Annotated in this window: 111 protein-coding genes, 2 pseudogenes and 1 riboswitch (1 of these 114 only partly in view); of the genes and pseudogenes, 47 read left to right on the forward strand and 66 right to left on the reverse strand. The window is 72.3% G+C overall.

Annotation, left to right across the window (positions count from 1 at the left end; all coding sequences use genetic code 11):
• Window positions 1-337: 337 nt before the first annotated feature.
• From ABD352_RS41395 to ABD352_RS41405, 3 genes are all read right to left on the reverse strand, one after another.
• On the reverse strand, window positions 338-1,282 hold the full coding sequence (locus ABD352_RS41395) for an acyltransferase domain-containing protein (protein ID WP_344618065.1): 945 nt from the start codon (window positions 1,280-1,282) through the stop codon (window positions 338-340).
• Window positions 1,283-1,318: 36 nt separating this feature from the next.
• Complete coding sequence (locus ABD352_RS41400) at window positions 1,319-4,036, reverse strand: winged helix-turn-helix domain-containing protein (RefSeq protein ID WP_344618066.1); 2,718 nt, start codon at window positions 4,034-4,036, stop codon at window positions 1,319-1,321.
• 272 nt (window positions 4,037-4,308) lie between these two features.
• Complete coding sequence (locus ABD352_RS41405; protein WP_344618067.1) at window positions 4,309-4,518, reverse strand: FmdB family zinc ribbon protein; 210 nt, start codon at window positions 4,516-4,518, stop codon at window positions 4,309-4,311.
• Window positions 4,519-4,573: 55 nt separating this feature from the next.
• Between ABD352_RS41405 and ABD352_RS41410 the strand changes: the two genes are divergently transcribed.
• A complete protein-coding gene (locus ABD352_RS41410) occupies window positions 4,574-5,674 on the forward strand; it encodes a lytic transglycosylase domain-containing protein (protein WP_344618068.1) in 1,101 nt (366 codons plus the stop codon).
• 65 nt (window positions 5,675-5,739) lie between these two features.
• The gene (locus ABD352_RS41415; protein ID WP_344618069.1) at window positions 5,740-6,741 is read left to right on the forward strand and encodes a GNAT family N-acetyltransferase; all 1,002 of its coding nucleotides are present in this window, start codon (window positions 5,740-5,742) and stop codon (window positions 6,739-6,741) included.
• A 9-nt stretch (window positions 6,742-6,750) separates the two neighbouring features.
• Here ABD352_RS41415 and ABD352_RS41420 read toward each other — a convergent pair whose 3' ends face one another.
• The 3 genes from ABD352_RS41420 to ABD352_RS41430 form a co-directional block, all read right to left on the reverse strand.
• Window positions 6,751-7,686 carry a DUF3152 domain-containing protein gene (locus tag ABD352_RS41420; protein WP_344618070.1) on the reverse strand — a complete coding sequence of 312 codons (936 nt, stop codon included), beginning with the start codon at window positions 7,684-7,686 and terminating at the stop codon, window positions 6,751-6,753.
• A 120-nt stretch (window positions 7,687-7,806) separates the two neighbouring features.
• Window positions 7,807-9,894, reverse strand: a complete 2,088-nt coding sequence (locus ABD352_RS41425; RefSeq protein ID WP_344618071.1) for a ThuA domain-containing protein — start codon at window positions 9,892-9,894, stop codon at window positions 7,807-7,809.
• A complete protein-coding gene (locus ABD352_RS41430) occupies window positions 9,891-12,710 on the reverse strand; it encodes a PQQ-dependent sugar dehydrogenase (RefSeq protein ID WP_344618072.1) in 2,820 nt (939 codons plus the stop codon). Before ABD352_RS41430 ends, ABD352_RS41425 begins: the two co-directional genes overlap by 4 nt.
• A gap of 307 nt (window positions 12,711-13,017) precedes the next feature.
• Here ABD352_RS41430 and ABD352_RS41435 point away from each other — a divergent pair, with 307 nt between their 5' ends.
• Entirely contained in the window at window positions 13,018-13,671 is a 654-nt protein-coding gene (locus ABD352_RS41435) for a TetR/AcrR family transcriptional regulator (protein WP_344618073.1), read from the forward strand.
• Here ABD352_RS41435 and ABD352_RS41440 read toward each other — a convergent pair.
• The 13 genes from ABD352_RS41440 to ABD352_RS41500 all read right to left on the reverse strand — a co-directional run bounded on the left by ABD352_RS41440 (window position 13,668) and on the right by ABD352_RS41500 (window position 28,808).
• The gene (locus ABD352_RS41440; protein WP_344618074.1) at window positions 13,668-14,594 is read right to left on the reverse strand and encodes an endo alpha-1,4 polygalactosaminidase; all 927 of its coding nucleotides are present in this window, start codon (window positions 14,592-14,594) and stop codon (window positions 13,668-13,670) included. The genes ABD352_RS41435 and ABD352_RS41440 overlap by 4 nt on opposite strands.
• Window positions 14,591-15,217, reverse strand: a complete 627-nt coding sequence (locus tag ABD352_RS41445; RefSeq protein WP_344618075.1) for a spherulation-specific family 4 protein — start codon at window positions 15,215-15,217, stop codon at window positions 14,591-14,593. The genes ABD352_RS41440 and ABD352_RS41445 overlap by 4 nt, the downstream gene beginning before the upstream one ends.
• Window positions 15,214-16,644 carry a hypothetical protein gene (locus tag ABD352_RS41450; RefSeq protein WP_344618076.1) on the reverse strand — a complete coding sequence of 477 codons (1,431 nt, stop codon included), beginning with the start codon at window positions 16,642-16,644 and terminating at the stop codon, window positions 15,214-15,216. Before ABD352_RS41450 ends, ABD352_RS41445 begins: the two co-directional genes overlap by 4 nt.
• Window positions 16,641-16,835, reverse strand: coding sequence for a hypothetical protein (locus ABD352_RS41455; protein WP_344618077.1), 195 nt, complete (start codon window positions 16,833-16,835; stop codon window positions 16,641-16,643). The genes ABD352_RS41450 and ABD352_RS41455 overlap by 4 nt, the downstream gene beginning before the upstream one ends.
• Before the next feature lie 50 nt (window positions 16,836-16,885).
• Window positions 16,886-18,313, reverse strand: a complete 1,428-nt coding sequence (pelF, locus tag ABD352_RS41460; protein WP_344618078.1) for a GT4 family glycosyltransferase PelF — start codon at window positions 18,311-18,313, stop codon at window positions 16,886-16,888.
• Window positions 18,314-18,329: 16 nt separating this feature from the next.
• Window positions 18,330-20,357: a hypothetical protein gene (locus ABD352_RS41465; RefSeq protein WP_344618079.1), complete on the reverse strand. Its 2,028-nt coding sequence runs from the start codon at window positions 20,355-20,357 to the stop codon at window positions 18,330-18,332.
• 32 nt (window positions 20,358-20,389) lie between these two features.
• Window positions 20,390-21,352, reverse strand: a complete 963-nt coding sequence (galE, locus tag ABD352_RS41470) for a UDP-glucose 4-epimerase GalE (RefSeq protein ID WP_344618080.1) — start codon at window positions 21,350-21,352, stop codon at window positions 20,390-20,392.
• A 324-nt stretch (window positions 21,353-21,676) separates the two neighbouring features.
• Window positions 21,677-23,236 carry a GGDEF domain-containing protein gene (locus ABD352_RS41475; RefSeq protein WP_344618081.1) on the reverse strand — a complete coding sequence of 520 codons (1,560 nt, stop codon included), beginning with the start codon at window positions 23,234-23,236 and terminating at the stop codon, window positions 21,677-21,679.
• 67 nt (window positions 23,237-23,303) lie between these two features.
• Window positions 23,304-24,284: a porphobilinogen synthase gene (gene hemB / locus ABD352_RS41480; protein ID WP_344618082.1), complete on the reverse strand. Its 981-nt coding sequence runs from the start codon at window positions 24,282-24,284 to the stop codon at window positions 23,304-23,306.
• 16 nt (window positions 24,285-24,300) lie between these two features.
• A complete protein-coding gene (locus ABD352_RS41485; protein WP_344618083.1) occupies window positions 24,301-25,881 on the reverse strand; it encodes a bifunctional uroporphyrinogen-III C-methyltransferase/uroporphyrinogen-III synthase in 1,581 nt (526 codons plus the stop codon).
• Window positions 25,865-26,794: a hydroxymethylbilane synthase gene (gene hemC / locus ABD352_RS41490; protein WP_344618084.1), complete on the reverse strand. Its 930-nt coding sequence runs from the start codon at window positions 26,792-26,794 to the stop codon at window positions 25,865-25,867. Before hemC ends, ABD352_RS41485 begins: the two co-directional genes overlap by 17 nt.
• Window positions 26,791-28,077: a glutamyl-tRNA reductase gene (locus tag ABD352_RS41495; protein WP_344618259.1), complete on the reverse strand. Its 1,287-nt coding sequence runs from the start codon at window positions 28,075-28,077 to the stop codon at window positions 26,791-26,793. The genes hemC and ABD352_RS41495 overlap by 4 nt, the downstream gene beginning before the upstream one ends.
• Window positions 28,078-28,085: 8 nt before the next feature.
• Window positions 28,086-28,808, reverse strand: coding sequence for a redox-sensing transcriptional repressor Rex (locus ABD352_RS41500; protein WP_344618085.1), 723 nt, complete (start codon window positions 28,806-28,808; stop codon window positions 28,086-28,088).
• A 404-nt stretch (window positions 28,809-29,212) separates the two neighbouring features.
• On the opposite strand from ABD352_RS41500, the gene ABD352_RS41505 reads away from it, so the two are divergent.
• Together ABD352_RS41505 and ABD352_RS41510 are read left to right on the forward strand one after the other, a co-directional pair.
• Complete coding sequence (locus tag ABD352_RS41505) at window positions 29,213-30,517, forward strand: sensor histidine kinase (RefSeq protein WP_344618086.1); 1,305 nt, start codon at window positions 29,213-29,215, stop codon at window positions 30,515-30,517.
• Window positions 30,518-30,539: 22 nt separating this feature from the next.
• Window positions 30,540-31,184 carry a response regulator gene (locus tag ABD352_RS41510; protein WP_344618087.1) on the forward strand — a complete coding sequence of 215 codons (645 nt, stop codon included), beginning with the start codon at window positions 30,540-30,542 and terminating at the stop codon, window positions 31,182-31,184.
• Here ABD352_RS41510 and ABD352_RS41515 read toward each other — a convergent pair.
• The 3 genes from ABD352_RS41515 to ABD352_RS41525 are packed head-to-tail and all read right to left on the reverse strand — an operon-like array spanning window position 31,155 to window position 33,549.
• Window positions 31,155-31,802 (reverse strand): HAD family hydrolase, encoded by a 648-nt coding sequence (locus tag ABD352_RS41515; protein WP_344618088.1) that lies wholly within the window; start codon window positions 31,800-31,802, stop codon window positions 31,155-31,157. The genes ABD352_RS41510 and ABD352_RS41515 overlap by 30 nt on opposite strands.
• Window positions 31,799-32,032 carry a glutaredoxin family protein gene (locus tag ABD352_RS41520; protein WP_344618089.1) on the reverse strand — a complete coding sequence of 78 codons (234 nt, stop codon included), beginning with the start codon at window positions 32,030-32,032 and terminating at the stop codon, window positions 31,799-31,801. The genes ABD352_RS41515 and ABD352_RS41520 overlap by 4 nt, the downstream gene beginning before the upstream one ends.
• Complete coding sequence (locus tag ABD352_RS41525; protein WP_344618090.1) at window positions 32,029-33,549, reverse strand: AMP-binding protein; 1,521 nt, start codon at window positions 33,547-33,549, stop codon at window positions 32,029-32,031. Before ABD352_RS41525 ends, ABD352_RS41520 begins: the two co-directional genes overlap by 4 nt.
• Before the next feature lie 444 nt (window positions 33,550-33,993).
• Here ABD352_RS41525 and ABD352_RS41530 point away from each other — a divergent pair, with 444 nt between their 5' ends.
• From ABD352_RS41530 to ABD352_RS41540, 3 genes and pseudogenes are all read left to right on the forward strand, one after another.
• Window positions 33,994-34,929, forward strand: a complete 936-nt coding sequence (locus ABD352_RS41530) for a sigma-70 family RNA polymerase sigma factor (RefSeq protein ID WP_425553871.1) — start codon at window positions 33,994-33,996, stop codon at window positions 34,927-34,929.
• Between the two features lie 169 nt (window positions 34,930-35,098).
• Window positions 35,099-35,968, forward strand: a pseudogene (locus ABD352_RS41535) (DUF5667 domain-containing protein); the annotation flags it as partial.
• A 402-nt stretch (window positions 35,969-36,370) separates the two neighbouring features.
• The gene (locus tag ABD352_RS41540; RefSeq protein ID WP_425553890.1) at window positions 36,371-37,240 is read left to right on the forward strand and encodes an HAD family hydrolase; all 870 of its coding nucleotides are present in this window, start codon (window positions 36,371-36,373) and stop codon (window positions 37,238-37,240) included.
• Window positions 37,241-37,264: 24 nt separating this feature from the next.
• On the opposite strand, the gene ABD352_RS41545 is transcribed toward ABD352_RS41540, so the two are convergent.
• From ABD352_RS41545 to ABD352_RS41580, 8 genes are all read right to left on the reverse strand, one after another.
• Window positions 37,265-38,125: a lysophospholipid acyltransferase family protein gene (locus tag ABD352_RS41545; RefSeq protein WP_344618091.1), complete on the reverse strand. Its 861-nt coding sequence runs from the start codon at window positions 38,123-38,125 to the stop codon at window positions 37,265-37,267.
• A complete protein-coding gene (locus ABD352_RS41550; protein WP_344618092.1) occupies window positions 38,118-39,191 on the reverse strand; it encodes an NAD-dependent epimerase/dehydratase family protein in 1,074 nt (357 codons plus the stop codon). Before ABD352_RS41550 ends, ABD352_RS41545 begins: the two co-directional genes overlap by 8 nt.
• An 87-nt stretch (window positions 39,192-39,278) precedes the next feature.
• A complete protein-coding gene (locus ABD352_RS41555; protein ID WP_007465623.1) occupies window positions 39,279-39,380 on the reverse strand; it encodes a 30S ribosomal protein bS22 in 102 nt (33 codons plus the stop codon).
• A 108-nt stretch (window positions 39,381-39,488) separates the two neighbouring features.
• Complete coding sequence (locus ABD352_RS41560) at window positions 39,489-39,704, reverse strand: helix-turn-helix domain-containing protein (RefSeq protein ID WP_033363444.1); 216 nt, start codon at window positions 39,702-39,704, stop codon at window positions 39,489-39,491.
• 115 nt (window positions 39,705-39,819) lie between these two features.
• Entirely contained in the window at window positions 39,820-41,004 is a 1,185-nt protein-coding gene (locus tag ABD352_RS41565) for an ABC transporter permease (protein ID WP_344618093.1), read from the reverse strand.
• On the reverse strand, window positions 41,001-41,714 hold the full coding sequence (locus tag ABD352_RS41570) for an ABC transporter ATP-binding protein (RefSeq protein ID WP_425553872.1): 714 nt from the start codon (window positions 41,712-41,714) through the stop codon (window positions 41,001-41,003). The genes ABD352_RS41565 and ABD352_RS41570 overlap by 4 nt, the downstream gene beginning before the upstream one ends.
• Window positions 41,711-43,057 carry an efflux RND transporter periplasmic adaptor subunit gene (locus ABD352_RS41575; RefSeq protein ID WP_344618094.1) on the reverse strand — a complete coding sequence of 449 codons (1,347 nt, stop codon included), beginning with the start codon at window positions 43,055-43,057 and terminating at the stop codon, window positions 41,711-41,713. The genes ABD352_RS41570 and ABD352_RS41575 overlap by 4 nt, the downstream gene beginning before the upstream one ends.
• A gap of 108 nt (window positions 43,058-43,165) precedes the next feature.
• Window positions 43,166-43,384 (reverse strand): helix-turn-helix transcriptional regulator, encoded by a 219-nt coding sequence (locus tag ABD352_RS41580; protein WP_344618095.1) that lies wholly within the window; start codon window positions 43,382-43,384, stop codon window positions 43,166-43,168.
• 18 nt (window positions 43,385-43,402) lie between these two features.
• Here ABD352_RS41580 and ABD352_RS41585 point away from each other — a divergent pair, with 18 nt between their 5' ends.
• The gene (locus ABD352_RS41585) at window positions 43,403-43,693 is read left to right on the forward strand and encodes a hypothetical protein (protein ID WP_344618096.1); all 291 of its coding nucleotides are present in this window, start codon (window positions 43,403-43,405) and stop codon (window positions 43,691-43,693) included.
• 36 nt (window positions 43,694-43,729) lie between these two features.
• Here ABD352_RS41585 and ABD352_RS41590 read toward each other — a convergent pair whose 3' ends face one another.
• Both ABD352_RS41590 and ABD352_RS41595 read right to left on the reverse strand, forming a co-directional pair.
• A complete protein-coding gene (locus ABD352_RS41590) occupies window positions 43,730-45,214 on the reverse strand; it encodes a basic secretory protein-like protein (protein WP_344618262.1) in 1,485 nt (494 codons plus the stop codon).
• Window positions 45,215-45,322: 108 nt separating this feature from the next.
• Window positions 45,323-46,243, reverse strand: coding sequence for a proline dehydrogenase family protein (locus tag ABD352_RS41595; RefSeq protein ID WP_344618097.1), 921 nt, complete (start codon window positions 46,241-46,243; stop codon window positions 45,323-45,325).
• A 78-nt stretch (window positions 46,244-46,321) separates the two neighbouring features.
• On the opposite strand from ABD352_RS41595, the gene ABD352_RS41600 reads away from it, so the two are divergent.
• Window positions 46,322-46,903 carry a CGNR zinc finger domain-containing protein gene (locus ABD352_RS41600; protein WP_344618098.1) on the forward strand — a complete coding sequence of 194 codons (582 nt, stop codon included), beginning with the start codon at window positions 46,322-46,324 and terminating at the stop codon, window positions 46,901-46,903.
• A 183-nt stretch (window positions 46,904-47,086) separates the two neighbouring features.
• Window positions 47,087-47,287 (forward strand): cold-shock protein, encoded by a 201-nt coding sequence (locus ABD352_RS41605; RefSeq protein WP_344618099.1) that lies wholly within the window; start codon window positions 47,087-47,089, stop codon window positions 47,285-47,287.
• A gap of 538 nt (window positions 47,288-47,825) precedes the next feature.
• Here the strand turns inward: ABD352_RS41605 and ABD352_RS41610 are convergent.
• Window positions 47,826-48,629, reverse strand: coding sequence for a sugar phosphate isomerase/epimerase family protein (locus ABD352_RS41610; protein ID WP_344618100.1), 804 nt, complete (start codon window positions 48,627-48,629; stop codon window positions 47,826-47,828).
• A 40-nt stretch (window positions 48,630-48,669) separates the two neighbouring features.
• Window positions 48,670-49,599 carry a Ppx/GppA phosphatase family protein gene (locus tag ABD352_RS41615; RefSeq protein WP_344618101.1) on the reverse strand — a complete coding sequence of 310 codons (930 nt, stop codon included), beginning with the start codon at window positions 49,597-49,599 and terminating at the stop codon, window positions 48,670-48,672.
• A gap of 37 nt (window positions 49,600-49,636) precedes the next feature.
• Here ABD352_RS41615 and ABD352_RS41620 point away from each other — a divergent pair, with 37 nt between their 5' ends.
• Window positions 49,637-50,467 carry a DUF3109 family protein gene (locus ABD352_RS41620; RefSeq protein ID WP_344618102.1) on the forward strand — a complete coding sequence of 277 codons (831 nt, stop codon included), beginning with the start codon at window positions 49,637-49,639 and terminating at the stop codon, window positions 50,465-50,467.
• On the opposite strand, the gene ABD352_RS41625 is transcribed toward ABD352_RS41620, so the two are convergent.
• Window positions 50,438-50,659, reverse strand: a complete 222-nt coding sequence (locus tag ABD352_RS41625) for a hypothetical protein (RefSeq protein WP_344618103.1) — start codon at window positions 50,657-50,659, stop codon at window positions 50,438-50,440. The two genes, ABD352_RS41620 and ABD352_RS41625, sit on opposite strands and share 30 nt — an antisense overlap.
• A gap of 80 nt (window positions 50,660-50,739) precedes the next feature.
• On the opposite strand from ABD352_RS41625, the gene ABD352_RS41630 reads away from it, so the two are divergent.
• The gene (locus ABD352_RS41630; RefSeq protein ID WP_344618104.1) at window positions 50,740-51,372 is read left to right on the forward strand and encodes a PilZ domain-containing protein; all 633 of its coding nucleotides are present in this window, start codon (window positions 50,740-50,742) and stop codon (window positions 51,370-51,372) included.
• Window positions 51,373-51,393: 21 nt separating this feature from the next.
• On the opposite strand, the gene ABD352_RS41635 is transcribed toward ABD352_RS41630, so the two are convergent.
• A complete protein-coding gene (locus ABD352_RS41635; RefSeq protein WP_344618105.1) occupies window positions 51,394-52,077 on the reverse strand; it encodes a winged helix-turn-helix domain-containing protein in 684 nt (227 codons plus the stop codon).
• Window positions 52,078-52,154: 77 nt separating this feature from the next.
• Window positions 52,155-53,276 carry a sensor histidine kinase gene (locus ABD352_RS41640; protein ID WP_344618263.1) on the reverse strand — a complete coding sequence of 374 codons (1,122 nt, stop codon included), beginning with the start codon at window positions 53,274-53,276 and terminating at the stop codon, window positions 52,155-52,157.
• Window positions 53,277-53,407: 131 nt separating this feature from the next.
• Between ABD352_RS41640 and phoU the strand changes: the two genes are divergently transcribed.
• Complete coding sequence (phoU, locus tag ABD352_RS41645) at window positions 53,408-54,067, forward strand: phosphate signaling complex protein PhoU (RefSeq protein WP_344618106.1); 660 nt, start codon at window positions 53,408-53,410, stop codon at window positions 54,065-54,067.
• 50 nt (window positions 54,068-54,117) lie between these two features.
• Here phoU and ABD352_RS41650 read toward each other — a convergent pair whose 3' ends face one another.
• Window positions 54,118-54,873, reverse strand: a complete 756-nt coding sequence (locus ABD352_RS41650; protein WP_344618107.1) for a phosphoglyceromutase — start codon at window positions 54,871-54,873, stop codon at window positions 54,118-54,120.
• A gap of 65 nt (window positions 54,874-54,938) precedes the next feature.
• On the opposite strand from ABD352_RS41650, the gene ABD352_RS41655 reads away from it, so the two are divergent.
• Genes ABD352_RS41655 through ABD352_RS41665 form a run of 3 tightly spaced genes read left to right on the forward strand, consistent with a single transcriptional unit; the run spans window position 54,939 to window position 57,809 of the window.
• Window positions 54,939-56,174 (forward strand): MDR family MFS transporter, encoded by a 1,236-nt coding sequence (locus tag ABD352_RS41655; protein WP_344618108.1) that lies wholly within the window; start codon window positions 54,939-54,941, stop codon window positions 56,172-56,174.
• Between the two features lie 28 nt (window positions 56,175-56,202).
• Window positions 56,203-57,456, forward strand: a complete 1,254-nt coding sequence (locus ABD352_RS41660; RefSeq protein ID WP_425553875.1) for an MFS transporter — start codon at window positions 56,203-56,205, stop codon at window positions 57,454-57,456.
• A 32-nt stretch (window positions 57,457-57,488) separates the two neighbouring features.
• Window positions 57,489-57,809: an STAS domain-containing protein gene (locus ABD352_RS41665; RefSeq protein ID WP_344618109.1), complete on the forward strand. Its 321-nt coding sequence runs from the start codon at window positions 57,489-57,491 to the stop codon at window positions 57,807-57,809.
• A 116-nt stretch (window positions 57,810-57,925) separates the two neighbouring features.
• On the opposite strand, the gene ABD352_RS41670 is transcribed toward ABD352_RS41665, so the two are convergent.
• The 4 genes from ABD352_RS41670 to mshA all read right to left on the reverse strand — a co-directional run bounded on the left by ABD352_RS41670 (window position 57,926) and on the right by mshA (window position 62,512).
• Window positions 57,926-58,921, reverse strand: a complete 996-nt coding sequence (locus ABD352_RS41670) for an alpha/beta hydrolase family protein (RefSeq protein WP_344618110.1) — start codon at window positions 58,919-58,921, stop codon at window positions 57,926-57,928.
• A 302-nt stretch (window positions 58,922-59,223) separates the two neighbouring features.
• Window positions 59,224-60,702: a glycosyltransferase family 39 protein gene (locus ABD352_RS41675; RefSeq protein WP_344618111.1), complete on the reverse strand. Its 1,479-nt coding sequence runs from the start codon at window positions 60,700-60,702 to the stop codon at window positions 59,224-59,226.
• 14 nt (window positions 60,703-60,716) lie between these two features.
• Window positions 60,717-61,214 (reverse strand): type III secretion system chaperone family protein, encoded by a 498-nt coding sequence (locus ABD352_RS41680; protein ID WP_344618112.1) that lies wholly within the window; start codon window positions 61,212-61,214, stop codon window positions 60,717-60,719.
• Window positions 61,211-62,512 (reverse strand): D-inositol-3-phosphate glycosyltransferase, encoded by a 1,302-nt coding sequence (gene mshA, locus ABD352_RS41685; RefSeq protein WP_344618113.1) that lies wholly within the window; start codon window positions 62,510-62,512, stop codon window positions 61,211-61,213. Before mshA ends, ABD352_RS41680 begins: the two co-directional genes overlap by 4 nt.
• Before the next feature lie 125 nt (window positions 62,513-62,637).
• Between mshA and ABD352_RS41690 the strand changes: the two genes are divergently transcribed.
• Both ABD352_RS41690 and ABD352_RS41695 read left to right on the forward strand, forming a co-directional pair.
• Complete coding sequence (locus ABD352_RS41690; protein WP_344618114.1) at window positions 62,638-63,393, forward strand: SDR family oxidoreductase; 756 nt, start codon at window positions 62,638-62,640, stop codon at window positions 63,391-63,393.
• Window positions 63,394-63,401: 8 nt separating this feature from the next.
• Window positions 63,402-64,151, forward strand: a complete 750-nt coding sequence (locus ABD352_RS41695; protein WP_344618115.1) for a class I SAM-dependent methyltransferase — start codon at window positions 63,402-63,404, stop codon at window positions 64,149-64,151.
• A gap of 507 nt (window positions 64,152-64,658) precedes the next feature.
• Here ABD352_RS41695 and ABD352_RS41700 read toward each other — a convergent pair.
• On the reverse strand, window positions 64,659-65,693 hold the full coding sequence (locus tag ABD352_RS41700) for a UDP-N-acetylmuramate dehydrogenase (RefSeq protein WP_344618116.1): 1,035 nt from the start codon (window positions 65,691-65,693) through the stop codon (window positions 64,659-64,661).
• Window positions 65,694-65,729: 36 nt separating this feature from the next.
• On the opposite strand from ABD352_RS41700, the gene ABD352_RS41705 reads away from it, so the two are divergent.
• The gene (locus ABD352_RS41705) at window positions 65,730-66,488 is read left to right on the forward strand and encodes a maleylpyruvate isomerase family mycothiol-dependent enzyme (protein WP_344618117.1); all 759 of its coding nucleotides are present in this window, start codon (window positions 65,730-65,732) and stop codon (window positions 66,486-66,488) included.
• 18 nt (window positions 66,489-66,506) lie between these two features.
• On the opposite strand, the gene ABD352_RS41710 is transcribed toward ABD352_RS41705, so the two are convergent.
• The 3 genes from ABD352_RS41710 to ABD352_RS41720 are packed head-to-tail and all read right to left on the reverse strand — an operon-like array spanning window position 66,507 to window position 69,173.
• A complete protein-coding gene (locus ABD352_RS41710; RefSeq protein ID WP_344618265.1) occupies window positions 66,507-67,304 on the reverse strand; it encodes an EI24 domain-containing protein in 798 nt (265 codons plus the stop codon).
• 49 nt (window positions 67,305-67,353) lie between these two features.
• The gene (locus tag ABD352_RS41715) at window positions 67,354-67,992 is read right to left on the reverse strand and encodes a response regulator (RefSeq protein ID WP_344618118.1); all 639 of its coding nucleotides are present in this window, start codon (window positions 67,990-67,992) and stop codon (window positions 67,354-67,356) included.
• Window positions 67,989-69,173, reverse strand: coding sequence for a sensor histidine kinase (locus tag ABD352_RS41720; RefSeq protein ID WP_344618119.1), 1,185 nt, complete (start codon window positions 69,171-69,173; stop codon window positions 67,989-67,991). The genes ABD352_RS41715 and ABD352_RS41720 overlap by 4 nt, the downstream gene beginning before the upstream one ends.
• A 126-nt stretch (window positions 69,174-69,299) precedes the next feature.
• Here ABD352_RS41720 and ABD352_RS41725 point away from each other — a divergent pair, with 126 nt between their 5' ends.
• On the forward strand, window positions 69,300-69,674 hold the full coding sequence (locus ABD352_RS41725) for a hypothetical protein (protein WP_344618120.1): 375 nt from the start codon (window positions 69,300-69,302) through the stop codon (window positions 69,672-69,674).
• 327 nt (window positions 69,675-70,001) lie between these two features.
• Here ABD352_RS41725 and ABD352_RS41730 read toward each other — a convergent pair whose 3' ends face one another.
• Complete coding sequence (locus ABD352_RS41730; RefSeq protein ID WP_344618266.1) at window positions 70,002-71,957, reverse strand: ATP-dependent DNA helicase; 1,956 nt, start codon at window positions 71,955-71,957, stop codon at window positions 70,002-70,004.
• Between the two features lie 176 nt (window positions 71,958-72,133).
• Here ABD352_RS41730 and ABD352_RS41735 point away from each other — a divergent pair, with 176 nt between their 5' ends.
• Window positions 72,134-72,634: a DUF402 domain-containing protein gene (locus tag ABD352_RS41735; RefSeq protein WP_344618121.1), complete on the forward strand. Its 501-nt coding sequence runs from the start codon at window positions 72,134-72,136 to the stop codon at window positions 72,632-72,634.
• On the opposite strand, the gene sigJ is transcribed toward ABD352_RS41735, so the two are convergent.
• Window positions 72,617-73,474, reverse strand: a complete 858-nt coding sequence (gene sigJ / locus ABD352_RS41740; protein WP_344618122.1) for an RNA polymerase sigma factor SigJ — start codon at window positions 73,472-73,474, stop codon at window positions 72,617-72,619. The genes ABD352_RS41735 and sigJ overlap by 18 nt on opposite strands.
• Before the next feature lie 77 nt (window positions 73,475-73,551).
• On the opposite strand from sigJ, the gene ABD352_RS41745 reads away from it, so the two are divergent.
• From ABD352_RS41745 to ABD352_RS41755, 3 genes are all read left to right on the forward strand, one after another.
• Window positions 73,552-74,532 (forward strand): PI-PLC domain-containing protein, encoded by a 981-nt coding sequence (locus ABD352_RS41745; protein ID WP_344618123.1) that lies wholly within the window; start codon window positions 73,552-73,554, stop codon window positions 74,530-74,532.
• 120 nt (window positions 74,533-74,652) lie between these two features.
• Window positions 74,653-75,279 carry a DUF47 domain-containing protein gene (locus ABD352_RS41750; RefSeq protein ID WP_344618124.1) on the forward strand — a complete coding sequence of 209 codons (627 nt, stop codon included), beginning with the start codon at window positions 74,653-74,655 and terminating at the stop codon, window positions 75,277-75,279.
• Window positions 75,280-75,281: 2 nt separating this feature from the next.
• A complete protein-coding gene (locus ABD352_RS41755; RefSeq protein ID WP_344618267.1) occupies window positions 75,282-76,298 on the forward strand; it encodes an inorganic phosphate transporter in 1,017 nt (338 codons plus the stop codon).
• Window positions 76,299-76,302: 4 nt separating this feature from the next.
• Here the strand turns inward: ABD352_RS41755 and ABD352_RS41760 are convergent, their stop codons facing one another.
• Genes ABD352_RS41760 through ABD352_RS41770 form a run of 3 tightly spaced genes read right to left on the reverse strand, consistent with a single transcriptional unit; the run spans window position 76,303 to window position 79,593 of the window.
• Complete coding sequence (locus ABD352_RS41760) at window positions 76,303-78,195, reverse strand: M91 family zinc metallopeptidase (RefSeq protein WP_344618125.1); 1,893 nt, start codon at window positions 78,193-78,195, stop codon at window positions 76,303-76,305.
• A 43-nt stretch (window positions 78,196-78,238) separates the two neighbouring features.
• Window positions 78,239-78,565, reverse strand: a complete 327-nt coding sequence (locus ABD352_RS41765) for a hypothetical protein (protein WP_344618126.1) — start codon at window positions 78,563-78,565, stop codon at window positions 78,239-78,241.
• A 50-nt stretch (window positions 78,566-78,615) separates the two neighbouring features.
• On the reverse strand, window positions 78,616-79,593 hold the full coding sequence (locus ABD352_RS41770) for a Gfo/Idh/MocA family protein (RefSeq protein ID WP_344618127.1): 978 nt from the start codon (window positions 79,591-79,593) through the stop codon (window positions 78,616-78,618).
• Window positions 79,594-79,625: 32 nt separating this feature from the next.
• Between ABD352_RS41770 and ABD352_RS41775 the strand changes: the two genes are divergently transcribed.
• Both ABD352_RS41775 and ABD352_RS41780 read left to right on the forward strand, forming a co-directional pair.
• Entirely contained in the window at window positions 79,626-80,066 is a 441-nt protein-coding gene (locus tag ABD352_RS41775) for a hypothetical protein (RefSeq protein ID WP_344618128.1), read from the forward strand.
• A gap of 9 nt (window positions 80,067-80,075) precedes the next feature.
• Window positions 80,076-80,852 carry an NUDIX hydrolase gene (locus tag ABD352_RS41780; RefSeq protein ID WP_344618129.1) on the forward strand — a complete coding sequence of 259 codons (777 nt, stop codon included), beginning with the start codon at window positions 80,076-80,078 and terminating at the stop codon, window positions 80,850-80,852.
• Here ABD352_RS41780 and pstB read toward each other — a convergent pair.
• The 6 genes from pstB to ABD352_RS41810 all read right to left on the reverse strand — a co-directional run bounded on the left by pstB (window position 80,849) and on the right by ABD352_RS41810 (window position 86,798).
• A complete protein-coding gene (gene pstB, locus ABD352_RS41785) occupies window positions 80,849-81,625 on the reverse strand; it encodes a phosphate ABC transporter ATP-binding protein PstB (RefSeq protein WP_344618130.1) in 777 nt (258 codons plus the stop codon). The genes ABD352_RS41780 and pstB overlap by 4 nt on opposite strands.
• A 14-nt stretch (window positions 81,626-81,639) precedes the next feature.
• Window positions 81,640-82,728 (reverse strand): phosphate ABC transporter permease PstA, encoded by a 1,089-nt coding sequence (gene pstA / locus ABD352_RS41790; RefSeq protein WP_344618131.1) that lies wholly within the window; start codon window positions 82,726-82,728, stop codon window positions 81,640-81,642.
• On the reverse strand, window positions 82,728-83,720 hold the full coding sequence (gene pstC / locus ABD352_RS41795) for a phosphate ABC transporter permease subunit PstC (protein ID WP_425553877.1): 993 nt from the start codon (window positions 83,718-83,720) through the stop codon (window positions 82,728-82,730). Before pstC ends, pstA begins: the two co-directional genes overlap by 1 nt.
• An 11-nt stretch (window positions 83,721-83,731) precedes the next feature.
• Window positions 83,732-84,850, reverse strand: a complete 1,119-nt coding sequence (gene pstS / locus ABD352_RS41800; protein WP_344618132.1) for a phosphate ABC transporter substrate-binding protein PstS — start codon at window positions 84,848-84,850, stop codon at window positions 83,732-83,734.
• Window positions 84,851-85,088: 238 nt separating this feature from the next.
• Entirely contained in the window at window positions 85,089-86,051 is a 963-nt protein-coding gene (gene mshD / locus ABD352_RS41805) for a mycothiol synthase (RefSeq protein WP_344618133.1), read from the reverse strand.
• 45 nt (window positions 86,052-86,096) lie between these two features.
• Window positions 86,097-86,798 carry a winged helix-turn-helix transcriptional regulator gene (locus ABD352_RS41810; protein ID WP_344618134.1) on the reverse strand — a complete coding sequence of 234 codons (702 nt, stop codon included), beginning with the start codon at window positions 86,796-86,798 and terminating at the stop codon, window positions 86,097-86,099.
• Window positions 86,799-87,081: 283 nt separating this feature from the next.
• Between ABD352_RS41810 and ABD352_RS41815 the strand changes: the two genes are divergently transcribed.
• From ABD352_RS41815 to ABD352_RS41840, 6 genes are all read left to right on the forward strand, one after another.
• The gene (locus ABD352_RS41815; RefSeq protein WP_344618135.1) at window positions 87,082-88,098 is read left to right on the forward strand and encodes a hypothetical protein; all 1,017 of its coding nucleotides are present in this window, start codon (window positions 87,082-87,084) and stop codon (window positions 88,096-88,098) included.
• A gap of 158 nt (window positions 88,099-88,256) precedes the next feature.
• Window positions 88,257-89,027 (forward strand): LmeA family phospholipid-binding protein, encoded by a 771-nt coding sequence (locus tag ABD352_RS41820; RefSeq protein ID WP_344618136.1) that lies wholly within the window; start codon window positions 88,257-88,259, stop codon window positions 89,025-89,027.
• A gap of 55 nt (window positions 89,028-89,082) precedes the next feature.
• Entirely contained in the window at window positions 89,083-89,151 is a 69-nt protein-coding gene (locus ABD352_RS41825; protein ID WP_313900978.1) for a putative leader peptide, read from the forward strand.
• 206 nt (window positions 89,152-89,357) lie between these two features.
• On the forward strand, window positions 89,358-90,209 hold the full coding sequence (locus ABD352_RS41830) for a sulfurtransferase (RefSeq protein ID WP_344618137.1): 852 nt from the start codon (window positions 89,358-89,360) through the stop codon (window positions 90,207-90,209).
• 17 nt (window positions 90,210-90,226) lie between these two features.
• The gene (locus ABD352_RS41835; protein ID WP_344618138.1) at window positions 90,227-90,538 is read left to right on the forward strand and encodes a DUF1416 domain-containing protein; all 312 of its coding nucleotides are present in this window, start codon (window positions 90,227-90,229) and stop codon (window positions 90,536-90,538) included.
• Window positions 90,539-90,674: 136 nt separating this feature from the next.
• Entirely contained in the window at window positions 90,675-91,460 is a 786-nt protein-coding gene (locus ABD352_RS41840; protein WP_344618139.1) for a hypothetical protein, read from the forward strand.
• Between the two features lie 312 nt (window positions 91,461-91,772).
• Here the strand turns inward: ABD352_RS41840 and ABD352_RS41845 are convergent, their stop codons facing one another.
• Window positions 91,773-92,147, reverse strand: a complete 375-nt coding sequence (locus ABD352_RS41845; RefSeq protein WP_344618140.1) for a DsrE family protein — start codon at window positions 92,145-92,147, stop codon at window positions 91,773-91,775.
• Window positions 92,148-92,159: 12 nt separating this feature from the next.
• On the opposite strand from ABD352_RS41845, the gene mtfM reads away from it, so the two are divergent.
• From mtfM to ABD352_RS41900, 11 genes and pseudogenes are all read left to right on the forward strand, one after another.
• Window positions 92,160-92,264 carry a small membrane protein MtfM gene (mtfM, locus tag ABD352_RS41850; protein WP_275423458.1) on the forward strand — a complete coding sequence of 35 codons (105 nt, stop codon included), beginning with the start codon at window positions 92,160-92,162 and terminating at the stop codon, window positions 92,262-92,264.
• Complete coding sequence (locus tag ABD352_RS41855) at window positions 92,261-92,848, forward strand: heme-binding beta-barrel domain-containing protein (protein WP_344618141.1); 588 nt, start codon at window positions 92,261-92,263, stop codon at window positions 92,846-92,848. Before mtfM ends, ABD352_RS41855 begins: the two co-directional genes overlap by 4 nt.
• Window positions 92,849-92,873: 25 nt before the next feature.
• Window positions 92,874-93,284 carry a Fur family transcriptional regulator gene (locus ABD352_RS41860; RefSeq protein ID WP_344618269.1) on the forward strand — a complete coding sequence of 137 codons (411 nt, stop codon included), beginning with the start codon at window positions 92,874-92,876 and terminating at the stop codon, window positions 93,282-93,284.
• Window positions 93,281-94,342, forward strand: coding sequence for a CAF17-like 4Fe-4S cluster assembly/insertion protein YgfZ (gene ygfZ / locus ABD352_RS41865; protein WP_344618142.1), 1,062 nt, complete (start codon window positions 93,281-93,283; stop codon window positions 94,340-94,342). The genes ABD352_RS41860 and ygfZ overlap by 4 nt, the downstream gene beginning before the upstream one ends.
• A 42-nt stretch (window positions 94,343-94,384) precedes the next feature.
• A complete protein-coding gene (locus ABD352_RS41870) occupies window positions 94,385-95,218 on the forward strand; it encodes a beta-keto acid cleavage family enzyme (RefSeq protein ID WP_344618143.1) in 834 nt (277 codons plus the stop codon).
• Window positions 95,211-96,158, forward strand: coding sequence for an asparaginase (locus ABD352_RS41875; RefSeq protein WP_344618144.1), 948 nt, complete (start codon window positions 95,211-95,213; stop codon window positions 96,156-96,158). The genes ABD352_RS41870 and ABD352_RS41875 overlap by 8 nt, the downstream gene beginning before the upstream one ends.
• Before the next feature lie 70 nt (window positions 96,159-96,228).
• Window positions 96,229-96,630, forward strand: a pseudogene (locus ABD352_RS41880) (helix-turn-helix domain-containing protein); the annotation flags it as partial.
• A gap of 14 nt (window positions 96,631-96,644) precedes the next feature.
• Window positions 96,645-97,112, forward strand: a complete 468-nt coding sequence (locus tag ABD352_RS41885; RefSeq protein WP_344618145.1) for a hypothetical protein — start codon at window positions 96,645-96,647, stop codon at window positions 97,110-97,112.
• Window positions 97,113-97,179: 67 nt separating this feature from the next.
• On the forward strand, window positions 97,180-97,506 hold the full coding sequence (locus ABD352_RS41890; protein WP_344618146.1) for a DUF2516 family protein: 327 nt from the start codon (window positions 97,180-97,182) through the stop codon (window positions 97,504-97,506).
• Between the two features lie 10 nt (window positions 97,507-97,516).
• The gene (locus ABD352_RS41895; protein ID WP_344618147.1) at window positions 97,517-98,407 is read left to right on the forward strand and encodes an alpha/beta fold hydrolase; all 891 of its coding nucleotides are present in this window, start codon (window positions 97,517-97,519) and stop codon (window positions 98,405-98,407) included.
• A 121-nt stretch (window positions 98,408-98,528) separates the two neighbouring features.
• On the forward strand, window positions 98,529-99,266 hold the full coding sequence (locus tag ABD352_RS41900; protein ID WP_344618148.1) for an alanyl-tRNA editing protein: 738 nt from the start codon (window positions 98,529-98,531) through the stop codon (window positions 99,264-99,266).
• A 9-nt stretch (window positions 99,267-99,275) separates the two neighbouring features.
• Here ABD352_RS41900 and ABD352_RS41905 read toward each other — a convergent pair whose 3' ends face one another.
• On the reverse strand, window positions 99,276-100,523 hold the full coding sequence (locus ABD352_RS41905) for an AI-2E family transporter (RefSeq protein WP_344618149.1): 1,248 nt from the start codon (window positions 100,521-100,523) through the stop codon (window positions 99,276-99,278).
• Window positions 100,524-100,705: 182 nt separating this feature from the next.
• On the opposite strand from ABD352_RS41905, the gene ABD352_RS41910 reads away from it, so the two are divergent.
• Window positions 100,706-101,014, forward strand: a complete 309-nt coding sequence (locus ABD352_RS41910; RefSeq protein WP_344618270.1) for a GroES family chaperonin — start codon at window positions 100,706-100,708, stop codon at window positions 101,012-101,014.
• Between the two features lie 4 nt (window positions 101,015-101,018).
• On the opposite strand, the gene ABD352_RS41915 is transcribed toward ABD352_RS41910, so the two are convergent.
• Entirely contained in the window at window positions 101,019-102,509 is a 1,491-nt protein-coding gene (locus tag ABD352_RS41915) for a PrsW family intramembrane metalloprotease (protein ID WP_425553878.1), read from the reverse strand.
• Between the two features lie 413 nt (window positions 102,510-102,922).
• A riboswitch (SAM riboswitch) is annotated at window positions 102,923-103,040 on the forward strand.
• Here ABD352_RS41915 and ABD352_RS41920 point away from each other — a divergent pair.
• Window positions 103,020-104,249: an aminotransferase class V-fold PLP-dependent enzyme gene (locus tag ABD352_RS41920; RefSeq protein WP_425553879.1), complete on the forward strand. Its 1,230-nt coding sequence runs from the start codon at window positions 103,020-103,022 to the stop codon at window positions 104,247-104,249. Its footprint overlaps the riboswitch before it by 21 nt.
• A 16-nt stretch (window positions 104,250-104,265) precedes the next feature.
• Here ABD352_RS41920 and ligD (ABD352_RS41925) read toward each other — a convergent pair whose 3' ends face one another.
• Both ligD (ABD352_RS41925) and ligD (ABD352_RS41930) read right to left on the reverse strand, forming a co-directional pair.
• A complete protein-coding gene (gene ligD / locus ABD352_RS41925; RefSeq protein ID WP_344618150.1) occupies window positions 104,266-105,153 on the reverse strand; it encodes a non-homologous end-joining DNA ligase in 888 nt (295 codons plus the stop codon).
• Entirely contained in the window at window positions 105,146-106,084 is a 939-nt protein-coding gene (gene ligD / locus ABD352_RS41930; protein ID WP_344618151.1) for a non-homologous end-joining DNA ligase, read from the reverse strand. Before ligD (ABD352_RS41930) ends, ligD (ABD352_RS41925) begins: the two co-directional genes overlap by 8 nt.
• 94 nt (window positions 106,085-106,178) lie before the next feature.
• Between ligD (ABD352_RS41930) and ku the strand changes: the two genes are divergently transcribed.
• The gene (ku, locus tag ABD352_RS41935) at window positions 106,179-107,162 is read left to right on the forward strand and encodes a non-homologous end joining protein Ku (protein ID WP_344618152.1); all 984 of its coding nucleotides are present in this window, start codon (window positions 106,179-106,181) and stop codon (window positions 107,160-107,162) included.
• 6 nt (window positions 107,163-107,168) lie between these two features.
• Here ku and ABD352_RS41940 read toward each other — a convergent pair whose 3' ends face one another.
• The 4 genes from ABD352_RS41940 to ABD352_RS41955 all read right to left on the reverse strand — a co-directional run.
• Window positions 107,169-110,159, reverse strand: coding sequence for an NACHT domain-containing protein (locus ABD352_RS41940; RefSeq protein ID WP_344618153.1), 2,991 nt, complete (start codon window positions 110,157-110,159; stop codon window positions 107,169-107,171).
• A gap of 51 nt (window positions 110,160-110,210) precedes the next feature.
• Complete coding sequence (locus tag ABD352_RS41945) at window positions 110,211-110,684, reverse strand: hypothetical protein (protein ID WP_344618154.1); 474 nt, start codon at window positions 110,682-110,684, stop codon at window positions 110,211-110,213.
• Window positions 110,681-112,315: a fatty acid--CoA ligase gene (locus ABD352_RS41950; protein WP_344618155.1), complete on the reverse strand. Its 1,635-nt coding sequence runs from the start codon at window positions 112,313-112,315 to the stop codon at window positions 110,681-110,683. Before ABD352_RS41950 ends, ABD352_RS41945 begins: the two co-directional genes overlap by 4 nt.
• A gap of 302 nt (window positions 112,316-112,617) precedes the next feature.
• Window positions 112,618-113,076, reverse strand: partial view of an MDR family MFS transporter gene (locus tag ABD352_RS41955; RefSeq protein ID WP_344618156.1) — the end only. 1,041 nt of this gene lie beyond the right edge of the window; the window shows 459 of its 1,500 coding nt (coding positions 1,042-1,500); its start codon lies beyond the right edge, outside the window; its stop codon occupies window positions 112,618-112,620.

Consider the following 113,076-nt stretch of genomic DNA (forward strand, 5'->3'; position numbering starts at 1 on the left):
GCCGCCCACGGCCCCGGCCCTGGCCGCCCGCCCTGGCCCGCCGACCGCCCCGGCCCCGGCCCCGGCGGGCGGACAGCGCAGACACGTCAGGCGGGGCAGACCTCGACGCGACGCGCCCTGACGCTCGGCGCCGCGCGACCGGCCACTCTCAGACTGGCGCCACGCGACCGGCTGCGCTCAGGCCGGTGCCGCGCGGGACAAGCGGATCACCACGAACGTCCCGGAACCCAACGGCCAGATCGCCGACCGGAAGCGCCCAGGATCGCGCGGAGGTCGGCCTCCGAAGCTCGACCCGGACGCATACCGCCGCCGCCGCAACCAACCGCCGCGCGCGTGGCTAGATCGGGAAGCGGCCGCGGTGCCAGTACCAGCGGCGGCCGGCCGTCAGGTGATCGATGACCGCACGCTGGAGCACGGTGCCGCGCGGCAGCTGGTCGAGCGGCGTGGTCAGGCTGCGGAACACGAACCGCAGCACCTCGACGTCGGCGTCCAGCCCCTCCGGCTCCTCGTAGGGCTCCAGCTCGAACCTCCGCTGGAACCGGACGATGTTGGAGTCTTCGGGCAGGTACTCCTGCAGCTGCGGGTCGAGCAGCCACGAGCCGCAGGCGAAGGCCGTGTAGTGCTCGTCGGGAAAGTGGCGGGGGAAGAACGCGCGGGCCTCGTCGAGCGACGCCTCGATCGCCTCCGGGGTCAGCGGGCCCGACTCGGGGATGTGCAGGTCGATGGCGGCGTCGCCGCGCTGGTGCTGCAGCCGGCCCAGCTCGTAGATGCCGCCGCGCGCGTGCAGCGTCAGCCAGCTCTGCATGACCGGCCAGCCCTCGCGGTGCATCCGCCGGTCGACGGCGAGGTTGCGGCCCAGGTCGGCGAGGGTCGCCCACGACACGGCGTCGGTGATGCCGTGGTCGCGGTGGTAGCGCGTGACCACGTCGACCAGGGCCAGGTACGCGTACACGTAGAGGTGCCGCCAGGCGGGACCCCGTTCGCGTGGCAGCTCCGGTCCGGGCGACAGCCAGCCGTGGCCCCCGAGGTCGGCGCGGACCAGGGCGATCGAGCGGTCGAGCAGCCAGCGCAGCTCCGGGGTCCACAGTGGAGAGCCCGGGTCGGGCCAGCCCGCCATGATCTCGGCGACGTCGTCCGGCCGCACCCCGAGCCGGTCGAGGATCGCGGGCGCGTCGGCCTTGGCGGGCAGCGGGGCCGACGGCAGGTCGCCGGCGAGCTCGTGCACGCGGTCGACGTCTTCGACGGGTACGCCGAGCCGGGTGGCGGTGTCCTCCAGATCCACGCGGACGACTCTAACGCGCGGCCCGGGGACGGCGGGCTACTCGACCGTGGAGAAGCGGATCGAGCCGGCCATCAGGTCCGGGTGCTCGATGGTCAGGGCCAGGGCCACCGACTCCTCGAGGCCGAGGGCGCCCCCGGCGGCGTACGCGGCGTCGAAGGACACGTCGCCCATTCTCGCGTGGAGGGCGGACTGGTGGTCGGTCCAGTACGGGCCGAAGGGGCCCATGGCGCAGCGCAGGCGGATGCGGGCGGCCTGGGCGGCGCCGAACAGGCGGGCGGCCGTTTCCAGGTCGTCGGCCAGGGCGCAGCGGACGGCCACCGCGTTCAGGGTCTCGCAGACCCGCAGGTGGAAGCCGTGGGTCATGCGGGAGCGCAGCGCGACGATCAGGTGGTCGTGCGCCGCGACCAGGTCGCCCCTGGCCAGGGCGACCATGCCCAGGAGCATGTCGACCGTGCGGCGGCCGCGCTCCACCGGGCGGCTGTTCTCCAGCGGGCGGGCGCTGGCCAGCAGGTCAGCGGCCTCGTCCAGGGCGCCCCGGCGCCACAGGAGCTGGGCCAGCGCGTAGACGGCGAACAGCGCCTCGCCGGAGACGTCCTGTTGGTCGGCCCAGGCGATCACCTCGCGGCAGAGGCGCTCGGCCTCCTCGGTGCGGCCCATCTCCAGGAGCGGGGCGCCGCGGGCGGACAGGATGCGGACGATCAGGCCCGGGTCGCCGGCCCTCCGCGCGGCCGACTCGGCGCGCTGCGAGAACCGGAGTTCCTCCACCGTCTCGCCGTCGGCGCCCGCATGGAGGGAGTGCATGTGGTAGGCGGCCGCCAGCTCGGCGTCCGGCACGGGCTCGCCGGTGGCGCTGATGCGCTCGTAGAGCCTGAAGAGCCACATGCGGCCCTCGCGAACCAGGCCGCGCTCGCGCCACCACTGGTCCAGGGCGCCGGCCAGGGCGAGGCCCTGGCGGGCGCTGCCGCGGGTGACGGTCCAGTTCAGGGCGGCGCGCAGCTCGTCGGCCAGGGGGTCCAGCGCGTACAGCGACAGGGTGACCGGGCGGCCGTCGGCATCGAGGTACGCGTCGTGGGCGGTCTGCAGGCACCAGGCGACGTGGCGCTCGCGGGCCGACTCCTCCTCGCCGGCCTCGACCAGCAGGCGGGCGGCGTAGGCGCGGATCGGGTCGAGCATGCGGTAGGTGGCGTTGGTGGCGCCGGCCTCGGCCTGCAGCAGGGACTTGTCGACCAGGGTGGCGAGCGGGTCGAGCGGGTCGCCGTCGTGCAGCCACTCGATCGCCGGCAGGTCGACCGGGCTGGCGAAGACCGACAGCCAGCGCAGGAGGCGGGCCGAGCGCGGGTCCAGGGTGCGGTACGACCAGCCCACCGCCGCCTGCATGGTCCGGTGCCGCGAAGAGGCCGGCACATCGGACATGTCGGCAAAGGCGGCAATGCGGGCCAGGCCGGCGTCCAGGGTGCCCAGCACGTCGCCGATGCGGTCGGCGAGCTGGGCCGCGGAGAGCAGGCGCAGGCGGGCGGCGGCCAGCTCCAGCGCGAGCGGCAGGCCCTCCAGCGCCGAGGCGACCCGGGTGAGGTGTGCGATGTCGCCCGGCTCGACCGGCCGGCCGCCCCGGGCCGCCGAGGCCCGGTCGACCAGCAGGGCCACCGCGTCGCTGAAGCCGCCACCGACGGCCGCCTCGACGGACAGCGGCGGGATGCGCCAGACCACCTCGCCGGCCAGGCCGAGCGGCTCCCGGCTGGTCGCGAGCAACACGACGTCGGGGCCGGCCGCCAGCAGCTGGGCGACGAGCCGCCGCGCCGCCGGCAGCTGCGCGTCGGAGGTGTCCAGCAGGACGAGGAGGCGGCGGTCGCGCACGTGGTCGGCGATCGTCTGCACGACCGCGCGGCCCGGCTCGGGGCGCAGGCCCAGGGCGGCGGCCACGCTGACGTCGACGAGGTCCCCGGTGGCCACGGCGCTCAGGTCGGCGAACCACACGCCGTCGCGGAAGCGCTCGACGATCTCGCCGGCCGCCTCGACCGCGACCCGGGTCTTGCCGGCCCCACCGGCGCCGACGACGGTGACCAGGCGGTGCCGGCCGATGAGGTCGCGCACGGCGGCCCGCTCGGCCGCCCGCCCGATGAACCGGGTGGTCTGCACGGGGAGGTTGTGCGCGGGCGCGTCGATGGTGCGCGGCCGCGGGAACTGCCGGTCGAGGCCGGGCGCGACCAGCTGGAAGATCCGCTCGAAGCCGTCGAAGCCGCGCAGCCGGTGCAGGCCGAGGTCGAGCAGGCAGGTGTCGGGGCCGAGCAGGGAGCCGCCGCGGGAGGACGAGGGGCCGAGGCCGACCTGGGCCGCGGTGGCGGCGGAGCAGAGCACCTGGCCGCCGTGCGCGGCGGCGGCGACCCGCGCGGCGCGGTGCACCTCGGGCGAGGTGTACTCCCCGCCGTACGGCTCGGCGAAGCCGGTGTGCAGGCCCATCCGCACCCTGGGGCGGGCCTCGGGGCCGGGCCACTCGTGCGCGGCGAGCGCGCGCTGGGCCTCGGCACAGGCGGTGAGGGCGGCGGCCGCGTCGGCGAAGGCCACGAACAGCGAGTCACCCTCGGTGAACAGCTCCACACCGTCCGCTTTGGACAGTGCACGGCGAATCACCTCCCGGTGCTCGTGGAGCACCGGCCGGTATCCCGCACCGAGCATCTGGGCCAAGCGGGTCGAGCCCTCGATGTCAGTGAAGAGGAATGTCACCAGCCCGCTGGGCAGGTGCGTCCGCCCCGACACGTGAAACCTCCGCCTCCTTTTTCAGGCGTGCCCCATATTTCCCCAACCCAGGGGCGCGCGCATCGTAGAAACGGCCCCCAACGATAACCCTCAAGGTCGATCCCGGGCTCGTCGCCCGGGACGGTCCATGCTGGTCAGCAAGGATGCGGGGGGAAAGTTCGAGTGGGTTTCGCGTGACGTAACGACAACACTCCGGTAGCGGTTGTGGCACGACAGGCCACAACATCAAAGCCGTTTTGCCAATTCAATGCGAAACCGACCGGTAACAATGTCTAGCAGCCGCAGGCCCCTCCGCAGCAGCCGCCCGCGCCGCCGGATGGGGCTCCCCCGCCCGACGTGCCGCCGACGGCGATCGTGGACAGCAGCTTGACGGTGTCGTCGTGGCCGGCCGGACAGGCGGTCTTCACGTTGGCTTCACGCATTGGGCGTTGTACTTCGAAGGTGTCGCCGCAGGCCCGGCAGCGGTACTCATAGCGTGGCATCTGCTCAGGTTATGTCACGGTGACACGCACCCGGGAGTTGCGGAATACTCGACCCGTGGCAAGCAACGACGAGGCGGCCAAGGTCGACCGATCGACCACAGTGGACGCTCCGCCGGCAGCGGCGGCGCCCGGTCCGGCGACGCTGCGGCCGCCGGTGCCGGAGCCCGCGGGTGAGCGGTGGATCCCGGTGGACATGTACCCGCCGGACCCGGCCCAGCGCAACGCGCCGAAGCCGCCGCACCAGCCGAAACACGCGGCGCTGGACGTGCTGGAGTCGCCCGGCGGCGGGCTGGAGCGGCGGGAGCGGCTGAGCCGGGCGATGGCCCGGCCGGGGGCGCGCTTCATGCTGCCCACCGTGGTCATCATCGGCCTGCTGGCCGCGGCCGGCTCGGTCGGCTTATGGGTGATCCCGGCGGCCTCCTCGGCCCAGGCCGACCCCGCCCGCTCGGCGGCGCCGCCCGAGGGCACCGCCGGCCTGCCGCCCGCGACCGGCGCCCCGGCCACCGGCGAGCCGCCGGAGCCGTCGGCCCCGGCGCCGTCCGGCTCGAGCAGCTACAGCCCGCCGGCCGGCACCCGCCAGCGGCCCGCCGACGTCTACGGCGGCTGGGCCGGCGCCCGCTCGGTCAAGCTGGGCATCCCGGTGGTGGCCCTGCAGGCCTACGGCTACGCCGAGGCGGTCACCGCCCGCACCACCCCGAAGTGCCACCTCACCTGGACCACGCTGGCCGGCATCGGCAAGGTCGAGTCCGACCACGGCCAGGCCAACGGCTCGGTCCTGCAGGACGACGGCCGCTCGGTCCCGCCCATCATCGGCCCGCCGCTGGACGGGCAGAACAACCGCCAGGCGGTCCCCGACACCGACCAGGGCGCCCTGGACAACGACCGGACCTGGGACCGGGCCGTCGGGCCGATGCAGTTCCTGCCGTCGACCTGGAAGCAGTACGGCCTGGACGCCGATGCCGACGGGGTCACCGACATCAACGACATCGACGACGCCGCCCTGACCGCGGCCGCCTACCTGTGCGCCGACGGACGCGACCTGTCCACCCTGGAGGGGTGGAACGCGGCGATCCACGCCTACAACGTCCCGGAGCAGTACCGCGCTGCCGTCTTCAACGCCACCAACGACTACGGCCGGCGCGATCACCAAAACTGACGATCAATGCCACGCTCTGCGCTCTGGTACTTCCGCTCAGCCACAACAAAGGGCAGGCTTAGGGCGTGCAGGTGCGCGAGTGGGACCCAGGGGCCGCGCCCGCGGCCGAGATCGAGGCGGTGCTGCGGGCGCTCAACGAGATCGTGACGTTCGACGTGCCCGAGGACCCGCCGTGGCGCGAGACGAAGCTCCGGGAGTACCTCGCCGTCACCATGCCGGGTGAGCGGCGCACCTCCTGGCTGGCAACCTCCGAATCGGGTGAGGTGCTCGGGCACGCGAGCCTGCTGGCCCTGGAGGATATCGGCGTCCTCGAGCTCTCCGTGGTCCCCGCCGCACGGCGCAGCCGGGTCGACACCACGCTGCTGGGCGCCGTCGCCCGGCGGGCCGCCGAGGAGGGCTTCGAGTCGGTCGGCGTCGAGGTCATCGGCGGCACCCCGAGCGTGGAGTTCTTCGAGGCCAACGGCTTCGAGTGCGCCTTCATCGAGATGCGCAACCTGCTCGACCTGTCCGGCGTGGACTGGCTGCGGCTGGGTGAGATGGCCGCCGGCATCGGCGCGGGCTACCGCATCGAGTACTACCCCGGCGGCCCGCCGCCGGAGCTGTTCGCGGGCTACGCCGCGGCCAAGGAGGCGGCCCGCGCCGCCGTGGTCGAGGACCTCGAGCTGCGGCCCAGCTCCTACGACGCCGACCGGCTGGCGGCCAGCCTGCGCACGCTGCACGCCCGTGGCCTGAAGCCGTACATCGTGCTGGCCGTGCACGAGCAGAGCGAGACCATCGCCGGGCTCACCGAGGTGGTCGTGCCGGCGCAGCGGCCCACCCGCGCCGACCAGTACGACACCATCGAGGTGCCCAGCCACCGCGGCTATGGCCTCAGCCGCGCGATCAAGGCGCGGATGCTGTTCGAGCTGCGCGCGGCCGAGCCCGGCCTGCTCGACGTGCAGACCTGGAACGCGCTGGAGAACGAGCCCCTGCTGCAGGTCAACGCCGAGCTGGGGTTCAAGCCCGACCGCGAGTGGCGCGAGTACGAGGCCGACGTCGTCGACCTCCTGCGCCGCCTCAAGAGCTAGCCCGCCGCCTCAGGAGCTGGCCCAGGGCCCCTGCACGAAGGTGCCGTCCGAGGTGAACGGGTACGCGTTGGGCGTGCAGCCGTTCAGCGCGATGGTCTGCGTCTGCATGACCGGCGCGACCTGGCCGCTGCCCGGGCACTTCATGTGGTCGAAGCCCAGGAAGTGGCCCATCTCGTGCAGCACGGTCATGCCGTGGAAGTCGATGCCGGCCGGGAAGCCGTCGATGCCCTTGAGCCAGCGGCGCAGGTTCAGCAGGATCGTCTTGCCGTACCGGCACGAGTAGATCCCCTGCGTGGTGACCCCGACCGACTTGCACAGCTTGTCGACGGTCCCCGGGGTGGCCAGCCGCAGCACGACGTTGTAGTTGCCGTCGCTGACCCGCTGGAACTTCCAGCTCGCCTCGTTGATGTGGGTCTGCCCGGAGTTGTAGGTGACCGGGTGGGCGGCGGACATCGTCCAGCCCTTCGGCGCGGCGATCGCCCGGTCCACCTCGGCGGCCAGCGAGGTCGTCGTCCAGACCGGGTTGTTGCCCCACTGGATGCCGTTCTCCATCTCGACCTGGTACTTGACCAGCGTCGTCGCGTCGGCCGAACCGACCACGCCGGTCCCGCCGTCGGCCTTGGTGAACGTGCCGGCGCCCAGGTTGGGCACGCCGTCGTTGGTGTTGACCTTGCCTCCGCCGGTGTCGCCGCCGGGCTTCACGGTCTTCACCGACGGCTTGGCGCTCGGCTTCTTCGATGCGGACGGTGACGGTGAGTGCGGCGCGGGCGCCAGCCCGCTGTCGTCGCCCTCGAGCTCGCCGACGGGGAACGGATCGCCGCTCGCCGGCGCGTCCATGCCCAGATCCGCCGGCGGCGATGCGTCCTTGCCACAGCCCGCCACCCCGGCCAGGCCGGTCAGCAAGGCGCCGATGAGCAGTGCTCTCCCCACTCGAGTCCCCAGCACCCGGCCGAGCCTAGGGGAAAGCGGCAACCGGTGCTGCCCCCCGTCGACTTGTTCACTGCGTGTAAACCCAGCGAAGGGGGCCGCGCGTCTATGCACGGCCCCCTTCGTGAAAAACCGTCGTTACGCCGGCAGCGTCCACTTCTGGGCGGCGCTGCCGTTACAGGTGTACAGCTGCACGACCGTGCTGTCGGCGGAGTTGCCGCCGGCCACGTCCAGGCACTTGCCCGACTGCGGGTTGCGCAGCGAGCCGTCGGCCTGGCCGGCCCAGCTCTGGGCGCCGCTGCCGTTGCACGTCCACAGCTGGATCTTGGTGCCGTCCGCGGTGCCGCCGCCGCTGACGTCCAGGCACTTGCCCAGCGCCCGCAGCGTCTGCCCCGAGACCGTCCAGCTCTGCGCGCCGGAGCCGTTACAGGTGTACAGCTGGATCTGGGTCCCGTCGGCGGTGCCCGCGCTGCGCACGTCGAGGCACTTGCCCGCCAGCCCCTTGACCGGGCCGACACCGCCCGTTGTGGACCCCTTCACGAACGTGAAGTCATCCACGTCGAAGAGCCCGGTGCCGGTCCCGGTGAAGGTCAGGTAGACGTTCGACGCCCCGGCCGGCACCCCGGTCAGCGCGGTGCTGACGTCGGCGTAGGTGTCCCAGCTCCCGGTGTTCGGGACGTTGACCGTGCCCAGGATCGGGCCGGTCGTGGAGCCGGTGCGGACCTGGATCTGCCCACCGGGGCCGCCGGAGACGACCCGCGCGCGGAACTGGGTCGCCCCGCCGATGCTCAGCCCGTTGTACGCCGCCCAGTCCCCCGGCTCGATGTAGCCGAGCGTCTGACCGTTGTGGGCGCCGGCCTTGGTGTAGGGCTGGACGCCACTGGCGGCGCTGTACGACTCCGCCTGCTGGACCAGGTCACCCGAAGCCTCCCGGATCCGGATGTTGCGGAACGAGACCTGGTCGCCGGCGCCGTGGTTCTGGATGCCGACGTAGCCGTCGAGGTTGCGCGCCGGGTCGGCGTTGGTGAAGTCGTTGATCAGCGAGCCGTTGAGGTACACCCGCAGCCGCTGGCCCTCGACGAGGATCTCGTAGGTGTTCCACGCGCCGGGCGGGTTGAGCGCGGCGTCGCGTGCGGCGATGTTCGCGGACTGGAAGCCGTAGATCGCGCCCGTGGTGCGGTCGGGCGTGTCGGTGGCGTCGATCTGGACCTCGTACCCCTGGTTGATCGCGATGTTCGGATCGTTGCCCGGGTTGGGGAAGCCCACGTAGACCCCGGAGTTGCTGTCCCCGGTGATGCGGAAGTCGGCCTTGAGCGAGAACCCGGCGTCGAACTGCTTGGCGCTGTACCAGAACAGCCCGAGGCCGCCGGTCGAGCTCAGCGTGGCGTCGGCGTTGGTGAAGCTGCCCGGGCCGGCCTGCGACCAGCCGGTCGTGGCGCCGCTGTAGAGCGCGGTGTACCCGGTCTCGGGCCGGCAGTCGGCCTGGGCCCGCTTGGCCGCGTACCGGATCCCGCCGAGCAGCTCGCCTCGGAAGTTGGCGTCGGCGTACGACTCCTGGGTGTGCCCGAAACCGGTGTAGAAGGAGCGTCCGGCGTCGATGGTCTTGCACCAGGTGATCGGGTGGTCGGCGCCCATCGTGCCGCCGGAGTACGACGACTCGTCGAGCGTGGCGAGCACCTTCGCCGTGCCGCGCGGGTTGGTCTGGTAGTTGTACAGCTCGTCGGTGCGCGTCCAGGTCTGCGGCAGGTGCGACGTCGCCGGGTTGGCCCGGTCCTCCGTCTTGGAGTTGACCTGCTGGATCGCCGGGTGACTGGCGAACCAGGCGCCGACCAGCTGGCCGTAGAAGGGCCAGCTGTACTCGGTGTCGGCGGCCGCGTGGACGCCGACGTAGCCGCCGCCGCCCCGGACGTAGGCCTCGAAGGCCGTCTGCTGGGCGTCGTTGAGCACGTCGCCGGTGGTGCTCATGAACACCACGGCCTCGTACTGCGCCAGGTTGGCCGCCGTGAAGACGCTCGCGTCCTCGGTGGCGGTCACGGTGAAGTTGTTCGCCGCGCCCAGGTCCTTGATCGCCTGGATGCCGGCCGGGATCGAGTCGTGGCGGAACCCGGCGGTCTTGGAGAAGACCAGCACGTCGTAGGGCGCGTCGGCGGCGGCCGCCGGGATGCCGGGCAGGACCGCCGCCGCCGTCACGAGCGCGGCGGCGGCCGCAAGGGTTCGCAGTCTCATGGCAGGGTCCACTTCTGCGCGTTGGTGCCGTTACAGGTGTACAGCTGGACCGGCGTGCTGTCGGCCGAGTTCGCCGCGCTCACGTCCAGGCACTTGCCGGACTGCGGGTTCTTGAGCGACCCGTCGGCCTGGGACACCCAGTTCTGCGCGCCGCTGCCGTTACAGGTCCACAGTTGCACCTTGGTGCCGTCCGCGGTGGCGCCGCCGGAGATGTCCAGGCACTTGCCGAGGACCTTGAGCTGCTGCCCCGCCACCACGAAGACCTGCGCGCTGGTGCCGTTGCAGGTGTACAGCTGCATCTGCGTCCCGTCGGCGGTGCCCCCGCTGCGCACGTCCAGGCACTTGCCCGCCAGCCCCTTGACCGGGCCGACGCCGTTGCCGCCCACCCCTGTCACGAAGGTGAAGCTGTCGACGTCGAAGAGCGCCGCGGTGGTACTGCCGGAGAAGGTCAGGTACAGCGAGGTCGGCCCGGCCGGCGCGTTGCTGATCGCCCCGCTGACCGTCGTGAACGTCTCCCACGACCCGGTCACCGGGACCGTCGCCGAGCCGATGACCGTGCCCGTCGGCGATCCGGTGCGCAGCTGCAGCGTGCCGCCGGTGCCGCCGGAGGAGACCCGGGCGTTGAACGAGGTGGCGTTGTTGAGCTTGTAGGGCTCGAAGCCGATCCAGTCACCGTTGTTGATGTCGCCGACGGTCTGGCCGCCCTCGGCCTGGGTCTTGGTGAACTTGTTGACCCCGGAGGAGGTCTTGTAGAACTCGGCCTGGCGGTAGCGCGGCGCCATGATGCTCTGCGCGTGCGTGGTCAGGCCGCCCTTGTCGGTGTACTGCGCGTCGAAGATCGGGAAGATGTTCGACGCCGAGTCGTGCTCGCCGTCGACCGGGATCGTGATCGTGCCCGCGCAGCCGTTCTGTGACGTGATCTGGTGCGCGTGCTGGTCGTGGCCGAGCACGTAGGTCATCGTCACCTTGGAGCAGTCGATCGCCCCGTCCTCGGGGTCGGTGACCGTGACGCTCCACGACACCGTGTCGCCGAAGGAGACCAGCTGGCCCGACGAGGGGCCCTGGATGGTCACCGTCGGGGCGGTGTTGCCGACGCTGATGAGCACGCTGGAGGTGCCGATCGCGCCCTGCGGGTCCTTCGCGGTCAGGGTCACCGAGTAGTTGCCGTTGGCCGTGAACGTGTGCGACGGGTTGGCGGCCGTCGAGGTCCCGCCGTCGCCGAAGGTCCACGTGTAGGTCAGCGCGCCGCCCTCGGGGTCGGACGAGCCGGCCGAGGAGAAGTTCACCGCGAGCGGGGCCGTCCCGGAGGTCACGCTGGCCGTGGCCACGGCGGTCGGGGCGCGGTTGCCGCCGGCGCCGACGTAGTCGTAGCGGTACAGCGCCGAGTTGGCGTCGCCGTTGAAGTACCCGGTGCCGTAGTCCAGGACGTACAGCGACCCGTCCGGGCCGAACTGCATGTCCATGACCTGCTTGCCGTTCCACGGGAAGTTGTCGATCGCGCCGGGCGAGCCGTCGGCGTTGATCTTGATCGGCTTGATCCAGCCGCGGCCGAACTCACCCGCGAAGAACTGGCCGTCCAGCGACTGCGGAAACTTGGTCGTCGACGGGTTGGCCGCGTCGTAGTGGTACACCGGGCCGGCCATCGGCGACTCGGAGCCGCCGCCGAACTCCGGCGGGCTGCCGGCGTCGCCGCCGTAGCGGATCCAGGCCGCCTTGGCGGGGGGCAGCGTGGTCAGGCCGGTGTTGCGGAACGAGTTGTTCGTCGGGCCGCCGGCGCAGTTGAACTTCGCGCCGGTCGAGTTGGTGGCGAAGTTCCACTCGTTGTAGGTCTCGGTCGTCGTGTTGGTGCCGGTGCAGTACGGCCACCCGAAGTTGCCAGGTGCGGTGATCCGGTCGAACTCGACCTGCCCGGACGGGCCGCGGTTGGGGTCGGTGGTGCCGGCGTCGGGGCCGTAGTCGCCCACGTAGACGACGCCGGTGGCCTTGTCGACCTTCATGCGGTACGGGTTGCGGAAGCCCATGGCGTAGATCTCGGGCCGGGTGTTGGCGGTCCCCGGCGCGAAGAGGTTGCCGGACGGGATCGAGTACGTCCCGTTGGCGTTGACCTTGATGCGCAGGATCTTGCCGCGCAGGTCGTTGGTATTGCCGGCCGAGCGCTGGGCGTCGTAGGCCGGGTTGCGCTCGGTCCGCTCGTCGATCGGCGAGTAGCCGGCCGAGTCGAACGGGTTGGAGTCGTCGCCGGTCGACAGGTAGAGGTTGCCGGCCGCGTCGAAGTCGATGTCGCCGCCGACGTGGCAGCAGATGCCCCGGTTGGCCGGCACGTCCAGGATGTTGACCTGGCTCGACATGTTGACGGTGAAGTCCGCGTTCAGCGTGAACCGGGAGAGGCGGTTGACCCCGGTCCAGGTCGCCCAGTCGGTGGCGGTACCAGTGGCGGGCGCGTCGCCGGACGGGGTGCTCAGCGGCGGTGCGTAGTACAGGTAGACGTACCGGTTGCTGGCGAAGTTCGGGTCCGCGGCGACGCCCTGCAGGCCCTCCTCGTCATGCGTGTAGACGGGGATGTTGGCGATGACCGACGTGTTGCCGGCCGCGTCGGTGCGCCGGAGCGTGCCGTTGCGGGCGGTGTGCAGCACGGAGCGGTCGGGCAACACCGAGATGGCGAGCGGCTCGCCCACCTCGGGCTCACCCTTGGCCAGGGTGACCTGCTGGAAGTCGGCGCCGTTGATGGCCGCCGCGGCGGGCGAGGCCGGCCCGAGGGCGAGCGTCGTCGCCGTGGTGGTGAGGCTGGAGCAGACGAGCACGAGCGCTGCTCCCATTGATCGCCATCGATGACGTGAGGGCTGCTGGTTCACTGTGTCCCTTCCTGACGTGGACGTGCCAGGCCGGGCGCGCGCCGCCGCGCCGGATGCCGTAGCCGGGGTGCGGTCGTCACCAATACGCTTGGCGAATCCGGCGCCGAGCCGGGACGCATTGATGAGACGCCATGCTGTCGTGGGGGACACACTAGGGTCTTCAGCTACGACTGTCCATACCTTCTGTCATCGATGCGCTTACTTTTGTTGTACCAGGCAAAAGCCGTCGACCGGTCGGTGTCGCAACCATGAATGTGCATATGCTGTAGCCATGGGGGCTCAGGGTGCGTTGAGGAGGGATGCCGAGCGCAACCGCCGGCAGCTCGTGGAGACGGCGAAGGTCGTGTTCGCCGAGCGGGGCCTGGAGGCGCCGCTCGACGAGATCGCGCGGCGGGCCAAGGTCGGCAACGCGACCCTCTACCGCCGGTTCCCCAGCCGGGGCGACCTGGTCGCCGCGGTGTTCGCCGACGCGCTGCGGGAGGTGGTGGCCGCGACCGAGCGCGCGCTCGCCATGGAGGACCCGTGGGCCGCGTTCGCCGAGCACCTGACGTTCCTGTGCGAGGCCCAGGCCGGCAACCGCGCCTTCGCCGACCTGCTGACCGCGACCGTGTCGGGGGTACCGGAGCTGGAGCGGCTGCGCGAGCACGCCTTCAGCGGGCTGACCGCGCTGATCGACCGGGCCCGGGCGGCGGGCGTGCTACGGCCGGACTTCCAGCACGAGGACGTGGTGCCGGTGCTCATGGCGAACGCGGGGCTGGTCGAGCGGACGGGGACGAACGCGCCCACGGCGTGGCGGCGGCAGCTGGGGTACACGCTGGCGGGGCTGCGGGCCCCGGCGGCGGACACGCTCGCCGAGCCGGCGCCGGACCGGGTGGGCATCCAGCGGGCCATGCACGCGCTGGCCGAGCGTAGCGGGCTGAGTTAGCAAGTCTCGCGCCAGGCGTCCAGCCCGGTCTTCTTCTTCATCGAGGAGAAGTGCAGGGCCCTGGCCTTCGGGCAGAACGAGTCCGTCGAACCCTCGTACTCCACGTGGAACACCGGCTTGCCCGCGGCCGTGAAGACCTTCAGCGCGTCGCACTCGTCGTAGTGCGCGCACTGTTCGTTGACGGCGAAGTCGAACGCCGGGGCGAGCGCGGCGGCCTGGTCCACGTCGTTCTTCAGGCCCACGCCGAGGCCGGCCCGGTGCGCCAGGTCGGCCACCCGGCGGTTGAAGGTCAGCTGGTCGTCGGCGGTGAGCGGGAAGCCGCTGCCGTTGCTGTACCCGTCCACGTTGTCCGGCTCGACCGCGTCGAAGCCCTTGTCCTTGCAGGTCTTGAAGCGGGCGGCCAGCAGCGGCTCCAGCACGTCCCAGCGCCGGATGTCCAGCCACTTCTCCCCCGGCCAGCCCTCCAGGCCCTTGCCCTGCACGGACTCCGGGTAGTGCTTGGCATCGGGCCGGAAGTCCTCGTGCGCGCCGGCGTTGACGTAGCACACCACGTGCCGGCCGGCCGCCTTGAGCGCGGCCACGTCGGCGGCCGGCGTGTTCTCGCCGTCCACGTCGTACACGTCGGCGGGCACCGACTTGTCCAGCGTGCCCGTGAGCTGCCACTGCCAGGTGAGCCCGACGGCGGGCTTCCACCAGCCGCCGGCCGGGGGTGGGGCGGCCGGGCCGGACGCGGAGGGGCTGGGCGACGCGGAGCCCAGGCCGGCCGAGCCGCCAGGGTCGCCATCCTGGGTGCCGGTCCGCGGGCCGTGCGAGCCCCGGCCGCCGACGTCGCGGCCCTTGTCCTCGCCGGTGCAGGCGGCCGCGTAGAGCACCAGCAGCGCGGCCAGGCCGAGCAGCAGGCCGCGCAGCCGGCGAGGGGTCACCTGGCGGCCGCCCGGGCGCGCAGTGAGCTCGGCACCCCCTCGTACGGCAACGGCGCCGCAAGGTCCGTCACCAGCCCGTGCTGCGCGCGGGTCAGCAGCAGCGCGCTCGCCTCGCCCAGCCGCGCGGCCGGCACCCCGTAGACGAGGTGCGCGGCGTTCGCCCAGTCGCGGCCGGCGGGCGCGAGCGCGGTGTAGGACTCCCACGGCCCCTCGAAGGTGCAGACCACGTCGGCCAGCGCCGCATAGCCGGGCAGGCAGCGGGTCCCCGGGTTGAGCACGACGGCGCCGCGCACGGCCCGCACCACCTGGGTCACGTAGGCGAGCCCGGCGGCGTCGGAGGGCGCCTGGTCGAAGAAGATGCCGCCCACGGGGTACTGCGCCCAGCCCACGATGTCGCACCAGACCTCGCCGTTGGCCCGGCCGCCGTAGCCGAGGTCGACGTAGCCGAGCATCTTCACGCCGGCCGCGTGCAGCCGGTCGGTCGCCGCGGCGTAGACCTCGTCGCGGCCCGCCCCCGGTCCATTGTGGACGTTCACGATCGTCCAGCAGGCGCCGCCTCGGGGCAGCGCGTCCCACGCCTCGGGGTCGACCAGCGGGTGGACGTACAACGGCAGCAGCATCATTCTCGGTAACTCTCCGGATCACGCAGGACGAGCGCGGCGACGGCGAGGCCGGGCAGGCCGGCCCCGAGCAGGGTCGCCACGGCGAGGGTTTCGGCGAAGGCGGGCGCCACGTGGACCAGGGCGGGCGCCCAGTGCCCGACGCCCGCGACGAGCAGCGTCGGCCACCACACAACGATCGCGGCGGTGCCGGCCCGGCCGTGCGCGGCCAGCACCAGGCACAGCGCGTAGACGCCGGTCAGCAGCACCGCGGCGGCGAAGGACTGCCCGCCGCGCAGCAGCCCGAACCACACCGCGCCGGCGATGGCCGCGCCGGCGAACACGGGGACGCCGAGCACCGCCACGGTGGCGGCGCTGATGCGGGCCAGCCGCCGGTCGAAGGCGAACCGGTCGGCGAGGTCGGCCCGCGCGGCGGCGATGCGGTGCCGGTGCCACACCAGGGTCAGTTCGATGAGTGGTACCCCGAACAGCAGCGGCAGGGCCTCGACCGGCACCCGGTGCGGGGCGATCCCGTCGAGCGCGACCGTACGCAGTAGCGCCGCCTGCCCAGTCCCGACCAGCCCGTAGAGCGCCGCGTAGCGCACGTCGGGCCGCCACCAGCCGCGGCGCGCCTTCTTGACCCCGGTCCGCAGCACCGGCCGGAAGGCGACGCCGACGAGCACCGCCACGCAGCCGATCAGCACGATCACCGGCAGCCCGTACCGCAGCCCCGCCGTCGCCAGCCAGCACGGCGCGACGGCGAGGATGACGACCCTCTCCCGGTTGGTCACGAGCGTGACCCCGGCGACGGCGAAGAGGGCGAGCTGGACGGCGGCGACGGCGTAGTCCCGCCCGCCGGTGCCGGACAGCACCATGGCCCACAGCGCGGTCAGGCCCAGGAAGCCGGCGCCGAGCACCCGGGCGGCGGCGACCGGCCCGCGCTCGGACAGCGCCCGGTACCCGAGGTACGACAGCGCCTGGCCGCCGCCCCAGCCGACCAGCAGGGTGCCGGTGGTGGCCAGGCCGGACACGCCGTCGACCTCGGCCGCCGCGCCCACGCCGATGGCCAGCGGGGTGAGGTAGATGAGCGAGCGCAGCAGCGTGTCGGCGACGACCCGGGTCGGGCCGGGCCCCTCGGCCGGCACCGCGCGCAGCGACTGGGTGTCGGCGACGTCGACGGTGCGGGCGACCACCCGGCCGGCCAGGGCGAAGACGGACGGCGCGCCGTACTCGTGGTCGGCCACCCGGTCGTTGATGCCGTTGGCCTCGAGGATGGCCGCGATCTCGTCGATGTCGACCGCGTCGAGGCAGTCGTCGCGCATCTTGTCGGCCAGCGCCGCCACGGGATCGGTGGCGACCCGCCCGACGTACCGCAGCGACTCCGGCCGATCCAGCTCACTCGGCCGGGCGCGCCGCTGGGCGGGCACGATGACCAGCGAGTCCCCGCTCACGGCTCGTACCCGAAGTAGCCGGCGGGCCGCTTCTGCCCGGACGCGGGGATGCAGCAGCCGCACAGCGGCGCCAGCTCCCAGATCCGGTCCCGCCCGCCGCACGAGCGGGGCGAGTCCCAGACCCAGCCGTCCCCTTCGTCGAAGGCGGAGAGCTCCCCCGCGACCAGGTTCGGGCCGGTCACGACGGGCACAGCGGCCTCGCGTCTGCGAGATGCCGGTCTCGTCGACTCACCGCACGCGTTCATGCCGGCACCAGCGCTTCCGTGTGGGTCAAGGCCTGGTAGCGGTCGCGGTACGCCGAGACGCAGCGGTCCAGCGTGTAGTGCGCCAGGGCCCGCTCCCGCCCCCGCGCCCCGATCTCGCGCCGGAACCCCTCGGCCGACAGGAACGCGACGCAGGCGGCGGCGAAGGCCTCCGGGTCGCGGGGCGGCACGACCAGTCCCGCGTCGCCGACCGCCTCGGCCACCCCGCCGACGTCGGTGCTGACCGTCGGCCGGCCGCACATCATCGCCTCCAGGACCGTGTACGGCATGCCCTCCGAGATGCTCGACAGCGCGACGACCTGCCCGACCGCGAACGCCTCGCGGCTGGAGGCGCACGGGCCGGCCCAGGTGACCGCGCCGGCCATGCCGAGCGAGGCGGCCACGTCCCGGCACTCGGCGGCGTAGGACTCGTTGCCGGCGGGGACCGGGCCGGCCAGGTGCAGCCGGGCCGCCGGGACCGAGCGGCGCACCACGGCCAGGGCCCGGATCAGCGTCTCCAGGTCCTTGAGCGGGTCGATCCGGCCCACCCAGGAGATGACCGGGTCGGCCGGCTCCTCGTCCAGCAGCGGGAACCTCGCCGGGTCGACCCCGTTGCCGATGACGGCGAGCTTGGCCGGGTCGGCGCCGTGGCGCACGGCCCAGCGCGCGTTGAAGCCGCTGACCGGGGCGACCAGGTCGGCCTCCCAGTAGGACAGCCGGGCCAGGGCGCGATGGAAGCGCAGCAGGGCCGTCTTGACGCCCGGGGACTGGGCTCCCGCGGCGAGGTAGCGCTCCCGGAGGTACACCCCGTGCTCCGTCATCAGGAAGGGCACCCCGAGCCGCCACTTCGCGACCAGGGCGACCATCGAGGAGAGGCCGTTGGCGTTGGCGTGCACCAGCTGGGCGTCCTCCGGGATCGGGGCGGCCAGCGGGCGGAGGGCGTGCTCCAGCAGTACCGCGGCCTCGTCCGCCTCCCGCAGCGTGAGCGTCGGCAGCCGGATGCCGTCCGCGCGGGCCCGGGCCCAGGCGTCCAGCAGGATGTCGGCCAGGCCGGCGCCGGCCAGCGGATGGCGCCCCACCCACCGGCCGAAGCGGGTCCGGCCCACGGCGACGTCGGCCAGTGCCCGCAGGCCCTCGCCGAACAGCACCAGGTCGGCCGCGGTGTCGCCGAGCATGCCCCGGCAGAGCAGGCCGGCGGCCCGCTCGGGGCGGCCCCGGGCCGGGCGGGGCGGACCCCACACCGGCACCGGGCGCAGCGAGCGGACGTTGGCCGGCAGCGGGATCGCGGGGCGGTCCGGCTCGGTGCCGACGATGGCGACCAGGTCCCACTCGACCTCGGACAGCCCGCGCACCAGCTGGTCGCACCAGGTGCTGACCCCGCCGGTGGCGTATGGGTACGTGCCTTCGTTGACGAGGACGACGCGCACGGCTCGCGGCCCCCGCTCAGCCGACGCGCAGCAGCTGCTGGCCGCCCTTGCCGACCGGCCGCCACGCGGAGCGCTCACCGCCGTAGGCCTCGCCGAACGCGCCGCCGGAGACCCCGTAGCCGAGCACCGAGGCGCTCACCAGCTTGGTGCCGCTGGGCATGGTGAGCGGCACGTCGGTGGCCTGGCCCTTGTTGGTCACCGTGACCCGGCCGTCGAGCACGTAGGCCTCGACCGAGCGGCTCGCCACCGCCGCGGCCCAGGCCGCCTGACGGCGGTTCTGCCGGGCGACGTCGGCGAACCTCGGGTTGATCACCGGCGTGGCGGCCGTGTAGGTGGCGTGGTAGCGGGCCAGCACCGCGTCGAGCACCGGGTACAGGATGCGGTCCTCGGCGAGGTTGGACTGATGCGCGTAGTGCGGCGCGGGGTTGGCCGAGACGACGTGGTCGAAGGCGATGCGCGACTCCGCCGGCACGATGTAGTTCGCGAAGCCCTCCGCGCCGATCGGGCGGATGCAGGTCGAGGCCGGGTTGCTCGTGCAGAGGCCGCTGCCGCCGTCGGCCTTGCTGGTGTAGAGCCAGTTGTACTCGTCGACCTCCTCGGCGACGGTGGCCACGTTGTAGTAGATGTTCAGCGGGAAGCGCGGCACGGTGGTGGCGTTGCCGACGGCCCGGGTGCTCTGCTCGCGCGAGGCGTCCGAGGCCACGTACTTCACCCCGTTGGCGTTGAGCGCCGCCACCAGGTTGGGGTTGTCGGCCGGCATCTGCGGCAGGGTCTTGAGGCCGGAGTGCTCGCCGGTGACGAGCTCGCTCGCGTCCAGCGCGATGCCCTTGCCCTTGGCCCAGTCGACGTTCTGCTTGATCTGCGCGGAGATGTCGGCCTGCGACACCCACCGGGTCTTGCCCGAGCCGTCGGTGGCGCAGCGCCACGGGCTGACGGTGAAGTCCTGCACGCAGCCGAGGTACGGGTGCTCGTAGGTGTGGTTGATCCAGCGGAACTGGCCCTTGCTGCCCACGAACGCCTTGGTGAGCGCGTCGCCCGCGCCGGCCTCGACGCTCCCGCCGCCGTTGAACACCATGTCGAGCTTGAGCCCGCGCGAGTTCTGCCAGGCGACCAGCGCGCTCACGTCGTCCTTGGTCATCCGGATCGTGGTGTTGTACGGCTGGACGGTCGGGTCCCGCTCCGGGTTGCAGTCGCTACCGCCGACGGAGCAGTTGTGCACGGTGTCCCAGCGGTCGTCGGCCAGGAAGACGTCGTCGACGTGCACGCTGAACCAGTTGCGTGTGAAGCCGAGGTGGATGCCCTTGGTGAGCCAGGTGATCAGGCCGTGGCCGAGCTCCATCGCGTGGGTCTGGTAGCGGTTGGCGGCCAGCGTGATGGCCAGCTCCTCGCGCCCGTCGTGGGCGTAGACGCCCATCACCGAGCCCCTCGTGCCGCCGCCGGGCGGGGTGGCGGTGACCAGCGAGGTGAAGGTCGCGCCGGCGGCCGGGGCGGCCGCGCCGAGGTACCCGTAGGACTCGAGCACCGCCGGGTCGCGGTCGTCGATGGCGACCGCGCCGGTGAGGTAGCCGAAGCCGGCCGCCTTGCCGGCGTCGGTCACCTGCATGGTGGCCCCGTCGAGCACGCCGCTCCACGCCGTGCTCTGCCCCACGTTGGGGTTGGCCCAGGTGTACGCGTCGATCTGGCGCACCTTGAACTCACGCTCGAAGTCGGCCAGCGCGGTCGCCTCGGCGCCGGTCACCGCGCCCTCGTTGGGCAGGACGACGCCCTGGTACTTGGCCCGGCGCACGCCGCCGACGGTGTCGGCGAGGTAGGCCGGGGTGATCGCCGGGCGCCCGTCGGTGCCGAGCGCCAGCGTGTCGTAGGGGACGCCCTCGCGGTCGAGCTGGGCGCGCAGCGTGTCGATGCCGGTGGTGCCGTCGTCGAGCACGAGCACCCGCAGGTCGATGCGCTGCTTGGCGCCCGCGGCGGCGAGCGCCGGCTGGGCGAGGACGATCCCGGCGAGGCCCAGCAGGGCGACGGCGCCGGCGACGATCCGGGACTTCAACGTGAGGCTCCTTCAGGGGGTTGCGGAGTTTCTCAGGCGGCCTTGGCGACTTCGGCGATGGAGCTGGTGACGATGGCGTTCAGGTCGTGGCGGGCCCGCCAGCCGAGGCGGGCCCGGATGCGGGCGGGGCTGGCCACCACCGCGGCCGGGTCGCCCGGGCGGCGCGGCGCCTCGTCGTAGGGCAGCGGGCGGCCCAGCGCCCGGCCGACGGCGGCGATCATCTGCAGCACCGAGGCGCCCTCCCCGCGGCCGACGTTGAGCACCTCGTCGCGCAGCTCCCCCTCGTGCAGGGCGACGGCGGCCCGCACGTGCGCGTCGGCGATGTCGGCCACGTGCACGTAGTCGCGCACCGCGGTGCCGTCGGCGGTCGGGTAGTCGGTGCCGTAGACGGTCGCCGGGATGCCCAGCGCAGCCGCGCGCAGCAGGCGCGGGACGAGGTTGGTGCCGCCCTCGTCGCGCAGGTTGGGGGCGGCGGCGCCGGCGACGTTGAAGTACCGCAGCGCCGCCCAGCCGAACCCGCCCCCGGCCGCCGCGTCGCGCAGCATCCACTCGCCGACGAGCTTGGTCCGCCCGTAGGCGTTCTCCGGCTCGGCCGGGTCCTGTTCGAGCACCGGGGACCGCCGCGGCGTGCCGTAGACGGCGGCGCTGGAGGAGAAGAGCACGGATGCGGTACCGCACGAGGCGACCGCCGCCAGCACGGAGCGCAGCCCGTCGAGGTTGTCCTGGTAGTAGCGCAGCGGGTGGGCGGTCGACTCGGCCACGTCCTTGCGGGCGGCCAGGTGGATCACGCCGTCGGGCCGGTGCCGGCGGAACAGCTCGCGCACCGTCGCGGCGTCGCGCACGTCGGCGCGTACCAGCGGCACCCCGAAGGGCACCCGGCCGGCCCGGCCCGTGGACAGGTTGTCGAGGACAACGGTTTCGATGCCCGACTCGCTGAGGGCGGTGACGACGTGCGCGCCGATGTATCCGGCGCCTCCGGTGACGAGCCATCTCACGATGGGGGCAACGACGTCCCCGCGCACCCAAACGGGTAGCTGTCGTGTTCCTGACACTTGCGCGGCGCCAAGATTCCCTCGCGCGGTGCCGTAACCCGCCCGGTGACCTGCCCGAACAATTCTGCGCCAGCCAAATCAGGAAACTCGCCGCAACACGCCCAATATGCCCGTTTTGGGCGATATCAGAGTTTGACGATGCGCATCAAACGGCGCCAAAACGATAAGTCGGGCACTCCGTGCCACGACTTATCGGACTTATACCCTGACAGGGCACAAATCCGGAATGTCGTGGCGCGCCAGCGCCCGACATTTCGCGCGAAACGGTCATGCGGCGGCGGCTAACCGGTCGCGGCCGTTGCGCTTGGCCGCGTAGAGGTGCCGGTCGGCCAGGTCGTAGAGGTCGCGGCCGGTCATGCCGTCCGACAGCGCGGCCACCCCCATGCTCAGGGTCACCCGCAGCCCGGGGGCCAGCTCGTCCCAGTCCCGGGCCGTGATCACGTCGCGGATCCGGGACCCGATCCGGGCCGCCGTGGCCAGGTCGCAGCGCAGGAACAGGGCGAACTCGTCGCCGCCGAGTCGCACGGCCACGTCGCCCTGGCGGCAGTGGGCGCGCAGCACCGAGGCGACCTCGCGCAGCACCCGGTCGCCGGTGCCGTGGGAGTACCGGTCGTTGATGCCCTTGAAGCGGTCCACGTCGACGAGCAGGAGGACCACCGAGCCCGGGCCCAGGTCGTCCAGCTGCCGGTCGAACTGGCGGCGGTTGCCCAGGCCGGTCAGCGCGTCCTGGGCGGCGGCGCGGTCGGCCCGCTCCCGGTCCGCCTCCAGCTGCACCCGGCGGCGGGCCTGCTGCAGCATCGAGCGGCGCTCGTTGCGCAGGTGCCACAGGTGCCGGGCCTGGGCCCGCACGGCCGCGAGAAGGGTGGCCGCGGACTCGCCGGGCTCGGCGAGGGCGGCCAGGTGGGCCAGTTCGTACTGGAAGATCAGTCGCTGCGAGCCCAGGGACGCGAGCTCGTCGGCGGCCAGGAACTCCCGGCGGGCGGCGGCGAGGTCCCCGCGGCAGCGCAGCGCGATGCCGTAGGCCAGGTGGGCCAGCCGGGCCTCGTGCTCGTGCCCGCCGGCCCGCAGAGGGCCGACCAGGCCGGCCGCCACCGACAGGGCCTCGTCGACCGCGCCGGTCTTGACCAGGGCCAGCGCGTAGAGGGCGGTGGCGAGCGGGGCGTCGCTGAACCGGGCCTCCACCCAGTGCCCGACCAGCCGCACGGCGCGGGCGTAGCGCACGTCGGCCTCCTCGGCCAGTCCGACGTGCTCCAGCCGCAGGCCCCACTCCAGCAGCAACTCGGCCCGCTGCAGTTCGGCGGCGGCGCGCTGGATGGGGGTGAGCGGGAAGGACTCGAGCGCGTAGGCGGCCGAGGCGTCGGCCAGCTCGTAGAGCTCGGCGGCGCGGGCGGCCTCGCTGATCGAGGAGAGGGCCGAGCTGTACCGCACGTTGCCCAGCGGCAGCCGGTCGAGGATGCGGGTCGCCCTCGCCAGCCGGTGCAGCCCCTCGTCGAGGCGGCCCAGCTTGATCAGGATCTCGGCGGTATCGGCCAGCACGCGGGCCTCACCGGCCCGGGCGCCGCTCGACCGGTGCCGCTCGAGCAGCAGCTCGCCGGTGACCAGGGCCTCCTGGAGCCGGGCGAGGCCGATCAGGGCGTACATCCGGCCCTGCCAGATCATCCCGACCGAGCGCTCGTCGCCGAGCAGGCCGACGATCGCCTCCAGCCGGTCGGCCAGGGCCAGGGCGTCGGAGTTGCGGCCCTGCACGGTCAGGTCGTGGACCTGCAGGCTCAGTTGATGAAAGGGGCCGAACGGCCAGAGGGGCGCGGGAAGCCGCGTCGTCGCCATCTGTGCCCCAATCCGGTCCGGTCGTGTCGAACTTGATGTCGGCAGGCGACCGGACCGGCTGAGCCGTTCAGAGGCGGCGCAGGAGGCGAGCCGCGTCACTCGCCCAGTACGTCAGGATCAGCTGCGCCCCGGCCCGGCGGATCGAGGTGAGCGTCTCCAGGATCGCGCGGTCGCGGTCGAGCCACCCGTTGGCCACGGCCGCCTCGACCATCGCGTACTCGCCGGAGACCTGGTAGGCGGCCACGGGCACGTCCACCACCTCGGCGACCCGGGCGATCACGTCGAGGTACGGCAGCGCGGGCTTGACCATGACCATGTCCGCGCCCTCCTCGATGTCGAGGGCGACCTCGCGCAGGGACTCGCGCATGTTGGCCGGGTCCTGCTGGTACGTCTTGCGGTCCCCGGTCAGCGCGGACTCGACGGCGTCGCGGAACGGCCCGTAGAAGGCGCTCGCGTACTTGACCGCGTAGGCCAGCAGCGACACGTCGATGTGCCCGGCCCGGTCCAGCGCCGCGCGCACCACGCCGACCTGGCCGTCCATCATCCCGGACGGGCCGAGCACGTGCGCGCCGGCCTCGGCCTGGGCCAGGGCCATCAGCTCGTACTGCCGCAGCGTGGCGTCGTTGTCGACCGACCCGTCGGGGGCCAGCACGCCGCAGTGCCCGTGCGAGGTGAACTCGTCCAGGCACAGGTCGGACATGACCACGGTGGTGTCGCCGACCTCGGAGATCACGTCGCGGATGGCGACGTTGAGGATGCCGTCCGGGTCGATGCCGCCGGAGCCGGTCTCGTCCCGGGTCTCCGGCACCCCGAAGAGCATCAGGCCGCCCACGCCCTCGGCGACCGCCTCGGCCGCGGCCTTGCGCAGCGACTCGCGGGAGTGCTGCACCACGCCCGGCATGGTGGCGATCGGCCGCGGCTCGGTCAACCCCTCCTTGACGAACATCGGCAGGATCAGGTTGGACGGCTGGACGTGCGTCTCGGCCACGAGCCGGCGCATCGCAGGAGTGCGACGCAGCCGGCGCGGGCGAACCTCAGGAAAACCCATCGGGAGCTACCCCCAACTAGCGGAACCGCAGGGCCGTCGGGCCCTGCACCTTCGAGCCGCGGCGCTGCTTGGCGGGCATCGCGGCGAGCTTCTCGCGCAACTCCACAGCGTAGCCTGCCAGCGCCTCGACCAGGTCCGTCACCGATGCGTGCGCCGGCTGGACGTCGACGCGGAGGCCGAACTCGACCGCGGTGTCGGCCGTCTTCGGCCCGATGACCGCCACGACCGTGCGGGCGTGCGGCTTGCCGGCGATGCCGACCAGGTTGCGCACGGTGGACGACGACGTGAAGAGCACCGCGTCGAAGCCGCCGGACTTGATCGCATCGCGGATGTCGGCCGGCGGCGGGGCGGCGCGGACCGTGCGGTACGCCGTCACGTCGTCGACCTCCCAGCCCAGCTCGGTGAGGCCGGCCGCGAGCGTCTCGGTGGCGATGTCGGCCCGGGGCAGCAGCACCCGGCCGACCGGGTCGAGGATCTCGTCGTGCGGCGAGAACTCGGCCAGCAGGCCCTCGGAGGACTGCTCGCCGGCCGGCACCAGCTCGGGCACGATGCCGAAGCCGCGAACCGCCTCGGCGGTGGCCTCGCCGATGCAGGCGACCTTGACCCCGCCGAAGTGGCGCGCGTCGAGGCCGTGCTCGGCGAACTTCTCCCAGACCGCGCGCACGGCGTTGACCGAGGTGAAGACGGTCCACGCGTAGCGGCCGTCGACCAGGCCCTTGATCGCCCGCTCCATCTGGGCCGGGGTGCGCGGCGGCTCGACCGCGATGGTCGGCACCTCGCACGGGATCGCCCCGTAGGCGCGCAGGCGCTCGCTCATCGCGCCGGCCTGCTCCTTGGTCCGCGGGACGAGGACCTTCCAGCCGTACAGCGGCCGGTTCTCCCACCAGCCGAGCTTCTCGCGCTGCGCGACCCCGGCGCCGAGGCACAGCACCACGCGGCCGGCGAACCCGAGCGCGGCGGCGACCATGCTGTCGACCGTGGAGGCGGAGCTGTACTGCGTCTCGCCCGTGCCGTCCCCGGTGATCGACACCGGCGTGGCCGGGTCGACCCCGGCGGCCAGCAGCCCGTCGCGGACGGCGGCGAGGTCGCCGGCGTCGACGGCGAGCGCAGACGAGCCGCGGGACACGGCGGCGGCGACGGACTCGAAGTCGACCGACTGCACGTCGTCGACGTCGGCGGTCACGCGCACGCCGGGCAATGGCACGCCGGCGTAGGTGGCCACCCCGGCGGCCTGCCCGATGCCGGGCACGACCTCGAACGGCACGGCGGTGCGGGCGACGGCCTGCACCTCCTTGAGTACCGTCTCGTGGGCCATCGGGTCGCCGCCCACCAGGTGGATGGCGCGAAGCCCGGAGCGGGCCGCGGACAGCAGCACCTTGGCGACGTCGCCGGGCGCGCCCTCGGCCGGGCTGAACTGGCACTCCGGGTCGGCCTCGGCGCGAATCGCGGCGAGCAGCGGCTCGGGTACGTTGCGGTCGTAGACAATGTGGTCGGCGGACACCAGCGCCTCATGGGCGCGGCGGGTCAGCAGGCCGGGATCGCCGGGGCCGGCCCCGACGAAGGCGATCCGGCCGGTGCCCTTACGGGTGCGGGTCATGCTGCACTCCCAGTGCGTTGTCGGCGCCTTCTTCGCGTAGGTCGCGGGCCAGGGCTCGGCCCACCTCCGCGGCGTCGGCGAGCGTTCCGGTGCGCGAGAGCCGGAGGGCGAAGCCGCCGTCCGGGCTGAACACAGCACCGCGCAGATAAATCTCAGGCCCTTCGTCGCCCTCGGCGACCTCGGCCAGCGCCGCGATCGGGGCGGAGCAACCCGCCTCGAGCTCGGCCAACAGCGCCCGCTCGGCGGTGACCGCCGCGCGGGTGTATTCGTCGTCGAGCGCGGCGAGCACCTCGCGCAGCTCGACATCGTCTTCACGGCACTCGACCGCCAGTGCGCCCTGCGCCGGGGCGGGCAGCATCAGCAGCGGATCGAGCACCTCGGTCGCCTCGCCGCCGCGCCCGAGCCGGGACATCCCGGCGTGGGCCAGCACGATGGCGTCGAACTCGCCCTCGGCGAGCTTGCGCAGCCGGGTGTCGACGTTGCCCCGCAGCGGTACCGCGTGCAAGCGCCGCCCCAGCGCGTTGATCTGGGCGATCCGGCGCAGCGCGCCGGTGCCGACGCGGGCGTCGTCGGGCAGCTCGTTGAGCGTGAGCCCACCCCGGGCCACCAGCGCGTCGCGCGGGTCCTGGCGGGTTGGCACGGCGGCCACCACGAGCCCCTTGGCCGGCGCGGTCGGCAGGTCCTTGTAGGAGTGCACGGCGAAGTCGATCTGGCCGGCCAGCAGCGCGTCGCGCAGGGCGGAGACGAACACGCCCACGCCGAGCTGCTGGATGGGCGCGCTGGAGCGGTCGCCGTGGGTGACGATCTCGACGAGCTCGACGTCGCGCCCGGTGCGCTCGCGCACCGCGTCGGCGACGGTCGTCGACTGCGCCATCGCCAGCGCGCTACCCCTCGTTCCCAGCCTGAGCGTCACGGGTGCACCTCGGAAGCGGCGGACGGATTGATCTCGGGAGTCGGAATCTGCAGATCGAACAGCTCGCGCAGCGCCTGAGCATAAGCCTCGCCGCCCGGCGCCGCCGCCAGCTGACGCACGCGAACGGTCGGTTGGTGGAGCAGACGCTGGACGATCCGGTGAACGCTGTGGGCCACCTCGCCCCGCGCCTCGTCGGACAGCTCCGGGCAGCGCTGGGCCAGGCGGCGCAGCTCGGCCTCGACGACCTCGTCGGCCCGGGCCCGCAGCGCGGCCACGGTCGGGGCCACGTCGGCGCCGCGCAGCCAGGTCAGGAACGCCTCGACCTCGGCCGCCACGATCTCCTCGCCGGCCCGCTCCTCCACCTCGGAGGTGGTGGACAGCGACTCCGACAGCACCTCGATGTCGACGAGGGTCACGCCGGGCACGTCGCCCACCCCGGGCGCCACGTCGCGCGGCACGGCGAGGTCGAGCACCAGCAGGTCCCGGCCGGCCCCCGCGACGAGCGGCGCGTCGAGCACCGGCTCCGGGGAGGCGGTGGCGCTGACCACCACGTCGACCCGCTCCAGCAGGCTCGGCAGCTCGGCGAACGGTACGGCCTCGGCCCCGTGCAGCTCGGCCAGGCGCTCGGCCCGGGCGTGGCTGCGGTTGGTCACGAACAGCGGCGTGGCCCCGGCCCGGCGCAGCGTCGCCAGGGACAGCGCGCCCATCGCGCCCGCGCCGATGACCAGCGCCGGGCGCCCCTCGACCGGCGCGGTGGCGCCCTGCCCGTAGGCCAGGGCGGCGCTGACCACGCTCTGCCCGGCCCGGTCGATCTCGGTCTCGGCGTGCACCCGCTTGCCGACCCGCAGAGCCTGCTGCATCAGCTCGTGCAGCAGCCGCCCGGCCGTGCCCTGCTCGCCGGCCACGGCGTAGGCGTCGCGGAGCTGGCCGAGGATCTGCGCCTCGCCCACGACCATCGAGTCCAGGCCGGCGGCGACCCGGAACGCGTGCCGGACGGCGTCGACCTCGTAGTGGACGTACAGCTCGGGAGCCAGCTCGGACACGACGAGCCCGGCCCGCGCGGCGAGCAGCCCGCCGATGTCGGCCAGGCCGCCGTGGAACGCGGTGACGGCGGCGTAGATCTCCACCCGGTTGCAGGTGGACAGGACCACGGCCTCGTCGACGTACGGCAGCGCCACCAGCTCGGCGAGCACGTCCGGCGTCTCGCCGGGGCCCAGCGCGAGCTTCTCGAGCAGCGGAACCCCCGCGGTCCGGTGCGACAGCCCCACGACCAGCAGGTTCACGTTTCCGGTCAAGACGCCACCTCCGCCTCGCCGCGCTTGGCCTTCTGCACCGCCGGGAGCGCCGTGAGGGCCGACTTGCGGTGCTCGTGGAAGGAGAGGATCTGCAGCTCGATGGCGAGGTCGACCTTGCGGACGTCGACGCCCTCGGGCACGCTCAGCACGCACGGCGCGAAGTTCAGGACGCTGGTGACGCCGGCGGCGACGAGGCGGTCGCACACGTGCTGGGCGGCGAGCGCCGGCGTGGCGATCACCGCGATGGAGATCGACTCCTCGACCACCACCGCGGGCAGGTCGTCGATGTGCCGCACGACCAGGCCGTTGATCTGCTCGCCGACCCGGCCGAGGTCGGCGTCGAAGAGGGCGGCGATGCGGAAGCCGCGGCTGCCGAACCCGGCGTAGCCGGCCAGGGCGTGACCGAGATTACCCACGCCGACGAGCGCGACGGCCCGCCGATGGGTGAGGCCGAGCACCTGCTCGATCTGGTCGATGAGCAGCGTGACGTCGTAGCCGACGCCCCGCGTGCCGGTGCGGCCCAGGTGGGACAGGTCTTTGCGGAGCTTGGCGGAATTGACGCCCGCGGCCGCGGCCAGACCCTCCGAGGAAACCGTGTCGTGCCCTTCCTCAGCGAGGTGGTGCAGGGCGCGCAGGTACTCCGGAAGCCTGGCGACGGTCGCCTCCGGAAGGTCCGGAAAGTCCGGTCCGTCCGTTGGGCCGGTGCGCTGCTGGCTCATGAGTCTCCGAGACGACGACAGTGTGCGAGACCACTGGCGGGGCCGGTGATCGGTCCGATTACCGGCTGTGCTAGCGGGGTTCGTCGTTGCAACAGAGTAGGCGCTTGTGAAGCCGTGCACAAATCGCGATCTTGAAGACTCCGCGCCCACCAGGTAGAGGTCAGCGCCCGCCCGTGCGGATCGCGCGCGCGAGAAAAGCCCCCGCGGCACGTAGTGCCCCCTTTCTCCGACGCGGTCGGCAGCGGGCGGGCGCTGTGGCCAGTATCACCGCAATTCCGGCAAATTTCGCACCCAACACGCCTTACGTAGCGAGCCTACACGTTTTTCCAGTAGGGTTGCCCCTACCATCAAGTGGCTGGACCGCGGGATGGGAGTCGGGGGGCGGTTTGCCTAGCGTCAATGACATGACGACGACCATCACCCCGCTGGGTCCGGGCCGCTTCTCCCGGATCATCCGCCAGCTGGGCATCGACACGCAGTACGTCCTGCTCGGGTTCCCCCTCGGCATCATCACGCTGGTCCTCTGCGTGACCGGTTTCTCGGTGGGCCTGGGCCTGGCGGTGACGGTCGTCGGCTTCCCGATCCTGTTCGTCACCGTCCTGCAGGCCCGCGGCTTCGCCACCCTGGAGCGCGCCCGGATCGGCCCGGTCCTGCGCACCCGGCTCCCGCACCCGTACTACAAGAAGGCCGAGCCCCGCGCCGGCTTCTGGCGCCGCACGTTCGTCCCGCTCACCGACGGCCAGTCGTGGCTGGACCTGCTGCACGGCACGTTCCGGGTGATTCCCAGCACGATCTCGTTCGCGTTCGTGATCACCTGGTGGGCCGGCACGCTGGGCGGGCTCACCACGGTGCTGTGGGACTGGTCGATCCCCCGCCCACCGGACAACAAGGACCTGCCGGAGCTGCTCGGCATCGGCTCGGGCGCCGAGCTGCGGGTCCTCTTCTACACCGGGATCGGCCTGGTGTTCGCCCTCACGCTGGTGCCGGTGGTGCGCGGGGCCGCCCTGTTCGAGGCCTGGGCCGCCCGGGCGATGCTCAGCGGGGTCGCCGAGCTGCGCGAGCGGGTCGCCGAGGCCGAGCGCGGCCGGGACCGGGCCCGGGCCCAGACCAGCGCCGCGGTGTCGGCCGAGGCGAGCGCCCTGCGCCGGCTGGAGCGCGACATCCACGACGGGCCGCAGCAGCGGCTGGTCCGGCTGGCCATGGACCTCGGCCGGGCCGACCTGCAGTTCGACCACGACCCGGCGGCCGCCCGGGCCACCGTGGCCGAGGCACTCTCCCAGACCCGGGAGACGCTGGAGGAGCTGCGGGCGCTCTCCCGCGGCATCGCCCCGCCGATCCTGGTCGACCGCGGCCTGCGGGCGGCGCTCACGGCGCTGGCGGGCCGCTCCCTCGTCCCGGTCGACCTGGAGCTGCCCGCGACCGAGGAGCGGCTGGCCGCCAACGTGGAGACGACCGCGTACTTCGTCGTGGCGGAGGCCCTCACCAACGTGGCCAAGCACAGCCACGCGAGCGAGTGCAAGGTCACCCTCGCCCGCTCCGCGTACGGCATGCTCGTCACGGTCGAGGACGACGGCGTCGGCGGGGCGAGCCTGGCCAAGGGGCACGGCCTGAACGGCCTGGCCGACCGGGTCCGCGCGTCGGGCGGCGAGCTGACCGTCACGAGCCCCCTCGACGCCGGGACGAAGCTCGTCGCGATCCTCCCGATCTGACCCTGCATCTACTATCAGCGGCGTGCGGGTAGTCGTTGCTGATGATGCGGTACTCCTGCGCGAGGGCCTGGTGCGCCTGCTCACCGAGAGCGGCCACGAGGTCCTCGCCGCCGTCGGAGACGGGCCGAGCCTGGTGGCAGCGGTCGTCGAACACCGGCCCGACGTGGCCATCGTGGACGTACGGATGCCGCCCTCGCACACCGACGAGGGCCTGCGGGCGGCGGTCGAGGCGCGGGCCCGGGTGCCGCGCACGCCCATCCTGGTCCTGTCGCAGTACGTCGAGGTCTCCTACGCCGACGACCTGCTGGCCGACCGGGCCGGGGCGGTCGGCTACCTGCTCAAGGACCGGGTCTCCGAGGTCGCCGAGTTCCTCGACGCGATGCAGCGGGTGGCCACCGGCGCCACCGTGCTCGACCCGGAGGTGGTCGGGCAGCTGCTGGTCCGCCGACGCCGCGACGACCCACTGCGCAGCCTCACCCCGCGCGAGCGGGAGGTGCTCGGGCTGATGGCCGAGGGGCGCTCCAACACCGCGATCGCCCGCAAGCTGGTCGTCACCGACGGCGCGGTCGAGAAGCACGTGAAGAACATCTTCACCAAGCTCGACCTGCCGCCGGACGACGAGCAGCACCGCCGGGTGCTAGCGGTCCTGGCCTATCTGCAGAGCTAGCTCCACCGACTCCACGAGCGAGAAGGCGACCGGCAGGCCGGTCGCCCGCAGCAGCGCGGTGTCGGTGAAGCCGCCGGCGTAGAGCACGGCGTGCGCGCCGACCGTCTTGGCCGCGTCGCCGTCGTCGACCGAGTCGCCGATCATGACCACGTCGGCGGGGTCGAGGCCCAGGGCGGCCAGATGGCGCTCCAGGTACGCCGCCTTGCGCATCCCGCCGACCGTGCCCGGAAGGCCGTCGACCCGCACCAGCCGGGCCCCGAGGCCGTGCCGCTCGACCTCGACCAGCAGCTCGTCGTGGAAGAACATGGACAGCAGGGACTGGGTGCCGGACCACTTGGCCATCGCCTCGAGCGCGTCCGGGACCAGCTGCAAAGTGGAGATCCCGCGCCGGTAGGCGTCGTGGAACGCGTCGTCGATGAGCTGGAACTCCACCTGGTCGACCGGCCGCTCGAGCACGTGCGCGTAATAGTCCAGGATCGGCCGGCGGAAGTCGCGGCGGTGCTCGTCCGCGGTGATCGCCGGGCCGCCGACCGTTGCCAGGCAGATGTTGGTCGCGTCGACGACGAGCTTGAGGTCGTCGAGCAGGGTGCCGTTCCAATCCCAAACCAGGTGCTTCACCCGGGTGAGAATAGCCCCAGATCGCTGCGCAGCCGGTCCTCCTCCACCCGCCAGTAGCCGTGCTCCTTGCCGTCCAGCAGCAGCACGGGGATGCGGAAGCCGTACTCCTCCTCCAGCTCGTCGTCGCCGGAGATGTCGACCTCCTCGAACGGCTCACCCACCCGCTCGAGCACCGCCCTGGCCTCCTCGCACAGGTGGCAGCCTTCGCGGGTGTACAGCAGCAGCCTCATCCCAGGGCCCCCTTGCGGACCTTCCCGGTGGCGGAGTGCGGCAGCTCGGCCACGAACTCCACCGCGGTCGGGCACTTGAACCGGGCCAGATTGCGCTCGCAGTGCACGACCAGCTCCTCCGCGGTCACCTGCGAGCCCGGGCGGCGCACCACCACCGCCTTGACCGTCTGGCCGGTGTACGGGTGCGGCACGCCCACGGCGGCCGCCTCCGCGACCTCCTCGTGCGCGGCCAGCACCGACTCGACCTCGTGCGGGTAGACGTTGAACCCGCTGACCAGGATCAGCTCGCCGAGCCGGTCCACGATGAACAGGTCGCCGTCCTCGTCGGCGTAGGCCACGTCGCCGGTCGCCCACCAGCCGTCGGGGTCGGGGGCCGAGGAGCCTTCGGGCCAGTACCCCTGGAAGAAGTTGCGACCGCGGGCGACGATCTCGCCGGGGTCGGTCGTGCCGTCCTCCTCGTCGGGGGCAACGTCCTCGCCCTCGGCGTCGACCAGGCGCACCTCGACGCCCGGTATCGGCCGGCCGATCGAGCCCGGCTTGATCGAGGGGCTGGCCAGGGTGCTGGTGAGCACCGGCGCGGCCTCGGTCAGCCCGTAGCCCTGGTGCACCGCGCGGCCCGTGGTCTCGGCGAAGCGCCGCTCGGCCGCGGGGTCCAGCGGGGAGGCGCCGCACACCGCGAGGCGCACCCCGGCCCAGGCCCGGGCCAGGCGCTCGCCCATCAGCGACCAGGCGATGAACATGGGCGGCACCCCGATCACGCCGGTCACGCCGTGGCGCTCGATCGCCTCCAGCGCGTCGGCCGGGTCGAAGCGCTCGATCAGCACGCCGCACCCGCCGTGGTAGGCCACCGCGCCGAGGCCGGAGTTGAGGCCGTACGCGTGGAACAGCGGCACGGCCAGCAGCAGCACGTCGTCGCCGGTGACCGGCGCCGGCTCGATCCGCGCGAGCTGCTCGTGGTTGGCCAGCAGCGCGCGGTGCGGCAGCATGGCCCCCTTCGGCGCGCCGGCGGTGCCGGACGTGTACAGCAGGACCGCGAGGTCCTCGCCGCCGCCGACGGACTGAGCGACGGACTCGCCGCCATTGAGTAATCCGCCAAGATTTTCGCCCAGCGTGTACCGCGCGGGAGGCGCCCCGTCCCCGGCGGCGCCCATCACCGGCCTGGTCGCGACCAGCACGGCCGCGCCGGAGTCCCCGAGCACGTGGTTCAGCTCGCGCGAGGTGTACGCCGGATTGACCGGCACGGCGACCAGACCGGCCCGCAGCACGCCGAAGAACACGGCGGCGAACTCGGGCACATTGGGCAGCGCGATCGCCACCCGCGGGCGGCCGTGCCGGTCGTCGGGCAGGCCCAGCGCGAGCAGGCCGGCCGCCACGGCGTCGACCTGCCGGTCCAGCTCACCCCAGGTGAGCACCTCGTCGTGCGACCGCAGGGCGGGGCGGTCGCCGCCACGCTGCGCGGCACGCCGGACGACGTCGGCGAAGTTCCCCTCGGCGGTGGGGTTCGTAACGTCATGCACGGTCGACGAGTCTTGCACAGCAAACGGGTGAGCCGGGAGCCGCAGGAAGTTCACCCGTCACCAATCACCCTGTGCCGTGGCATGGTGCGTGCTGCGGTTCGGCCGGGCCGCAACGGGCCCGACACGCCGACTGAGTAAAGGTCCATCCGTTCGTGTGCAATTCGCGTGTCGCGGTCCAGTAACTCCAGCGCGGTTACGTCCCGTTTCGCCGCTTTTTCGGCGTGTCGTACGGCGTGTCGCGGCGAAGTGACGGACAGCATGTGCGCCGAACGGACAGCGATCCGTGGGATGAATGTGCCCTCACGTCATGAGCCGACCACACGCGGGTGACGCCGGACCTATTATCACCGAAGTCGACTCACCCTATTTGTCGCGAGTTGATACCCCTCACCCCGAGGAGGCCGAAGTGCCGTTGATCGCCGTATTCGTAGGGCTTTGCGACGTATGAGCGGTTACCAGCACGTGTTCGACGCTGAGCACGCACTCACCGGCGGGCTGTCAGTACTGCGCGACTCCATACGCGAGTCGGTCCGCGACATGTTCAGCACGGTCATGCGCGGTGAGGGAGGCAGCGTCCCGCGCACGCGGAACCGTCCACACACCAACGAGGCACCGGCCCGCCCGGGACCGGCCCCGAACGCCAGACCCAACGCCGGGATGAACGGCAAGCCCGTCGGAGGTACCGGCGCGGGTCTCCTCGGCGAGGAGACCGTGCCGATCCCCACGGACGTCCTGGGCGGCGGCACGGACACGCTGACCGAGACCGGTCCGCGCGAGCCCGTCCCGCCGCAGCCGACCCGGCCCGAGCGCGGCGACCCGGCCTCCGAGGTCTGGGCGCTCATCGAGCGGGCCCAGGCCGGCGACGGCGCGGCATTCGGCCTCCTCTACGACCGGTACTTCGACACGGTCTTCCGGTTCGTGTACTTCCGGGTCGGCAACCGCCAGCTCGCCGAGGACCTGACCGCCGACACGTTCCTGCGTGCGCTCAAGCGCATCGGCAGCTTCACGTGGCAGGGTCGCGACCTCGGTGCCTGGCTGGTCACCATCGCCCGCAACCTCGTCGCCGACCATTTCAAGTCCGGGCGGTACCGCCTGGAGGTCACGACCGGCGACGTGCTGGATGCCGACCGCCCCGACCGGGGGCCGGAGGGCAGCCCGGAGGCGGCGGTCATCGACCACATCACGAACGTGGACCTGCTCAAGGCGGTCAAGCAGCTCAACCCCGAGCAGCAGGAGTGCATCGTGCTGCGGTTCCTGCACGGGTTCTCGGTGGCCGAGACCGCGCAGACCATGAACAAGAACGAGGGAGCCATCAAGGCGTTGCAGTACCGCGCGGTGCGGGCGCTCGCTCGGCTGCTCCCCGACGGATTCCAGCCGTGACGCCTGCCACCTTCGGTTACAGTGACCCGCCGGTCGCCGTAACCAGTCTTCGCCTTGCACCGTTGGTCCTGGTGCGACCGTCGGCATGGCGCACGGCGGTCGCGGTGGCCCACCATCCCGCTGCCCTGCCGCGCCTGAGTGACGCGATCAGCGAAGGGGGGTGCCTCAGGTGATTGGCTCCGTCTTCCACCGTCGACGGGCTGAGCGGTTCGCTCAGCTCCTCGACGAGGCCACAGGGGCGAGACGGCACCGCATGAGGTCCACGCTCGACGATTCCCTCACCGACCTTGTGTCGGTCGGCCAGCGGCTCGGAGAGCTGCCGGTCCGGGTGGAAGCGCAGCAAGAGTTCCGCGACGGTCTACGGGCCATGCTCATGGCCACGATCGAGCGCGAGGGCATCGGCGCGACGGCGAAGGAGCCCGAGCCGGAGCCCGTCCGCCGGCTCGGCCTGCGCTCGCTGCGCCGGCCCGCGGGCAGCCGCCCGGCAGTCAGCCGCCGGACCCGCACCCGCGGCGCCATCGTGGTCGGCCTCGCCGCCGGCACGCTGGCCCTCTCCGGCATGTCGGCCGCGTCCGGCGACGCCATCCCCGGCGACGCGCTGTACTCGGTCAAGCGCTCCACCGAAAAGGCACAGCTCGCACTGGCCGGCTCCGACATCAGCAAGGGCCAGCTGTACCTCGAGTTCGCCCGCACCCGGCTCGACGAGGCCCAGGCGGTCAAGGACCCGACGGGGCTCTCGTCGGTCCTGGACGACATGGACGGCGAGACCCTGGAGGGCGTCCGGCTGCTGACGGCGACCGCGATGGCCCACAAGGACCCCGCGGCGCTCGACGCGATCGACGGCTTCGTGACCAACCAGCGCGGCGCCGCCGAGAAGCTGAAGGCCTCGGCCACCGACGACCCGGCTCGCGCCCGCGCGACCAAGTCGGTCACGCTGCTGGACGAGATCGACCGCCGCTCGAAGGCGCTGCGCCCGCTGGTCAAGTGCGGCTCGACCGCGGTGGCCGGCCCCGACGCCTACGGCCCGGTCCCGGTCAGCGGCGCCTGCCGCACCACCACCAAGCCCAGCAACGGCACCAACTCCGGCCAGACCCAGCAGCCCGGCGCCCCGGGGGCGGGCAATCCCGGCCACACGGGCAGCGTCGCCCCGGGCGCCAGCTCGTCGGCGACCGAGTCCTCCCCCGCCGACCCGGCCGCCACGGTCCTGCCCACGCCTTCCCCCTCGAAGACCGAAAAGGGCCTGCTGGACTGGCTGCTCCACTGATTCAGCCCAGCGACACGTCAAGGACATGACAGGGCCCGGTGCACGTCACCGGGCCCTGTTGCTGTTCCATGCCGGTACCGTTGGATGTTCGTGTCAGGTGCGTTGATCTTCTCGAAGGGAGCAGGCCTCGTGCAGATCCGACCGTCCGCGCTGCGGCGCAAGCGCCCGAGCGGCCGTATCGTCGTCTCCGCCGCGGGCTGGGCCGCCACCGAGGTCGAGGCCGCCCTGGAGATCCCGTCCGACCCCACCGCCGCTGCCTTCTTCGACGTCGACAACACGATGATGCAGGGCGCGTCGATCTACTACTTCGCCCGCGGCCTGGCCAAGCGCAAGTACTTCACCAGCCGCGACCTGGCCCGCTTCGCCTACCAGCAGGCCCGCTTCCGCCTCCTGGCCTCCGAGCACGCCGGCACCGTCTCCAACGCCAAGACCACCGCCCTGGCCTTCATCGCCGGCTGGAAGGTCGAGGAGATGGAGCGCCTCTGCGAGGAGATCTTCGACGAGCTCATGGCCGACCGCATCTGGTCGGGCACCCTGGCCCTGGCCCAGCTGCACCTGGACGCCGGCCAGCGCGTGTGGCTGGTCACCGCGGCGCCGGTCGAGCTGGGCCGCATCATGGCCGCCCGCCTGGGTCTGACCGGCGCGATCGGCACCGTGGCCGAGATCCAGGACGGGGTGTACACCGGCCGCCTGGTCGGCGACCTCATGCACGGCCCGGAGAAGGCCTCGGCGATCACCACCCTGGCGCTGGCCGAAGGGCTTGACCTGACGCGGTGCGCGGCCTACAGCGACTCGATCAACGACTCCCCGATGCTCTCCACGGTCGGCTACGCCGTGGCGGTCAACCCGGACCCGGCCCTGCGCCGCGAGGCCCGCAAGCGGGGCTGGGAGATCCGCGACTTCCGCACCGGCCGCAAGGCGGCCAAGATCGCCGTGCCGGCCGCGCTCGCCACGGGCGTGGTCATCGGCGGCCTGGCCACCTACTCCGCGATGCGCAAGCGCCGCCGCCGCGCCGCCGCGCCCGATCCCGGCCAGACGGGCGAATAAGCGACGAGCCGGGCGCCGGCGCGCTCAGGCGGAGAAGGCGTCCGGGCGGCGTTCGAGCAGCTTGTACAGGGTCTGCTGGATCGTCTCGCGGACCTGGTCGGCCAGGTTGAAGACCACCATCGGGTCGTCGGCCGAGTCGATGTACTCCTCGGTCGGGATCGGCTCGCCGAACTCGATCATCCACTTGCTCGGCAGCGGGATCATGCCCAGCGGTCCCAGCCACGGGAAGGTCGGGGTGATCGGGAAGTACGGTGCGCCGAGCAGCCGGGCCAGCGGGCGGATGTTGCCGATCTTCGGGTAGATCTCCTCGGCGCCGACGATGGAGACCGGGACGATCGGGGTGCCGGTGCGCAGGGCCGCCGACACGAAGCCGCCGCGGCCGAAGCGTTGCAGCTTGTACCGCTCGGCGAAGGGCTTGCCGATGCCCTTGAAGCCCTCGGGGAAGACGCCCACCAGCTCCCCCTCCGCGAGCAGCCGCTCGGCGTCGGGGTTGCAGGCCAGGGTGGCGCCGGACTTGCGGGCCATCTCGGACATGAACGGCATGCGGAAGACCAGGTCGGCGCCGAGCAGCCGCAGGTGGCGGCGGGCGTCGGTCTCGTCGTGCACGGCCACCGAGAGCATCAGCGCGTCCAGGGCGACCGTGCCCGAGTGGTTGGCCACGACCAGGGCCGGGCCCTCCTTCGGCACGTGCTCGGTGCCGAAGACCTCGGTGCGGAACCACTGCCGGTACAGCGGCCGCAGCATCGGCAGGAACACCCCGTCGGTGAGGTGCTTGTCGAAGCCGAAGCCGTCGATCTCGTAGTCGCCGGTCAGCCGCTCACGGATGAAGGCCAGCGCGCCGGCGACCCGGTCGTCCCACACATCGGGGAGATCCGGATCAGTCATCGCCACTCTCCAACGCCTGCCTGGCCGCGCGCGTCCGGCGGAATCCCTCGAGCAGGGCCTGCTCGACCGAGCGAATCGTATCCGCGGGCAGCAGCTCGCCATCGCGGCGGCTGCGGACGAACTCTTCGAATGCTTCGATCGTCGAGCGCGGGGTGATGCCGAACTCGCGGATCAGCTTCGTGGTGTCCACCACCCGGCCGTGCACGAAGAGGTCGAGCTGGTCGAGCGTGACGCCGGCGCGGCCCAGCCCGGCCAGCGCGTTGAGGCCCGGCTCGAGGATCGGCATGGTCATCCGGCCGGCTCGCCGTACCGCCTGGGAAAGGGTCAGCGTGCCCGCCCCGGCCACGTTGAAGGTGCCCGGGTGCGCCTCGGTGACCGAGCGCTCGAGCACCTCGAAGGCGTCGTCCACGTGCAGGAACTGCAGCCTCGGGTCGCGGCCGAGCACCGTGGGGACGACCGGCTGGGCGAAGTACCGCGTGAGCCGCGTGTCCACCGCGGAGCCGATGAACGGCGCGAAGCGCAGCACGGTCGCAGCCACGTCGGGCCGGCGGCGGCGGAAGCCCCGCACGTACCCCTCGATGTCGAGCACGTCCTTGGCGAACCCGCCCCGGGGCACCTCGCGCGGCTCGGTGTCCTCGGTGAAGATCGCGGGGTCGCGGAAGGAGGCGCCGTAGGCCGCGGTCGACGAGCGCACGATCAGCTTGGCCAGCCGCGGCGCCTGCTGGCAGGCGGCGAGCAGCTGCATCGTGCCGATGACGTTGAGCTCCTTCATCGCGGCGCGGCCGCCGTGCTGGTCGGTCGCGGTAGCCACGGCGAGGTGCGCCACGGCCTCCACGCGGGCATCGACCATCACCCGCAGCACCCCGGGGGTGCGCAGGTCCAGCTGGTGCAGGTCGACCTTCTCGCCGGCCGCCGCGAGCACGTCGGCCAGCGCCCCGGCGGGCGCCGAGGCGTCGATGGCGATGACGCGGCGGATGCGCGGGTCGGCGGCGAGCCGGGCGGCCAGGTGAGCGCCGAGATATCGGCTCACCCCGGTCACCAGCACGACGCTTGGCGACGCGCTCACGCGACTCCGATCGCGAAAGGACTCATGAGCAACCAGGCGGCCCGGCCCCTCGTCAAGGGACCGGCCACCGGATGAAGTTCAGAAACGCTACTTGCCGAGACGACGACGCTGGACGCGGGTCTTGCGCAGCAGCTTGCGGTGCTTCTTCTTGGCCATACGCTTGCGGCGCTTCTTGACCACCGAGCCCATACGAGCATCTCCTCGATACAGCGGAGCGCGTGCCATCGCTGGCACGCTGAAGACATGGTTAGCCGTTCAAGGGTAGCCGTACCGCTGCTAGATCGGAAAACGACCCCGCTAAGCGGTCTCACGGAACGCTTCGCGCAGGTACGCGTCGACCGCGTGCTCAGGGACCCGGAACGACCGACCCACGCGGACGGCGGTGAGATCGCCGGCGTGGACGAGGCGGTAGACGGTCATCTTGGACACCCGCATGAGGGTGGCCACCTCGGCGACGGTCAGGAACCTGACCTCGCCCAACCGGCCTTCGGTGGTGTGTGGCGTGCTCGACATCGCGACCTCCGACCGGCGTGCTCGCCTCGTTACTCAATCAGCGTGTTACCAGTACGGTAGCGGTACTGCTGTGACTTGCACCCCCGGTTCGTCGGAATCTTTGCCGCGGACTTGATCATTCGGTCCGCAGGGCAACCACGGGGTCGAGACGGCCCGCACGCTGGGCAGGGACGACGCCGAATACGATCCCCACCCCGGCGGAGACCCCGAAGGCGAGCGCGAGCGACCACCAGGTGATCGCCGCCGGCACCGGTGAAAGTGCCGCGACCACGAGGGCCGCCCCGACCCCGAGCGCCATCCCGATGAAGCCGCCCAGGGTGGTCAGCAGCACCGCCTCGAGCAGGAACTGCACCCCGATGTCGCGCGGCCGGGCGCCGACCGCCTTGCGCAGCCCGATCTCCTTGGTCCGCTCGCGCACGGACACGAGCATGATGTTCGAGACCCCGACCCCGCCGACCAGCAGCGAGATGCCCGCGATGGCGGCGAGCACCCCGGTCAGCACGCCCAGGATGTCGCCCAGCACGCCGAGGATCTGCTCCTGCGTCACGGCGCTGAACTGGGTGCCCGGGTGCCGGCGGGTGAGCTCGGCGATGATCCGGGCGGAGAGGTCCCCGATCTCACCGCGGTCGGGCGCCTTGACCGCGATCCCGTCGACCCGGTTGGTGCCGAGCAGGCGCTGGGCGGTCGTGATCGGCACGTGTACCTCGTTGTCGCGATCGATCCCGAGGCTCTGCCCGAGCTGCTCGAAGACGCCGACCACCCGGAACCGCACGCCGGCGATGGTCAGCTGCTGGCCGACCGCGTCCCGGTCGCCGAAGAGCTTGTGGGCCACGCCCCAGCCCAGCACGGCGACCCGGCGCTGGGTGTCGACGTCGGAGCGGGTGAGGTACGTGCCGCGGGCCAGGTGGCGCACGAAGACGTTCGGGGTCGTCTCGATGACGCCGTTGATGCTGGCGAAGGTCTCCGCGTTGCCGGCCGCCACGGTCTCCCCCGAGGCGACGGTCACCGCCACCCGGCCGCGATCGCCGACGATCTTCGACACGGCGTCGACGTCGGAGAGGTCCATGCGCGAGACCGACGGCGCCGAGCCGATGTTGACCTCACCCGGCACCACGATGAGCAGGTTGGAGCCGAGGCCCTCGACCTGCTGCTCGATCTCCTGCTTGGTGCCGGTGCCGATGGCCACGAGCACGACCACCGCGGCCACCCCGATGATCACGCCGAGCATGGTCAGCGTGCTGCGCAGCCGGTTGGCCCGCAGGGCGTCGATGGCGACCCGCCACGCCTCGGCGAGCCTCACGACCCGATCCCCGCGGCCATGCCGTCGGGCCCCTGGTGCGGCACGATCTCGCCGTCGCGCATCACGATCTGCCGATCGGCCCGCGCGGCCACCTCGCGGTCGTGCGTGACGATCACCAGCGCCACCCCCTGCTCGCGGTTGAGCGCCTCCAGCAGGGCGAGGACGGCCTGGCCGTTCTTGGTGTCGAGGTTGCCCGTCGGCTCGTCGGCCAGCAGCACCCGCGGGTCGGTGACCAGGGCCCGGGCGATGGCCACCCGCTGCTGCTCGCCGCCGGAGAGCTGGTTGGGCCGGTGGTCGAGGCGATGGCCGAGCCCGACCCGTTCGAGCATCGCCACCGCGCGGCGCCGGCGCTCGCCGGCCCGCACCCCGCGGTACACCAGCGGAAGCCCGACGTTGTCGACCGCGCTCGTGCGGGCGAGCAGGTGGAACGACTGGAAGACGAAGCCGATGACCTCGTTGCGCAGCCGGGCGAGCTCCCGCGGGTCGAGGCCGGTCACGTCCCGCCCGCCGATCAGCAGCCGGCCGGAGGTGGGCCGGTCCAGGCCGCCGAGCAGGTGCATGAGCGTCGACTTGCCCGAGCCGGAGGGCCCGATGACGGCCACGTAGTCGCCCTCGTCGATCGTGAAGCTGACCCCGCGCAGCGCCGGCACGGTGACGCCGTCCAGGGCGTACTCCCGCGTGACGTCCCGGGCGACCAACGCCGCGGTCATCCCGGCAGTTCCATGCCCTGCTGGACCTTGTCGGTGCCGCGCACCACGAGCTGGTCGCCGTCGGCCACGCCGCTGAGCACCTGGACGCGGTCCTGCCCGGAGACGCCGACGCTGACCGGCTGCTGCACCGCCTTGCCGTCGCGGACCAGCCAGACGACGTCCTTGCCGCCCACGTTGAACACCGCGGCGGCCGGCACCGTGACCGCGTCCCGGATCGAGCGCACCTGCAGGTGGGCCACGGCGTTCATGCCCGGCCGGGGCGTCGGCGCGGCCCGCCCGTCGTCGTAGCGGCCGGCCCCGAGCCGCAGCCTGGCCCGATAGGCCACGCCGCCCCGGGCCGAGGTCGTCGGCAGCACGTCGGCCGAGGTCACGGTGGCCTCGTAGGCGGCTCCCGGCGCGGCGTCGAGCTCCACCCGGGCCGTCACGCCGGGCTCGACCAGCAGTACGTCGGTCTCGTCGACCTCGGCCATCAGCCCGAGCTCCGAGACGTCGACCACGGTCAGGATGGCCGTTCCCGCCGAGACCTTTCCTCCGACGGGTACCGCGGGGTCCACCCCCGGCGGGCTGCCGCCCGTCGGCGCCGAGGTCGCGGCCGGCGCCTGTCCCCCGGTCGCCGCGCCGATGAGGTCGGTGATCGACGGGGCGCCGGCCGCCGAGGTCCCGCCCAGCTGCACCACCCCGGCCACCGGCGCCCGCAGCGTGAGCTGGTCGACGGTGGAGCGCGCCAGGTCGTAGGCGGACTGCGCCTGCGCCCGCTGGGCCGCGGTCAGCGCCGACATCGCCTGCGAGATGCTCGCCAGCCCGCGCTGGACGCTCTGGATCACGGCCCGCGCCGAGGCGGCCGCCTCCTGGTACGTGCGCTCGGCGAGGTCGATCTGGGTGGTCAGCGTCGTGCGCACCGCGGCGTCGGCGATCTGCCCGGCGGCCGTCCGCGCGTCGGCGAACGCCTTCGCGGCCGCGTCGTCGGTGCGCTTCTGCTGGGCCGAGAGGTTCTTGACCCCGACCGCGCCGCCGCCGGACCGGTTGAGCGCGTCGAGGGCGTCGCCCGCCTCCTTCAGCCGCTGCTGTGCCGAGGGCGAGTCGACGACGGCGAGCACCTGACCGGCCGCGACGGAGTCGCCCGGCTTGACGCTGAGCGTGGCCAGCGTGCCGTCGGCCGCGGCGGTGAGGGTGGCGGCGGCGCGGGCGGTGATGGTGGCCGGCGCGTCGACGACCTCGACGACGTCGGCTCGCCCGGCGGTGCCCAGCCCGATGCCGCTGTCGTGGCCGCTGCAGGAGGCGCCGGTGAGCGACACGAGGATGACGAGGGCCACGGCCGTTGTTCGCGAGGGGACGCGATGCACGCTGACAAGTTTAGATACGCCCTCTTGTCACCTCTGCCCCGGCGCTTCAACGGGCGTTGATCTTGCGCGCTTTTGATGACCAGGCGCTCCACCATCCAAGACTCGATGTCAGGCCGGGTCGCCCGTGTCCTCCGTCCGGTCAGGACGGAAGATCTGCTCGATGGTCAGGCCGAAGACGTCGGCAATGGTGAACGCCAGAGGCAGGCTGGGGTCGTACCGCTCGGTTTCGATGGCGTTGATGGCCTGCCGGGAGACCTGGCACCGGTCGGCCAGGTCGGCCTGGCTCCATCGGCGAGCTGCGCGCAGTTCGCGTAGCCGGTTCTTCACAGATGCCGCCCTTCAGCGGTGGAAGCGGATACGCAGGTCCGCGATCAGCAGCCAGATTGCCACGCCACCGAGGACGATCAGCTGCGCGAGCTGATGGAGCTGGATGATCGCCCACCTGACCGCACCGGTGCTCCAGCGCCCCTCACCCCACTACCCGCAGATCCGTTTCCTCCGATGAGCACCGGCCATCCCCGCATGACCTCGGGTGACCCAGCCGCCATCGAGGCCGGCGGCCCGACCGGTGACCGCGCTATCGCCTGCGCCGACCACATCCGGGACGGCGAGATCAGCCTGGAAAAGGCTTACTAATCGGGCATATGCCCGCACGGCTGGCGCGCTGCGCGATCAGACGTGTGCCCGCACGGCCTGCGCGCACTCCGCCTGGATGTCGGCCCAGCTCGCGCCGAAGGCCTTGGGCGCGGCATCGCTCAGCGCCATGCCCTCGCGGACGGCGAAGCCGAAGAAGTCGAGCAGCCGGTCCTCGCCGTAGTGCTCGGCCAGGTGCTGCAGGGACAGGTAGGCCACGCCGTAGCGGCCGCTCACGTCGCTCGTGGTGGCGCCGTCCGGCGGGTCGTCGAGGGCGATGCTGCCGTCCCAGTGCCCGCTGCGCACGTAGGAGCGCACGTCGGCCATGCCGTCGAAGGGCTTGTTGCCGTTGCCTTTCATGCGGACGTACTCCGCGATGCCCTCGACCAGCCACCAGGTGTGCGGGTAGGCCTTCTCGACCCCGTCCAGCGTCACGACGTGCGTGAACTCGTGGCGCAGCACGTCGAGGGCCTGCCGGGTGTCGACCCGCGCGGCGTTGACGACGATCTCGGTCGCGCTCGCGTTCAGCGGCATCGCGAAGCCGGCCACCCAGGCCGCCTGGTTGATGCCGTACCAGGACGCCCACTCGTCCGGCCCGGCCAGGTAGACCACGTACCGCGACGGCGGAGAGCCCCAGCGGGCGTACTTGTCGGTCAGCGCGGCGGCCTTCTCCGCGGCGGTCAGCATCGAGGAGAGGCGGGAGGCGTACTTCGCGGTCGTCGACACCACCACCCGCGAGCCGACGGCCGAGTGCAGGTCGCTGACCTCCCACGGCCGCGGCCCGAGCGCCTTGGCCGTGCCGAAGGACAGCAGTGTGACCGTCTTGCCGGAGACGTTCCAGCGGGTGTCCGCCTCCAGGCCCATCGGCTCGCAAGCCTGGACCACGAAGCAGTACTGCACGGCCACGGTCGCCGACGCGGTGCCCCCGGCCTCGGTCCGGACCTTGGCCTTGACCACCGGCTGCCAGACCTTGACCTGCAGCTGGCGCAGCGAGCCGAAGCGCCGGGCGAGCTCCTCGCGCAGCCCGGGCGCGGACGGGTCGACGGCGGCCAGGAAGCCGTCCTCGTCGCCCGCCAGCAGCGCCGCGGCCTGGTCGGCGAGGGCCTGGCGGATCCTGCCGTCGACGGTGGTCGGGGCCGCTCGGTGGGTCTCACCGGGGGCGGCCGGGCGGCCGTCTCGCGCGCCCGGGCCGCCGACGCCCCGGTCCCGGCCGGCGGGCAGCTCCTGGGCGGCGACGGTGGCGGCCCCCTCGTCGCGGACCGTGGTGTACGCGACGGCGGCCGGCGGCGCGAGCAGCAGGAAGGCCAGGACGCCGAACAGGGCCGCGCGCAGCGTCGTGGCGCGCCGGAGGATGGGCAGCTGCTCGCGGTGCCGTCCCGAGATGGGGGGCTGCTCGCCGTACTGCCGCAGAATGCAAGGCGGCGAGGGCCGCTCGTCGGGCTCGGGCTCGCGCTGGCGGGGAAATGCCGGGAGGCTCGCGGTGTCGTCAGATGCGCCCGCGTACCGCCGTCCATCCCCTTCCATCACCGCCGGACCGTACGTGACCCGGTCAAGGCGCCGCGTCGCCCGTACGGACGAGAACCGGCGGGATGAGCGGTTCGGGCCGGTTCCTCCCGCCGGCCAACGGCGTCGCTAGCCGCGCGAGCGCAGGGCCCTGGCCAGGAATCCGACGTTCGCGGGGCGCTCGGCCAGGCGGCGCATCATGTAGGGGTACCACTGAGTGCCGTACGGCAGGTAGACCCGCACGGTGTAGCCCGCCTGGGCGAGGCGCAGCTGCTCGTCGGGGCGCACGCCGTAGAGCATCTGGAACTCGAACTCGTCGGGGCTGCGCTCGAACCACTTGGCCCGGTCCTCGCCGATGGCCACCAGGCGGGGGTCATGGGTGGCGACCATCGGGTAGCCGGTGCCGGACATCAGCACGTTGAGGCAGCGCACGTAGGACTTGTCGACGTCCAGGCGGCCCTGGTACGCCACCGACTCGGGCTCCCGGTAGGCGCCCTTGCACAGCCGCACCCGGGACCCCTCGACGGCCAGCTCGCGGCAGTCGGCTTCGGTGCGGCGCAGGTAGGCCTGCAGGACCGCGCCCGTGGTCGGGAACTCTCCGCGCAGCCGGCCCAGCACGTCCAGCGTCGAGTCGGTGGTGGTGTGGTCCTCGGCGTCCAGCGTCACGGTGGTGCCCGCCTCGGAGGCCTTGGCGCAGATCGCGCGGACGTTCTCGTACGCGAGCTTCTCGTCGAAGACCTGGCCGAGCGCGGAGAGCTTCACGCTCACCTCGGCGGCGGGGGTCAGCTCGGCGGCGTGCAGGGCGTCGAGCAGCTTGATGTACTCGTCGCGGGTCGTCTCGGCCTGCTCGGGATTGGTGGTGTCCTCTCCCAGGTAGTCGATGGTGACGGCCAGGCCGTCGGCGGCCAGCTCGCGGGTGCGCTGTAGCGCGTCGTCCACGTGTTCCCCGGCAATGAAGCGACGCACGATGCTGCGGCTGACCGGGGCGGTTTCAACGATCCGCTCGACCCTGTGGGAGCGGGCGGCGGCGAGGATGACCGATCTGAGCATGTGCCGAGCGTAGACAGAACTGGAGACGTCCGGTGACGCCTGGTCGCCACTGTGGCATTTCTTGACTACCTTGGTCGGGTGGACTTCGACGCGTATGCGCGGACCGCCGTCGACATCGTCAACGCGCCGCTCGAAAGCATGCAGGACCTCGCCGCCCTGTTCGGCGAGGACAGTTGGCAGACCGCGGAAGCGACGGAACGCGATCTGATCGCCTTCCGGCGCGCCCGCAAGCGGCTCCGGGAGGTCTTCGAGCACGGCTCGTCCGGCCGCGACGTGGCCGCGGTCGCCGAGCTCAACGCGCTGCTCGAGGCGTATCCCATGCAGCCGCGCATCTCCGGCCACGACACCCACGACTGGCACATGCACGTGACCGGTCGCGGCTCGTCGGTCAGCTCGGAGCTGCTGGCCGGGGCGGCCTGGGGCCTGGCCGTGTGGCTCTGCGAGCACGGGAGCACCCGCTTCGGCGTCTGCGCCGACGATCGCTGCGGCAACGTGTACCTGGACACCTCGTCCAACTGCTGCCGCCGCTTCTGCTCGGAGCGCTGCGCCACCCGCTCGCACGTGGCCGCACATCGGGCCCGAAAGCGAGCTTCCCTCGCCCCAGCGGCGGTCTCCGACCTCCCGGTCGGGGACTCCGATCGGGCGGTCGTCACGGCGTAACTGCTGGAAACCACCCCGACGCTGTGAACTTCGGCATATCTTGCGTCATGTGGTTCGCTTTACCGCGCGTCCGATAAATCGGACACGCGGGGTTGGGCGATGCGGGGCCGGCCTTCGTTGGGCCGGCCCCCGACACCGGGTACGTCACCGGATCACAACGCCCTACGAAGGAGAAACAGCACCATGGCCCAGGGAACCGTGAAGTGGTTCAACGCTGAGAAGGGCTTCGGCTTCATCAGCGTCGACGGCGGCAACGACGTCTTCGTCCACTTCTCCGCAATCGTCGCGGATGGCTATCGCAGCCTCGAAGAGAACCAGCGCGTCGAATTCGAGATCAAGCAGGGTCCCAAGGGCCCCCAGGCCGAGTCCGTACGCAAGATCTGACATCGACTTCTTCGGCCCCGGCTCGCGGACCACCTCCGCGGACCGGGGCCGTGACGCTGCTGCCGCCGCCCCGCGGCTCTCGCTCGCGCCTTGCCCTGGTCCGTCGGGCCAAGGCCGCACCTCTGCACGGCTCCACGCCGCACTTGCCTGCGGCTTGGGCCTGCTCCTTCACACGGGCGCCTGACCCTGGTCCGCCGAGCCCGGGCCGCAGCTCGGCACGGCTCCACGCCGCACTTCCCTGCAGCTTGGGCCCGCTTCTCCCCACGGCTGCCTTGCGGGACGCGCCCTTCCCCGCACCTCATCAACGGCTTCGAGCCGCACGCCCTCACGGGTCCGCGGCGTGCTTCCCCACCCGCTCCTCCCCCGCGCCCTCGAGCCGCATCTCCTCGCACCGCTCCGGGCAAGGTTTGCGCGATCTGCGAAACCTCCGGGTTCGTAAGATTTCGCCTGTCGGGGTATAAGTCCGATAAGTCGTGGCGCGCCAGCGCCCGACTTATCGCGCAAAACCGGACGAGCGTCCGGACGAGCAGGCCAGGACTCAGACGACCGGGGACGGCGTAGCCAGGTGCTGACGGGCGAAGCGCAGCGACTCGGCCAGGTCGGCCTCCCGCTCGGCCCGGCTGCCGGCCTTCCGCGTGCCCACCTCCACCGCCACGGAGCCGGTGAAGCCCCGGGCGTCCAGCGAGGCCAGCAGCTTGGCGCAGGGCTGGGTGCCCCGCCCCGGCACCAGGTGCTCGTCGCGCCCCTTGCCCGTGCCGTCGCCCAGGTGGACGTGGGCCAGGTTGCCGGCCATGGTGTCGGCCAGGGCGATGGCGTCCGTGCGAGACGCGGCGCAGTGCGACAGGTCAAGGGTGTAGGCGTCGAAGCCGGTCTCGGTGGGGTCCCAGCTCGGCGCGTACGGGACGAACTCGCGGCCCACTCCGCGCAGCGGGAACATGTTCTCCACGGCGAAACGGATGGCCGGAAACTGCCGGCCGAGGCGCAGGAGGCCGGACTGGAAGGTCCGGGCGTAATCGCGCTGCCAGGCGAACGGCGGGTGCACGACCACCGTCGTGGCGCCCAGCGTGTCGGCGAGCTCGGCCGCGCGCCGGAGGCGCTCCCACGGGTCGGGGCTCCACACGCGCTGCGTCACCATGAGACATGGCGCATGCACGGAGAGCACCGGCACGTCGTAGTGGCGGGAGAGACCGACCAACGCGCCGGAGTCCTGGCTCACGGCGTCCGACCACACCATGACCTCGACGCCGTCGTAGCCGAGCGCGGCGGCCATCTCGAAGCCGGCCGCGGTCGGCTCCGGGAAGACCGAGGAGGTGGACAACAGGACCGGAACTTGACGACTCACACCACCAGGCTAGCCCGACCCAGGTAGCGTCTCCTGTCGATCAACGCGACTCCAGCACTTCCAGACGGCGAAGAATCACTCCTTCGCGCAGGGCCCAGGGGCAGATCTGCACCTCGTCGATGCCGAGTATCCGCATGGTCGCGTCGGCCACCACGGCGCCCGCGAGGATCTGGTGGGCGCGGCCCGGGCTGACGCCGTCGATCTCGGCCAGGCCGGCCGACGGGATGCGCCGGATGAAGGAGAGCACCTGGTGAAGGCCGGTGCGGGTGAGCCGGCGCGGGGCCCGGGGGCCAGCGTTGGAGGGGGCCGCGCCGGCGAGGCGGGCCAGGGTACGGAAGGTCTTCGAGGTGGCCACCGGGCGGTCCCAGCCGCTCTTGAGCAGCCGCTCGGCCGTGCGGGCCACCTCGGCCTCGGCGTGCTCGCGCAGAGCCTCGACCGAGGCCGCGCTCGCCGGGTCGCCGGCGAGGCGCTCGCGGGTCAGGCGGCCGGCTCCCAGCGGTACCGAAAGCGCCACATCCGGCTCCTCGTCTATCCCGGCCGCCAGTTCGAGGGATCCGCCGCCGATGTCCATCACGAGCAGGCGCCCCGCCGACCAGCCGAACCATCGCCGCACGGCCAGGAACGTCATGATGGCCTCGGCCTCGCCGGAGAGCACCTGCAGGTCGACGCCGGTCTCCTCGCGGACCCGCCGCAGCACGCGGGCCGAGTTCTTGGCGTCGCGCACGGCCGAGGTGGCGAAGGCGAGCAGGTCGTCGGTCTCCAGCCGCTCGGCGGCGGCGCGGGCCTGTGCGACGGCGGCGACCAGGCTGTCGGCGCCCGCCTTGGTCAGGTTGCCGTCCCGGCCGATGCGCTCGGCCAGGCGCAGCTCCGCCTTCTGGGAGTGGGCCGGCCACGGATGTGCGCCGGGGTGCGCGTCCACCACCAGCAGATGAACGGTGTTGGAGCCTACATCGAGCACGCCGAGTCGCATGCGTAAACCGTAACGGCGAGGGCGTAGCCTTGGTCCAATGAACATCCACGTCGAGGTCGAAGTCGATGAGACAGACGACCCGCGCAGCCTCGAGGTCGACCTTGACTTCCCGCGCGAGTGGCTCGAGTTCGCCGACCCGGCCGACGAGGACCACCTGATCCGCGCCGACCTGACGTGGCTGTTGTCCAACTGGACCTGCATCTACGGGCGCGGGTGCCACGGGATCATCGAGGGGCGGGCCGAAGAGGGCTGCTGCTCGCACGGCGCCTTCTTCACCGACGACGACGACCAGCAGCGCGTGCGCGCCGCGGTCAAGAAGCTGACGCCGGAGCACTGGCAGTACTACCGCCGGGGTTTCAAGCGGTGGACCGAGAACGACACGATCGACGGCAAGAGCCAGGCTTTGCGCACGGCCACCCGGCCCGGCGGGGGCTGCGTGTTCCAGAACGACCCCGGCTTCCCCGGCGGGGGCGGCTGCGCGCTGCACGGGCAGGCCCTGCGTGACGGCGTGCATCCGCTGGAGTACAAGCCGGACGTGTGCTGGCAGCTGCCGGTGCGCCGGGAGCAGGACTGGCGCAAGCGCTCCGACGGCACCAAGGTACTGGTCTCGACGCTCGGCGAGTTCGACCGGCGGGGCTGGGGCGAGGGCGGGCACGACCTGCACTGGTGGTGCACCTCGTCGCCGGAGGCGCACGTCGGGGACAAGCGGATGTATCAGGAGTACGAGCCGGAGCTGACCGAGCTGATCGGCAAGGCGGCCTACGCCCGGCTGGCCGAGCTGTGCGCCGCCCGGGCCGCCCAGGGCCTGGTCGCCCCGCACCCCGCCACCACCGCGGCGCTAAAGCTCATCCCCATCCGGCCCATCTGATCGCGACTGCGAGCGGCGGGCCCGGGCGACGAGGGAGTAGCCCACCGCCGTCAGCGACAGGCCGATCAGGATGCTCGGCAGGACGTCCGGCCAGCCGCCCTTGGCGACCGCCGTGTACGTCGAACTGGCCGCCAGCAGCAGGCCGACGACCATCAGGAGTGTGCCGGCCGGGCCGGTGTTGAAGCTGCGCACCAGGAAAAACGCTACGGCAGCCGGGCGTGTCGTGCGGCAGGAGTTCTCAAGTCTCGCCCGGGTGAGCCGAACGTGCGGGCGTGACCAGCCTGCCCGCGATCAACGCCCTGGTCGACGTGGTGCTGATGGACGGCGAGGCCTATCAGTCCCGGGTCGAGGATGTCAGCGGCAAGCGCCTGACCGTTGCCGCCCCCTTCGGCGTGAGCTCCGCGGACGTGCCCAAGCTCGGCGCGTCGATGGAGCTGGCCTGGGTGGCGGGCGACCGGCGGCAGGCGGTCGACGTGAAGCTCGTCGAGCTGGGCCGCGAGCAGCCGCCGCGCTGGCTGCTGGAGGCGGTCGGGTCGATCCGGCTGCAGACCCGGCGCAACTACGTGCGCGGTGGGGGCGGCGAGCGGGTCGAGGTCACGATGGGCGGCACCACGTACTCGGGTCGGGTCATCGACCTCTCCGAGGGCGGGGTGCGCTGCCGGATGCTCGAGGACCGCTTCGACCGCGACGACCGCGTGGAGGTGCGGGTCTCGCTCGAAGAGCAGGTGATCACGCTGAACGGTTCCGTGCTGTTCGTCCGCCGTGACCCGGAGCACGCCACCTACGACGTGATCATCACGTACGAGACGAGCGAGCTGATCGGGCGCGCGATCCGCGGCTACGTCCTGCGCCGCGAGATGGAGGAACGCAGGCGCAACCGCGAATCGGTCGCCAATGCCGGCTGAGCGCCGTGCTGCTCGTGAGTCCTACGGCTCGAACTTGTAGCCCAGGCCGCGGACCGTGACGATGTACCGCGGCGCCGAGGGCTCCGGCTCGATCTTCGAGCGCAGCCGCTTGACGTGCACGTCGAGGGTCTTGGTGTCGCCCACGTAGTCGGCGCCCCACACGCGGTCGATGAGCTGGCCGCGGGTCAGCACCCGGCCCGCGTTGCGCAGCAGCAGCTCGAGCAGCTCGAATTCCTTGAGCGGCAGCTGTACCGAATCCCCCGCCACGGTCACCACGTGCCGGTCGACGTCCATGCGGACCGGGCCGGCCGACAGCGTCGGCGGTGCGAGCTCGCCGACCGCGTCGACCTGGCGGCGCAGCACCGCGCGGATGCGGGCGACCAGCTCGCGCGGCGAGTACGGCTTGGTGACGTAGTCGTCGGCGCCGATCTCCAGGCCGACCACCTTGTCGATCTCGCTGTCCCGCGCGGTGATCATGATGATCGGCACGTTGGACTTCTGCCGCATCTGCCGGCACACCTCGGTGCCGGACATCTCGGGCAGCATGAGGTCGAGCAGGACGATGTCCGCGCCGGTGCGGTCGAACTCGGTCAGGGCCTCGGTGCCGGTCGCGGCGATGGAGACCTCGAAGCCCTCGCGACGGAGCATGTACGACAACGGGTCCGAGATCGACTCTTCGTCCTCGACCACGAGTACGCGCGCCAACGTGCTGTCCTTTCGTAGCTGCCGGGGAGCCGCACTGCGCTGCGAACCGCGGGGTGGAGATTGCTGTTGCATAACGATCATGAGGCCCCTCCGATCTCAACTGACGGCGGTATCGCCAACGCTGCGTCCGTCGGACGCGAAGGCAGCCGCAACGTGAACGTCGAGCCAACTCCTACCGTGCTGGTCACCGTCACGCGACCGCCGTGGTTGGTCGCGATGTGCTTGACGATCGCGAGGCCCAGCCCGGTGCCGCCGGTGGCCCGGGAACGGGCGCGGTCCGCCCGGTAGAAGCGCTCGAAGATGCGGTCGATGTCGCGCGGCTCGATGCCGATGCCCTGGTCGGCCACGGCGATCTCGACGTACCCGTTGTCCTCGCTGGTGGTGACCGTGACCGTCGTGCGCTCCGGGGAGTACGCGATGGCGTTCTCCACCAGGTTGGCCACCGCCGTGACCAGCTGGTTCTCGTTGCCGTACACGGTCAGCCCGCGCACGCCCTGGAAGCGCAGCTCGATCTCCTTGGCCGAGGCGGGGGTCTTGCCCCGGTCGAGCACCTCGGCGGTGATCTTGTCGACGTCGACCGGCTCCGGCTCGGGCAGCGGCTCCGCGCCCTGCAGCCGGGAGAGCTCCAGCAGCTCGGAGACGAGCCGGCCGAGCCGCGTCGACTCGTGCTTGATGCGCTCGGCGAACCGGATCGCGGCGGCCGGGTCCTTGTCCGTGGCGTCCAGGAGCGCCTCGGCCAGCAGCTGCAGCGCGCCGACCGGGGTCTTGAGCTCGTGGCTCACGTTGGCGACGAAGTCCCGCCGTACCCGCGCCACCCGGTGGGCCTCGGTCACGTCGGCCGCCTCGATCGCCACCCGGCCGGAGTCGAGCGCGACCGCGCGGACGTTGACCCCGAGCGGTTCGCCGTGCGTCAGGCGGGGCAGGTCCAACTCGACGACCCGGGTGATGCCGGTGCGCCGCACCTGGCCGGCGAGGGTCCGCACGATCGTGTGCGCCTCCTCGGTCGCGGCCGCGCCGCCGGCCTGCCGCTGCCGGACAAGGCCCATCTCCCGCGCGGCCGCGTTGGCCAGCACGGGCTTGTCGAGCTCATCGAGCACGAGCACACCGACCTGCAGCGCGTCGAGCACCTCGGTCATCGCCGGGCCCTCGGCCTTTGGCTGCCGGAACTTCCAATCCACGCTCCGATGGTAGGAGACCAGTTACCGCATCCAGCGCGCACGAAGGTACGAATCGGGCTCACGACGTCCAGTGTTCACCCTGCTGGCCGCGTTTGTTCATCGGCGCAGGGCGCTAAGGGCCATACGGTGACGTACACAACGATTGGAGCACTATGCGCGACGAATACCGGTCCGACCTCCTGCAGGTCAACAAGCTGCTGGTGTGGATGGCCGACGCGGTCCGCTCGGCCATGAGCCGCGCCACCAACGCCCTGCTCAACGCCGACCAGACCGACGCCGAGGAGGTCATCGCCCGCGACGCCGAGGTCAATGCCCTCTACCGGCTGGTCGAGGACAAGGTGTACGACCTGTGCGCCCGGCAGGCCCCGGTCGCCTCCGACCTGCGGCTGGTGCTGACCGCCCTGCACCTGGCGGCCGACCTCGAGCGGATGGGCGACCTGGCCGACCACGTGGCCAAGACGGCGCTGCGCCGCCACCCGGCCCACGCCGTGCCGGAGCCGCTGGTCGCCACGTTCGAGCAGATGGGCGCGGTGGCCGACCGGATCGCCGGCAAGATCTCCAGCGCCATCTCCAACCTGGACGTGGTCGCCGCCGCCCAGCTCGAACGCGACGACGACGCCATGGACCAGTTGCACAACGACCTGTTCGGGATCATGTTCGGCCCGAAGTGGACCGAGGAGACCGAGGCCGCCGTCGACTCGGCGCTGCTCGGGCGCTTCTACGAGCGCTACGCCGACCACGCCGTCAATGCCGGCCGGCACGTCGTGTTCCTCGTCACGGGCGAGGCCCTGGAGTCCCGCGCCGCCCAGTAATGCCTCGGGGGGAGGGGCCGCCGGCCCCTCCCCCCGCATGCGAACCGTTGTTACTTGCGACCCTGGTTGGCCACGGCCTCGGCGGCCTCCTTGGCCGCCTGCGGGTCGAGGTACGTGCCGCCGGCCGTGATCGGCTTGAGGTCGGCGTCGAGGTCGTAGCGCAGCGGGATGCCCGTCGGGATGTTGAGCTTGGCGATCGCCTCGTCGGAGATGCCGTCGAGGTGCTTCACCAGCGCCCGCAGCGAGTTGCCGTGCGCGGCGACCAGGACCGTCTTGCCGTTCAGCAGCTGCGGCACGATCTGGTCGTACCAGTACGGCAGCATCCGAGCCACGACGTCCTTGAGGCACTCGGTCTTCGGGCGCAGCTCCGGGGGCAGCGCCGCGTAACGCGCGTCGCCCGCCTGCGACCACTCGTCGTCGTCGGCGATGGCCGGCGGGGGCGTGTCGTAGGAGCGGCGCCAGAGCATGAACTGCTCCTCGCCGAACTCGTCCAGCGTCTGCTTCTTGTTCTTGCCCTGCAGGGCGCCGTAGTGGCGCTCGTTGAGCCGCCAGGTGCGCTGGACCGGGATCCAGTGGCGGTCGGCCGTGTGCAGGGCGATCTCGCTGGTACGGATGGCACGGCGCAGCACTGACGTGTGCACCACATCCGGCAGGAGACCGGACTCACGGATCAGCTCGCCGCCCCGACGGGCCTCGGCCTCTCCTTGGGCGCTGAGGTCCACGTCGACCCAGCCGGTGAACAGGTTCTTGGCGTTCCACTCGCTCTCACCGTGCCGCAAGAGCACCAGTGTCCCGACTTCGCTCATGAACTCATCCTCCCGTACCGAATCCCTTCGACATCACACGGCTCCTGCTGTAAGGATGCAAGACCGTGTCAGGCATTACGGGGAGACAACGGCTGCCCAGCCAGTTCTGGGTGTTGTGGACAGCCACGCTGATCAATCGGGCCGGCGGCTTCGTCATCCTGTTCCTGACGATCTACCTGACCACCCGCCGCGGCTTCAGCGAGTCGGCGGCCGGCCTCGTGATCGGCCTCTACGGCGTCGGCGGCGCGCTCGGCGTCACCGTGGGCGGCCACCTCGCCGACCGCTGGGGCCGCCGCCCGGCCGCGCTGCTCGCGCTCGGCTCGTCCTCGGTGGTCATGGTCGGCCTCGGCCTGGCCCGCGCGCCGCTGACCATCATGGCCGCCGCCCTTCTGCTCGGCGCGGCCACCGAGACGGCCCGCCCGGCGCTCGGCGCGATGGTCACCGACCTGGTACCCGGCAAGGACCGGATGCGGGCGTTCAGCACGTACTACTGGGCGATCAACCTGGGCTTCGCGGTCTCCGCCGTGGTGGCCGGGTTCGCCGCCCAGGCCGGGTACTTCGCGCTCTTCGCCGGCGACGCCGCCACCACCGCGGCCGCCGCGCTGCTGGTCGCGTGGCGGGTGAAGGAGACCCGCCCGGAGGTGGTGGCCGGGCCGGAGCCGGAGCGGGGTAGCTTCCGGGCGGTACTGAGGGACCGCGTCTTCGTCGGCTTCGTCGCCTGCAACCTGCTGGTGGCCCTGGTGATCCTCCAGCACGCGTCCATGCTGCCGCTGGCGATGATCTCCGACGGCCTCTCCAGCCGCACCTTCGGCCTGGTGATCGCCCTCAACGGCGTGCTCATCGTGGCCGGCCAGATGGCGGTGAGCCGGATGCTGGCCAACCGCCGGGCCGCCTACGTCCTGCCGCTGTCCGCCCTGATCATCGGCATCGGCTTCGGCCTCGTCGCCTTCGCCCACTCGCCGCTGGCCTACGCGGGGACGGTCGTGGTGTGGACGGCCGGCGAGATGCTCAACGCCCCGTCCAACGCGGCCCTGCTGGCCGGCCTCTCCCCCGTCTCGATGCGCGGCCGCTACCAGGGCGCCTTCGGCCTGTCCTGGCAGTTGGCGTCGTTCCTGGCGCCCACGCTCGGCGGCGCCGTGCGCGACCACGCCGGCGACGCCGGCAACACCGTGCTGTGGCTGGGCTGCCTCGCTGTCGGCGCGGTCGCCGGCGCCTGGAGCCTGCTCGCCGCGCCGGCCCGCGACCGGCGGTTGGGAACCGCGTCCGCGGCCGAGAACGACCTGGATAAGATCAAACTGTAAAGATGCTTAACTAAAAAGGACGGTTCTCGTGCGCAACTGGTACCGAGCCACGATCGGGGGCCTCCCCCGGCTCTACTGGTACCTCTGGTCCGGCATGCTCATCAACCGCGTCGGCGGCTTCGTCGCGCTGGTCCTCTCCCTCTACCTGACCTCCGACCGCCACCTGACCCTGTCCGTCGCCGGCCTGGTCGGCGGCTCCTACGGCATCGGCGGCATCGCCGGCGTCCTGCTCGGCGGCGTGCTGGCCGACCGCTGGGGCCGCCGTCCGACGCTGCTGCTGGCCCACTTCGGCGCGGTCGTGATGCTGGCCGGCCTGGCCCTGGCCGAGCCGATCTGGCTCATCGCCGCGCTGGCCGCCCTGCTCGGCCTGATGCACGCGATGCCGGGCCCGGCGTTCGTGGCCGCCATCGTCGACGTGACCCCGGCCGCCGACCGCAGCCGCGCCTTCAACCTGCAGTTCTGGGCGTTCAACCTCGGGATGGCGGTGGCCTCGGTACTGGCCGGAGCCCTCGCCGAGATGAGCTTCACACTGCTCTTCGCCGTGGACGCGAGCGCGACGCTCGTCACAGCCGTGCTCATCCTGTGGAAGATCCCGGAGACCCGCCCGGCCGCGCGCACGGCGTCGGCGTCGGCGTCGGCGTCGGCGTCGGCGAAGCCTTCCGGCGGCCTGCACACGGCGCTGACCGACCGCGCCTACATGCTCTTCGTGGCCCTGTCGCTGCTGCTGGCGATCCTGTCCACGCAGACCTCGACCATCCTGCCGCTGGCGATCACCGCCGACGGGCTGCGGCCGTCCGTCTACGGCTCGGTCGTCGCGTACGCCGCCCTGCTCATCGTCGTCGGCCAGCTCTTCGTGCCGCGCCTGATCGACCGCTGGCGCAAGGGCACCGCGCTCGCCGTCGCCAACGTCTTCCTCGGCCTGGGCTTCGCCGCCGTCTCGCTGGCCGACGGCGTGGGCGGCTACCTGGCCGCGGCCACCATCTGGACGGTCGGCTCGATGATCGCCGCGCCGCCGAACGCCGCCGTCATCGCCGAGCTCTCGCCGGAGGCGCTGCGGGGGCGGTACCAGAGCGTGTTCTACCTGACCTTCCCGGCCGCGAGCTTCATCGCGCCGGCCGCGGGCGGGGTCAGCCTGCAGTACCTCGGTGATTGGCACTGGGTCGTCTGCGGAGCCCTCGGCCTGCTGGCCGCGGCCGGCCACCTGCTGATCCAGCCGGCCCGCGAGCGCCGGGTGGCCAGGCAACTGGAGGCGGAAAGGTTTGCCGTGCCCGTGGCCGGGTAGTGACGGCCCTCCAGCACTGGAGGAGGCGGCAGTTGGACGGCTTGTCGGCGACCCTGGAGGCCACGCGCCCGGACACGGTGGTCATCCGCCTGGCCGGTGAGCTCGACCTGGCCACCCGCGAGCAGGTGACCGAGGCCGTGCGGGCCGTGCTGCCCGCCTTCCGCCCCGACGCTCTCGTCCTGGACCTCGACCAGGTCACGCTGCTGGACTCGGCCGGGATCGGCGCGCTGGTGAGCTGCTGGAAACTGGCCAACGGGGCCGGCTGCACCCTGCGCCTGCGCAACCCTCGTCCGCTCGCCTACGCCCAGCTGGAGCTGACCGGCCTGCTGGATGTCTTCGCCCTGCGGCGGTGATTTGGGCGAAATGTCGGGCGCTGTCGCGCCACGACGTCGCTGACATTTCGCCTGCCGGGTTATGAGTCCGATGAGTCGTGGCGGGCCAGCGCCCGACTTATCGGACTTCGCCGCATTCAGAGCGTGCCGTCGTACTTGGCGGCGTTGGGGGCGGTCGCGTCGGAGCGCAGGCGGGAGCGGGCGGCCGCGTCGCCGTACAGGCTGTAGCGGAACAGGTCGAGCATGGTCTTCGAGACCGCCGTGGCGGCCGGCGTGGAACCCCACAGCGAGGCGCCGTGGTCGCCGCCGAGGAGGGTCAGGAAGCCCTTCGGCCACGTGCAGCTGTCGTAGAGGGACTTTCCGCTGCTGTACGGCACGGTGGTGTCCGCGTCGCCGTGGATGAACAGCACCGGGGTGGCCGCGCCGGTGAACTTGCCGCCCATGGAGCCGCCCGAGACGATGACCGCGCCCTTCAGCCGGGCGTCGCGGGTCGAGCCCGAGAGCAGGCCGGCGGTGGTGTAGCCGCCCGCGGAGTGGCCGGCGGCGCCGACGTGGGCGGTGTCGATCCGGCCGGCCAGGACCGAGCCGGACTGGGTGTCCTGCTTCAGGACCTCGGTAATGACGGCGGAGGCGTCGGCCGGCTGGTTGGCCATGTCGTTCTGGTTGAACGGGTCGGCCTTGTCGTTGGTGAACGGGTACGCCGGGGCCGCCACGACGAAGCCGGCGGCGGCGATCTTCTGGGTCACGCCGGCGTAGCCCTCCGGCGAGCCGTGCAGGCCGTGGCTCCACAGGACCAGGGGGAAGCGGCCGGAGGACTTCGGGTACCAGACCACGGTGCGCAGCGTCCGGCCCGCCCGCGTGAAGGTGAACTGCGCGCTCGCCACCGCGAACGTCTGGGTCGGCGCCTTGCCCGCGGACGCGGCCGCTGCCGAGGTCTTGGCGGCGGTGGGCGACGCGGTCGCGCCGGCCGCGCCGAGGGCGCCGACACCGCCGTCGTCCGCAGGGGACTCGGAGGAAGCCGAGGACGGCGACGAGGAATCGAGGGCCTCGGGGGAACCGTTTGCGGCCTTGTCGCCACAGGCGGCGAGCGACGTCAGCAGAATGGCGGCGGCAAAGAGACGCGCAATGCGCATGCGAGGAAATTACGGCCATCGAGCATGATGCGTCTTTACGGCCGGCTTAAGTTTCGCGAGAACTCGCACCGGCGGCAGCGGGTGACGTGCACCCCCAGTCCACGGCACCCGCTCTGTGCCGCCGGTTGCAGTGACGCGCCCCGCCCGGACACGTCACTGCGAGTGGGCCTTTCGGCCCGGAACACCCCCGTCGCTCCCCAACTTCAGGAATCGCCGGATCCGTAGACGACGTTACGCGGCGGCCGAATACCTCGCCAAGTGAACGGGCTGTCGGCTCGCTCACACACTTGAAATAATTGAAATCAATCGAAATGCTGGGCCTTCGGCCACAGCTCAGCCCAGGTCAGCTTGCGGTCGCGGCAGACGAAGACGCGAGCTGTTTGCTCTTCGTTGTCAACGCCGTAACCGTTGTCGAGCTTCGCCTTGACCTCGCACGAGCCGAATGCCGGATTGCCGACCGGGCCGTTGCCCTCGGTGACCCACACGACGACCGTCACCGACTCGGGCGGCGGGCCGAGGTACCACAGCTCGTTCTGTCCACTGTAGACGTCAGGCAGGCCTAACGGCTTGCCGTAGCGGTCCAGGGCGCCGGCCTCGCCGTAGTTGCCCGTGAACAGGATCGTGTTCGCCTTGTCCTCGGCCGGCAGGGCGTCGTACACCTCCTTGACCTGAGCCACATAGCGCGGCCAGCCGATCTCGTCGGCGATGCCGATGTTGATCCCGGGGATCGGGGTCTTGCCGATCACGTCGATCGGCAGCACCGGCAGGGAGGTGAGCACCGCGACGCCGCAGTTGACCACCGCCGCCCCGACGAGCAGGCCACGCCGCGCCCGGCTCCCGGCGATCCAGCGCGCGGCCGGCACGGCGCCGATGGCGAACAGGGCGGCCAGGAGGCCGAAGCTGTAGTACGGCTGGCCGGCGACGACGAAGAGCAGCACGATCATCAGCGGGTACGCGACGGCGAACGCGCGGATCGGGCGCAGCTCCGGCCGGCGCAGCAGCGTCACGATCCCGGCGACCCAGACCGGGACGAAGAACGGGCCGAGCCACAGCAACTGCAGGGGCAGGAGCGTGATGCGCGCGTCGTCGCCCTTGTTCTGGGCCAGGGCGTGGGCCATGGACAGCTGCGGGAAGTCGTTGGCGATCTGGTACAGCAGGTTGGGCAGGCCGACGACGACCGCGATCCCCGCGCCGGCCCACAGCCACTTCGAGGCCAGCACGCGCCGCGGCCCGACGAGCAGCAGCCCGGCGCCGAACGTGGCCAGGAGCAGGATCACCAGGTGCTTGTTGTAGAGCGCGAGGCCGGCGATCAGACCGGCCCACATGAAGTACTTCGGCAGATCGCCCAGCAGCGCGCGCATCAGGCACCAGATGACCAGCAGCCACATGACGAGGTCGGGCCCCGCGGTGATCGTGATGTGCGCGGCCGTCAACGGGAAGGTGGTCAGCACCCCCGCCGCGGCGAGGGTCTGCGCGGCCCGGCCGCCGCCGGCCTCGCGGGCGATCAGGGCCAGCAGGACGGCGGCCGCGACGAGGAAGACCAGCCCGGGGATGCGGATCGCCCAGACGGTGTCGCCGAACACGGCGATGCAGGCCCGGACCATGAGCGGGGTGAACGGCGGCTGGTCGACGTAGCCCCACTTCGGGTGCGCGCCGACCATGCGGAAGTACAGCTCGTCGCGGTGGTAGTCGTACCGGCCGATGGTGAGCAGCAATGCCAGCGCCGCCCCGCCGGCGACCGCGCCGACGGGCTTCCATGCGAGTGGGGATCGCTCGATCACACCCGCGAATGTAGCTAGGCCGGTCGATTCACGAACTCGGTGAATGCCCTGAGATTGTCCAGGGGCTCGCCGCGCTTGACCCGCCACTCCCACTCGCGGCGGATCGCCGAGCCGAAGCCGATCTCGAGCATCGGGTCGAAACTTTCGTCGGCGTACGTCAGGACCGCCCCCAGCAGCCGATCGAGCTCGTCCTCGGTGACGGCGTGCAGGGGCAGGCGGCCGACCAGGTACACGTCGCCGTTGGTGTCGACGCTGAAGGCGACGCCGTACATGCGGGCGTTGCGCTGCAGCAGCCACTCCCACAGCGCCTCGCGGTTCTCGTCGGGGTGGCGCATGACGAAGGCCTCGACGCGCAGCGCGTGCTCGCCGACGATGAGGTTGCAGTTGGTCTTCTGCTTGTGGGTGCCCGGCAGCGTCACCACGTAGGAGTGCTCGCCGGTGGTGTCCCACGGGATCTCCCGCTCGGCCGCGACCCGCTCGATGAGCGCCGAGACCTCCGCACGCGCGCTCATGCCGCCACCGCCTGCCGGTGGTACTCCAGCGCGTCGCGGTAGGCGGCGAGCAGGCCGCTGGCCGTGTGGGCCCAGGAGAACTCGCGGGCGTGGCGCACCGCGCCGAGCGACAGGGCGGCCCGCCGGGCCGGCTCGGCCAGCAGCGGGCCGAGCACCGCGGCCCAGTCGGCCGGGCGGTGGGTGTCGACCAGCATCCCGGACACGCCGTCGCGCACCGCGGTGACCAGGCCGCCGACGGAGGCCGCCACGACCGGCGTGCCGCACGCCTGTGCCTCGATGGCGACGAGCCCGAACGACTCGTTGTAGCTGGGCACGGCGACGAGGTCCGCCGCCCGGAACAGCTCGGCCAGCGACTCGCGGGACTGCGGCGGCAGGAACCGTACGATGTCGGCGATGCCGAGGTCGCGGGCCAGGTCCATGAGCGCGGTCGGCCGGTCCAGGCCGGAGCCGCTGGGGCCGCCGCAGATCACCACCAGCAGCTTCGGGTCGCGGGCGTACAGCTCGGCAGCGGCCCGCAGCAGGATGTCCGGGGCCTTGAGCGGCTGGATGCGCCCGGCGAAGGCGACGACGTGCGCGTCGGCGGGCAGGCCGAAGTGCTCCCGGGCGGCGCGCTTGCGGTGCGGGCGGGGGGCGAACCGCTCGAGATCGACGCCGGGCGGGACCACGCTCACCTTGCGGGGCTCCGCGGAGTACAGGTCGATGAGTTCCTCCGCCTCGGCGGGCGTGTTCGCCACCAGGCCGTCGGCCGCGGCCACCACCTGCTCCTCGCCGATCACGCGGGCGATGGGCTCGGGCTTGTCCCCGTCGGCCAGCAGCTGGTTCTTGACCTTGGCCAGGGTGTGCGCGGTGTGCACCAGGGGCACCCCCCAGCGGTCCTTGGCCAGCCAGCCCACCTGGCCGGAGAGCCAGTAGTGGGAGTGGACCAGGTCGTACCACCCGGACGGCCGGGCCGCCTCCGCGCGCAGCACGCCGCCGGTGAACGCGCACAGCTGCGCCGGCAGGTCCTCCTTGGCCAGCCCCTCGAACGGCCCGGCGATCACGTGCCGGACCAGCACGCCGGGCGCCATCTCGACCTGCGGGGGCAGCTCGCTGGTGGTGGCCCGGGTGAAGATCTCCACCTCGACGCCGGCCCGCGCCAGCCGCTCGGCCACCTCGACGATGTACACGTTCATACCCCCGGCGTCGCCGGTGCCCGGCTGGTCCAGCGGCGAGGTGTGCACCGAGAGCGTGGCGACGCGTCTGGGAAGGGAACGGCGGGACGGCGGGGTATGGCCATGCAGCGAGTCAACCCGCGCCACGTCCTGCTCCTGTCTGTTGCCGACTGGTTACATCCTCCCAACCGTCCATGTTCCCTCGCAGGCGGCCGTCTACCCACCGTTGCGTTGGTCACTGCGTTCCGGGCAACTTCGTGCAGGATGGCCACATGTCTACTCGTATCGCCGTGGTCACCGGCGCCTCCAGCGGCATCGGGGCCGCTACCGCCCGCAGGCTGGACGCCGAGGGCTTCCACGTGGTCGCCGTCGCCCGCCGCGAGGACCGGCTGCACGATTTGGTCGGTTCACTCACCTCGGCGACCGCCGTGGTGGCCGACGTCACGTCCGACGCCTCGGTCGCCGCCCTGGCCGACGCCGTGTCGTCCCTCGACGGCTCGCTCGAGCTGCTGGTCAACAACGCCGGCGGGGCCGTCGGCGCCGAGCCCGTCGAGCGGGCCGACGTGGCCGGCTGGCAGTGGATGTTCGACGTCAACGTGCTCGGCACCGTGCGTGTCACCAAGGCGCTGCTGCCGCTGCTGGAGCGCTCCGGCCGCGGTACGGTCGTGGTGATGAGCTCCACCGCGGGGCTCATCGTCTACGAGGGCGGGGGCGGGTACACCGCGGCCAAGCACGCCCAGACCGCCGTGGCCGAGACGCTGCGCCTGGAGCTCAGCGGCCGCCCGATCCGCGTCGTGGAGATCGACCCCGGCATGGTGCGCACCGACGAGTTCTCCCTCAAGCGCTTCGGGGGCGACGCCGAGAAGGCGGCCGCCGTGTACGCCGGCGTGGCCGAGCCGCTCGTCGCCGAGGACATCGCCGACTGCATCGCCTGGACGGCGACCCGCCCGCACCACGTCAACATCGACCGGCTCGTGGTGCGCCCGCTCGCCCAGGCCGCGCAGCACAAGGTGCACCGGGTGCTCTGATCCTTGTCATGAAACCCGTCGGCTCGATCACGCGTGGGACGACCAACCCGAATCGCCTTCGCCGGGTCGACAACTGGATCGCCGCGACGCTCGGCGGGATGCTCCGCCGGGCGCCGGAGCCGCTCGTGGTCGATCTCGGCTACGGCGCCTCGCCCATCACCGCGATCGAGCTGCACGCCCGCCTCGGCGTCCCGGTGGTGGGCCTGGAGATCGATCCGGCCCGGGTCGCCGCCGCGCAGCCCTTCGCCACGGCGGCGCTGCAGTTTCGCCGCGGTGGCTTCGAGCTGGCCGGCCTGCGACCCACGCTCGTGCGGGCGTTCAATGTGCTGCGGCAGTACGACGAGCAGGACGTCCCGGCGGCGTGGGCCGCGATGACCGCGAGCGGCGCGCTGCTGGTGGAGGGGACGTGCGACGAGCTCGGGCGGCTGGCCTCCTGGGTGCTGGTCTCGCGGGAGGGGCCGCGGACGCTGACGCTGGCCAGCCGGCTGGCCAACCTCGACACTCCTTCGACGCTGGCCGAGCGGCTGCCGAAGTCGCTCATCCACCACAACGTGGCCGGGGAGCGTATCCACGCGCTGCTGTCGGACCTCGACGCGGGCTGGCGGGCGGCGGCTCCGCTGTCCGTCTTCGGGCCGCGGCAGCGGTGGCGGCGGGCGGTCGAGTCGGCCCGGGAGGCGGGCTGGCCCGTTCTGGATCGGCCGGCCCGCTGGCGCCTCGGCGAGGTGACCGTGCCGTACGCGGCCGTCGCCCCTGACTAGCGCCTGTCGCATAGCCGGGGTGGGAGCTACCGGTGTTGTAACCGGGCTTCCGCGGGACGCCGCCAGCGCCCCGGGCGGGCCGCCAGGCACAGCCCGCCGGGCCCGCCTCACTCCGGATTTGCAGCCGGGCTTCCGCGGGACGCCGCCAGCGCCCCGGGCGGGCCGCCAGGCACAGCCCGCTGGGCTTGCCGCAGCCCCGTCTCACTTCGGTGCTGTAACCGCAGGCTTCCGCGGGACACCGCCAGCGTCCCGGGTGGGCCGACCAGGCGTAGCCCGCTGGCCCGCCGGGCCGTCCTGGCGAGGAATCTGGGCCCTTCGCAGCCCGCCTCACTTATGAAACAGCCCCACTTATGAAACCGGCGCTCCTCGGTCTACGAAAAGTCGGTTTTGCGAAAAGTCGGGCACTTCGTGCCGCGACTTTTCGGACATTTCCCCCGACAGGGTATAAGTCCGATAAGTCGTGGCGCGGAGCGCCCGACTTATCGTTTTCCGGGCTTTTGAGCGGGTTCAGAGCGCGCAGTTCACCAGCACCGGCTCAGGGTGGAGGGTCACGCCGAAGCGCTCCACCACGCCGGCACGGATCTCGCGGGCCAGGTCCAGCAGCGCCGCCGCCGAGCCGGAGCCGCGGTTGGTCAGCGCCAGGGTGTGCTTGCCGGAGAGGGCCACGCCGCGCCCCGGCGAGCCGTACCCCTTGGTGAACCCGGCCCGCTCGATGAGCCAGGCCGCGCTCAGCTTGATCTCGCCGCCCGCCGGCCAGGAGGGCATCGGGCCGAGGTCGGCGGCGAGCGCGCGGACCCGCTCGAAGTCGGGCGCCGGCACGACGGGGTTGGTGAAGAAGGAGCCGACCGAGTACGTGTCGGGGTCGGCCGGGTCGAGAACCATGCCCTTGCCGGCGCGAAGTTTCAGTACCGTGGCCCGCACCTCCTCCAATGGTGCCGTCGCGCCCTGCTCCACGCCCAGGGAGCGGGCCAGCTCGGCGTAGGCGATGGGGGTCGAGCGGGCGGAGGCGGACAGCCGAAAGGTGACGGCGAGGACCACGTGCCTGGAGTTGTGCTTGAAGACGCTGGTCCGGTAGGCGAATCCGCACTCGGCCGCCGGGATCGTGACGACCTCGTCGCGGGCGCGGTCGTAGGCCCGCACGGAGACGATGGTCTCGGCGACCTCCTGGCCGTAGGCGCCGACGTTCTGGATCGGGGTGGCGCCGGCCGAGCCGGGGATGCCCGACAGCGACTCGATGCCGGACCAGCCGTTCGACACGGCGGTGGCGACCACGTCGTCCCACGGGTGGCCCGCGGCGACGGTCAGCCGCACGGCGCCGTCGCGCTCCTCGGCGCGCAGGCCGCGCTCGCGCAGCAGCACGACCGTGCCGGGGAAGCCCTCGTCGGCGACCACGACGTTGCTGCCGCCGGCGAGGATCAGCTGGTCGCCGCCGGAGCGCAGGGCCCGCAGCGTCTCCGCCTCGGTGGCGGCCTCGATCAGGCGGCCGGCCGGGCCGCCGAGGCGAAGGGTCGTAAACGCGGCGAGGGTCGCGGGTTCGGGCACCGCACCAGCCTAAGCGTTGCCCTAATCTTGATGCCTATGAGCAAGCCTCAGCTCACCAAGGACATCTGGCTGGCCGCCCTGCGCGCCGAGGGCGACGCCTTCCGCGCGGCCCTGGGCAGCGGCACGCCGCTCGACGCGCCGGTGCCGAGCTGTCCGGGCTGGAGCCTGGGCGACCTCGCGTGGCACCTGAGCCTGGTGTACTCGTACGTCACCGGCCACGTCGCCCGCGGAGTGCTCGACAAGCCCGAGCCGCGCCGGACCGACCCGCTGCCCGACGGCGTCGACGCGACGGCGGCCTGGACCGACGCGTTCACCGAGCTGGTGGCCACCCTCGACGCCGTCGACCCCGAGCTGCCGGCCTGGAACTTCGCGCCCCAGGCGAAGAAGGCCTCCTTCTGGCACCGCCGCATGCTCCACGAGACCGTGATCCACCGGTGGGACGCGCAGATGGCCGGCGGCCTGGCCGAGCCGATCGAGCCGCGCGTGGCCAGCGACAACGTCACCGAGGTGCTCGACTCCTGGCTGCCCTCGGGCCGGCGCAGCGGGCCGGACGACCGGGCCGGCATGATCGCGCTGCACGCCACGGACGTCGACCAGGTCTGGTACGTCAGGCTCCGCGGCGCCGGCATCGCGCTCCTCGACACCGACACGCTGCTCGACTCCGACGACCACCGCGAGCGCGCCACCGCGAGCGGACCGGCCAGCGACCTGGCCCTGGCGCTGTGGGGCCGGGTTCCCTTCGACACGCTGCTGGTCAGCGGCGACACCACCCTGCTGCGCGGCCTGCTGGCCTGACGCCTGACCGGCCGGCGACTACCGCGCGGCGATCTGCGGGGCGGGCACCGGCGGCTGGTCCTCGATGTTCAGCCCCAGCAGCCGGCGGGACATCAGGGTCGCCCCCGACACGGCCGCCGGCACCACGATGATCGCGACCACCGGCACCAGCAGCACCAGGAACACCGGGATGCCGAAGCCGAGCGCCATCGAGCGGTGTGCCCGGAGGAGCTTGCGCCGTTCCTTCAGCCGCATGCCGCGCCGGTTGAACGGGATGCCGGTCAGCTCCACGGCGAGCAACCAGCCGCCGACGATCGCGTTGAGGACCGGGACCACCGTCTGCCCGACGATCGGCACGAAGCCGAGCAGGAACAGCGGGATGGCCAGCGCGATGCCCAGCGCGATCAGCCGGATGGAGTCCACGAGGTTGGGCCAGAGGGTGCGGTACCACGGCAGATCCACCGCCCCAGGAGTGCCCCCGAGCCCGTCCTCGATCTTCTCGGAGATGACCTCGTAGAAGGGATCGCCGATGAGCAAGGTCAGCGCGGTGAACGTGAGCGCGGAGATCAGCGCCGCGACCACCAGGATGCCGGCCCCGGCGCCGAAGCGGATCACCTGCCGCACGCCGTCCGACCAGTCGTCGGCGAACCAGGTCACGGCGGACGCGATGTCGCCGATGTAGAGGATCAGGAAGACCCACCCGACGGCGAACAGCGCGCACGTGATCAGCGCCGGGATCGCGCCGAGCAGCAGCAGGCGCGGATTGCGCCCGTACCGCGCGAAGCCCTTGCCGAGCAGCTTGAGCCCGAGCACGAATTCCGACCCCGAGGTCTTCACCTGTTGCAAAGCGATCAGCCTTTCGCTCCACGACCCACGGCCCCGGAGCCTACCGTCGATCCGCCAGCCCGTGCCGGTACGCATAGGCGACCGCCTGCGCCCGGTCGCGCGCATCGATCTTGGCGAACAGGTGGTTGATGTGGCTCTTGACCGTGCCCTCGCTGATGAAGAGCCGCCCGGCGATCTCGGCGTTGGACAGCCCGGCCGCGACGAGCCCGAGGACCTCGGCCTCCCGGGGCGTCAACCCGTCGGGGAGCCGCTCGACGGGTTTGGCAAGGGCGTTCAGGACATGATGCTGTACCGCGGGATCCAGCGCCGCCCCGTCCTCCAACACCCGCCGGAGGGCCTCGCTGATCTCGTCCCCGCCGGCCTCCTTCGTCAGGTAGCCGCGCGCACCGGCCCGGAGGGCGTCGAGCACCGAGCGGTCGTCGGAGTACGTGGTGAGCACCACCACCCGCACCTCCGGCATGTCCCGCGCGAGCAGGCGGGTCGCCTCCACGCCGTCGCAGCGCGGCATGCGCAGGTCCATGAGCACGATGTCGGGCTTCAGCCGCGTGGCGAGCTCGACCGCCTCCTGACCGTCCGCGGCGGCGCCCACCACCTCGACGTCCGGCAACAGCCCGAGCACGAGCGCGAGCCCCTCCCGCACCACCCGCTGGTCGTCGGCGAGCAGGACCCGGATCGTCACGCCGGGACCTCCAACTCCACCCGGAAGCCCGTCGGGGTCGGGGCCGCGGCCAGGGTACCGCCCAGCAGCTCCGCCCGCTCGCGCATCCCGGTCAGCCCGTACCCGACGCCCGGCACCAGCGGCGGGGGCGGGGCGCCGAAGTCCTCGACGGTGAGGCAGACGGTGTCCGGCCGGTACTCCAGCCGCACCGCGACCCGCGACGGCCGCGCGTGCCGGGCCGCGTTGGTCAGCGCCTCCTGCGCCACCCGGTACACGGCCAGCCGGGCCGGCGAGGACAGCTCCCGCTCGTCCCCGTCGGCGGCGAAGGCGCACGGCACGCCGTGGTCGCGGGCGAAGCCGGTGGTGAGCTCCGACAGGCTCGGCAGCTCGGCGTCGCGCAGCAGCCCGATGGCCCGCCGGGCCTCGTCCAGGCCGGCCCGGCCCAGCTGCTGGGCGCGCTCGATGGCGGCCGGCAGGCGCGGGTCGTCCGGGGTGCGCACGGCCAGCAGCCGGGCCCCCTCCAGCTGCAGCATCAGGCCCGACAGTGAGTGGGCCAGCACGTCGTGCATCTCGCGGGCCAGCCGCTGGCGCTCGGCCAGGCGGGCCGCCTCGGCCTGGGCCGCGCGGCCCCGCTCCAGCTCCACGACCAGTCCCTCGGCCTGGCGGTTGGCCTCGCCCAGGCGCATCGCGAAGATCAGCATGCCGTAGAACGCGCCGACCATCACCGCGTCGAGGAGGGCGTCGATCAGCGAGCCGTGGTGTGCGGTGGTGACCACGACGGCGACCAGCACCAGGGCGACGACGGTCACCGGCACCCAGATGTGGCCGCGCAGCAGCGGGGCCAGGAACGAGACGCCCACGAAGATGCCGGCCACGCCGGCCCCGTCCGGCTGCAGCCAGACGAGCGCGACCGAGGCGGCGAGCAGGGCGCCCACGAAGGGGGCGTGCCTCGGCACGTACCGCGGCATCGTCGCGACATTGCGAGGCACGGTGAGCACCGTGCCGACGCCGGCGACCACGAACGCGGCCAGCGCGATCAGCACCGGGCGGCCGGAACCGGACAGGGCCGGGGCGGGCGCGGTCGTCCAGGAGGCCCAGACCACCACCAGCATGACGAGCGGGGCCAGCGGCCGCAGCCAGCGCGTCACGGCGGCGCGCTGCTCCCGGACCGCGTCCAGGGTGGCGATCGCGGAGGAGGTCACCCACCGATTCAAACCCGCGCGGGGCACAGGCGCATCCAACCCGGGATGGAGACGGGGTCTAACCCGGCGCCGATGCCCGCGACCGGGCCCGCGGCCCACGCTGAGGGCATGACACGAACCCCACGGATGTTCGCCGCCGGTTACCTGCTGCTGTGCGTGGCCACGCTGGCCGTCGTCGTCGTGCTGCGCCAGCACACTGCGATCGTGAACGCGGCGGTGTGGATTCGCGGCTCGCTCGTCGCGATCGCCGCGGTCATCACCAACGTCCTGGCCCTCCGCGGCGACGTGCGGCGGTTGCGGATCGTCACGATCGCCCAGATCGTCGCGATCTCGCTGATCGTCGCCCTGCCCGGCCCGTTCCCGCTCTGGCTCAAGATCGAGCAGATTGCCTGCGGCCTGCTGCTGATCGGCGTGGTCGCGACGCTACCGAGGAGGGCCCGAAGCGGCAGTGCCACCGTTTCAGATGATGCGCAGCCGGGCCCATCCCCCGACAGGCGATAAATCCGATAAGTCGTGGCGCGCCAGCGCCCGACTTATCGGCACGAAACGGCCACGCCGAGCGCCCGGCCTTCGAGCAACAAGCCGCCATCACGCCGAACGCCCAAGCGCTCGGCCACAAGCGGCCGTAGCACGCCAGCACCTGACAGACCGACACGAGCGGCCGCCTCGCCGAACACCCCAGCTTCGGCAACAAGCGGCCGTAGCGCGCCGGCTTTGGCGACAAGCGGCCGCCACCACACCGAGCGCCTCCCGTCGGCGACAAGCGGACGTCGCGCCGGACGCCCGCCCTCAGCGACAATCGGGCGTCTCGGCGAGCGACCGGCGCGGTTACGAGCCGGCCAGGCGGCGTAGGGCGCCGCGCACGATGTCGGGCTTGGTGGTGTACCAGAACGGGGGCAGCGACTTGCGCAGGAACGGCCCGTAGCTCGTCGCGTGCTCCAGCCGCGAGTCGAGGACCGCCACCACGCCCTTGTCGCCGCGGGAGCGGATCAGCCGGCCCACGCCCTGGGCCAGTCGCACCGCGGCGATCGGCACGCTCACCGCGGCGAAGCCGGAGCCGCCGGCCGCCTGTACCGCGTCGGAGCGGGCGGCCGACAGGGGCTCGTCCGGGCGCGGGAACGGCAGCCGGTCGATGACCACGAGCTGGCAGGCGTCGCCCGGCACGTCGACGCCCTGCCACAGCGACATGACCCCGAGCAGGCAGCTGTTGCGGTCCTGGCGGAACTTGCGGACCAGGATCGGCAGCGCCTCCTCGCCCTGCAGCAGGATCGTGATGCCGGGCGTGCGGGCCCGCAACACCTCGGCCGCCCGCTCGGCCGCCTTGCGCGAGGAGAACAGGCCGAGGGTGCGGCCGCCGAGGGCCTGCACCAGCTCCACCATCTCGCTGGCCGCGGCCTCCGACAGGCCCGAGGTCTGGGGCTTGGGGAGGTGGGCGGCGACGTACAGGATGCCCTGCTTGGCGTAGTCGAACGGCGAGCCGACGTCCAGCGAGCTCCAGGCCAGGCCGGCCGTGTCGCGCGCCTCGTCGGCCCGCACGACGGCCTCGCGGGCCGCCTCGGCGGGGCCGGTCGCGGCGGCGGGGCGCTCGGTCTGCACCGGCAGGCCGAGCGAGCGGGCCACGGTCTCGAACTGCCCGCCCAGGGCCAGCGTGGCCGAGGTGGCCACGACCGTGCGCTCGCTGAACAGGTGGGTGCTCAGCGTGCCGGCCACGGTGAGCGGGGCGATGACCACGGCCCGGCGGCCGCGCTCGTCGCGCTCGATCCAGATGACGTCGTGCTCCGCGTTGGCCACCATGCGCTGGGCGACCTTGGTCAGGTCGGCCACCATCGTGCGGGCCTGCTGCTTGCGCACCGGGTCGGCGTCGTCGGCGCGCACCTCGCCGATCGCCTCGACGGTCTTGCGGCCGCCGGCGTCGAGCAGGGTCAACGCCTCGGCCAGCACGTCGGGCAGGGCGCCGACGACCCGGCCGGCCGGCGCCTCGGCCAGGGCCACGGTGAGCACGTCGCCGGCCTCCATGAGCCGGTCGGCCACCTCGTCGTCGACGTACGGCCGGCAGCGGCGGGCGGCCCGCTCCAGCAGCTCCGGGGTCAGCTCGGCCTGCGAGGCGGAGCTGACCCGGTCGGCCAGCTCGTGCGCCTCGTCGACGACGAGCAGCTCGTGCGGCGGGATGATCTGCCGGCCGGTCAGCATGTCGACGGCGAGCAGGCTGTGGTTGGTGACCACGATGTCGGCCTCGCGGGCCCGGGCGCGGCTGGCCTCGGCGAAGCACTCGGCGCCGTAGGGGCAGCGCTGGGCCCCGACGCACTCGCGGGCCGGCATCGAGACCAGCTTCCAGGCCGCGTCGTCGACGCCGGGGTCGAGCTCGTCGCGGTCGCCGGTCTCGGTCTCCATCGCCCAGTCGCGCAGCCGCTCGATCTGCTTGCCGAGCCGGCCGGCCTCGCCGAGCCACTTCGTCGGCTTGGCCTCGCCGACGTCGAACAGGCCGTCGTCGGGCTCCTCGGCGGACGTGCCCTCCAGCCGGGCCAGGCAGACGTAGTGGTGGCGCCCCTTGAGCACCGCGTAGGTCGGGCGGCGCCCCAGGGCCGGCTCGACGGCGTCGGCCAGCCGCGGCAGGTCGTGGTCGACGAGCTGGGACTGCAGGGCGAGGGTGGCCGTCGAGATCACCACCGGGCCGTCTACCAGCAGCGACGGCACGAGGTAGGCCAGCGACTTCCCCGTCCCCGTGCCGGCCTGGACCAGCAGGTGCTCCTCCTGCTCCGCGGCGGCCGTGATCGCCTTCGCCATCTCCTGCTGACCGGGGCGCTCGGCGCCGTCCGGCACCGCGCCGACGGCGGTGGCGAGAAGGTCGAGGACTTCCGGTCGGGCGCGACGGGGGCGAGGGGAGGCGGTCACGTCCGAGCACGCTACCCCCTGCGTACGACAGAATCCGGCGGCCACACCCGGATCGGTACGGTGGGCCGATGAGGCGTGTACGCGCGGTCTGGCGCAAGTTCGACGGCTCCCTGCATTGGAACTACGAAACCGACCTGCTCGGCGAGGACGAGCACGGCGTCTGGCTCGGCGCGGGCACGGGCACCCCGGTGCACCGCGGAACCACTCGGACGGGGCCGGTCGAGTCGCCCCACGTGCTGCTCATCCCGCGCCAGGCGTGGTGGACCGCGTGCTTCAACGCGACCCCGCACCGCACCGAGATCTACTGCGACATCACGTCGGTGCCGCACTGGCCGAGCGAGCACGAGATGACCGCGATCGACCTCGATCTCGACGTGATCCGGCGGCGCACCGGAGACGTGATCCTGGCCGACGAGGACGAGTTCGCCCTGCACCAGGTGCGCTACGGCTACCCCGCCGACGTCGTCGCCGAGGCCCGGGCCAGCGCCGACTGGCTCATGTCGGCCGTCGGCGACCGGCGGGAGCCCTTCGGCTCGGCGTACCGCGAATGGCTAGACCAGGTCTCCTAGCTTCTCTGGATTGAGCTGGTTGTAGAAGCCCGTGACCAGGCCCTCCGGCGAGATCGACAGCACCGTGACCCCGACCGGGCGGACGAGGAGCCCCAGGTCACCGTTGACCAGCACGGGCTCGAGCGTGAAGCCCTCACGCTCGGCCCGCTGGTAGAGCCCGACGACGAGGCGCGCGACCGCGTCGGCGCCGACGACCGGGCGGCGGGCGGCCGAGACCAGGCCGCCGCCGTCGCCCAGCGCCACCACGTCCGGCGCGAGCACCTTGGCCAGGGCCCCGAGGTCGCCGTCGCGCGCGGCGGCGGTGAAGGCGGCGAGGACCTCGGCCTGCCGGCTCCGGTCAGTGGTGTGCCGCCGCTGCCCCGCCTGGACCGCCCGACGGGCGCGCGAGGCCAGCTGCCTGGCATTTTCCGCGGTGGTACCGAGGGTGCTCGCCACCTCGGCGAAGGGCACCCCGAAGACGTCGTGCAGCACGAACGCGAGCCGCTGCTCAGGCCCGAGCGCGTCGAGCACGAGCAGCAGCGCGAAGCTGACGCTGTCGGCGAGCGCCACCGCCTCCCCCGGCTCGGGCTCCGCGTCCGGCAGGCGCTCGACGAGCGGCTCCGGCAGCCACGGCCCGACGTAGGCCTCCCGCCGCGCCCGCGCCGAGCGCAGCTGGTCCAGGCAGAGCCGGCCGACGACGGTGGTCAGCCAGGCCCGCAGGTCCGCCACGCCCGTGGTGTCGGCGCCCCGGTAGCGCAGCCACGCCTCCTGCACCGCGTCCTCGGCGTCGGCCCGCTGGCCGAGCATCCGGTAGGCCACCCCGAACAGGTGGTCGCGGTGCTGGAGAAACGCGTCACTCACCCGCCCATTCAACCAGCGCCTCATGAACCAGCGGGTTAGCCCTCGTACGAAATGCGCTTTAAGTACCATTTATACCCATGGAAGATGCCCTGGCGAACGTCGCCACCGGACTTGTGGGCCTGGCGAGCACCGGAGCGCTGGCCGCGCTCGCCGTCGCCCGCGCCCGCCGGGGCCGGCCCTACCTCGCCGGCGGCCTGCTGGTGGCGCTCGACGGCCCCCTCGACCCGGCCGCCGCCGCGGCCCGCGCCGGCTTCGCCGGGGTCGAGGTCGGCGTGCGGATCGACCCGGACACCACCTCGCCGACGCTGCGGCTGACCTGCGCGCTGCCGCCCGGCGAGCCGGCCCCGACGTTCGACCAGGCGGTGCTGACCCCGCTGGCCACCCGGGCGGCGGGCAACCCGCTGGGCCGGGTGCACGCCCGGCGGGCCGAGCCGTTCCTGCTCATGGTGCGGGCCGAGCCGGACCCGGACCCGGACACCGGGACGGTGCGGGCGACCGGCCGGGAGTACGAGACGCTCGACCGGCTGCTGCGCCCGCACGCCGCGCTGCTGACCACCTGCCTCGGCGGGCGGGTCGTCCCCGGCGCGATCACGGTCGTGCTCACCGGCCCGCACTGGTCGCGGGCCGACCTGCTCGGGGCCTACGAGCGGTACGCCTTCCTGGAGGGCCGCTTCGCCGACCTCGAGCCCGGCGGCCTGCCACCCAGCGTGGCCCCGTGGGTGAGCGCGCCATTGGCCACCCGGCTGGGCTTCGACGCCCGCGAGGACTGGCCCGAGTTCCCGGCCGAGGCACGGCACATCCTGCGCTCGCTGGTGCGGGCCGCGCACGCCGACGGCCGGAAGGTGCGCTTCGCCGAGGTACCGGAGGGGCCGCGCCGGGTGCGCAACGCATTCTGGCGCGAGCTGCGCGCGGCCGAGGCCGACGTCATCGCGAGCCGGCACCGGGGCGCGCTGGCCAGGTTCCTGCGCCGGCCGGTGCAGCGCACCTACAAACACCGAGCGGCGCCGATCCGATACACAGCGGAGCGGGCACCCGACGCAAACCTGAATCATGGATGAACAGCAGGTGAACCGCGGGCCGACGATGGTCTGCGCTACAGCGGATGCCAATGACGGGACTTAGCATTCTCGGTTCAGAGGTATCCCCCCCGGCTCTTCTTTGACGTTTTGAGGTCGACTGTGCGGTTGAGGCTGCGTCCTAGTGACGATTCGTTCTATGAGCTGTTCAGCCGCGCGGCCCAGAACCTCGTGAAGGGCACCGACCTGCTCTCGGAGCTCGCCATGCCGGGCGCCGACGTGCAGTCGGTCAGCGAGCGGCTGGTCGAGGTCGAGCACGACAGCGACGCGATCACGCACGAGCTGTACAAGAAGATCAACTCGAGCTTCATCACGCCCTTCGACCGCGAGGACATCTACCGCCTCGGCTCGCTGCTCGACGACGTCATGGACCACCTGGAGGCGGTCGGCAGCCTGCTGTACCTCTACGGCCTGACCAAGCTGCCCTCGCTGCCGCGGGAGATCCACGAGATCGTCAAGGTGCTCGACCAGCAGGCCCGCCTCACCGCGAACGCGATGCCCCGGCTCAAGGCGATGAAGGACCTGGAGCCGTACTGGGTCGAGTGTAACCGGCTCGAGAACGAGGGCGACAGCGCCTACCGGATGGCCCTCGTCCGGCTGTTCTCCGGCGAGTACGACGCGCTGACGGTGCTCAAGATGAAAGAGGTCGTCGACGAGCTCGAGGCGGCCTGCGACGCGTTCGAGCACGTGGCGAACACCGTCGAGACCATTGTGGTCAAGGAGTCCTAGCCATCAGCGCGCAACTCATGGCAGTGCTCGCGGTCATCGCGGTAGCGCTGATTTTCGACTACACCAATGGCTTCCACGACGCGGCCAACGCCATCGCCACTTCCGTGTCGACCCGCGCCCTCAGCCCCCGGGCGGGCCTGATCATGGCCGCGCTCGGCAACTTCATCGGCGCGCACCTCGGCGGCCACGTGGCCAAGACCGTCGGCGGCGGCATCATCGACCCGCCCCCGGGCCTGTCCGGGCTGGGGATCGTCTTCGCCGGCGTGGTCGGGGGCATCGTCTGGAACCTCATCACCTGGTACTTCGGGCTGCCCTCCTCGTCCTCACACGCGCTCTTCGGCGGGCTGGTCGGCGCCGCGCTCTGCGCCGCCTGGCTGGGCGCCGACTCCAAAGTGCTCTGGTCCGGCATCGTGGACAAGGTCCTCGTGCCGATGGTCGCCTCCCCGGTGGTCGGCTTCCTGCTCGGCGGGCTGCTCATGGTGGCCATCATGTGGGCGTTCCGCCGCGGCAACCCGCGCAAGCTCAACCGCGGCTTCCGCCGGGCGCAGACCGTCTCGGCGGCCGCGATGGCGGTCGGCCACGGCATGCAGGACGCCGCCAAGACGATGGGCATCATCGTGCTGGCCCTCTTCGTCGGCGGCTACCAGTCCACCAAGACCGACATCCCGGAGTGGGTGTTCCTGGCCTGCTCCACGGTGCTGGCCCTGGGCACGTACTCCGGCGGCTGGCGCATCATCCGCACCCTGGGCCGCAAGGTGATCGACCTCGACCCGCCGCAGGGCTTCGCCGCCGAGACGGTCGCCGCCGGCGTGCTGTTCACCACCTCGCAGCTGGGCCTGCCGATCTCGACCACGCACAGCATCACCTCGGCCATCATGGGCGTCGGCGCGACCAAGCGGCTCTCGGCCGTGCGCTGGCAGGTCGCCGGCAACATCATCATCGGCTGGGTGCTGACGTTCCCCGGGGCGGCGCTGATCGCGATCCTGACGTACCTCCCGGCCCGGTTGCTCTTCTCCTGAAGGCTCAGGGGCTGCTGTACCGATCCCGGCGCGGCAGCCCCATCTCGGCCCGCAGCCCGTTCTCCGTGAGCTCGGGCGGCCGGCCGGGGTCGAACTGGTCGGGCGTGGCGGGGTCCCCGTCGGCGTCGTAGGGCAGCCCGACCGCCTGGCGCTCGTAGTTCGCCACCCCGCGGTCGACACCGTGGTCGCCCGGGTAGGGGCGCTGGTCGAAGCGGTCTCGATCCATGTCGTACACGTGCGCCATCTCGTGGAAGAGCACGACCGTCGGCGGCGTGCCGCCCATGAGGCCGTCCCAACTCGGGTTGTACTGGATGAAGGGCGTCCCGCCGTTCGCCGGCGCGAAGCCGTTGGCGGCGTCGATGGGCTCGATGCGCAGCGGCTTGCCGCCCTCGCGCAGGGCGGTGAGCATCTCCCGCCCGTCCGGCGAGGCGGCCAGCAGGTCGAGGTCGGCCCGCACCCGCGCCTGGTAGTCCGCGTCCCCGCCGATCCGCACGAAGTCGGTCAGCTCGTCGGCGCCCCCGGCCTCGGCCGCGGACAGCCGCTCCACCCGCCCCACCTCGTCGTCGGCCTGCCCGTAGAGCGTGTCCGCGCCCTCTCCCCCGTCCACCGAGTCGCGCCCGGCGCCGGAGTAGAGCGCGTCGTCGCCGGCCCCGCCCTCCAGCCGGTCGTCGCCACCGCCGCCGGAAAGCACGTCCGCGCCGGCGCCGCCGTCGAGCCGGTCGTCGCCGGCCCCGCCCTCGAGGTAGTCGGCGCCGTCGCCGCCGAACAGGCGGTCGTCGCCGCCGAGGCCGTAGAGCGTGTCGTCGCCCGTCCCGCCGTCGATCAGGTCATCGCCGGCCCCGCCGTCGAGGTAGTCGCGGCCGGCGCCGCCGAACATCAGGTCCGCGCCCGCGCCGCCGGTGTCGGCCTCGGCGCCGCCGCTGCCCCAGAGCCGGTCGTCGCCGTCGCCGAGGTCGGCCTGCTCGCGGGCGCCGGGCGGGGCCGCCTGCCCGCCGGCCGCCAGCGGCCCGAGGCTGACCCGGTCGTCGCCCGCCCCGGCCCGCACCACGTCCGCGCCCAGGCCCGCGATCAGCACGTCGTCGCCGGCCCCGCCGTAGATCCGGTCGTCGCCGGCCCCGGCCAGCACGGTCACCCCGGCCGCCCCGTTGACCTGCACGGTGTCGTCGCCGTCGCCGGTGCGCAGCACGAGCCGGGCCCCCGGCGGGATCTCCAGCCGCACCCTGCCCACGGTCACCGCGCCGTCGCCGACGACCACGGCGTCGTCCCCGGGGCCGGTCTGCACCACGAACAGCCCGTCGACCAGCCGCGCGCGCACTCCCGCCGGGGCCGGCGGCGGGACCCAGGCCGGGATCATCTCGCTGGCCACCGCGGCCCACTCGGCGCCGAGCAGCTGCCAGGCCGCCCGGGCCCGGCCCAGCGCCGCGCCCTGGTCGTCGAGCAGCCGCTCGGCGTCGGAGCGCAGGGCCGCCGCGTGCTGCACCGCCGCCTGGACCGCGTCGGCCTGGACCGCGTCGGCCGGCCGGAAGGTCACCACGCCGCCCCGGCGCCGGTGCTCGACCAGCCCGGCGATGCGCGCCCACGCCTGGTCGAGCCGGTCCTGGACGCCGCGCAGCACGGCCGCAAGCCCGTCGAGCGCGGCCGCCGTGTCGCCGGTCGCCTGGGCCAGCCGGTCGGCGCTGTCGAGGTACCGCCTGTGGTGCCCCCGGTAGTCCTCGGCCGCGTCGCCCTCCCACTCGCCGCCGACCACCGGCGCGGCCGCGCGCTCGAGCACCTCGACGGCGGACCGCACGTCGGCCCCGACGGCCCGCCAGGCCTGCGCGGCCCGCTCCAGCACATCGGGGCGCGCGGCGACGTCCCAGAGGTCGTCCACGACCACGTCGGCCATCGCGGCGGTCATGCCAGGTCCCAGCAGAAGTCGCGATCGGTCATCGAGGACCCCCTCACGCCGGGGCCCCGCGGGACCCGCCGAGGCCGTCGCGGGCGAGGTCGTCGGCCTCGGCATAGGCGAAGGCCGCCTGCACCAGCCGGTCGGCGTCGCCCTCCAGAACCTGCACGTGGGTGCCGATCGCGGCCTGGGCGTCCAGCTGCAGCGCCGCGGCCACCCGGGCCGCGCTGCGCGAGGCCGCCAGCGCGCCGAAGGCGGCCGCCGGCGGCGACAGCTCGCCGAACTGCGTGCGGTAGTGCGCGCCGAGGTCGTCGGCGGCCGTCAGGCAGCCGTCGGCCAGTTTGATCAACGCGTCCGGGTCGGCCCGGATCAGCTGAACCATACGGCGCACAGTAGCGACGGGAACACCGTGTGTCCGCCCCGCTTCAGTTCTCAGCTCGAATAGTCAAGTCCGATAATTCCGGACACCGAGGACAGAACGCGCAGAATGTCCAGGGTCTCGGCCAGCGGCACCAGCGGGCTCTCCGTCAGCCCCTCGCGCAGGCAGCGGTGTACCTCGGCCGCCTCGAACTGGTACCCGCGCCCCTCGTAGGCCAGGTCGAACACCTCCGCGTCGGCGCCCCGCCACAGCGTGAAGCCGTGCGGGTGGAAGAAGTCGCGCTCGACCTCGATGCGCCCGAGCGTCCCGGTGACCACGCCCCGCCGGGCCGAGTCGCCGAGCAGCGAGCAGGTCAGCGCGGCCACCCCGCCGCCGTCGTAGCCGAACAGCATGCCGGTGTTCTCGTCCACGCCGCCGGCACTCATCCGGGCCCACGCCTGCACGCTGCTCGGCGCGCCCAGGAACAGGTGCGCGAAGGTCACCGGGTAGATGCCCACGTCGTAGAGCGCGCCGCCGCCGAGCCGCCGGTCGCGCAGCCGGGACGTCTCCGGGAAGGGCCCTTGGATGCCGAAGTCGGCGTGCACCGAGACCACGTCGCCGATCGCGCCGTCGCGCACCAGCTCGGCCATCCGCCGGATCGCCGGGATGCAGCGCATCCACATGGCCTCCATGAGGAACACCCCGCCCTCGCGGGCCGCCGCGACCAGCGCCTCGGACTCGGACACGGCGAGCGTGAAGGGCTTCTCGCACAAGGTCGCCTTGCCGGCCCGCAGCGCGAGCAGGGCCGCCTCGTAGTGCGCGCTGTGCGGGGTGGCCACGTAGATCGCGTCGACCTCCGGGTCCTCGACCAGGGCCTGCCACGAGCCGTGGGCCCGGGCCGCGCCGTGGGCGGCGGCGAAGCGCTCGGCCGACTCGGCGGTGCGGGAGCCGACCGCGGCCAGCTCCGCGTCCGGCAGCAGCCGGAGGTCCTCGGCGAAGGTGGCGGCGATGGCGCCGGTCGACAGGATGCCCCAGCGGATGCGATCACTCATGGCCGTAGCTTAGGTGGGTACCCAGTGGACTCATGAACGACGAGAACGCGAACGGCCCGGACGCCGCGCATACGCGCCCCGCCGGCGTCTCCGACGGGACGGTCGAGGCGCTGGGCAAGCTCAGCGAGGCCCTGGAGACCGTGGAGCGGGCCCGCGGCCGCCTGTACGACCTCCATCAGCTCATCGGCCACGCCGACCTCATGCTCGACGACGCCGTGGCCCTGCTGCGCGAGGCCGGGCACGGGGAGTTCGCCGACCGGGTCTCCAGCGAGCTGATCGGGCGCAACGTGGTCGCCGGGCGGTGGACCTTCCAGCTGGTGGAGGACTTCGACGACGGGTACTACGCGCTGTTTCGCGAGCTCGACCGGGAGGCCCGCGAGCGGTTCGCCGGCGGCCGTCGCCACCTGTTCGAGGCCGAGATGAAGGAGCGCCGCCGCACCCACGGCCGCCCCGGCCACGAGGCGACACCGTAACGTGAACCCATGCCCGAGTTTCAGCTGCCGCCCGCACTGGCCGAGCAGGCCCGGCGCTTCGCCGCGGAGGGCGGCGTGCCCGTCGAGCCGCGCCTGGCCAGCACCGTCGTGCTGCTGCGGGACCCGTTCGAGGCCTACCTGATCCGGCGGGTGGCGACGATGGCGTTCGCCGCGTCGATGTACGCCTTCCCGGGCGGCGGCGTCGACCCGCGCGACTCGGCCGTGCACCCGGCCTGGGCGGGGCCGTCCCCGCAGGAGTGGGCGGCGCGGCTGGCGGTCGACGAGGCGGTCGCCCGCTCCATCGTCTGCGCGGCGGTCCGCGAGGTGTTCGAGGAGTCCGGCGTACTGCTGGCCGGACCCGGCCCCGACACGGTCGTCGGCGACGTGAGCGGGGCGGAGTGGGAGGCGGCGCGGCTGGCGCTCATCGCGCGGGAGCTGGGCTTCGCCGAGTTCCTGAGCCGGCGCGGGCTGGTGCTGCGCAGCGACCTGCTCACGCCGTGGTCGCGCTGGATCACGCCGGAGTTCGAGCCGCGGCGCTTCGACACGTACTTCTTCCTGGCCCGGCTGCCGGGTGGCCAGGTGCCCCGGGACGTGGGCGGCGAGGCCGACGACCACGTCTGGTGCGCGCCGGCCGAGGCCGCCGACGGGCGCTACACGATGTTGCCCCCGACGCGGTACACCCTGATGGAGCTCGCGGAGGCGGGCAGCATCGCGGCGGTCCTGGCGGCGGCGCCGGCCCGCAATCCGGCCGACGCCATCCGCCCCACCGCTCCGGGCTCGGCCTAGCCGAAGCGGCCGGTGATGTAGTCCTCGGTCTTCTTCACCGAGGGGTTGGTGAAGATCTTGGCGGTGTCGTCGTACTCGATGAGCCGGCCCGGCTCGCCGGTCTTGTCGATCGAGAAGAACCCGGTGCGGTCCGAGACGCGGGCCGCCTGCTGCATGTTGTGCGTCACGATCACGATCGTGTACTGGTTCTTCAGCTCGGTGATCAGGTCCTCGATCGCCAGCGTCGAGATCGGGTCGAGGGCGGAGCAGGGCTCGTCCATCAGCACGACCTGCGGCTCGACGGCGATCGTCCGGGCGATGCACAGCCGCTGCTGCTGACCGCCGGACAGGCCCGCGCCGGGGCGGCCCAGCCGGTCCTTGACCTCGTTCCAGAGGTTCGCGCTGCGCAGCGCCTTCTCCGCGGTCTCCTCGAGGATCGACTTCTTCTTCACGCCGTTGAGCTTGAGGCCGGCGACGACGTTCTCGAAGATCGACATCGTGGGGAACGGGTTGGGGCGCTGGAAGACCATGCCGATCATCCGGCGCACGGCCGTGACGTCGACGTCGCGGTCGTAGATGTTCTGCCCGTCGATGAGGAGCTGGCCCTCGATCCGCGCGTTGGGCAGGACCTCGTGCATCCGGTTGATGGACCGCAGGAACGTGGACTTGCCGCAGCCCGACGGGCCGATCAGCGCGGTGACCGACTTCGGCTCGATCGTCATCGAGACACCGTCGATCGCTTTGAACGAGCCGTAGTACGACGTGACGCCGTGGGCTTCGATCCGTTTCGCCATGGGGGGCTCCAGTGTTATCGGGCGAGCTTGTTACGGCGGGCCAGCAGCTTCGCCGCGACGGTGAGGGCCAGGACCAGCACGACCAGGGTGAGGGCCGCCGTCCAGGTGCGCCCGGGAGCGAACTCCGAGGCGACACCGGCCTGCTGGTACACGAACAGCGACAGCGACGACTGGTTGCCGTCGAACAGGTTGAAGTTGATCGCGTCGGCACCGCCGGCGACGAGCAGGACCGGGGCCGTCTCGCCACAGGCACGCGCCACCGCGAGCATGACGCCCGTGACGATGCCGGGGCCGGCCGTCGGCAGCACGATGCTGGTGATCGTCTTCCACTTGGGCACGCCGAGCGCGTAGGAGCCCTCCCGCAGCGCCGTCGGCACCAGCCGCAGCATCTCCTCGCTGGAGCGGACCACGGTCGGGAGCATGAGCACGCTGAGCGCCAGGCCGGCGGCGAGGCCCGAGTAGTGCGGGCGGCCGTCGGAGCTGTACAGCGGCGTGATCGTGAACACCCAGAACGACAGGATGAACAGACCCGCGACGATCGACGGGATACCGGTCATGACGTCGACGAAGAAGCGGATCGCGCCGGCGAGCCAGCCGCGGCCGTACTCCACGATGTAGACCGCGCCGAGGATGCCGAGCGGCACCGTGACGAGCGTCGCGATGCCGGCCTGTTCGAGGGTGCCGATGATCGCGTGGTACGCGCCACCGTTGGAGTCGAACGGGCCGATGTTGTTCATCGACGCGTTGAAGAAGTCGCCGTCCAGCCGGGCGCTGCCCTTGCTGATCAGCACCCAGACCACCGACACCAGCGGCAGCAGGGCCAGGATGAACGCGCCGTAGATCAGCACCGTGGCCATGCGGTTGCGCGCCGAGCGCCCGCCTTCCACGACGGTCGCCGCGGCGCCCATGAAGAGCACGAAGAGCACCGCCGCGACGACACCGGTGAGGACGAAGCCGCCCGCGCCGGTGAGCTTGATCAGCATGAACGACACGACGATCGCCGCCGCCGCGACCGCCCAGGGCGACCACGTCGGCAGCGTCTTGGTCCGCAGCTGGGAGGCGTCGCTCAGGCCCAGGCTGCGAGCAGGGGTGTCGACGGCCATCAGGCAGCGCCTCCCACGAACTCACGCCGCCGGTAGATGATCGCGCGAGCGGCCATGTTGACGACGAGCGTGATGGTGAACAGCACGAGACCGGAGGCGATGAGCGCGCTCCGGCCGAACTCGTTGGCCTCACCGAACCGGCTGGCGATGTTGGACGCGATCGTCACGCCGTTCGAGCCGAGTAGATCGAAGTCGATCTTGAACACGGCACCGAGGGTGAGCGCCAGCGCGATCGTCTCGCCGAGCGCGCGGCCGAGGCCGAGCATGACCGACGCGATGATGCCGGCGCGGCCGTAGGGCAGCACCGCGGTGCGGATCATCTCCCACTTGGTCGAGCCGAGGGCGAGGGCCGCTTCCTGGTTCTCCGGCGGCGTCTGCAGGAACACCTCGCGGGACAGCGACGTGACGATCGGCAGGATCATGATCGCCAGCACGATCGAGCCCAGCAGGATGCCCTTGCCGTACGGGCCCTCGCTGCCGAAGATCGGCAGCCAGCCGGCCACGTCGTGCAGCCACTTCGAAAGGTTGGTGATCGGGTCGAAGAAGTAGTCCCGGCCCCAGAGGCCGAACACCACACTCGGCACGGCCGCCAGCAGGTCGATGACGAAGCCCAGCACGCTGGCGACCCGGCGGTGCGCGTAGTGCGAGAGGCACAGCGCGATGCCCAGCGCCACCGGCACCGACAGGATCAACGCGATCGCCGCGGTCAGCACGGTGCCGAACGCGGTGGCCGCGATGCCGAACTTCGGCTGGTCGCCGTCGGTGAACCACTCCTTGGTCGTGAAGAAGTTGGAGTTGTCCTTCTGGATCGCCGGAATCGCCTTGACGATCAGGAAGGCGGCGATGGCCGCGATGATGACGAGCACCATCGAGCCGGACGCGGTCGCGGCCCAGCGGAAGACCATGTCACCGCTGAAGCGCTTACGTGGCGGAAGACCGCCACCCCCGCCGGTCGAACCGGCGGAGGTGGCGTGCTGAGTCTGCTGGCTCAACGAAGTTCCTGTCAGGCCAGGTTCTTGATCGAGGCTTCGACCTTCGAGCGGACCGACTCGGGCAGCGGGGCGTAGCCCAGCTTGTCGAGGGTCGCCTGGCCGTCGGTGCTGACCGTGTAGCCCAGGAAGGCCTTCAGCAGGGGCAGCTTGTCGGCCTGGTTGCCCTTGCTGCAGACGATCTCGTAGGTGACCAGGACGATCGGGTACGCGCCCGCCGTGCTGGTCTTGTAGTCGATCGACATCTTGAGGTCGTCACCGGTGCCGGTGATCTTCGCGCCCTCGATGGTCTTGCCGGCCGACTCGCCGGTCAGCGCGGTGAACTCACCGGCGCCGTTCTGCACCTTGGCCATGGCCAGCGAGTTGGTCTTGGCGAAGGAGAGCTCGACGTAGCCGATGGCACCGGCGGAGCGCTTGATCGCGGCGGCAACGCCGTCCGACTTCTGCTCGCCCTGGCCGCCCGGGGCCTTCCACACCTTGTCGTTACCGAACGTCCACGCGCTCGGCGCGACGGCGCCGAGGTACTTGGTGAAGTTGTCGGTGGTGCCCGACGAGTCACCGCGGTGCACGGCGAGGATCGGGGTCGACGGGAGGGTGGCGTTCGGGTTGTCGGCCTTGATGGCGGCGTCGTCCCAGGTCTTGACGGCACCCGAGAAGATCTTGGCCAGCGTCTCCGGCTTGAGCTGCAGGTCCTTGACGCCGTCGAGGTTGTAGGCGATCGCGATCGGACCGGTGACCATCGGCAGGTTCAGGGCCTCACCGCCGGCGCAGCGGGCGTTGGCCTTGGTGACCTCGTCGCCGTCCTTGAGCGCGGAGTCGGAGCCGGCGAAGTCGGCCGTGCCGCCCTGGAACGCGGTGATGCCGGCGCCGGACGCGGTGCCCTGGTAGTTGATCTGGGCGCCGCTGCACTTCTGCTGGTAGGCCTTGACCCACTCAGCCATGGCGTTGGCCTGCGCGGTGGAGCCCTGAGCCGTAAGTGAGCCGCTCGCACACGCCGGGCCCGCGGCGGTGCCGCCGCTGGCGCCGCCCGTGGACGGAGTGGAGGGTTCGTTGTTGTCCGAGCCGCACGCGGCGAGCGCGAGCGTCGCGGTGAGCGCGATGCCGGCGATAAGGCCGTGCCGCTTGAGGTTCACTGCGGTCCCTTCGTCGGGGATAGACCGACTTCCGTTTCCCGGGGAGGTGCCGGAAGGCCGACGCAGGTCGTCGACTTGAAGGGACGCTATGAGGGTGAGGTAACCACGCCTCCGGAGGCGAGTGAACGAGGGGTGAACAGGTATCGGGCTGGACGTGACGCCTGGTCGGAGGCGAGTTGGCCATTGGGTGAACTGCCCAGCAGTGATGCATGGTGCCCGTTTTATCCCGCGATCACGGTCACAGTGTGCGCTGGAAGGATACGTCGTTGGACCACCGGACGAACCCGAGCCTCTGGTACAGCGCGACCGCTCTGGTGTTGCTCTCGTCGACGTACAACATGACCTGAGCCAGCCCCCGGTTGCGCAGGTGCCACAGGCCGGCGAGGGTCAGCGCCCGGCCGAGCCTCCTTGCCTGGGCCTGCGGGTCGACCCCGAGGACGTACACCTCGCCGATCGGCTCGTGGGCGTGCGGCTCCTCGCCGCCGTGCGGGTGGGTGTGCTCCTCGCCGTGGACCTTCGTCCAGTGGAAGCCGAGCAGCCGCCCGTCCTCGTCCTCGGCCAGCAGGAACCCGGCCGCCTCGAACCACGGCTCGCGCAGCCGCGCCCGCAGGTCCTCCAGCGTCCACTTGCCCTGCTCCGGGTGGTCGGCGAAGGCGGCCGAGTTCACCGCGAGCCAGGCATCGTCGTCCTCCCCCGGCCGGAACGCGCGCAGGCGCACGCCGTCGGGCAGCGCGACCTCGTCGAGCGGCGCGAAGAGCGAGCGCCGCAGCTGCAGCAACACCCGGGCGCGGTCGAAGCCGAGCCGGATGGCCAGCGCCGAGGCCGACGGGTGGTCGCCGTGCGCCCACAGCCGCAGCCGGCCGTCGGCCCGCTCGTCGGCGACCGCCATCGCCGCCGTGACGAGGGCGCGGCCGAGCCCGCGGCGGCGGTGCAGCGGGTGCACGACGAGCTCTGCCGAGGCGCCCTCGACCGCGTCGGTGGTGTCGACGTGCGCATAGCCGATGATCTGGCGGCTTACAGGGTCAAGAGCCAGCAGGTGTACCGCGGGAGCCTCGCCCCCGTGCCGCAGGTGCAGCACGACGTGCTCAGACAGCGGCAGCGCGCCGTCGGTGTCACCGGCCGCCCGCATCAGGGTGAGTACCTGCTCGACCTCGTCCGGGGAAAGGTGATCAGCGCGGCGAACCGGAGGCGGAGGGATCATGCGACCAGGTTAGGCGCTGAGCCCGCTCGGGGCCTTACCAGGCCTTCAGACCCTTACCGGCTCTGAGTCGTGGAGGGGGCGCGCGGGCGGAACGACGAACTTGTAGCCGACCTGCCGCACGGTGCCGATCATCGACTCGTACTCCGAGCCGAGCTTGGCCCGCAGCCGCCGCACGTGGACGTCGACCGTCCGGGTGCCGCCGAAGTAGTCGTAGCCCCACACCTCGCGCAGCAGCTGGTCGCGGGTGAACACCCGGCCCGGGTGCTGGGCCAGGAACTTCAGCAGCTCGAACTCCTTGTAGGTGAGGTCGAGCGGGCGTCCCTTGAGCTTCGCGGCGTAGGTGTCCGGGTCGATGGAGAGCTCGCCGGCCTTGATCATGCCGCCGCTGGCCGCCGCGGCGGAGTTCAGGCGCCCGACGGCCAGACGCAGCCGCGCCTCGATCTCGGCCGGCCCGGCGGTGGCGAGGATGACGTCGTCCAGGCCCCAGTCGGCGTGCAGCGCGACGAGCCCGGCCTCGGTGACCACGGCGAGCAGCGGGACGCCCAGCCCGGTGGCGTGCAGCATCCGGCACGTGGCGCGGGCGTCGGCCAACTCGGTGCGGGCGTCGACGACGACGGCGTCGGGGCTGGGCCCGTTCACCAGGGTCCGGACGTCACGAGGGGCGGTGCGCACGGTGTGGGGCAGCAGGTCGAGGCCCGGGAGGACCACCTGCCCCGCAGGGGCCGCGGTCAGCAGCAGAATCTCCACGAGTCACCTCCGTGGCCGCGGCGCACCTGTCGAACGGGCGCTGGGGCGCCCCTCGGCCAGGGCGGCGGCTCGATATCGTCCCGGCAACTCTGGCGGGCGTTTGTAAGTCTGTCCCGTTCGAGACTATCGGAGTATTCACGTTTTGCGACCGGCCGAACCGCAGTTCGAGACAGTTGGCTGAGCCACACCCCACCGTTTCCGTCAACGTGCTATGGAAAAGCGCCCACGCGAGGGAGCGCTCCCCGGCGAGCCCGTTACCGGCCGGTTCTGGCACGATCGGAGCGTGCCCGCAACCCCGTCGCCCGCCGAGGACTTCGGCGCCTGGCCCCCGGCCGCCGAGCCGGCCTCCCGCCGGCGCAACCGGCGCGGCCGCGCGGGCGCCTCCCCCGACGAGACCGCCGGCATCACCCACGCCGACGGAAATCACCCCGACGGTGACCCCCGGCCGGGTGATCCGGAGGACGACGGCGAGCCCGGCGCCCCGCTGCCGAAGGTACGCCGGCTGGTCTCCGTCGGCGTGGCGGCCTTCGCCGCCCTGGTCGCCATCGCCCTGATCGTCGGCGCCCAGACGCGCCACGAGTCCTACGCGGTGGTCGTGTTCGGCGTCCAGGCCCTCTTCGTCGCCGTCTGGACGATCGCCAGCCGTCCCCCGGCCCCGCGCGTCGTGGGCGCCGTGGGCATCGCCGTGGCCATCGGCACCGACGCGGCCGCGGTGCTGACCCACGAGGCGTCGCTGGCGCCGCTGGCGTACGTCACCGCCGGCGGCTTCATCATCGGCGTCGTCGGCCAGCTGACCCGCCCGGCCGGCCGCCAGCGGGTCACCGAGTCGCTGGGCTCGTCGCTGATCGTCACCCTGGGCGTGGTGTCCTTCGCCAGCCTGGTCGTGCTGGGCCGTATCCCGCACGGCACCCAGGCCATCGTTGCCTGCCTGGCCGCCGCCGGCCTGGCCCTGTTCATCGCCCGTTTCACCGACGCCGTGGTTCCGCTGCCCCGCATCGCGCCGCAGGTCCCGCGCGGCGGCGCCGGGGTGGTGCTGGGCGCCATGATGGGCACCGCGGCCGCCGGCGCCATCGGCCACTACCTGGCCGGCCTGAGCCCCCTGCCGAGCGCCCTGGCCGGGCTGGCCACCGCCATCGTCGCCGTGATGGTCGACCTGTCGGTGGGCTACGCCGAGGCCAGCCGCATCATCGACGGCGACGAGCCGGCCCTGTGGCTGGCCCGGCACATCCAGGGCCCGATCGGCGCGATCGCCTTCGCCGCTCCCGCCGCGTACGTCGCGAGCACGCTGCTCATCCTCTGACCCGATCCCCCGGGTCGAGTCGGAGGATGACCCGACCCCCGGGTCGCGCTCCCTCGCGGATTCGCGCCAAAGTGGAGCGCGAGGGTCGCCTCGGCGGTAGAGGTACGAAATCCTCGTGGAAGGGTAGACGGGCTGGGACTCGGACCGGAGGGAGCGCCGTGGCGGCGACGCGAGGGGCCAAGATCGGCATTACGCTGGTCGCGCTGGTTCTCATTCTGATCGGGGTGCTCGCCGTCGTCGACCGGATCGCGGTCGGGGTGGCGGAGGACCGGATCAAGCAGGAGACCAAGACGCAACTGGCCGCCAACGACGTGACGTACCAGGGCGAGCCCGACGTCAAGGTCACCGGGTTCCCGTTCCTGACGCAGGTGATCGCGGGCGAGTACAAGAAGATCACCATCAAGCTCGACAAGCCCCAGGTGAACGACGTCAAGCTCGACACCCTCACCGTGGAGGCCCGCTCGGTCAAGGCCGACGCGATGGATCTGATCAACGGCAAGGGCGACGTCACGGCCGGCGTCGTCTCCGGGAACGCGTCCATGAGCTGGGAGAACGTGCGGCCGCTGCTCGAGGTGGCGGGGCTGCCCGCCGCGGCCGACCCCTCGCAGGTGGACCTGAGCGTGGTCAACAACAAGATCGAGATGCGGGTGCCGGTGACGTTCCAGGGCATCAGCGTGACGATCGTCGCCCGGGGCAGCATGATCGTGGAGACGGGGAAGGTGCGGCTCAAGCTCGAGTCCGTCACGACCGACAAGGGCAACCTGCCGGCGCAGGTCAACCAGCTCATCAAGCAGTACCAGAACCGGCTGCAGATCACGGTCAAGCTGCCGGGGCTGCCGTACAACCTGGTGGTCAACTCCGTCACGACCACCGACGCCGGACTGCTCATCACCGCTTCGGCCGCGGACGTCAAGCTCACCGGGCAGTGACCCAGCGGACCCTGGGCGGGCACGGTCGGCAATGCTAGGCTGCCAGACCATGAGCATGCTGCTCACCAGACGGCGCGCGGTCGACCTGTGCCGCGTGGCCACCTGCCTGTGTTGCCGCCCTTGATGGTGCGGCCCTGCAGCGTGCTCCTGTAACGGCTCGAGGCAGCGGCGCCCCAGACCGGTGGGTCTGGCCGGCGAGCAACCCGTCCGCAGGCTTTCAACAGACCCATCGCCGAAACCGTGATCCGTCCCCCTCGGGTCGCGCGCGGCTTCCTGCCCGTGTGGCGACTCGAACCCACAAACCTTTCGTTCCTGGGAGAGAGAACACCCATGAGTCGCGAATCCGCCCTGGTTACGGCCGACTGGGCCGAGCAGAACATCGAGACGCCCAGCGTCGTGTTCGTCGAGGTCGACGAGGACACCACCGCCTACGACGGCGGCCACATCCCCGGCGCCGTCAAAATCAACTGGAAGACCGAGCTGCAGGACCAGGTCCGCCGGGACTTCGTCAACAAGGAGCAGTTCGAGGCGCTGCTGTCCAGCAAGGGCATCGGCAACGACGACGTCGTGGTGCTCTACGGCGGCAACAACAACTGGTTCGCCGCGTACGCGTACTGGTACTTCAAGCTCTACGGCCACGGCGACGTCAAGCTGCTCGACGGCGGCCGCAAGAAGTGGGAGCTCGACGCCCGCCCGCTGAGCAAGGACGACGTCGACCGCCCGGCCACCACGTACACCGCGGCGCACGACCAGGACCTGTCGATCCGCGCCTTCCGCGACGACGTGATCAAGTCGATCGGCACCGAGAACCTGGTCGACGTGCGCTCGCCCGACGAGTTCGCCGGCCGCCTCCTCGCCCCCGCCCACCTCCCGCAGGAGCAGGCGCAGCGCCCGGGCCACATCCCGACCGCGCTGTCGGTGCCGTGGAGCAAGGCCGCGAACGAGGACGGCACCTTCAAGTCCGACGACGAGCTGCGCGAGCTCTACGGCGCCGCCGGCCTCGACGACAGCAAGTCGACGATCGCGTACTGCCGCATCGGCGAGCGTTCCTCGCACTCCTGGTTCGTGCTGAAGGAGATCCTCGGCCACGCCGACGTGCGCAACTACGACGGTTCGTGGACCGAGTACGGCTCGCTGGTCGGCGTGCCGGTGGCGCTGGGCGACGAGCCCGGCCAGGCCTGAGAGAGAGGGTAGCGACCATGAGCACCAGTGACAGCTGCGCCGCCCCCGACCAGAGCGCGCCGATCCCGGCGAGCGTCGACGTCGAGAAGGAGACGGTCATCACCGGGGTCGTGAGCTCCGGCGAGGGCCCGGTCGCGGGCGCCTACGTGCGCCTGCTCGACTCGACCGGCGAGTTCACCGCCGAGGTTGTCACCTCGCCGGCCGGGCAGTTCCGGTTCTTCGCCGCGCCCGGCAACTGGACGCTTCGCGCCCTGTCCCGCGCCGGCAACGGCGACGCGACCCTGGCCGCCAACCGCGGCATCAACGAGGTTGCCGTCTCCGTCGCCTGACGCGGGAAAACCGCCGGTCCGCGCGGCTTCTGGCCGCAAAAAGACCGGCAAAGCTTTGCCAGCACGACGTGACGCCGCTCGCCGGGCCCAACCCCGACGGGCGGCGTCACGCTTTGCGGCTGGGAGGATGGCGGCCGTGAAGCGTCGCTGGATCATCACCGGAGTCGTCGCCTGGGCCGCGGCCGTGGCCGGGTTCGCGCTGTGGTCGCAGGCCAACGAACGGCCGACGGCCCGCGAGCAGACCACGATCGCCGACGCCCTGCCGACCGTGGACGGCGCGCTGGGGCAGATCTACGCGACCCTCGACCCCTCGGCCACGGTCGCCGTGCTGGGTGGCTACCGGCGCACGGAGGCGAGCTGCCGGGTGACCTCGGTCCGGGAGGGCACGCGGTTCGTCCGCGATCTCACCGTGTACGTCAAGAAGAGCACCGAAGGCGCCACCCTCGACCACGTCAAGGCGGGGCTGCCGGCGTCGTTCAAGGCCGAGGTGGTCCACAACGGCCCGACAGACCTGCTCAGCGCCGACGCGGGCAACTTCGTCGCGGTCCGCGGCAGCGTGGCCGAGCCCGGCCAGTTGCGCTTCACCGCCGACACCGGCTGCCGGCCGCAGAACGCTCCCGTCGCGGAGGTCACCCCGCAGTCGCAGAACGCCAACCGCGCGCCGGTCCAGGCCGTGCTGGACACATTGGGCAAGCAGGCCTCGCAGTGGCGCACGCACCGGCTCACCTGCCCGGCCGGGGGCACCCTGTGGACCGTCGAGGCGGTCACCTCGGGCGACGGCGCCGCGGCCCGCGCGACCGTGCCGGCCTCGGCGGTCGTGCTGGACGAGCCGAAGGCGTTCGCGTACCGCGCGGGAGCGGCCGGCCTGGCCCTGCGCGCGGAGAACGACTCCCTGGTGATCAGCTCGACGACGGGCTGCTAGGCGGCGCGGCGAATCCGGCCTTTTCGACATGTCGGGCGCTGGCGCGCCACGACATGTCGGATTTATACCCTGGCAGGCGGAATATCTGAGGTGCCAGCATGCTGCCGGGCCGGGGCGCGAGAAGCGGGCAAACGCCACATATCGGACTTATACCCGGTCGGGAGAAATGTCCGAAATGTCGTGGCGCGCCAGCGCCCGACATTTCGCCCCCGCTCTTGGCACAACGGAGCCGGCAGGGAGGCCCCCCAGGGGCCGACCGGTGTCTGACGGGAGCAACGGCCCCTGGTTGCACGGACCGGAGCCAAAGAAGAGCTAATAAACGAGCGCCTGCGCGTCGTCCTGCAGCGCCTCCTCGACGAACGCCGCCGCCCCCGCGATCCGGATCCCGGGAATGACGTCATCCGGCCCGATGCCCCGGCGCGCCGCGCACTGTGTGCAGACGGTCACCGAGCCGCCGGCCAGGATCGCCTCCAGCAGATCCTCCAGCGGGGCCGCGTGCGGCAGCGTGAACTCCGCGGCGCGGCCCGGCAGCGCGAACCACGCCGACTCCCCGGTCAGCCACAGCGAGGTGGGCACGCCGCCCGCCACGGCCGTCGCGGCCACGGTGAAGGCCTGCGAGCAGCGCTCCGGGGCGTCTGATCCGGCGGTTGCCTTGACGACGAGAGAACGGGCCATGGTTCGCAGCATAGGATTCGCGTAATGGTTACCGAGATCGGGTTCGTGAGCCTGCTGGTCGCCGGCATGGGCGCGCTGGCCGGTGGCCTGATCTATGTCGCGGTTCGGGTGTCGAGGGGGCGTTGGTGACTGACGTGCAGCCGCCGCCGTGGGCGGGGTTGGCTCCGGTCGGGGAGTATCCGTACGAGGAGTCGCACGACCTGCGGCAAGGGCCGGAGCTGCATCCGGCGCTGCTGGGAATGCTGCCGCTGGTCGGGGTGTGGCGGGGTCGCGGGCAGGGTGACTACCCGACGATCGACGGCTTCCACTTCGGGCAGGAGATCCGGTTCAGCCACGACGGGCGGCCGTTCCTGTTCTACGAGTCGCGGTCGTGGATCATCGACGCGGACGCGAACCCGATCCGGCCCGCGCAGCGCGAGGTCGGCTGGTGGCGGCCGGTGATGCAGGACGGCAAGGCCACCGACGACCTGGAAATCCTGCTCTCCGCGCCGACCGGGATCGTGGAGCTCTACGCCGGCCTGGCCCGGGGCACCACGCAGTGGCAGATGGCCACCGACGGCATCGGGCGCACGGCCACGGCCAAGGAGGTCCGCGGCGGGCAGCGCCTCTACGGCATCGTCGACGGCGCCCTGCTGTACACCTTCGATCTGGCCGCGATGGGCGAGCCGCTGCAGCCTCACCTGTCGGCGCGGCTGGAGCGCGTCGCGGGATAGATTGGTTCTCGTGGACCTCGCGGAGATGCTGCGGTCGCGCGGGCTGCGGCTCACCGCCCCGCGCCAGCTCGTGCTGGAGGCCGTCTACCGGCTTCGACACGCGACCCCGGACCAGATCCACGCCGAGGTCGCCGAGAAGGCGGCCGGAATCAACATCACCACCGTGTACCGCACGCTCGAGCTCCTCGAGGAGCTGGAGCTGATCACGCACGCGCACCTGTCGCACGGCGCGCCGACCTATCACGCGGTCGACGAGCACCAGCACGCCCACCTGGTGTGCCGGGGCTGCGGCTCGGTGCAGGAGCTGCCGTCGCCGGCCCTTGCGGGGCTGGCCGGCGAGCTGCTGGCCGAGCGGGGCTTCCGCCTGGACATTGGGCACGTGGCGTTGTTCGGGCTCTGCGGCGGCTGCGGGACGAGCCGAGGAGAAGCATGTTGAGCGCCGTTCCAGTCGCCGCACTCGACCCCACCGACCCCGACGCCGGCGCCGTGGCCCACTACGGCGACCCGGCCCGCGAGCAGCGGGTCCTGGACACCGCGGCGGGGCTGGTCGACCGCTCCCACCGCGGGGTGCTCGCCATCCCGGGCGCGGACCGGCTGGGCTGGCTGCACAGCCTCACCACCCAGCACCTCACCGGGCTCGCCCCGATGACCGGCTCCGAGCTGCTGGTGCTGTCGCCGCACGGGCACGTGGAGCACCACGCCACGCTCACCGACGACGGCACCGCCACCTGGCTCGACACCGGCGACGCGCCGGGGCTGCTGGGGTTCCTGGAGCGGATGCGGTTCCTGATGCGGGTCGAGCCGGCCGAGGTGACCGCCGACTGGGCGCTGCTGTCGATCGTCGGGCCGCAGACCGACGAGGCCCTCATCAGCCTCGGCGTCGGGCCGCTGCTGCCGCCCGACCTGCTGGCCGTGCCGGAGGCCAAGTTCGCCACCGGCTCCGTGCCGTCGCGGCCCACTGTGGTGTACTCGGCCGCCGCGCTGGCCGATGGCGGGTGGGCGCGCCGGATGGCGTACGGCGCCGACCTGCTGGTCCCCCGCCAGACTGTGCCCGAGATCACCGACGCGCTCGGGCTGCCGCCGGCCGGGATCTGGGCCTTCGAGGCGCTGCGGGTGGCCGCCCGCCGCCCTCGGGCCGGCTTCGAGACCGACCACCGGACGCTGCCCGCCGAGGTGGGCTGGACCGGGCCGGCCGTGCACCTGGAGAAGGGCTGCTACCGCGGCCAGGAGACCATCGCGCGGGTGCACCACCTGGGCCGCCCGCCACGCAAGCTGGTCCTGCTGCACCTCGACGGGATCACCACGGACGAGCTGCCGGCCCGGCACACGCCGATCACGCTGGAAGGCAGCGACCGGCCGGTCGGCTTCGTGGGGACGGCCGCCCGCCACTACGAGCTGGGGACCATCGCGCTGGCGGTGGTGAAGCAGAACCTGACCCCGGATTCGGTACTGCACGTCGGCCCCTCCACCGCCGCCATCGACCCCGAGGCCTGACCAGGGCTGCGGCACCGTCGGCATGGCAGGATCAGCCCCGTGATGACAACGACGTTGATCACGGTGGCTCCGACCGGCGCAGAATCGCGCAAATCGGACGTGCCCGCACTGCCCGTGACGCTCGAGGAGCTGGTCGCCACGGCGCGGGACTGCGAGGCGGTGGGGGCCGGCGTGGTCCACGTCCACCTGCGCGACGACGCTGCGCAGCCGACCCTCGACCTCGGCCGGCTCAAGGAGGCGGTCGCCGCGCTGCGGGCCGAGACCGGGCTCATCGTGCAGCTGTCCACCGGCGGCGCGGTCACCGACCCGGAGGCCGACCGCCTGCGGGTCCTCGACGCCCAGCCGGACATGGCCTCGTGCACCATGGGCACCGTCAACTTCGGCGACGACGTGTTCCTCAACCGCTGGGGCTTCATCGTCGAGCTGCACACCCGCATGCAGGAGCGCGGGATCGTGCCGGAGTACGAGATCTTCGACCTCGGGCAGCTCACCACCCTGCGCCGGCTGCTGGACAAGCACGGGCTGCCGGCCGGCGGGCACGTGCACGTCGACCTGGTGATGGGCGTGCCGGGCGGGATGCCGGGCACGGTGGCGGCGCTCGCCGCGTGCGAGGCGGCGCTGCGCGACCTGCCCGAGGGCACCACCTTCTCGGCCACCGGGATCGGGCGGACCTCCCTGCCGGTGCTGCTGGCGTCCCTCGCCGCCGGCGGGCACCTGCGGGTGGGCATGGAGGACACGGTGACCTACGCCAAGGGCCAGCCCGTGGAGAGCAACGCCCAGCTCGTGGCCCGGGCCAGCGGCTTCGCCCGGCTCGCCCAGCGGCCCCCGATGACCGCGGCCGACGCCCGCGCGATGCTCGGGATCGCCAATGGCTGACCTGTACGCCGGCGGCGAGCTCCTCGCCGAGGTGGTGCGCAACGCCGTGGTGGAGAGCCGCCACCACGGCTCGGTGGTCGTGCTGGACGCCGGCGGCGAGGTGGCGGCCTGGGCCGGCGACGTGCTCGGGCCGGTGTTCCCGCGCTCCTCGGCCAAGCCCATGCAGGCGGTCGGGATGCTGCGGGCCGGGCTGGCGGTCCGCCAGGCCGAGCTGGCGCTCGTGGCGGCCAGTCACCGCGGGCAGGCCGTGCACCGCGAGGGCGTGCTGCGGCTGCTGGCGGACTCGGACATCCCCGTCTCCGCCCTGCAGTGCCCGGCGGAGTACCCGTTGTCCGAGGACGCCCGCGACGAGGTGGTGCGGGCCGGGCACGGCCGCGAGCCACTGTTCATGAACTGCTCGGGCAAGCACGCCGGGATGCTGCGCACCGCGAAGGCCAACGGCTGGCCCCTGGAGACCTACCGCGACCTCGATCACCCGCTGCAACGGCGGCTGACGGCCACGATCGAGGAGCTGACCGGGGAGCCGGTCGGCGCGACCGGGGTCGACGGCTGCGGCGCGCCGCTGCACGCGCTGTCGCTGCGCGGCCTCGCGGGCGCCTTCCTGCGGCTCGTCGGGGCGCCGGAGGGCAGCCACGAGCGGGCCGTGGCCGACGCCATGCGGGCCCACCCGCAGATGGTCTCCGGCGAGGACCCGGCCGAGGACGACACCCGGCTCATGCGCGCGATCCCGGGCCTGCTGCTCAAGGGCGGCGCCGAGGGCATCGCGGCGGCGGCCCTGCCCGGGGTGGGCGCGGTGGCGCTGAAGGTCGACGACGGCGGGCTGCGGGCGAGGCTGCCGGTGCTGGCGGCGGCGTTCGGGCGGCTCGGGGTGACCCTTCCGGGTCGGGTTCTCGTTTTCGGGGGCGGGCGCGAGGTCGGCGTGGTTCGCTCGGTGTGGTGATTCGGTTCACGCTAGCTGTGGCTAGCGTTTTGCTTGCAACAGCTAGCAGGCCGCGCTACCGTCGTGAAGCGTGACCGAAGAGCCGCGCGACCTGGGTGGGTTCATCCGTGACCTGCGCCGCAACGCGCGCATCTCGCTCCGCCAGCTCGCCGAGCAGGCGGGCGTGAGCAACCCGTACCTGAGCCAGATCGAGCGCGGACTACGCAAGCCGAGCGCCGAAGTGCTGGCCCAGCTCGCGAGCGCGCTGCGGGTGTCGACCCCGCTGATGTACCTGCGGGCCGGGCTGCTGGAGCGCGAGGGGCACGACGTGCTCGCCGCGATCGCGGCGGACAACGACCTCACGGTCGCGCAGAAGCAGTCGCTCACCCAGATCTACGAGACGTTCCGCAGGGAAAACGCGCGGAACGTGACGGCCCCCGAAGGCGACGCCGACGCCGCCGAGCCGGGGCCCGAGCCGGAGCCGACACGTTCCCACGAGGAGTCGCAATGAGTGTGAACACCACCACGAAGAGCACCACTCGCAAGATCCCCAACCCGGTCTACGCCGCGGCCGGGGCCGGTGACCTGGCGTACCAGCAGCTGCGCAGGCTGCCGGAGCAGGTCGCCCAGCTGCGCGCCAGGGTCGAGGAGCTTCGCCCGGCGGTCGCCGGCGCGGTCTCGGAGGACAACCTGCGCACCCTGCGCGGCGTGGCCCGGCGCAACGCGGTCCACCTGCTGGCCAGCGCCCAGGTGGCGCAGGACCGGGCCGTGGCCGTCTACACCGGCCTGGTCGCCCGGGGCGAGAAGGTCATCAGCACCGCCCGCGGCGCGCAGGCCAAGGTCCAGCTCCAGCCGGCCGACAAGGTCGTGACGGCCGAGGTCACGGCCACGGAGGAGCCGGCCGACCCCGAGACGCCGGCCAAGAAGGCCTCCGCCAAGAAGGCCGCGCCGAAGGCCACCGACGCCAAGAAGTAACAGGGTCTTCGGGAGCCCTCCGGCACCGTCGCGCACGGGCCGGGGGGCTTCGGCATAAGCTCGGTGCATGGTGAGTGCCGTCCCGATCTTCTACGCCCAGGTCGAGAACTACATCTCCATCGCAGTGTGGATCTTCGTCCTGGTGCTGGGGGCCGCGGCCTTCCTGCACTGCGTGGTGCAGCGCACCGACGCTTTCCCGGCGATCGGCACCATGTCCAAGTCGGTCTGGTTGGCCCTGATCGGTGGCGGCGAGCTGCTCACCGCGATCTCGCCCAACCTGCTGCTGGGCTACCTCGGCATCTTCTCGCTCATCGCGGCCGGGATCTTCGCGGTGTACCTGCTCGACATCCGGCCCGCCCTGCGCGACGCGGTCGACGGCCACGGCTCCTGGTGACGGGCTCCCCGTGATGGACTTCCGCTGGCCGCCCCCACCGGACGGGCGACCCGACCGGTTCCGCCCGCCGGTGACCCGGGGGCCGCAGACCGGCCGGCCGACCATCCCGGCCCCGCCGACCGAGCTCGTCGCCACGCCGCACGGCGTGGAGCTGGAGCAGCTGGTGACCGGCGAGGGCACGCCCGTGACCGTGTTCGCGCACGGGCTGGGCAGCGGCATCGCCGAGACCCGCCCGCTGGGCAGCGCCGTGCGCGGGCGGAAGGTCTTCTTCCAGTTCCGCGGACACGGGCAGTCGGCGGCGCCGGCGGGCGCTTGGACGTACGAGGACCTGGCCCGCGACCTGCGGGCGATCGCCGACCTGGCCGGCGCGACCCGGGCCCTCGGCGTCAGCCTCGGCGCCGGGGCGCTCACCCGCCTGCTCGCCGACAACCCGGGCCGCTTCGACCGGGCCGTGTTCTTCCTCCCCGCCGTGCTCGACGCGCCCCGGCCGGCCGCCGCCCACCAGCGGATCACCGCGCTGCTGGGAGCGATCGAGGCCGGCGACGCCGGGGCCGTGGCCGACGTGATCTCCCAGGAGATCCCGGCCCAGATGCGCAACACGCCCTCGGTCTGGGCGTTCCTGCGCCAGCGCCTCGACCAGCTCATGCGCGACGGCCTGGCAGCGGGCCTGACCGACCTGGCCGAGCAGGCCGCGATCCGGGACCGGGCCGACCTTGCCGCGGTGCGGGCCGACTGCCTGGTGATCGGCTGCCGGGGCGACGACCTGCACCCGGCCGTGGTGGCCGAGCAGCTCGCGGCCGCCCTGCCCAACGCCGAGCTGCACGTCTACGACCGCCCCGGCATCCTGTGGACCCAGCGGGCCGACCTGCGCGGCCGGATCTCCGATTTCCTGAACGGCTGAGCGTTTCTGGCCGAACGGCCGACCCGGCGGCATGTATCAGATTCGCGACTGACGGGTCTTGTATTGCATGACGACCTCACTTCGCTGGGCGGGACCGACTCGCCGCATATAGTCGGCTTCCATGGGTGTCACACATCACGGCCGCACGTACCGGCTCGACCTGGCCGACCCTACGCTGCGCGAGTGGACCTGCACGGTGCTGCACTCCTCCCCCGAGGAGGGCATCGTGCTCGACCGCTCGGCGTTCTACCCGGGCGGCGGCGGCCAGCCACCGGACCACGGCGTCCTGCTCTGGCAGGGCGTGCAGACCCGCATCGTCGGCACCCGCAAGGCCGACGACCTCTACCTGCAACCGGCCGAGGACGACCCGCTGCCCCCGGTGGGCACCGAGGTGACGGGCGCGGTCGAGGACGACCGCCGCACCAAGCTCATGCGCACCCACTCGGGCCTGCACGTGCTGTGTGGCGTGGTCTTCCGCGACTTCGGCGCGCTGGTCACCGGCGGCTCGATGGAGCCGGCCGAGGCCCGGATGGACTTCAACCTCCCCGAGGTGCCGCCGGACTTCAAGGCCCGCCTGGAGGAGCTGGTCAACGCCGAGGTGGTGGCCGACCGCAAGGTGGTGACCAAGGTGCTTGGCCGCGACGAGGCCCTGGCGCTGCCCGACATCATCCGCACCCAGTCCAACCTGATCCCGGCCGACGAGCAGGAGATCCGCATCGTCGACATCACCGGGCTGGACACCCAGGCCGACGGCGGCACGCACGTCGCCTCGACCGCCCAGATCGGGCGCCTGCAGGTGGTGAAGGTGGAGAGCAAGGGCAAGGCGAACCGCCGCGTCCGGGTCCGCCTCACCGACTGAGCCCCGGCGTCAGTCCGGCGAGACGACGACCGCCTCGGGTGGTGGCTCGTGGCGGTGCTGGACAAGATGGCGGATGCCCGTGTTCAGCACCGCGACCAGCGGGACGGCGACCAGCGCGCCGATGATGCCGGCCAGCACCACGCCCGTCGCGATGGCCACGATCACCGCCAGCGGGTGGACCGAGACCGCGCGGCCCATGATGAGCGGCTGCAGCACGTGGCCCTCCAGCTGCTGGACCGCGATCACGCCGATCAGCACGACCAGGGCGGTGATCGGGCCCTCGTCGACCAGGGCGACCAGGACCGCGACGGCGCCGGAGACGGTGGCGCCGACGATCGGGACGAAGGCGCCCAGGAAGACCAGGGTGCCCAGCGGGAACCAGAAGTCGACGTCGAGGAAGAACAGCAGCAGGCCGATGCCCAGGGCGTCGATGAACGCGACCAGCACGGTGGCCCGCACGTAGGCGACCAGGGTGCGCCACGCGGCCTCGCCGGCCCGGCGGATCGGGTCGCGGGCCGGGGTGGGCAGGATGCCGGTGAGGAAGTACCAGATCCGCTTGCCGTCGCGCATGAAGAAGAACGTGACGAAGAGGATCAGCAGCATCAGGGCCAGGACCTCGACGGTCGCCGTCGCCGTGCTCAGCGCGCTGTCGGTGAGGCTGCCGCGGTTGTCGTTGAGCCAGGTCGTGGCGGCGGAGAAGAAGGCGTCGAGCTGCCGGCCGCTGAGATGCAGCGGGCCGGTGGTGAGCCAGTCCTGGATCTGCTCCACGCCGTCGGAGGCCTTGTCGGACAGGGCCGGGAAGCCGTTCACGAACTCGCTGATCACCAGCGTCAGCACGCCGGCCACCAGGCCGAGGCCGGCGACGAGGACGAGGAACGCGGCCAGCGACGAGGGCAGCTTCACGCGCCGGCGCAGGAAGCCCATCGCCGGGGCCAGCAGGGCCGAGAGCAGCAGCGCGATGCTCAGCGGGATGAGCACGGTCCTGAGACGGCCGACGAGCCACAGCAGCACCGCGAGCGCGGCGATGAGGATGAGCAGGCGCCAGGACCAGGCGGCGGCCACGCGCAGGCCGTGCGGTATCTCGGCGTCGTCGCGGCTGGTCGTCGTGGCGTGGTTGATCGCCGGCTCCGGCTCGGGCGGCAGATCCGGCACGGCCGCGTCGACCGCGGCGGCGACCTCCCGCTCGGCCCTCGCCTCCTCCAGGCGCTGAAGGTAGGCGCGGCGCAGGCTCGCCCGCACCGAGTCGAACCGGCCCACGTGCGACCTCCCTTGACGCGCTTTCGCTATTGACCAGGACACCACCGTAGTCCGGGTCGCTGGGCGTTGGCACGCATCAAGGCGGTAGCGTCGCAACCGTGACAGCACAACCCACCGCCGGATACCAGCCGTCCACCGGCGCGACGTCCGGCGGATCATCAGAGGCCACGTCCGGCGACGCCCTGCCGATCCGGCTCCTGCACGACCGGGTCCTGGTGCGGCTCGAAGGCGCCGAGGGCGAGCGCCGGCACGTGTCGGGCATCGTCATCCCGGCCACGGCGTCGGTCGGCAAGCGGCTGTCCTGGGCGACCGCGGTCGGCGTCGGGCCCAACGTGCGCTCGATCGTGGCCGGGGACCGGGTGCTGTTCGACCCCGAGGACCGCTCCGAGGTGGAGCTACAGGGCCGCGACTACGTGCTGCTGCGCGAGCGCGACGTGCACGCGGTCGCGGCCCGGCGGGTCGAGCCGGACTCGACGGGCCTCTACCTCTGAGTCGCTACCGGTAGCCGTAGGGCCCCGCGAAGGCCGTCGGGGCCGTCGGGGGCGGGGGCGGCGGCGCCACCGCGACGGGCACGGGCACGACCGGGGTCGGCGGCGGGTCGAGCACCCGCACCACGCCGTCGGGGAACGTGATGTGGTACCGCGCCCCGTCCCACACCGCCCGCGGCGCCGTCGGGTCGCGGCCGACGAACACCTGGCGGTAGGCGTCCAGCGCGGTGAGTAGCTGCCGCTCCTCGGCGAGCGTCTCCATCCGGCGTTTGGGCTCGTCGTCCAGGCCGCGGTAGAGCCCGTCGCGCAGCAGCGCGAGCCGGGTCGCGTCGAACTGGAAGGCCCGCATCGCCTTGGCCCCGGCGTCGCCGGCCACCCGTTTGGCCCAGCGCCGGGCCGAGATCCGCCGCCCGAGCGTGCCCAGCGCGGCCACCTCCGGCGGCGAGAACCATCCGGCCCGCGCGTACTCGCCCAGGATGCGCTCGGTGAGCCGGCCCTCGTTGGCGCGCAGCCACAGCGCGAAGCCGACCATGGCCAGGAAGATCGGCATCATGACCGCGAAGTAGCCGTACAGCAGCACGATGGTCGTCGTCGAGCCGATGACCGACATGAGGTTCCACGAGCCGTGCAGGCACATCGCGAGGAGCAGGCCGGCGACCGGGGCGAGGAAGCGCACCGCCCGGTTCGAGGTGCGCGAGGCGACGCCCAGGCCGATGCCGGTCATCGACGTGAAGAGCGGGTGCGCGAAGCCGCTGAGCAGGATGCGCACGATGAAGATGCCCACCAGCGCGGCCGCGCCCGAGGCCGCGCCGGCCTTCTGGGCCGTCTCGCCGTACCCCTTGAAGCCGAGGTAAAGGATGTTCTCCATCATCGCGAAGCCCGCCGCCGACATTCCGCAGTAGACAATGCCGTCGATGATGCCGCTGAACGCCCGCGGGCGGCGCCAGATCAGCAGCACCGGGCCGAGGGCCTTCATGCTCTCCTCGATCAGCGGCGCAACCAGCACCGCGACGAGCGACTCGCTGAGCCCGGCCTTGTCGGCGAAGTAGGCGCTCGTGGTGTTCACCGCCAGGGCGACCGCCGTGGCCACGCAGGCGCCCCAGCCGAAGACGAAGATGAGGTACTTCACCGGCTCCGGCTCGTACCGGTCGAGCCACAGGAAGCAGCTGACCAGCAGGGGCACCGGCACGACGGCGGAGACCACGCCCACGACCAGGCCCGTCAAGCCGCCGTTGAAGCCGAAGAAGGTCAGCACGGCCACGCCGCAGAGGGCGATGAAGCTCATGACCCCGATGAGCGTCCACAGCCGCCGCCTGTCGGACCGCTTGGCCGGCGGGGCGGCGGCCAGCGCGAGCGCGGCCGTCGGGTACTCCTGCTGGCCGGTGCTGGGCTCGGCCGCCTCGATGACGTTCGGCACCGCGACGCCCGGCAGCACCGGCGGCCAGCCAGAGGGCGCGCCAGGCGGGGCGGAGGCGTGGCCGAGCTGGACCTGCGGCACGATCGGCGGGCCAGCGGTGGGCCGGGCCCACGGGTTGGGCGCCGGGCCCGGGATCGGCCCGCCGCCCGGATGCGCGTGACCGCCACCCGGGGACGCCCAAGCGGGACCGGAGACCGGCCCGGCCGGACCCCCGCCCGGCGATGCCCATGCGGGGCCCGAGACCGGCCCGGCCGGACCCCCACCCGGAGACGCCCAAGCAGGGCCCGAGACCGGCTCGGCCGGCCCGCCACCCGGATGCGCCGGACCGGAGACCGGCTCGCTGGAACCGCCGCTGGGCGCTGCCCAGGCACCCGGCCCCGAGGCCGGAGCCCCCGACGAGGGGGAGTCCGGCGGGCCGGATGTGGGCGAATTCGGCGTCCCACTCGGCGGGAGTTCGCTCATGGGGCCACTGTATCCGCGGTACCGTCTGGACAGGTCATGAGTGCCAGCGCACAAGCCCCGGCTTGCTGGCCGGCAACCCTCGCGTTCGCGGCGGGGTGCCCCGGGTGATGACCTGGCCCGGCACGCGGTGTGTCCGGGCAAGCGCGAGCGAAAGGGTCACCCGTGTCCATTGTGCTGTCCCCCGGCGAGATCAAGCTGCCCGACGGACGCTCCGTCGACTTCGCCAACCTCGACATCGCCGCCACCGCGCCCTGCCTGCGGGCCGTCGCCGACGCCGTGGCCGAGCTGCTGCCCTACTACGGCTCCGTGCACCGCGGCGCGGGCGCGCTGTCGCAGCGCTGCACCCGCGAGTACGAGCAGGCCCGCGAGACCGTCGCCGACGCCCTGGGCCGCGGCGCCGGCGACACCGTGATCTTCACCCGCAACACCACGGACGCGTTCAACCTGCTGGCCCGGGCCCTGCCGGACGGCACCCGGGTGCTCACGTTCGACGCCGAGCACCACGCCAACCTGCTGCCCTGGCGCGACACCGTCCGGCTGGCGGTGCCGCGCTCGCCGGACGAGGCGGTCGAGGCGCTGGGGTACGCGCTGGCCCGCGTCCGGGCCCCGCAGGTGCTCGTCAGCGTGACCGCGGCGAGCAACGTGACCGGCGAGGTGTGGCCGGTGGCCCGGCTGGCCGAGGTGGCGCACCGCTTCGGCGCCCGGATCGCGGTCGACGCGGCCCAGCTGGCCCCGCACGACCCGGCCGCGCTGGCCGGCCTCGGCGCGGACTACGTGGCCTTCTCGGGTCACAAGCTCTACGCCCCGTTCGGCGCGGGCGTGCTGGCCGGCCGGGCGGACTGGCTCGACGCCGCCGAGCCCTACCTGGCCGGCGGCGGGGCCAGCGCGCACGTCGGCGACGACCACGCGGTGCGCTGGGCGAGCGGGGCGGCCCGGCACGAGGCCGGCACCCCGAACCTGCTCGGCGCGGTCGCGATCGCCACCGCGCTGCGCACCCTGCGGGCCGACGGGCTCAACGGCCACGAGCGCGCCCTGGTCGCGCGGCTGCGGGCCGGGCTGGCCGAGCTGCCGCACGTCGAGGAGCTGCGGCTCTTCCCCGCCGATGCCGAGCGGGTCGGGATCGTCTCGTTCGCGCTGCTCGACCGCGACGCCGGGGACGTGGCCGTGGCCCTGGGCCGGGAGCACGGGATCGGGGTGCGGACGGGGCTGTTCTGCGCGCACCCGCTCACCCGCCGGCTGCTCGCCGAGGCGGCCGAGCGCAAGGGCGCGGACCGGGCCCCGGAGCACGCGGTGCGGGCCAGCCTGGGCATCGGCACCACCGAGGAGCACGTGGAACGGCTCCTGGCCGCCCTGCGGTAGGTGCGGGAGCGAGTGGCTACCGGGCGCCCCGTAGCAGGTCGCCCAGGTCGGCCACGCGGTCCAGGACCGCGGACGGGGTCAGGTCGGCGGCGGTGAGCTCGCCGGCCTCGACCTCGTCCCAGGTCAGCGGGGCGCTGACGGTCGGGGTCTCCCCCGCCCGCAGCGAGTAGGGCGCGACCGTGGTCTTGAACGCGTTGTTCTGGCTCCAGTCGATGAACACCTTGCCGGGGCGCAGCTGCTTGGCCATCTTGGCCACGACCAGCCGCGGGTGGCGGGCGGCCAGCTCCTCGGCGACCGCCTTGGCGTAGGCGCTGACCTCGTCGGCCGGCTCGTCGCCGGGCAGCGGCACGACCAGCTGCATGCCCTTCTTGCCGGAGGTCTTGGGGCCGCAGCCCAGCCCGTCGGCGGCCAGCCGCTCGCGCATCAGCAGGGCCACCTCGTAGCACTCGGGCAGGCCGGCGGGTGGGCCCGGGTCGAGGTCGACGACGAGCTGGTCGGGGTCGAGCGGGCGGCCCTCGGCGTCGACCCGCCACTGCGGGGTGTGCAGCTCCAGCGCGGCGAGGTTGGCCAGCCAGACCACCGCGGCCAGCTCCTCGACCACGATGAAGTCGATCTTCTCGCGGCCCTTGGACGAGCCGGGCACCGGCAGCCGTACCGTGCGCACCCACTCCGGCGTGCCGGCCGGCGCGTTCTTCTCGAAGAAGCTGGCGCCGTCGACGCCGTTGGGGTACCGCGTGCGGGTGAGCGGGCGGCCGGCGAGGTACGGCAGCAGCGTCGGGGCGATCCTCGTGTAGTAGTCGAGGACCTCGCCCTTGGTGAAGCCGGCCCGCGGGTACAGCACCTTGTCGAGGTTGGAGATCTCCAGCTGCCGCCCGTCGACCTCGACCCGCAGCCGGTCAGGCATCGCTCACCTCGGTCGGGGTGAGGTCCGGCCGGATGCGCAGGAAGCGCGGGAAGCGCAGCCGGCCGTCGCGCGTGCGGTGGCTGAACTTGACCTCGACGACCAGGTGCGGGTGCACCCAGACGGCGCCGCGGGTGTCCTCCCGCGGTACCGATGCGCCGAAGGGATTCTGGCTCGTCGACAGGGGGCCGAGCGCGGCCAGCAGCGACTTCTCGGACTCGCCGGAGATGCCGCCGCCGACCCGTCCCCGGTAGGTCAGGCCGCCCGGAGCGTCCGCGGCCGGCACGCCGACCAGCAGGGCGCCCAGCGCGCGCTTGCCCGGCCGCCAGCCGCCGACCACGAACTCGGCGCTCTCCTCGAGCTTCACCTTGACCCAGTCGGGGGTGCGAATGCCCGGGTGGTACAGCGAGTCGGCCCGCTTCGCCACCACGCCCTCGAGCCGGTTCTCCAGGCTGGCCGCCACGGTCGCCGCGCCGTCCTCGAAGGACGGGGGCACGACCGCGCGGGCGCCCAGGGCGAGTCCTTCGAGGCGTTGGCGGCGGATGCGGTACGGCAGCGACACCACCTCCTCGCCCTCGGCCCTCAGCACGTCGAAGACCAGGTAGGTGACCGGCACCGCGGCGGCCAGCCGGGCCGCCCGGTGCGGCTCCCGCACGTGCATGCGCTCGGCGAGGACCTGGAACGACGGCTGCCCGGCCTCGTCCATGGCCACCACCTCGCCGTCGAGCACCGAGTCGGCCAGCTCCCGCCCGACCCCGGCGAGCTCCGGATAGGCGGCCGTCACCTCGGCCCCGCTGCGCGCGAAGAGCCGGGTCGCCCCGCCGCTGACCACGGCGATCGCCCGGATGCCGTCCCACTTGAACTCGTAGGCCCAGCCCGGCCCGGTGGGCAGCGGTCCGGGCGAGGCGAGCATCGGTGCCGGCGGCCCTGCCATGCCCACACCATAGTTCGCCTGCGAGTTCCTCGCGCCCGGCTCGAAACGATGCGATTCTGATGAGTAAGGTCCACACGCTGCGGAAAGGATCTTCATGCGCGCGATCTGGAAGGGCGCGGTCTCCTTCGGCCTGGTCTCCATCGCCGTGCGGCTGTACTCGGCGACCGAGGAGAAGGACATCCGCTTCCACCAGGTGCACCGGGAGGACGGCGGACGGATCAAGTACAAGCGGGTCTGCTCCGTCGACGGCGAGGAGGTCGCCTACGACGACATCGCCAAGGGCTACGACCTCGGCGGCGGCGAGATGGTGATCCTGACCGACGACGACTTCTCCGACCTGCCGCTGACCACCAGCCGGGCGATCGAGGTGCTGGAGTTCGTGCCGACCGAGCAGGTCGACCCGATCCTGTACAACAAGGCGTACTACCTGGAGCCCGAGCAGACCGCGGCCAAGCCCTACGCCCTGCTGCGCGACGCGCTGACCAACACCGACCGGGTCGCCATCGTGAAGGTCGCCCTGCGCCAGCGCGAGCAGCTGGCGACCCTGCGCGTCCGGGACAGCGTGCTGGTGCTCAACACCATGCTGTGGCCCGACGAGATCCGCGCGGCCAAGTTCGACATCCTGGACGAGGACGTCACCGCCCGCCCGGCCGAGCTGGCCATGGCCGGCTCGCTGATCGAGTCGATGGCCGCCGACTTCGACCCGTCCACCTACACCGACAACTACCGCGAGGCCCTGCAGGAGGTCATCGACGCGAAGGTGGCCGGCCGCGAGGTGGTTCAGCCCGAGGAGGCCGAGGAGGCCCCGGCCGCGGCGGTCGACCTGATGGCCGCGCTGCGCGCCTCGGTCGAGCGGGCGCGGGCGGCCCGGGGCGAGGAGCCCGCCGAGGAGCCGACGCCGATCAAGAAGGCCCCGGCGAAGCGCGCCCAGGCGGCGGCCGTGGACGAGGAGCCCGCCGAGGAGCCGACCCCCATCAAGAAGGCCCCGGCGAAGAAGGCTGCGGCGAAGAAGACGACGGCGGCCGCGGCGAAGAAGGCGACGCCGGCGAAGAAGACCGCGGCGAAGAAGTCCGCGTGAAGCCAGCTACAAGAACTCGACGGGTCGCCCGTTGTAGGGGAGCCGGCGCCAGAGGCGCAGTCGGCCATGCCCCCGCAGGGTGGTCACTGCAATGCCCCGATGGCGTAGCGGCTCCACGTTGAAGTGACCGGAACAGCCGAGCAGGTTGACCTCGTAGAGGTTCGGGAGGCCGCCCAGCAGCCGGATTACCTCCCCGTCGATGTGCCCTACTCCACCGAGGTCCAGAAACTCGAGCTCTGTGTATCTCGCGAGTTCCGGGCCGAACTGCACGTCGGAGTGCCGCAGCGAGAGCGTCCGCAGGCCAAGCGGGAGCGCTTCGAAGACCCGCTGGTGGGTGAACGAGACATTCTCGAGGACGAGATGTTGCACATTCGGCGCAAACCGCGCGACCGCCTCGGCGTCGACCGGCCCGCCGAAGCCCGCAAGACCCAGCGTGGTCACGCTCGGCAGGGAAATGTCCTCGCCGCTCAGGAACCCGACCGGCGAGGACGAGAGGCTCAACCACTCGAGTCGCTGCAGTCCGGACAGCGCATGCAGTTGCCCTGACGCTGGTGCAACCGCCTTGAGCCGACGCAGTTCGGCGCAGCCGGCGACGAACTCCAGATCTGCCAGCCCGTCCGGCGTCACAACATCGAGCGAGCGAAGATTCTCCAGCAGGTGTACGTACGGCAGCGCCTCAGCGTCGTCGAGCACGACGTGCCCCTCCTTCAGCGGCGAACGTCGAAGCACCCGTCTCGCATACGACGCACGGTCGAATCGGGGCCAGGCCCGCAGCAGTTCGTCCACCACGTCCGCACGGCGATCGTCGCTCCACTGCTCGATCATGTCGAGCGCATCTGGCCCACCGATCTCGGCCGCCGCGCGGATAGTGGCCACAACCTCGCCCGCCAGTGTCGGCTGGACCCGGCGTAGCGACTCGAGGACCGATGGGCCGACGGCCGCGAGCGCCTGGCCCGCGCGGACCGTCTTCGGCGGAAGAACCTCAGCAGCATGCCTTTCGACCGCGATACGCAACTCGACGGCGAGCTCCGGCGCAGTCTCCAAGCACAGGAACGCCAGCAAGATCAGCTGCTCGCGAGAGTCCGGGTCCTTCTCTATCCGGCTCAGCAGCCCTCGCATGATCGCTTCCCGGTCGTGCGAGCTGGCGTTGCCGACCGCCATGATCACAACCTCGCGCCACTGATCGAGATGGGCGCTGGCCAGCAACAGGCCGATGTCGCCGCTGGAGAGCACGCCAAGCGCGGCCAGATGCTCCTGAAACGTCAGGTGGATGAAGTCGACCCGGCCGACGACCGGCTCGCGGATAAGGCCGCTGCGCTCAAGCAGGTGTGCATAGATCTCCTCCGCGGTGCTGCGGATCTGCACCATGGTTGGCCGTTTGCGCTGCAAGGCCTCGATCACCTCGCCTCGCTCCGCGTCCGACCGGCCGTTGCGAATCAGCCAGTACGCAATGTCCTGCAGCAGGAGGGTCTTCTCCACACGGGACATGTCCAGAGCGGACACCACACTGCGCTCTCGGTCGCGTCGCTGCAGCAGCATCTCCAGTGCGACGTTGTAGAGCTCGATGCGGTTCTCTGGTAACTGGCCATTGCGGTCTCGATGCAGTGCGCAGATCAACGCGCACAGCAGTGGCGACTCGGCCAGCAGGCGCAGGTGGCGGCGAACCGGGATCGCCCGGCGGAGGCGGTCCGCAAAATCCTCCAAGCGCCCTCGCTCGTCCAGGTCCGGGACGCCGGCACCAACCGCCTCATGCCAGTACCGCACGAAGGCATCGACGTCCGCGGGTGACATCGGCCGTAGGTCGTACGGCACGAACCCCTGCCGATCCAGCCAGTCCGGCGGGGCTGCACCGGGCCGCGAGGTGATGACGAAACGGGCGTCCGGGAACGCAGCCACCAAGTCGCCGAGCCAGCGCCGAGCCTCGCCGCGCTGTTCGTCAGGCAGCTCGTCCACACCGTCGACAAGCACGACGGCCGAGCCGTGCCGCAGCAGATCGTGTACCCAATGGCCTGGCATCTCGTCTGCGATGTGCCGACCGACATGGCCCAAGAACTGCTCCGGCGGCGGCAGGTCTCGGCCCACGTAGCGGCGCAGCGGGATGAAGATCGGTATGAGTTCGGACGAGTCGGCGAGCGTCTCCCGTAGCGCCGTGCGGACCGCGACCCACTGCAGCAACGTCGTCTTGCCGCCGCCCGCCTCGCCGCGCAGGAAGATCCGCGATTGCGTCGCCAGGGCATGCTCGATCGATACCGGCGGCCCAGCTTCGGCGTCCGGAGCCGCCACGGCCATGCAGAGGCTGATGTAAGCGACGCTGAGCGGATACCGCCGGGTGGCAACATCGGCACCGAACAGCTCCACCTCGTCAAGGACGTTGACGACTTGCCGGCGGTAGTCGGTCTCGAAGTCTTCCGCCCGCCGCCCGCCGCGCTGCGGCAGTCGGCCGAGCACCTCCTCGAGGGTCGCGGCGATCTGACGCTCTCGCCTCAACACCTCGACAAGTGCGTTGGGACCAAAGGAAGGCAGCGCGATCATGACCTGCACGATGTATTCGCAGCAATCTCGCAGCACCCGGTCGTACAGCCCTGCACCTTCGGCCGACAGCGCAGCGTTGCGCTCGGCTTTAGGGTTGTAGGCACGCACGTGTCGATCGACGTATGCGGCGTTGAGGTCCTTGGCAAACAGGTCCTCATTGTCGAGCGGTGCGCTCTCCAGGGTGGACCGCACTGCATCGAGAACGGCCAGCCGTTCCCCCTCAGGCAGCCTGTAAAATTCCCGTTCGACATAGACCTGGATGCGCCCGGCGACCGAGTCGGCGAGCTCGTCGAATGTCCGGTTGAGCTTCTTGCGCTGCAGGAACCCCGAGGCCCGCGCGGCCAGGGCATCCACCGCACTCGCGGCAATATCGGCCGCAAGAGCACGGTCGCCGAGCCACAGCTTGGCGGCGCACTTGACGACAGCAGAGCCGATGGCGACGGTCGCAAGCTCGATACCGGACAAGGCCCAAGACCTCCGAGGGCGGACGGAGACCTCCACCGTATCGGTCGGGCGCTATGCCGAGAGGTGCACGAAGTAGACCGTCGCCGATTCGCGATTCAGCAGCAGGCCCTCGCCGATCGGTTGCCAGTGCGGGTCCTGCGGGGCGAACGGGCGCAGGTCGCCGGGGATCTCGGGGCTCTGGGGCGGGGCCGAGGGGGCCTGCGCGGCGAGGTCCGCGGCGCGCTCCGGGGTGATCTGGACGAGGCCGTCCATCTCGTACCGCATGGTGCCGACCTGCGGGCAGCTGCGCGCGACGGCCTCGTGCTCCTGCCAGTGCACGGCCCGGACCGGCTTCAGCTCGGGGTACATCTGCTCGATGCGGGCCGGCTCGGTGAAGACGGCGGTCTTCGTCGGCTTGGTCGGGTCCGCGCAGCCGGCGAGGCCCGGCACCCAGTCCTTGAGTGCCAGGGCCACGCCGCACGCCGCGAACACGCAGACCACCACAGCGGCCGTGATGAAGATGGCGACCTTTGCCGAGCGCGTCACCCGTTGATCTGTACCACCTCCAGGGTGCCGCCCGCATAGTCGGCCCGGACCCGCTTCTTGTCGAACTTGCCGACGCTCGTCTTGGGCACCGCCTCGATGAACGACCAGCGCTCCGGCAGCTGCCAGCGGGCCACCTTGCCGGCCAGGAACTCGCGCAGCTCGTCGGCGTCGGTGCTGGCGCCGTCCTTGAGCACCACGGTGGCCAGCGGGCGCTCGCCCCACTTGTCGTCGGGGACGCCGACCACGCAGGCCTCGAGCACCGCCGGGTGGGCCATGAGCGCGTTCTCCAGGTCGACCGAGCTGATCCACTCGCCGCCGGACTTGATGACGTCCTTGGCCCGGTCGGTGAGGGTCAGGTAGCCGTTCGGGGTCAGCGTGCCGACGTCGCCGGTGCGCAGCCAGCCGTTGTCGAACTTGTCCGGGTCGGGGCCGTCCTCGCCGATGTACTGCGCGGTGATCCACGGGCCGCGGACCTGCAGCTCGCCGACCGCCTTGCCGTCGTTGGGCATGACCTCGCCCATCGGCCCGACGATGCGGCCCTCGACGCTGGCCGGGATGCGGCCCTGGGTGTACCGGTAGGCCCAGGCCTCGGGGCCCTCGACGCCGAGGGGGGCCCGGGCGACCGAGCCGAGCGGGGACATCTCGGTCATGCCCCAGGCGTGGATGACCTGGATGCCGTAGCGGTCGGCGTAGGCGTGCATGAGGGCGGGCGGGCAGGCCGAGCCGCCGATGACGACCTCGCGCAGGGAGGACGTGTCCGTGGGGTGGGCGTCGAGGTACGCCAGCAGGTCGGTGAAGATCGTGGGCACCGCGCCGGCGAAGGTCGGCTTCTCCACCTCGATCATCTTGGCCAGCGGCTCGGCCTGCAGGAACCGGTCCGGCATGATCAGCGAGGCGCCGCTCATGAGCGCGGCGTAGGGCAGGCCCCAGGCCATCGCGTGGAACATCGGCACGATGCACAGGTCGCGGACCAGCGGGCCGAGGCCGAAGCTCTCCGCCATGCACACCTCCATCGAGTGGAGGTAGATCGAGCGGTGGGAGTAGGCGACGCCCTTGGGGTTTCCGGTGGTACCGCTGGTGTAGCACAGCGCGGCGGCGTCGTCCTCGTCGATGTCCGGCCACTCGTACGTCTCCGGCCGGCCCTGCAGCAGCTCGTCCCACCGGTGCACCTCGACGCCGTCCTTCTGCAGCTTCGAGGTGTCCCCGGCGCCGCAGACCACGATGTGCCGGACGGTGCTCAGGTGCGGCAGCACGCCGGCCAGCAGCGGGATGAGCGTCGAGTCGACGATGACGACCCGGTCCTCCGCGTGGTTGGCGATGTAGATCAGCTGCTCGGGGAACAGGCGCAGGTTGAGGGTGTGCAGCACGGCGCCCATGCTCGGCACGGCGAGGTACGCCACCAGGTGCTCGGCGTTGTTCCACATCAGCGTGCCGACCCGCTCGTCGCCGGTGACGCCGAGCTCGCGCAGGGCGTGGGCGAGGCGCGCGGCCTCGCGGCCGACCTCGGCGTAGGTGGTGTGGCGGGCACCCTCGCCGGTCCAGGTGGCGACCTCGGAGTCGCCGTGGACGGTGCTGCCGTGCTGCAGAATGCGGGAGATCAGGAGGGGAGTCTTCATCATCGTGCTGCGCATGGAGTGCACGCTAATGTGCTGTGCGCCACATTGGAACCCTGCGATTACCCGCCGGTAACCTGCTTTGCGCCCATACATCCGGCCCCGGGTGGTTTTGGGACCGCGACCTAACGCGGAGGGCGAGGCCACGGGAGTAACAGACGAACGCAACTAGCGCTCGCTTCGCTCGGGCGCGCCAGGGGGTTCCCACCCCGGACCCCCCCATGCTCGCTTCGCTCACACAAAGCCCAGCCACGCACTCCAATGCCAAAACAGCAATGAGGCCCGGCATCTGTCGCGATGCCGGGCCCTTCCTGCGCTTTCTAGAAGGCGGCGACCTTCGCCTCCATCTCGGCGGCCGCCTCTTCCGAGTCGGCCGGGGCGGCCTGCTCGGGCGTGGCGCCCTGCAGGGCCTTGTTCGGCAGCGCGAGCGTGATCAGCGTGCCGACCAGCGCGACGACCGCGGCCGACAGGAACACCGGGTGCAGCGCGTTGACGAAGATGTGCTCGACCATCTGCAGCTGGGCCGGGGGCAGCGCCCGGACCTGCGACGGCGCGTTGATCGACACGTTGCCGCCGGCGCCGTGCATCTGGCTGGCCAGCTGGTTGTTCATGACCGCGCCCAGGGCGGCCACGCCGACCGAGCCGCCGAGCGAGCGGAAGAAGGTCGCGGCCGAGGTGCCGGCGCCCATGTCGCGCAGCTCGAGGGAGTTCTGCACGGCCAGGATCAGCGGCTGCATGGCCAGGCCGAGGCCCACGCCGATGACCGTCATGTAGATGAA

This window comes from Dactylosporangium salmoneum, assembly GCF_039532525.1.
Taxonomy (GTDB): Bacteria; Actinomycetota; Actinomycetes; order Mycobacteriales; family Micromonosporaceae; genus Dactylosporangium; species Dactylosporangium salmoneum.

Coding starts and splice junctions, on each gene's coding strand:
- ABD352_RS41835 (WP_344618138.1), top strand. CDS start 90,227: ATGAGCACCAGTGACAGCTGCGCCGCCCCCGACCAGAGCGCGCCGATC.
- pstA (WP_344618131.1), bottom strand. CDS start 82,728: ATGGCCGTCGACACCCCTGCTCGCAGCCTGGGCCTGAGCGACGCCTCC.
- ABD352_RS41775 (WP_344618128.1), top strand. CDS start 79,626: ATGAACGACGAGAACGCGAACGGCCCGGACGCCGCGCATACGCGCCCC.
- ABD352_RS41845 (WP_344618140.1), bottom strand. CDS start 92,147: ATGCTGCGAACCATGGCCCGTTCTCTCGTCGTCAAGGCAACCGCCGGA.
- ABD352_RS41860 (WP_344618269.1), top strand. CDS start 92,874: ATGCTGCGGTCGCGCGGGCTGCGGCTCACCGCCCCGCGCCAGCTCGTG.
- ABD352_RS41760 (WP_344618125.1), bottom strand. CDS start 78,195: ATGACCGCCGCGATGGCCGACGTGGTCGTGGACGACCTCTGGGACGTC.
- ABD352_RS41405 (WP_344618067.1), bottom strand. CDS start 4,518: ATGCCACGCTATGAGTACCGCTGCCGGGCCTGCGGCGACACCTTCGAA.
- ABD352_RS41765 (WP_344618126.1), bottom strand. CDS start 78,565: ATGGTTCAGCTGATCCGGGCCGACCCGGACGCGTTGATCAAACTGGCC.
- ABD352_RS41430 (WP_344618072.1), bottom strand. CDS start 12,710: ATGGGAGCAGCGCTCGTGCTCGTCTGCTCCAGCCTCACCACCACGGCG.
- ABD352_RS41445 (WP_344618075.1), bottom strand. CDS start 15,217: ATGATGCTGCTGCCGTTGTACGTCCACCCGCTGGTCGACCCCGAGGCG.
- ku (WP_344618152.1), top strand. CDS start 106,179: ATGCGCGCGATCTGGAAGGGCGCGGTCTCCTTCGGCCTGGTCTCCATC.
- ABD352_RS41770 (WP_344618127.1), bottom strand. CDS start 79,593: ATGAGTGATCGCATCCGCTGGGGCATCCTGTCGACCGGCGCCATCGCC.
- ABD352_RS41900 (WP_344618148.1), top strand. CDS start 98,529: ATGGGTGTCACACATCACGGCCGCACGTACCGGCTCGACCTGGCCGAC.
- ABD352_RS41505 (WP_344618086.1), top strand. CDS start 29,213: ATGACGACGACCATCACCCCGCTGGGTCCGGGCCGCTTCTCCCGGATC.
- ABD352_RS41650 (WP_344618107.1), bottom strand. CDS start 54,873: ATGAGCGAAGTCGGGACACTGGTGCTCTTGCGGCACGGTGAGAGCGAG.
- mshD (WP_344618133.1), bottom strand. CDS start 86,051: ATGATCCCTCCGCCTCCGGTTCGCCGCGCTGATCACCTTTCCCCGGAC.
- ABD352_RS41530 (WP_425553871.1), top strand. CDS start 33,994: ATGAGCGGTTACCAGCACGTGTTCGACGCTGAGCACGCACTCACCGGC.
- phoU (WP_344618106.1), top strand. CDS start 53,408: ATGCGCGACGAATACCGGTCCGACCTCCTGCAGGTCAACAAGCTGCTG.
- ligD (WP_344618151.1), bottom strand. CDS start 106,084: ATGGCAGGGCCGCCGGCACCGATGCTCGCCTCGCCCGGACCGCTGCCC.
- ABD352_RS41590 (WP_344618262.1), bottom strand. CDS start 45,214: ATGGAAGGGGATGGACGGCGGTACGCGGGCGCATCTGACGACACCGCG.
- ABD352_RS41595 (WP_344618097.1), bottom strand. CDS start 46,243: ATGCTCAGATCGGTCATCCTCGCCGCCGCCCGCTCCCACAGGGTCGAG.
- hemB (WP_344618082.1), bottom strand. CDS start 24,284: ATGGGTTTTCCTGAGGTTCGCCCGCGCCGGCTGCGTCGCACTCCTGCG.
- pstB (WP_344618130.1), bottom strand. CDS start 81,625: ATGGCGAAACGGATCGAAGCCCACGGCGTCACGTCGTACTACGGCTCG.
- ABD352_RS41475 (WP_344618081.1), bottom strand. CDS start 23,236: ATGGCGACGACGCGGCTTCCCGCGCCCCTCTGGCCGTTCGGCCCCTTT.
- ABD352_RS41695 (WP_344618115.1), top strand. CDS start 63,402: ATGAAACCCGTCGGCTCGATCACGCGTGGGACGACCAACCCGAATCGC.
- ABD352_RS41520 (WP_344618089.1), bottom strand. CDS start 32,032: ATGAGGCTGCTGCTGTACACCCGCGAAGGCTGCCACCTGTGCGAGGAG.
- ABD352_RS41780 (WP_344618129.1), top strand. CDS start 80,076: ATGCCCGAGTTTCAGCTGCCGCCCGCACTGGCCGAGCAGGCCCGGCGC.
- ABD352_RS41730 (WP_344618266.1), bottom strand. CDS start 71,957: ATGGCGAAGGCGATCACGGCCGCCGCGGAGCAGGAGGAGCACCTGCTG.
- ABD352_RS41885 (WP_344618145.1), top strand. CDS start 96,645: ATGAGTGTGAACACCACCACGAAGAGCACCACTCGCAAGATCCCCAAC.
- ABD352_RS41735 (WP_344618121.1), top strand. CDS start 72,134: ATGAGGCGTGTACGCGCGGTCTGGCGCAAGTTCGACGGCTCCCTGCAT.
- ligD (WP_344618150.1), bottom strand. CDS start 105,153: ATGCCTGACCGGCTGCGGGTCGAGGTCGACGGGCGGCAGCTGGAGATC.
- ABD352_RS41555 (WP_007465623.1), bottom strand. CDS start 39,380: ATGGGCTCGGTGGTCAAGAAGCGCCGCAAGCGTATGGCCAAGAAGAAG.
- ABD352_RS41870 (WP_344618143.1), top strand. CDS start 94,385: ATGACAACGACGTTGATCACGGTGGCTCCGACCGGCGCAGAATCGCGC.
- ABD352_RS41680 (WP_344618112.1), bottom strand. CDS start 61,214: ATGAGCGCGCGTGCGGAGGTCTCGGCGCTCATCGAGCGGGTCGCGGCC.
- ABD352_RS41620 (WP_344618102.1), top strand. CDS start 49,637: ATGAACATCCACGTCGAGGTCGAAGTCGATGAGACAGACGACCCGCGC.
- ABD352_RS41435 (WP_344618073.1), top strand. CDS start 13,018: ATGGGGGCTCAGGGTGCGTTGAGGAGGGATGCCGAGCGCAACCGCCGG.
- mtfM (WP_275423458.1), top strand. CDS start 92,160: ATGGTTACCGAGATCGGGTTCGTGAGCCTGCTGGTCGCCGGCATGGGC.
- ABD352_RS41500 (WP_344618085.1), bottom strand. CDS start 28,808: ATGAGCCAGCAGCGCACCGGCCCAACGGACGGACCGGACTTTCCGGAC.
- ABD352_RS41545 (WP_344618091.1), bottom strand. CDS start 38,125: ATGACTGATCCGGATCTCCCCGATGTGTGGGACGACCGGGTCGCCGGC.
- ABD352_RS41425 (WP_344618071.1), bottom strand. CDS start 9,894: ATGAGACTGCGAACCCTTGCGGCCGCCGCCGCGCTCGTGACGGCGGCG.
- ABD352_RS41705 (WP_344618117.1), top strand. CDS start 65,730: ATGAGCAAGCCTCAGCTCACCAAGGACATCTGGCTGGCCGCCCTGCGC.
- ABD352_RS41615 (WP_344618101.1), bottom strand. CDS start 49,599: ATGCGACTCGGCGTGCTCGATGTAGGCTCCAACACCGTTCATCTGCTG.
- ABD352_RS41745 (WP_344618123.1), top strand. CDS start 73,552: ATGGAAGATGCCCTGGCGAACGTCGCCACCGGACTTGTGGGCCTGGCG.
- ABD352_RS41670 (WP_344618110.1), bottom strand. CDS start 58,921: ATGCGCATTGCGCGTCTCTTTGCCGCCGCCATTCTGCTGACGTCGCTC.
- ABD352_RS41830 (WP_344618137.1), top strand. CDS start 89,358: ATGAGTCGCGAATCCGCCCTGGTTACGGCCGACTGGGCCGAGCAGAAC.
- ABD352_RS41725 (WP_344618120.1), top strand. CDS start 69,300: ATGTTCGCCGCCGGTTACCTGCTGCTGTGCGTGGCCACGCTGGCCGTC.
- ABD352_RS41690 (WP_344618114.1), top strand. CDS start 62,638: ATGTCTACTCGTATCGCCGTGGTCACCGGCGCCTCCAGCGGCATCGGG.
- ABD352_RS41875 (WP_344618144.1), top strand. CDS start 95,211: ATGGCTGACCTGTACGCCGGCGGCGAGCTCCTCGCCGAGGTGGTGCGC.
- ABD352_RS41560 (WP_033363444.1), bottom strand. CDS start 39,704: ATGTCGAGCACGCCACACACCACCGAAGGCCGGTTGGGCGAGGTCAGG.
- ABD352_RS41890 (WP_344618146.1), top strand. CDS start 97,180: ATGGTGAGTGCCGTCCCGATCTTCTACGCCCAGGTCGAGAACTACATC.
- ABD352_RS41570 (WP_425553872.1), bottom strand. CDS start 41,714: ATGACCGCGGCGTTGGTCGCCCGGGACGTCACGCGGGAGTACGCCCTG.
- ABD352_RS41605 (WP_344618099.1), top strand. CDS start 47,087: ATGGCCCAGGGAACCGTGAAGTGGTTCAACGCTGAGAAGGGCTTCGGC.
- ABD352_RS41950 (WP_344618155.1), bottom strand. CDS start 112,315: ATGCGCAGCACGATGATGAAGACTCCCCTCCTGATCTCCCGCATTCTG.
- ABD352_RS41485 (WP_344618083.1), bottom strand. CDS start 25,881: ATGACCCGCACCCGTAAGGGCACCGGCCGGATCGCCTTCGTCGGGGCC.